At 61.6% G+C, this 112,060-nt stretch carries 114 protein-coding genes and 1 tRNA gene (2 of these 115 cut by a window edge); 68 read left to right on the plus strand and 47 right to left on the minus strand.

What is annotated here, in order from left to right; genetic code table 11:
* The 4 genes from FHT69_RS02090 to lgt form a co-directional block, all read right to left on the minus strand.
* A protein-coding gene (locus FHT69_RS02090) for a M24 family metallopeptidase (RefSeq protein WP_047611230.1) crosses the window boundary here: on the minus strand, nt 1-456 show its 5' end (the start). 696 nt of this gene lie to the left of the window's left edge; the window shows 456 of its 1,152 coding nt (coding positions 1-456); its start codon is at nt 454-456; its stop codon lies beyond the left edge, outside the window.
* A 5-nt stretch (nt 457-461) separates the two neighbouring features.
* On the minus strand, nt 462-1,256 hold the full coding sequence (gene pgeF / locus FHT69_RS02095; protein ID WP_183904850.1) for a peptidoglycan editing factor PgeF: 795 nt from the start codon (nt 1,254-1,256) through the stop codon (nt 462-464).
* Between the two features lie 111 nt (nt 1,257-1,367).
* Entirely contained in the window at nt 1,368-2,468 is a 1,101-nt protein-coding gene (locus FHT69_RS02100) for a class I SAM-dependent methyltransferase (RefSeq protein WP_183904851.1), read from the minus strand.
* Between the two features lie 18 nt (nt 2,469-2,486).
* Nucleotides 2,487-3,335 carry a prolipoprotein diacylglyceryl transferase gene (lgt, locus tag FHT69_RS02105; RefSeq protein WP_047611222.1) on the minus strand — a complete coding sequence of 283 codons (849 nt, stop codon included), beginning with the start codon at nt 3,333-3,335 and terminating at the stop codon, nt 2,487-2,489.
* 201 nt (nt 3,336-3,536) lie between these two features.
* On the opposite strand from lgt, the gene FHT69_RS02110 reads away from it, so the two are divergent.
* From FHT69_RS02110 to FHT69_RS02125, 4 genes are all read left to right on the plus strand, one after another.
* Nucleotides 3,537-3,797 carry an accessory factor UbiK family protein gene (locus tag FHT69_RS02110; protein ID WP_009997186.1) on the plus strand — a complete coding sequence of 87 codons (261 nt, stop codon included), beginning with the start codon at nt 3,537-3,539 and terminating at the stop codon, nt 3,795-3,797.
* A gap of 389 nt (nt 3,798-4,186) precedes the next feature.
* Nucleotides 4,187-4,687, plus strand: a complete 501-nt coding sequence (locus tag FHT69_RS02115; protein WP_003541709.1) for a YbjN domain-containing protein — start codon at nt 4,187-4,189, stop codon at nt 4,685-4,687.
* A gap of 1 nt (nt 4,688) precedes the next feature.
* Nucleotides 4,689-5,516: a pyrroline-5-carboxylate reductase gene (gene proC, locus FHT69_RS02120; RefSeq protein WP_183904852.1), complete on the plus strand. Its 828-nt coding sequence runs from the start codon at nt 4,689-4,691 to the stop codon at nt 5,514-5,516.
* Between the two features lie 10 nt (nt 5,517-5,526).
* A complete protein-coding gene (locus FHT69_RS02125) occupies nt 5,527-5,868 on the plus strand; it encodes a tRNA-binding protein (RefSeq protein WP_063474537.1) in 342 nt (113 codons plus the stop codon).
* Nucleotides 5,869-5,907: 39 nt separating this feature from the next.
* Here FHT69_RS02125 and FHT69_RS02130 read toward each other — a convergent pair whose 3' ends face one another.
* Nucleotides 5,908-6,552 (minus strand): MBL fold metallo-hydrolase, encoded by a 645-nt coding sequence (locus FHT69_RS02130; RefSeq protein WP_047611207.1) that lies wholly within the window; start codon nt 6,550-6,552, stop codon nt 5,908-5,910.
* A 288-nt stretch (nt 6,553-6,840) separates the two neighbouring features.
* Between FHT69_RS02130 and FHT69_RS02135 the strand changes: the two genes are divergently transcribed.
* The 5 genes from FHT69_RS02135 (at nt 6,841) to FHT69_RS02155 (ending at nt 11,119) form a co-directional block, all read left to right on the plus strand.
* Nucleotides 6,841-7,458 (plus strand): DUF1236 domain-containing protein, encoded by a 618-nt coding sequence (locus FHT69_RS02135; protein WP_047611204.1) that lies wholly within the window; start codon nt 6,841-6,843, stop codon nt 7,456-7,458.
* Between the two features lie 184 nt (nt 7,459-7,642).
* Entirely contained in the window at nt 7,643-7,912 is a 270-nt protein-coding gene (locus FHT69_RS02140) for a hypothetical protein (protein WP_047611201.1), read from the plus strand.
* Nucleotides 7,913-8,524: 612 nt separating this feature from the next.
* On the plus strand, nt 8,525-9,016 hold the full coding sequence (locus tag FHT69_RS02145; protein ID WP_047611199.1) for a MarR family winged helix-turn-helix transcriptional regulator: 492 nt from the start codon (nt 8,525-8,527) through the stop codon (nt 9,014-9,016).
* The gene (locus tag FHT69_RS02150) at nt 9,017-9,718 is read left to right on the plus strand and encodes a response regulator (protein ID WP_018073989.1); all 702 of its coding nucleotides are present in this window, start codon (nt 9,017-9,019) and stop codon (nt 9,716-9,718) included.
* A gap of 24 nt (nt 9,719-9,742) precedes the next feature.
* Nucleotides 9,743-11,119, plus strand: a complete 1,377-nt coding sequence (locus FHT69_RS02155; protein ID WP_183904853.1) for an ATP-binding protein — start codon at nt 9,743-9,745, stop codon at nt 11,117-11,119.
* A gap of 26 nt (nt 11,120-11,145) precedes the next feature.
* Here the strand turns inward: FHT69_RS02155 and FHT69_RS02160 are convergent, their stop codons facing one another.
* The 6 genes from FHT69_RS02160 to FHT69_RS02185 all read right to left on the minus strand — a co-directional run bounded on the left by FHT69_RS02160 (nt 11,146) and on the right by FHT69_RS02185 (nt 16,145).
* The gene (locus FHT69_RS02160) at nt 11,146-11,883 is read right to left on the minus strand and encodes an ABC transporter ATP-binding protein (protein ID WP_183904854.1); all 738 of its coding nucleotides are present in this window, start codon (nt 11,881-11,883) and stop codon (nt 11,146-11,148) included.
* 4 nt (nt 11,884-11,887) lie between these two features.
* Entirely contained in the window at nt 11,888-12,730 is an 843-nt protein-coding gene (locus FHT69_RS02165; RefSeq protein WP_183904855.1) for an ABC transporter permease, read from the minus strand.
* 19 nt (nt 12,731-12,749) lie between these two features.
* Entirely contained in the window at nt 12,750-13,718 is a 969-nt protein-coding gene (locus FHT69_RS02170; protein ID WP_183904856.1) for an aliphatic sulfonate ABC transporter substrate-binding protein, read from the minus strand.
* A gap of 244 nt (nt 13,719-13,962) precedes the next feature.
* Entirely contained in the window at nt 13,963-14,412 is a 450-nt protein-coding gene (locus FHT69_RS02175) for a BA14K family protein (protein ID WP_183904857.1), read from the minus strand.
* A gap of 139 nt (nt 14,413-14,551) precedes the next feature.
* Nucleotides 14,552-14,767, minus strand: coding sequence for a cold-shock protein (locus FHT69_RS02180; protein ID WP_003561293.1), 216 nt, complete (start codon nt 14,765-14,767; stop codon nt 14,552-14,554).
* Between the two features lie 487 nt (nt 14,768-15,254).
* On the minus strand, nt 15,255-16,145 hold the full coding sequence (locus FHT69_RS02185) for a DMT family transporter (RefSeq protein ID WP_183904858.1): 891 nt from the start codon (nt 16,143-16,145) through the stop codon (nt 15,255-15,257).
* A gap of 101 nt (nt 16,146-16,246) precedes the next feature.
* Between FHT69_RS02185 and FHT69_RS02190 the strand changes: the two genes are divergently transcribed.
* A complete protein-coding gene (locus FHT69_RS02190) occupies nt 16,247-16,714 on the plus strand; it encodes a hypothetical protein (RefSeq protein WP_047614475.1) in 468 nt (155 codons plus the stop codon).
* A gap of 4 nt (nt 16,715-16,718) precedes the next feature.
* On the opposite strand, the gene FHT69_RS02195 is transcribed toward FHT69_RS02190, so the two are convergent.
* From FHT69_RS02195 to FHT69_RS02205, 3 genes are all read right to left on the minus strand, one after another.
* The gene (locus FHT69_RS02195; RefSeq protein ID WP_047614265.1) at nt 16,719-17,861 is read right to left on the minus strand and encodes a PQQ-dependent sugar dehydrogenase; all 1,143 of its coding nucleotides are present in this window, start codon (nt 17,859-17,861) and stop codon (nt 16,719-16,721) included.
* Nucleotides 17,862-17,922: 61 nt separating this feature from the next.
* Nucleotides 17,923-18,696, minus strand: a complete 774-nt coding sequence (locus FHT69_RS02200) for a class GN sortase (protein ID WP_047614264.1) — start codon at nt 18,694-18,696, stop codon at nt 17,923-17,925.
* A complete protein-coding gene (locus tag FHT69_RS02205; protein WP_047611151.1) occupies nt 18,686-21,073 on the minus strand; it encodes a marine proteobacterial sortase target protein in 2,388 nt (795 codons plus the stop codon). Before FHT69_RS02205 ends, FHT69_RS02200 begins: the two co-directional genes overlap by 11 nt.
* Nucleotides 21,074-21,457: 384 nt before the next feature.
* Between FHT69_RS02205 and FHT69_RS02210 the strand changes: the two genes are divergently transcribed.
* From FHT69_RS02210 to FHT69_RS02220, 3 genes are all read left to right on the plus strand, one after another.
* Entirely contained in the window at nt 21,458-22,660 is a 1,203-nt protein-coding gene (locus tag FHT69_RS02210; RefSeq protein ID WP_028758400.1) for a pyridoxal phosphate-dependent aminotransferase, read from the plus strand.
* Between the two features lie 268 nt (nt 22,661-22,928).
* Nucleotides 22,929-23,834 carry a glycosyltransferase family 8 protein gene (locus FHT69_RS02215; RefSeq protein WP_028758401.1) on the plus strand — a complete coding sequence of 302 codons (906 nt, stop codon included), beginning with the start codon at nt 22,929-22,931 and terminating at the stop codon, nt 23,832-23,834.
* Nucleotides 23,835-23,881: 47 nt separating this feature from the next.
* Entirely contained in the window at nt 23,882-24,748 is an 867-nt protein-coding gene (locus FHT69_RS02220) for a hypothetical protein (protein ID WP_047611148.1), read from the plus strand.
* 60 nt (nt 24,749-24,808) lie between these two features.
* On the opposite strand, the gene FHT69_RS02225 is transcribed toward FHT69_RS02220, so the two are convergent.
* On the minus strand, nt 24,809-25,906 hold the full coding sequence (locus tag FHT69_RS02225) for a calcium:proton antiporter (RefSeq protein WP_183903201.1): 1,098 nt from the start codon (nt 25,904-25,906) through the stop codon (nt 24,809-24,811).
* 231 nt (nt 25,907-26,137) lie between these two features.
* Between FHT69_RS02225 and FHT69_RS02230 the strand changes: the two genes are divergently transcribed.
* A complete protein-coding gene (locus FHT69_RS02230) occupies nt 26,138-26,419 on the plus strand; it encodes a DUF2188 domain-containing protein (protein WP_028758403.1) in 282 nt (93 codons plus the stop codon).
* A 2-nt stretch (nt 26,420-26,421) separates the two neighbouring features.
* Here FHT69_RS02230 and FHT69_RS02235 read toward each other — a convergent pair whose 3' ends face one another.
* Both FHT69_RS02235 and FHT69_RS02240 read right to left on the minus strand, forming a co-directional pair.
* Entirely contained in the window at nt 26,422-26,937 is a 516-nt protein-coding gene (locus tag FHT69_RS02235) for a GrpB family protein (RefSeq protein WP_183904859.1), read from the minus strand.
* 104 nt (nt 26,938-27,041) lie between these two features.
* Complete coding sequence (locus tag FHT69_RS02240) at nt 27,042-27,941, minus strand: LysR family transcriptional regulator (RefSeq protein ID WP_183904860.1); 900 nt, start codon at nt 27,939-27,941, stop codon at nt 27,042-27,044.
* A gap of 94 nt (nt 27,942-28,035) precedes the next feature.
* On the opposite strand from FHT69_RS02240, the gene FHT69_RS02245 reads away from it, so the two are divergent.
* Nucleotides 28,036-29,058 (plus strand): NAD(P)H-binding protein, encoded by a 1,023-nt coding sequence (locus FHT69_RS02245; protein WP_047611139.1) that lies wholly within the window; start codon nt 28,036-28,038, stop codon nt 29,056-29,058.
* Here FHT69_RS02245 and FHT69_RS02250 read toward each other — a convergent pair.
* The 6 genes from FHT69_RS02250 to trxB form a co-directional block, all read right to left on the minus strand.
* The gene (locus FHT69_RS02250; protein WP_127430188.1) at nt 29,055-29,855 is read right to left on the minus strand and encodes an aminoglycoside phosphotransferase family protein; all 801 of its coding nucleotides are present in this window, start codon (nt 29,853-29,855) and stop codon (nt 29,055-29,057) included. The two genes, FHT69_RS02245 and FHT69_RS02250, sit on opposite strands and share 4 nt — an antisense overlap.
* Nucleotides 29,856-29,932: 77 nt before the next feature.
* Nucleotides 29,933-31,057 carry an alkene reductase gene (locus tag FHT69_RS02255; protein WP_127430189.1) on the minus strand — a complete coding sequence of 375 codons (1,125 nt, stop codon included), beginning with the start codon at nt 31,055-31,057 and terminating at the stop codon, nt 29,933-29,935.
* 25 nt (nt 31,058-31,082) lie between these two features.
* Nucleotides 31,083-32,249, minus strand: a complete 1,167-nt coding sequence (locus tag FHT69_RS02260) for an MFS transporter (RefSeq protein ID WP_127430190.1) — start codon at nt 32,247-32,249, stop codon at nt 31,083-31,085.
* 1 nt (nt 32,250) lies between these two features.
* On the minus strand, nt 32,251-32,544 hold the full coding sequence (locus FHT69_RS02265) for an ArsR/SmtB family transcription factor (protein ID WP_028758410.1): 294 nt from the start codon (nt 32,542-32,544) through the stop codon (nt 32,251-32,253).
* Between the two features lie 553 nt (nt 32,545-33,097).
* Nucleotides 33,098-33,994 carry a LysR family transcriptional regulator VtlR gene (locus FHT69_RS02270; protein ID WP_003581089.1) on the minus strand — a complete coding sequence of 299 codons (897 nt, stop codon included), beginning with the start codon at nt 33,992-33,994 and terminating at the stop codon, nt 33,098-33,100.
* Between the two features lie 22 nt (nt 33,995-34,016).
* A complete protein-coding gene (gene trxB / locus FHT69_RS02275; RefSeq protein ID WP_028758411.1) occupies nt 34,017-34,991 on the minus strand; it encodes a thioredoxin-disulfide reductase in 975 nt (324 codons plus the stop codon).
* 231 nt (nt 34,992-35,222) lie between these two features.
* Here trxB and FHT69_RS02280 point away from each other — a divergent pair, with 231 nt between their 5' ends.
* Nucleotides 35,223-35,690, plus strand: coding sequence for an Lrp/AsnC family transcriptional regulator (locus tag FHT69_RS02280; protein WP_017994786.1), 468 nt, complete (start codon nt 35,223-35,225; stop codon nt 35,688-35,690).
* 21 nt (nt 35,691-35,711) lie between these two features.
* Here the strand turns inward: FHT69_RS02280 and FHT69_RS02285 are convergent, their stop codons facing one another.
* Together FHT69_RS02285 and FHT69_RS02290 are read right to left on the minus strand one after the other, a co-directional pair.
* A complete protein-coding gene (locus FHT69_RS02285) occupies nt 35,712-37,058 on the minus strand; it encodes a sigma-54-dependent transcriptional regulator (RefSeq protein WP_047611123.1) in 1,347 nt (448 codons plus the stop codon).
* Nucleotides 37,059-37,062: 4 nt separating this feature from the next.
* Nucleotides 37,063-38,931 (minus strand): ATP-binding protein, encoded by a 1,869-nt coding sequence (locus FHT69_RS02290; protein ID WP_047611122.1) that lies wholly within the window; start codon nt 38,929-38,931, stop codon nt 37,063-37,065.
* 225 nt (nt 38,932-39,156) lie between these two features.
* On the opposite strand from FHT69_RS02290, the gene FHT69_RS02295 reads away from it, so the two are divergent.
* Nucleotides 39,157-40,491 carry a dicarboxylate/amino acid:cation symporter gene (locus tag FHT69_RS02295; RefSeq protein WP_183904861.1) on the plus strand — a complete coding sequence of 445 codons (1,335 nt, stop codon included), beginning with the start codon at nt 39,157-39,159 and terminating at the stop codon, nt 40,489-40,491.
* A gap of 73 nt (nt 40,492-40,564) precedes the next feature.
* Here the strand turns inward: FHT69_RS02295 and FHT69_RS02300 are convergent, their stop codons facing one another.
* Together FHT69_RS02300 and greA are read right to left on the minus strand one after the other, a co-directional pair.
* Nucleotides 40,565-41,623, minus strand: a complete 1,059-nt coding sequence (locus FHT69_RS02300) for a glycosyltransferase family 4 protein (RefSeq protein WP_082849685.1) — start codon at nt 41,621-41,623, stop codon at nt 40,565-40,567.
* A 27-nt stretch (nt 41,624-41,650) separates the two neighbouring features.
* A complete protein-coding gene (gene greA / locus FHT69_RS02305; RefSeq protein ID WP_017965278.1) occupies nt 41,651-42,127 on the minus strand; it encodes a transcription elongation factor GreA in 477 nt (158 codons plus the stop codon).
* 270 nt (nt 42,128-42,397) lie between these two features.
* Between greA and FHT69_RS02310 the strand changes: the two genes are divergently transcribed.
* The gene (locus tag FHT69_RS02310; RefSeq protein WP_183905364.1) at nt 42,398-43,630 is read left to right on the plus strand and encodes a putative DNA modification/repair radical SAM protein; all 1,233 of its coding nucleotides are present in this window, start codon (nt 42,398-42,400) and stop codon (nt 43,628-43,630) included.
* Nucleotides 43,630-45,084, plus strand: coding sequence for a UdgX family uracil-DNA binding protein (locus tag FHT69_RS02315; RefSeq protein ID WP_183904862.1), 1,455 nt, complete (start codon nt 43,630-43,632; stop codon nt 45,082-45,084). The genes FHT69_RS02310 and FHT69_RS02315 overlap by 1 nt, the downstream gene beginning before the upstream one ends.
* Nucleotides 45,085-45,144: 60 nt before the next feature.
* Here the strand turns inward: FHT69_RS02315 and carB are convergent, their stop codons facing one another.
* Together carB and FHT69_RS02325 are read right to left on the minus strand one after the other, a co-directional pair.
* Nucleotides 45,145-48,633, minus strand: a complete 3,489-nt coding sequence (gene carB / locus FHT69_RS02320; protein WP_047614239.1) for a carbamoyl-phosphate synthase large subunit — start codon at nt 48,631-48,633, stop codon at nt 45,145-45,147.
* 273 nt (nt 48,634-48,906) lie between these two features.
* The gene (locus tag FHT69_RS02325; protein WP_063474551.1) at nt 48,907-49,683 is read right to left on the minus strand and encodes a LytTR family DNA-binding domain-containing protein; all 777 of its coding nucleotides are present in this window, start codon (nt 49,681-49,683) and stop codon (nt 48,907-48,909) included.
* Between the two features lie 47 nt (nt 49,684-49,730).
* Between FHT69_RS02325 and FHT69_RS02330 the strand changes: the two genes are divergently transcribed.
* Nucleotides 49,731-50,261 carry a DUF2306 domain-containing protein gene (locus FHT69_RS02330; protein WP_127430195.1) on the plus strand — a complete coding sequence of 177 codons (531 nt, stop codon included), beginning with the start codon at nt 49,731-49,733 and terminating at the stop codon, nt 50,259-50,261.
* A gap of 78 nt (nt 50,262-50,339) precedes the next feature.
* Entirely contained in the window at nt 50,340-51,260 is a 921-nt protein-coding gene (locus tag FHT69_RS02335; protein WP_028759077.1) for a neutral zinc metallopeptidase, read from the plus strand.
* Nucleotides 51,261-51,318: 58 nt separating this feature from the next.
* On the opposite strand, the gene FHT69_RS02340 is transcribed toward FHT69_RS02335, so the two are convergent.
* Complete coding sequence (locus FHT69_RS02340) at nt 51,319-52,314, minus strand: aldo/keto reductase (RefSeq protein WP_127430196.1); 996 nt, start codon at nt 52,312-52,314, stop codon at nt 51,319-51,321.
* A 410-nt stretch (nt 52,315-52,724) separates the two neighbouring features.
* On the opposite strand from FHT69_RS02340, the gene FHT69_RS02345 reads away from it, so the two are divergent.
* Nucleotides 52,725-53,969 carry a TCR/Tet family MFS transporter gene (locus FHT69_RS02345; RefSeq protein WP_063474554.1) on the plus strand — a complete coding sequence of 415 codons (1,245 nt, stop codon included), beginning with the start codon at nt 52,725-52,727 and terminating at the stop codon, nt 53,967-53,969.
* 142 nt (nt 53,970-54,111) lie between these two features.
* Nucleotides 54,112-55,515, plus strand: a complete 1,404-nt coding sequence (locus FHT69_RS02350; protein WP_183904863.1) for an MATE family efflux transporter — start codon at nt 54,112-54,114, stop codon at nt 55,513-55,515.
* Between the two features lie 17 nt (nt 55,516-55,532).
* Here the strand turns inward: FHT69_RS02350 and FHT69_RS02355 are convergent, their stop codons facing one another.
* The gene (locus tag FHT69_RS02355; RefSeq protein ID WP_047611094.1) at nt 55,533-55,853 is read right to left on the minus strand and encodes an antibiotic biosynthesis monooxygenase family protein; all 321 of its coding nucleotides are present in this window, start codon (nt 55,851-55,853) and stop codon (nt 55,533-55,535) included.
* A gap of 129 nt (nt 55,854-55,982) precedes the next feature.
* Nucleotides 55,983-57,188 carry a glutamine-hydrolyzing carbamoyl-phosphate synthase small subunit gene (carA, locus tag FHT69_RS02360; protein ID WP_097594411.1) on the minus strand — a complete coding sequence of 402 codons (1,206 nt, stop codon included), beginning with the start codon at nt 57,186-57,188 and terminating at the stop codon, nt 55,983-55,985.
* A gap of 269 nt (nt 57,189-57,457) precedes the next feature.
* On the opposite strand from carA, the gene FHT69_RS02365 reads away from it, so the two are divergent.
* Nucleotides 57,458-57,913, plus strand: a complete 456-nt coding sequence (locus FHT69_RS02365) for a GatB/YqeY domain-containing protein (protein WP_028758328.1) — start codon at nt 57,458-57,460, stop codon at nt 57,911-57,913.
* A gap of 3 nt (nt 57,914-57,916) precedes the next feature.
* Here FHT69_RS02365 and FHT69_RS02370 read toward each other — a convergent pair whose 3' ends face one another.
* A complete protein-coding gene (locus FHT69_RS02370) occupies nt 57,917-58,804 on the minus strand; it encodes a hypothetical protein (protein ID WP_063474556.1) in 888 nt (295 codons plus the stop codon).
* Between the two features lie 668 nt (nt 58,805-59,472).
* Here FHT69_RS02370 and dnaG point away from each other — a divergent pair.
* From dnaG to FHT69_RS02450, 16 genes are all read left to right on the plus strand, one after another.
* Nucleotides 59,473-61,482 carry a DNA primase gene (gene dnaG / locus FHT69_RS02375; RefSeq protein WP_047611091.1) on the plus strand — a complete coding sequence of 670 codons (2,010 nt, stop codon included), beginning with the start codon at nt 59,473-59,475 and terminating at the stop codon, nt 61,480-61,482.
* Nucleotides 61,482-63,350, plus strand: coding sequence for a DNA helicase RecQ (gene recQ / locus FHT69_RS02380; protein ID WP_183904864.1), 1,869 nt, complete (start codon nt 61,482-61,484; stop codon nt 63,348-63,350). Before dnaG ends, recQ begins: the two co-directional genes overlap by 1 nt.
* Nucleotides 63,351-63,447: 97 nt before the next feature.
* Complete coding sequence (locus FHT69_RS02385) at nt 63,448-64,635, plus strand: glycine C-acetyltransferase (RefSeq protein ID WP_097594202.1); 1,188 nt, start codon at nt 63,448-63,450, stop codon at nt 64,633-64,635.
* Nucleotides 64,636-64,816: 181 nt separating this feature from the next.
* Nucleotides 64,817-65,854 carry an L-threonine 3-dehydrogenase gene (tdh, locus tag FHT69_RS02390; RefSeq protein WP_028758333.1) on the plus strand — a complete coding sequence of 346 codons (1,038 nt, stop codon included), beginning with the start codon at nt 64,817-64,819 and terminating at the stop codon, nt 65,852-65,854.
* Nucleotides 65,855-65,864: 10 nt separating this feature from the next.
* The gene (locus tag FHT69_RS02395) at nt 65,865-66,212 is read left to right on the plus strand and encodes a GFA family protein (protein ID WP_063474559.1); all 348 of its coding nucleotides are present in this window, start codon (nt 65,865-65,867) and stop codon (nt 66,210-66,212) included.
* Nucleotides 66,213-66,676: 464 nt separating this feature from the next.
* Nucleotides 66,677-68,734, plus strand: a complete 2,058-nt coding sequence (rpoD, locus tag FHT69_RS02400) for an RNA polymerase sigma factor RpoD (protein ID WP_047611085.1) — start codon at nt 66,677-66,679, stop codon at nt 68,732-68,734.
* Nucleotides 68,735-69,155: 421 nt separating this feature from the next.
* Nucleotides 69,156-69,449, plus strand: a complete 294-nt coding sequence (locus FHT69_RS02405) for a GYD domain-containing protein (RefSeq protein WP_018242976.1) — start codon at nt 69,156-69,158, stop codon at nt 69,447-69,449.
* A 167-nt stretch (nt 69,450-69,616) separates the two neighbouring features.
* Complete coding sequence (locus FHT69_RS02410; RefSeq protein ID WP_047611083.1) at nt 69,617-70,357, plus strand: DUF930 domain-containing protein; 741 nt, start codon at nt 69,617-69,619, stop codon at nt 70,355-70,357.
* 85 nt (nt 70,358-70,442) lie between these two features.
* Nucleotides 70,443-71,549, plus strand: coding sequence for a DUF930 domain-containing protein (locus FHT69_RS02415; protein WP_183904865.1), 1,107 nt, complete (start codon nt 70,443-70,445; stop codon nt 71,547-71,549).
* A gap of 108 nt (nt 71,550-71,657) precedes the next feature.
* Complete coding sequence (locus FHT69_RS02420) at nt 71,658-71,819, plus strand: hypothetical protein (protein WP_165932205.1); 162 nt, start codon at nt 71,658-71,660, stop codon at nt 71,817-71,819.
* A gap of 102 nt (nt 71,820-71,921) precedes the next feature.
* Nucleotides 71,922-72,719, plus strand: coding sequence for an APH(3')-II family aminoglycoside O-phosphotransferase (locus FHT69_RS02425; protein ID WP_097542116.1), 798 nt, complete (start codon nt 71,922-71,924; stop codon nt 72,717-72,719).
* A 60-nt stretch (nt 72,720-72,779) separates the two neighbouring features.
* Nucleotides 72,780-73,583, plus strand: coding sequence for a helix-turn-helix transcriptional regulator (locus tag FHT69_RS02430; protein WP_097542372.1), 804 nt, complete (start codon nt 72,780-72,782; stop codon nt 73,581-73,583).
* An 83-nt stretch (nt 73,584-73,666) separates the two neighbouring features.
* Complete coding sequence (locus tag FHT69_RS02435) at nt 73,667-74,566, plus strand: DMT family transporter (RefSeq protein ID WP_028758341.1); 900 nt, start codon at nt 73,667-73,669, stop codon at nt 74,564-74,566.
* 3 nt (nt 74,567-74,569) lie between these two features.
* Nucleotides 74,570-75,262, plus strand: a complete 693-nt coding sequence (locus FHT69_RS02440; protein WP_097542117.1) for a B3/4 domain-containing protein — start codon at nt 74,570-74,572, stop codon at nt 75,260-75,262.
* A gap of 98 nt (nt 75,263-75,360) precedes the next feature.
* Nucleotides 75,361-75,759 carry a DUF427 domain-containing protein gene (locus FHT69_RS02445; protein ID WP_183904866.1) on the plus strand — a complete coding sequence of 133 codons (399 nt, stop codon included), beginning with the start codon at nt 75,361-75,363 and terminating at the stop codon, nt 75,757-75,759.
* Nucleotides 75,760-75,834: 75 nt separating this feature from the next.
* Nucleotides 75,835-76,092 (plus strand): DUF6894 family protein, encoded by a 258-nt coding sequence (locus FHT69_RS02450; protein WP_183904867.1) that lies wholly within the window; start codon nt 75,835-75,837, stop codon nt 76,090-76,092.
* Nucleotides 76,093-76,237: 145 nt separating this feature from the next.
* On the opposite strand, the gene FHT69_RS02455 is transcribed toward FHT69_RS02450, so the two are convergent.
* Nucleotides 76,238-76,483 carry a DUF6894 family protein gene (locus FHT69_RS02455; protein ID WP_028756014.1) on the minus strand — a complete coding sequence of 82 codons (246 nt, stop codon included), beginning with the start codon at nt 76,481-76,483 and terminating at the stop codon, nt 76,238-76,240.
* A gap of 133 nt (nt 76,484-76,616) precedes the next feature.
* On the opposite strand from FHT69_RS02455, the gene FHT69_RS02460 reads away from it, so the two are divergent.
* The 7 genes from FHT69_RS02460 to FHT69_RS02490 all read left to right on the plus strand — a co-directional run bounded on the left by FHT69_RS02460 (nt 76,617) and on the right by FHT69_RS02490 (nt 81,374).
* The gene (locus tag FHT69_RS02460) at nt 76,617-77,336 is read left to right on the plus strand and encodes a Crp/Fnr family transcriptional regulator (RefSeq protein ID WP_028756013.1); all 720 of its coding nucleotides are present in this window, start codon (nt 76,617-76,619) and stop codon (nt 77,334-77,336) included.
* Between the two features lie 142 nt (nt 77,337-77,478).
* Entirely contained in the window at nt 77,479-78,699 is a 1,221-nt protein-coding gene (locus FHT69_RS02465; RefSeq protein WP_168334180.1) for an MFS transporter, read from the plus strand.
* Between the two features lie 83 nt (nt 78,700-78,782).
* Nucleotides 78,783-79,382 carry a DUF922 domain-containing Zn-dependent protease gene (locus FHT69_RS02470; RefSeq protein ID WP_097630794.1) on the plus strand — a complete coding sequence of 200 codons (600 nt, stop codon included), beginning with the start codon at nt 78,783-78,785 and terminating at the stop codon, nt 79,380-79,382.
* 111 nt (nt 79,383-79,493) lie between these two features.
* Nucleotides 79,494-79,847: a DUF1428 domain-containing protein gene (locus FHT69_RS02475; RefSeq protein WP_132572656.1), complete on the plus strand. Its 354-nt coding sequence runs from the start codon at nt 79,494-79,496 to the stop codon at nt 79,845-79,847.
* A 97-nt stretch (nt 79,848-79,944) separates the two neighbouring features.
* Nucleotides 79,945-80,367, plus strand: a complete 423-nt coding sequence (locus FHT69_RS02480) for a secondary thiamine-phosphate synthase enzyme YjbQ (RefSeq protein ID WP_063474569.1) — start codon at nt 79,945-79,947, stop codon at nt 80,365-80,367.
* A 166-nt stretch (nt 80,368-80,533) separates the two neighbouring features.
* The gene (locus tag FHT69_RS02485) at nt 80,534-80,839 is read left to right on the plus strand and encodes a hypothetical protein (RefSeq protein WP_097542121.1); all 306 of its coding nucleotides are present in this window, start codon (nt 80,534-80,536) and stop codon (nt 80,837-80,839) included.
* A gap of 175 nt (nt 80,840-81,014) precedes the next feature.
* Nucleotides 81,015-81,374 carry a hypothetical protein gene (locus FHT69_RS02490; RefSeq protein WP_018242957.1) on the plus strand — a complete coding sequence of 120 codons (360 nt, stop codon included), beginning with the start codon at nt 81,015-81,017 and terminating at the stop codon, nt 81,372-81,374.
* Nucleotides 81,375-81,701: 327 nt separating this feature from the next.
* Here the strand turns inward: FHT69_RS02490 and FHT69_RS02495 are convergent, their stop codons facing one another.
* A complete protein-coding gene (locus FHT69_RS02495; RefSeq protein WP_183904868.1) occupies nt 81,702-82,442 on the minus strand; it encodes an SIMPL domain-containing protein in 741 nt (246 codons plus the stop codon).
* A gap of 327 nt (nt 82,443-82,769) precedes the next feature.
* Between FHT69_RS02495 and FHT69_RS02500 the strand changes: the two genes are divergently transcribed.
* On the plus strand, nt 82,770-83,321 hold the full coding sequence (locus FHT69_RS02500) for a hypothetical protein (protein ID WP_183904869.1): 552 nt from the start codon (nt 82,770-82,772) through the stop codon (nt 83,319-83,321).
* 63 nt (nt 83,322-83,384) lie between these two features.
* Here FHT69_RS02500 and FHT69_RS02505 read toward each other — a convergent pair whose 3' ends face one another.
* Nucleotides 83,385-83,531: a hypothetical protein gene (locus FHT69_RS02505; RefSeq protein ID WP_183904870.1), complete on the minus strand. Its 147-nt coding sequence runs from the start codon at nt 83,529-83,531 to the stop codon at nt 83,385-83,387.
* 253 nt (nt 83,532-83,784) lie between these two features.
* On the opposite strand from FHT69_RS02505, the gene FHT69_RS02510 reads away from it, so the two are divergent.
* Nucleotides 83,785-83,973, plus strand: coding sequence for a hypothetical protein (locus tag FHT69_RS02510; protein WP_028756005.1), 189 nt, complete (start codon nt 83,785-83,787; stop codon nt 83,971-83,973).
* A gap of 102 nt (nt 83,974-84,075) precedes the next feature.
* Here the strand turns inward: FHT69_RS02510 and FHT69_RS34040 are convergent, their stop codons facing one another.
* Complete coding sequence (locus FHT69_RS34040) at nt 84,076-84,270, minus strand: hypothetical protein (protein ID WP_080759842.1); 195 nt, start codon at nt 84,268-84,270, stop codon at nt 84,076-84,078.
* 337 nt (nt 84,271-84,607) lie between these two features.
* Between FHT69_RS34040 and FHT69_RS02515 the strand changes: the two genes are divergently transcribed.
* Both FHT69_RS02515 and FHT69_RS02520 read left to right on the plus strand, forming a co-directional pair.
* Nucleotides 84,608-85,312 carry an FkbM family methyltransferase gene (locus FHT69_RS02515; protein ID WP_028756004.1) on the plus strand — a complete coding sequence of 235 codons (705 nt, stop codon included), beginning with the start codon at nt 84,608-84,610 and terminating at the stop codon, nt 85,310-85,312.
* A 328-nt stretch (nt 85,313-85,640) separates the two neighbouring features.
* Entirely contained in the window at nt 85,641-85,952 is a 312-nt protein-coding gene (locus FHT69_RS02520) for a hypothetical protein (RefSeq protein ID WP_132572653.1), read from the plus strand.
* A gap of 676 nt (nt 85,953-86,628) precedes the next feature.
* On the opposite strand, the gene FHT69_RS02525 is transcribed toward FHT69_RS02520, so the two are convergent.
* A tRNA-Ile gene (locus FHT69_RS02525) sits at nt 86,629-86,704 on the minus strand.
* A 201-nt stretch (nt 86,705-86,905) separates the two neighbouring features.
* Here FHT69_RS02525 and FHT69_RS02530 point away from each other — a divergent pair.
* Nucleotides 86,906-87,274: a response regulator gene (locus tag FHT69_RS02530; RefSeq protein ID WP_047611029.1), complete on the plus strand. Its 369-nt coding sequence runs from the start codon at nt 86,906-86,908 to the stop codon at nt 87,272-87,274.
* 101 nt (nt 87,275-87,375) lie between these two features.
* Here FHT69_RS02530 and FHT69_RS02535 read toward each other — a convergent pair whose 3' ends face one another.
* The 3 genes from FHT69_RS02535 to FHT69_RS02545 form a co-directional block, all read right to left on the minus strand.
* Complete coding sequence (locus tag FHT69_RS02535; RefSeq protein WP_028756001.1) at nt 87,376-87,567, minus strand: hypothetical protein; 192 nt, start codon at nt 87,565-87,567, stop codon at nt 87,376-87,378.
* Nucleotides 87,564-88,229, minus strand: coding sequence for an acyl-homoserine-lactone synthase (locus tag FHT69_RS02540; RefSeq protein WP_183904871.1), 666 nt, complete (start codon nt 88,227-88,229; stop codon nt 87,564-87,566). The genes FHT69_RS02535 and FHT69_RS02540 overlap by 4 nt, the downstream gene beginning before the upstream one ends.
* Before the next feature lie 506 nt (nt 88,230-88,735).
* Nucleotides 88,736-89,461: a LuxR family transcriptional regulator gene (locus tag FHT69_RS02545; RefSeq protein ID WP_168334177.1), complete on the minus strand. Its 726-nt coding sequence runs from the start codon at nt 89,459-89,461 to the stop codon at nt 88,736-88,738.
* A 123-nt stretch (nt 89,462-89,584) separates the two neighbouring features.
* On the opposite strand from FHT69_RS02545, the gene FHT69_RS02550 reads away from it, so the two are divergent.
* The gene (locus FHT69_RS02550) at nt 89,585-89,779 is read left to right on the plus strand and encodes a hypothetical protein (RefSeq protein WP_018242928.1); all 195 of its coding nucleotides are present in this window, start codon (nt 89,585-89,587) and stop codon (nt 89,777-89,779) included.
* 708 nt (nt 89,780-90,487) lie between these two features.
* On the opposite strand, the gene FHT69_RS02555 is transcribed toward FHT69_RS02550, so the two are convergent.
* Together FHT69_RS02555 and FHT69_RS02560 are read right to left on the minus strand one after the other, a co-directional pair.
* Nucleotides 90,488-90,727, minus strand: coding sequence for a DUF2934 domain-containing protein (locus FHT69_RS02555; RefSeq protein ID WP_028755998.1), 240 nt, complete (start codon nt 90,725-90,727; stop codon nt 90,488-90,490).
* Nucleotides 90,728-90,751: 24 nt separating this feature from the next.
* Nucleotides 90,752-90,958 (minus strand): hypothetical protein, encoded by a 207-nt coding sequence (locus FHT69_RS02560; RefSeq protein ID WP_028756342.1) that lies wholly within the window; start codon nt 90,956-90,958, stop codon nt 90,752-90,754.
* Nucleotides 90,959-91,315: 357 nt separating this feature from the next.
* On the opposite strand from FHT69_RS02560, the gene FHT69_RS02565 reads away from it, so the two are divergent.
* Nucleotides 91,316-91,699: a hypothetical protein gene (locus FHT69_RS02565; RefSeq protein WP_028756343.1), complete on the plus strand. Its 384-nt coding sequence runs from the start codon at nt 91,316-91,318 to the stop codon at nt 91,697-91,699.
* Nucleotides 91,700-91,868: 169 nt separating this feature from the next.
* Nucleotides 91,869-92,282, plus strand: coding sequence for a DUF4174 domain-containing protein (locus tag FHT69_RS02570; protein WP_028756344.1), 414 nt, complete (start codon nt 91,869-91,871; stop codon nt 92,280-92,282).
* Nucleotides 92,283-92,346: 64 nt separating this feature from the next.
* Here FHT69_RS02570 and FHT69_RS02575 read toward each other — a convergent pair whose 3' ends face one another.
* Nucleotides 92,347-93,057: a GntR family transcriptional regulator gene (locus tag FHT69_RS02575; protein WP_047611771.1), complete on the minus strand. Its 711-nt coding sequence runs from the start codon at nt 93,055-93,057 to the stop codon at nt 92,347-92,349.
* Nucleotides 93,058-93,324: 267 nt separating this feature from the next.
* Between FHT69_RS02575 and FHT69_RS02580 the strand changes: the two genes are divergently transcribed.
* From FHT69_RS02580 to FHT69_RS02615, 8 genes are all read left to right on the plus strand, one after another.
* Entirely contained in the window at nt 93,325-94,413 is a 1,089-nt protein-coding gene (locus FHT69_RS02580) for an ABC transporter ATP-binding protein (protein ID WP_028756346.1), read from the plus strand.
* A gap of 53 nt (nt 94,414-94,466) precedes the next feature.
* Nucleotides 94,467-95,765, plus strand: a complete 1,299-nt coding sequence (locus FHT69_RS02585) for a PotD/PotF family extracellular solute-binding protein (protein WP_183904872.1) — start codon at nt 94,467-94,469, stop codon at nt 95,763-95,765.
* Nucleotides 95,766-96,021: 256 nt separating this feature from the next.
* Nucleotides 96,022-96,936, plus strand: coding sequence for an ABC transporter permease (locus FHT69_RS02590; protein WP_028756356.1), 915 nt, complete (start codon nt 96,022-96,024; stop codon nt 96,934-96,936).
* A gap of 1 nt (nt 96,937) precedes the next feature.
* Complete coding sequence (locus FHT69_RS02595) at nt 96,938-97,759, plus strand: ABC transporter permease (protein ID WP_047611022.1); 822 nt, start codon at nt 96,938-96,940, stop codon at nt 97,757-97,759.
* A 1-nt stretch (nt 97,760) separates the two neighbouring features.
* On the plus strand, nt 97,761-98,504 hold the full coding sequence (locus FHT69_RS02600) for an aspartate/glutamate racemase family protein (protein ID WP_028756354.1): 744 nt from the start codon (nt 97,761-97,763) through the stop codon (nt 98,502-98,504).
* A gap of 3 nt (nt 98,505-98,507) precedes the next feature.
* On the plus strand, nt 98,508-99,119 hold the full coding sequence (locus tag FHT69_RS02605; RefSeq protein ID WP_028756353.1) for a flavin reductase family protein: 612 nt from the start codon (nt 98,508-98,510) through the stop codon (nt 99,117-99,119).
* Nucleotides 99,120-99,215: 96 nt separating this feature from the next.
* Nucleotides 99,216-99,713, plus strand: a complete 498-nt coding sequence (locus FHT69_RS02610) for a heme-degrading domain-containing protein (protein ID WP_028756352.1) — start codon at nt 99,216-99,218, stop codon at nt 99,711-99,713.
* A 132-nt stretch (nt 99,714-99,845) separates the two neighbouring features.
* Nucleotides 99,846-100,469 carry a DUF2799 domain-containing protein gene (locus FHT69_RS02615; protein ID WP_028756351.1) on the plus strand — a complete coding sequence of 208 codons (624 nt, stop codon included), beginning with the start codon at nt 99,846-99,848 and terminating at the stop codon, nt 100,467-100,469.
* Nucleotides 100,470-100,472: 3 nt separating this feature from the next.
* On the opposite strand, the gene FHT69_RS02620 is transcribed toward FHT69_RS02615, so the two are convergent.
* The gene (locus FHT69_RS02620; RefSeq protein WP_047611018.1) at nt 100,473-101,732 is read right to left on the minus strand and encodes an AGE family epimerase/isomerase; all 1,260 of its coding nucleotides are present in this window, start codon (nt 101,730-101,732) and stop codon (nt 100,473-100,475) included.
* Between the two features lie 215 nt (nt 101,733-101,947).
* Here FHT69_RS02620 and metH point away from each other — a divergent pair, with 215 nt between their 5' ends.
* Entirely contained in the window at nt 101,948-105,721 is a 3,774-nt protein-coding gene (gene metH / locus FHT69_RS02625) for a methionine synthase (RefSeq protein WP_183904873.1), read from the plus strand.
* Between the two features lie 133 nt (nt 105,722-105,854).
* On the opposite strand, the gene FHT69_RS02630 is transcribed toward metH, so the two are convergent.
* Both FHT69_RS02630 and FHT69_RS02635 read right to left on the minus strand, forming a co-directional pair.
* Nucleotides 105,855-106,619, minus strand: a complete 765-nt coding sequence (locus FHT69_RS02630; protein WP_011652849.1) for a GntR family transcriptional regulator — start codon at nt 106,617-106,619, stop codon at nt 105,855-105,857.
* A complete protein-coding gene (locus FHT69_RS02635; RefSeq protein ID WP_183904874.1) occupies nt 106,616-107,500 on the minus strand; it encodes an N-acetylglucosamine kinase in 885 nt (294 codons plus the stop codon). The genes FHT69_RS02630 and FHT69_RS02635 overlap by 4 nt, the downstream gene beginning before the upstream one ends.
* A gap of 524 nt (nt 107,501-108,024) precedes the next feature.
* On the opposite strand from FHT69_RS02635, the gene FHT69_RS02640 reads away from it, so the two are divergent.
* The 4 genes from FHT69_RS02640 to FHT69_RS02655 all read left to right on the plus strand — a co-directional run.
* Nucleotides 108,025-109,284, plus strand: a complete 1,260-nt coding sequence (locus FHT69_RS02640; protein ID WP_047611009.1) for an ABC transporter substrate-binding protein — start codon at nt 108,025-108,027, stop codon at nt 109,282-109,284.
* A 214-nt stretch (nt 109,285-109,498) separates the two neighbouring features.
* Nucleotides 109,499-110,446, plus strand: a complete 948-nt coding sequence (locus FHT69_RS02645; RefSeq protein WP_028755804.1) for a carbohydrate ABC transporter permease — start codon at nt 109,499-109,501, stop codon at nt 110,444-110,446.
* 9 nt (nt 110,447-110,455) lie between these two features.
* The gene (locus tag FHT69_RS02650; protein WP_028755805.1) at nt 110,456-111,295 is read left to right on the plus strand and encodes a carbohydrate ABC transporter permease; all 840 of its coding nucleotides are present in this window, start codon (nt 110,456-110,458) and stop codon (nt 111,293-111,295) included.
* Nucleotides 111,292-112,060 carry the 5' portion of a Gfo/Idh/MocA family protein gene (locus tag FHT69_RS02655; protein ID WP_183904875.1) on the plus strand. It continues 290 nt past the right edge of the window, so 769 of the gene's 1,059 nt are visible here — the first part of the coding sequence; its start codon is at nt 111,292-111,294; its stop codon lies beyond the right edge, outside the window. Before FHT69_RS02650 ends, FHT69_RS02655 begins: the two co-directional genes overlap by 4 nt.

The following is a 112,060-nucleotide window of genomic DNA, read 5'->3' on the forward strand; positions in this document are numbered from 1 at the left end:
GATCAGGCGCAGGCGGCTGACGAGGTAGGAGGCGTCGACGATCTGGCCGAAGGTGGTCAGTTGCGCGTCAAGTAGGCGGGCGACGCGGCCGGTCATGCCGTGCGTATCATATTCGACGCCGATGCGGGTGCCGAGCAGATCCATCTCGACCAGCAGGTTCTTCAGGTCGAGCGTCGGATCGGCATTGACCCGGTCGACCCAGATATGGATGTCCTCGAGGATCGAGGTGTGCCTGGCCTGGCGAAGATCGGCCGAGCGGGTGATCAGCGCCATGGTGCCGTCGCTCTTGACGACCAGCGTCTGGAAGAAGCAGTAGCCGAAGGTGTCGTAGCCGGTCAGCCAGTACATGCTTTCCTGGGCGAAGAGCAGCAGGGCGTCGAGCTTTTCTTCCTTCATCTTCTCGGTGAGGCGCGCAAGCCGGCTTGCGAATTCAGCCTTTTCGAAGTGCAGTGCCATTCTGCTCAAGTCTCCCTGATTGATATCGCGGAAATCTGGCGGCCGTAATCCGGCTCCTTGCGATGTGTCGTTCTGCGATAGGAAAAGAAGCGCTCGCTGTCCGGATAGGTGCACAGGCCGAGACTTTCGGCGCGCACGCCGGCTTTCGTCAGCCGATCGACGGTCAGCCCCGGCAGGTCGAACATGGCGTGGCCTGATGTTGCGGAAGGCACGAAGAAGCGATCGTCATCCGGGTTCTCGGCGACGAAACGCTCGACGAACTCGGGACCGACTTCATAACTTGCCTGGCTGATCGAGGGGCCAAGGCAGGCGACGATGTTGCCGCGGTCCGCACCCAGCGCCTCCATGGCGGCGATGGTATTTTCGAGCACGCCCGTCAGCACGCCTTTCCACCCGGCATGGGCGGCGCCGATGACGCGGTTGTCGGGGTCGGCGAAAAGGATCGGCCCGCAATCGGCGGCGAGCACGCCAAGCGCAATGCCGGGGGCCGCCGTCACCATCGCATCGGCGTCGGGGCGGGCACCGTCGTAATTGGCGCGGATCGTCACGACATCGGGGGAATGAACCTGATGCACGGTTGCCAGCCGTTCGACCGGCAGGTCGAACCAGGCGGCGACACGGCGGCGGTTTTCCAGGACCTTGTCGCGTTCGTCGCTGGAGCTGAGGCCGACATTGAGGCCGCGATACAGCCCTTCGGAAACGCCGCCGGCCCGAGTGAAATAACCGTGGCGGATGGTGCTGCCCGCCGCTTCGTTCAGGAGCGTGCTTTCGATCGGTGCGGGAGAGGCCGCGTCCTGCATCTGTGATTCCGGGGTTTTTAAGGGGTTTGTTATTATCCCAAGCGCATCGCATATGCGGCGCGCTTCAAGTTCTTGTTGCGCTGGGATGTTGAACCAGCCGCGTGCGCCCTGTCAATCCACCGGGCGAAAGGGCATGAGATCGACGGCGGGATGGGAGACCGCCATTACCTTGAAGAGTTCGCCCATCCGGCCTTCACCGGCGCCGGCGAGCCTTTCGACCGCCGTCTGGATGATCTGCTGGGTTTGCGGCTCGCGGTCGCGGCCGAGGGCGGCCGCGCGCTCGAGGATGCCGAGGCCGGTCAGAAAATCACCCTGATGCAGGGCGCCGTTCAGATGGACGCCGGCCGCAAGCGCCGTTTCGGCGAGCTGCTGGAAGTCGACATGGCTCGTCAGATCGGCTTCACCGGGATGGGCGAGCGGCGGGTCGAATTCATGCATGCGCACGGCTTGCAGCGTATCGCCGAAGCCGGTGACGAGGTGACCGTAGTCGATCGCGAGCGCCGTGCCGCCGAAGGCGCGCAGCCGCTCGCAGATCGCCATCATCACCGCCTGGCGGGCCGGAGAGATCTCGAAGAGCGTACCGACCGGCACGTTCTGCACCGGTTCGGGAAGAAGCGCGGGATCGAGGCCGGCGACGCCGGCGGCGAAGGTCAGCTCGCCATCGGCGTCGATGCCGACCATGCGTTCGCGGAAACCCGTCGGCATGCGGACGAACTGGCGGATCGGGATGGCGTCGAAGAGTTCGTTGGCGGCAATCAAGGTGAAGCCTGATGGTACTTCGTCGAAGCCATCGTGCCAGGAAATCTTCTCGCCGTGGGGTTCGAGCGTCTGGCTCTGGACGTCGCGCAGGCGCTCACTGGTTTCGACGAGATGCACGGTCATGGCGTCGAAAAGCGGTGGAGCGATGCGGGAGATGACGCGCAGCATGTCTGCCATCATCGTGCCGCGGCCAGGGCCGATCTCGACGAGGCGGACGTCGGCCGGCGTGCCGTGACGCTGCCACGCATGGACGATGAAGACGCCGATCATCTCGCCGAAAATCTGGCTGACCTCGGGCGCGGTGACGAAGTCGCCGGAACGGCCGAAGGGCTCGCGGGTGCGGTAATAGCCGTGTTCGGGATCGGCGAGGCACAGCGAGAAATAATCGGTGACGCTGATCGGGCCGTTCGCCTGGATGATCGCCTTGATCTTTTCGCCTAGAGCGGTGGTCATGTCGCGCGTCCTGCCGTTTCAGAGCTGCAGCGCAGCCTGGCGGCGGGCCCGCAGCATCGCCCAGAGGCCAAGCAGGATCATCGGGAAAGAGAGCACCATGCCCATGGTCAGCCAGTTCGTGCCGATGAGGTAACCGATCTGGGCGTCAGGCTCGCGGAAGAATTCGACGAAAATGCGCGACAGCGCATAACCGCAGACAAAGACACCCGTGATGAAACCGGGGCTTTTCAGCGCCCGCATGAAATAGACGAGGGCGGCCAGCACCAGCAGCAGAACGATGCCTTCGAGGCCGGCTTCGTAAAGCTGGCTCGGATGGCGGGCGAACGGGCCGCCGGTCGGGAAGACCACGGCCCAGGGCACGTCGGTCAATCGACCCCAGAGCTCGCCATTGATGAAATTGGCGATGCGGCCGAAAAACAGCCCGAAGGGAACGACAGCAGCGACGATGTCGAACAGGCTCCAAATAGGGATGGCGTTGCGGCGGGCAAAGAGGATCATGGCAATCGTCGTGCCGGTCAGGCCGCCATGGAAGGACATGCCGCCGTTCCAGATCTCGAGCGCACGGACGGGACTGCGCATGACGGCGGGGAGATCATAGAAGAAAATATAGCCGAGACGACCGCCAAGCACGACTCCAAGCGCTGCCCAGACGATGAAATCGTCGAGCTGCGTCCTTGATATCGGCGAGACGTTGCCGGGCCAGAGACTGTCATTGGCGGCGATGCGGCGCGCATAGGCCCAGCCGAGCAGGATGCCGGCGACATAGGCAAGACCATACCAGTGAATCGCCACCGGACCGATCGAAAAGGCGATCGGATCGATATCCGGGAAAGGCATGATGGCAAGGAGATTGGCTGCTGTCGGCAAGGTTTTCCCACCTGTTTGGTTGCGCGGAACATGCCGCTGCGATCCCGGACGGTCAAGTCCATTGTTCGTGATGGCCCGTTTGCGGCCGCTTCCCGAGGCCTATCCCGTGCAAAGCGCTTGCATCGTCGATGGTGAAGCCCTACCTCAATCCTCGAGGCCCCGAAGGGCTGAATTCACCTCATGCGAAGGGAGAAAAACGCCATGACGACCGGAACGAACCGCATCATGGACGAATTCGCCAAGCTGATGACCGATGCGGCCGGTGCCGCCCAGGGCGTCCGCAAGGAGATCGAAACCGCGTTCAACGCCCAGGCCGAGCGTTGGCTGAACAGTATGGACGTCGTCAAGCGCGAGGAGTTCGAGGCCGTGCGCGAGATGGCGATCAAGGCACGCGACGAGAACGAGGCGCTCGCCGCCCGCATCGCGGCACTCGAGGCGAAGCTTGCCGGCGAGGGGCACTGAAGTCCCGATATGACGCAGGTGCGGCACGTCTTCCTGGCAGATGCCGCATCTGTCACAAAAAATTCAGGTGAGTTTTCCACCTGTGGACACTGCCAAAAAAGCCAATTCGCAGAGTCGCTTATTCTCCCTTCTGAATTGAATTTCGAAGAGCCTTTCCACAGTGGCCGGTCCTATTTTCCGTTCGGGGGGCTGGCAGGGGGCAAGGGGCGCTATACACTGATTTTAAATGATGATTCGAAGCGACTTGGTAAGCTCCGGGCAGGTTATCTGCGTTAAGTCTGGCAGCGGTTCAACGATCATCCGAGTGGTGGTTTCCGGTATTTGCGTGTGTCTTTCTTGTGTTCGTACACCAAGTTAAGTCGCATTCGTTCCGGTCAAGAAGGTGCTGCATGAACCTGATGGAATTGGAAGTCGAGCGTCAGTCGAACCCGGTCGATATGATCGAGTACGTTGCCTCCAACAACGACTGGTCGTTCGAGCGGTCCGGCGAGGACGAGATCGCGATGACGGTCGAGGGTCGCTGGACCGACTATCACGTCTCCTTCTCCTGGATGGAGGAGTTCGAGGCGCTGCACCTTGGCTGCGCCTTCGATATCAAAGTTCCCGACATCAGGGTCAACGAGGTGGTCAAGCTGCTCTCGGCGATCAACGGGCAGGTGCTGATGGGTCATTTCGATCTCTGGCGCCAGGAAGATGTCGTCATTTTCCGCCAGTCGCTGCTGCTCGCCGGCGGTGCAGAGCCCACCAACCGCCAGGTGGAGGTGCTGCTTTCCAGCGCGCTCGATACCTGCGAAGCCTATTTCCAGGCATTCCAGTTCGTCGTCTGGTCCGGCATGGAAGCGACGAAGGCGATGGAAGCCGTGCTGTTCGAAACGGTCGGCGAGGCATAAGATGCCGACGAAGCGTTTCTCCTCGACAAATCCCGTCCTTTTGATCGGCGCCGGAAACATGGGCGGGGCGATGCTCTCCGGCTGGCTGAAAAGCGGCGTCCCGGGCTCGGCCGTCATTATCGTCGATCCCGGTCCGTCGCCGGCGATGCTGGCGACGATCAACGAAGCTGGCGCCACCCATGTGACCGCGCTCCCGGCGGATTTGAAGGCAAGCGTGCTGTTCCTCGCGGTCAAGCCACAGGTGATGGAGACGGTGCTGCCGGCGGTGAAGAGTGCGATCGGGCCGGACACGGTCGTCGTCTCGGTCGCGGCCGGCAAGACGCTCGGTTTCCTCGAGAAGCATCTGGGTAAAGCCGCCATGGTGCGCGCCATGCCGAACACGCCTGCTATGGTTGGGCGCGGCGTCACCGGCGCCGTTGCCAATTCAGCGGTCAGCGATCAGCAGCGTGAGCGCGTCCATTCCCTTCTGCGTGTCTCGGGGCCCGTCGAATGGGTGCCCGCGGAAGCCGATATCGATGCCGTGACGGCGCTTTCGGGCAGCGGTCCGGCCTACGTCTTCTATCTCGTCGAATGTATGGCGGAGGCAGGCCGTAAACTCGGTCTGCAGGCGGACCTCGCCATGCGTCTTGCGCGGGAAACAGTCGCGGGGGCTGGTGAACTTTTGCACCAGTCCCCCGACGGCGCTTCGCGGCTGCGCGAGAATGTGACCTCTCCCGGCGGCACGACGGCGGCGGCGCTCGCCGTGCTGATGGCAGTGGACGGCATGCAGCCTCTGTTCGACGCGGCACTCGCGGCGGCGCGCAAGCGGGCCGAGGAACTGGCCGGCTGACGGAGACGACATGGCCGAAGAGATCACCTATGCCGATTTCGAGCGTGTCGATATTCGTGTCGGCACGATCATCGAGGCCAGCCCCTTTCCGGAAGCGCGCAAGCCGGCGATCAAGCTGGTGATCGATTTCGGCCCTGAGATCGGCACGAAGAAATCCTCAGCGCAGATCACCGTGCATTATATGCCGGAAAGCCTGATCGGCCGGCAGGTGCTCGGCGTCGTCAATTTCCCGCCGCGCCAGATCGGGCCGTTCCGCTCGGAAGTGCTGACGCTGGGATTCGAGGACGAGAACGGCGCGATCGTGCTTGCGGCCGTCGAGCAGCCGGTGCCGAACGGCCGGAAGATGATGTGAGCGGGCGGAGCGCAGCTTCGCCGCCCATTCTCCACTAGGTCAGATTTCCCGCAAAAACGGATTGCTTCGCCGCTCATCGCCGATGCGGCTGCCGGGACCGTGGCCGCAGATGAAGCCGACGTCGTCGCCGAGCGGCAGCACCTTGTCGCGGATCGAATCAAGAAGCTGCTGATGATCGCCGCCCGGCAGGTCGGTGCGGCCGATCGAGCCGTTGAAGAGCACGTCGCCGAGATGGGCGAAATTCTGCGCGCGGTTGAAATAGATGACGTGGCCGGGGGCATGGCCGGGCGTGTGATAGACCTCGAATTCGTGGGCGCCGAAGGAGATCTTGTCGCCATCCTTCAGCCAGCGGTCGGGCACGACGTTACGCAATCCTGATATGCCGTATTTCGCAGCCTGGCTCTCGACCCGCTGCAGCAGCGGCAGATCGTCCTGATGCGGGCCGACCACATCGACCCCGAGGGCCTCCTTCAGTTCGCTGGCGCCGCCCGCATGGTCGAGATGGCCATGCGTCAGCCAGATTTCCTTGATGGTCAACCCGTTTTCCGCGATCGCCTGCAGGATGAGCGGCACGTCGCCGCCCGGATCGATGACGACGCCTTCCTTGGTATCTGGATCGAAGAAGATCGTGCAGTTCTGCTGGAAGGGTGTCACCGGAATAATGCCGGCCTGGAGCATGCCCATAGGTGCCTCGCTTGGTGTCTCGGATATCCAGGGTATAGTCCGAAACCACGGCGAGGACAGCCGGAATCTTCTCCCATTTACGGTCGGCCTCACGGCAAAAAGACAGACTGCAACAAGAGTTTATACCTGCTTTTGTCATCGTCATCAGGCGAAGAAATCGGGTTTTATTCAATTTTTCAAGGCACTTGCAGGAATTCTCATAGAGGCGATGTTCCGCCGGGCTGAGCGCATGGGAACATCGTGGAACCCCGCACGTTGTCAGCCCATCGAAACCAAGGAGACGCTCACATGACCTTAAAGAGAAACATTCTGCTGGCAGGCGCGGTGCTGATAGCGAGCGCCGGTCTTGCGCAGGCGGAGATGATGGCGACGACGGTCGATGATCTCAACGTCCGCGCTGGCCCCGGCCCGCAATATCCCTCGGTCGGTCTTGCCACCCGCGGCTCCACCGCAGTCCTCGACGGCTGCATCGAAGGCAGCCGATGGTGCCGTGTCGACGTCAACGGCATGCGCGGCTGGGTCTATGCCGATTATCTGCAGGTCGATCATGGCGGCAGCCGCGTTATCGTCGAGGAGCATCGTGCCGAGATCGGCGTTCCCGCCGTCACCTACGAGTCGACCGCAAGCGTCGTTCCGGCCGAGCCGCAGCCGGCGCCGGGCGACGAACTGCTCGGCCCCGTCGGGTCGGTCGAGACCATCACTCCGCCGGAGACGGTTCGCACCTATATCGACACCAATCCGGGTGAGACGGTGCGACTTGGCGGCGATGTCGTCGTCGGCGCGGAAGTGCCTGCCGATGTCACCTTCCAGACGATCCCCGACTATGAGTACCGCTATACGAGGATCAACGACCGGCCGGTGCTGGTCGATCCCGGTACGCGCCGGATCGTCTACGTCTATCAATGACGTGAATCGGCAAGAACTGAGGCGAGGCGGAACGTCGGGCCGCCTCGTTCCAGGGCAGTTCTCCCTGCCTTAATCCCGCATCGGTTGATTTTCTTAACGCTGTCTTCCGAAATATGATAAAATCCTAATATGCCGAAGGTTCGGCATGGATCGGCGATCGGGGAGATCGCCAGAGGAGGAAATCATGGAAGCGCTACTTCCGCTCATCACACAATTGATAGCCGGTGCAATCGGCGGCAATGCCGCGAGCGCCGCTTTGAAGCAGCACGCGATCAATGTCGTCGCTCGTACGATCGCAGGCGCGATCGGCGGCGTCGGCGGCGGCATGCTGCTCAGCATGGTCGGCGGGGAAGCGGCTATGACCGGCCTGCTCGCCGACGGCATCGGCGGCCTGATCGGCGGCGGTATTCTCTCGACGCTCGCCGGACTGGTCATGGCACGGGCGCACAGGTAAAGAAGGCCCGGCAGACGTTTACCGACAGCGCCGCGCCTGTTTTGGGACGCGGAAAGGCTGCTGGAGCACGTTGAATGGCTGCGTAATTTTATCCTTAAATCGGTTCCGATTTGAGGAATTATGCAGTGGCCGGACCGATCGCGTGAGGCTCTTATCCGGCGGCGACTGCGGCCGGATAGACCTCATAGTCGTTCGTCAGCGCTTCGAAGATCATCGACGGCAAGCGATACGGACCGATTTCCGAAACCGAGGTTACTTCCGGTTGATGCGATTGGCCTGCGCCGAAACGTTCATCATCTTGCTGTCTCGCGCCAGGCAATTGGACCGAGGCATGCCTAAACCCCTGGCACTTCGGGAGCTCGACGGTCGCCGCGGGCGCCATGCCTGTTGATTGTTGTCCCCATTACGTTTTATCCACAGACGGAAGGGGAACTCGCGTATTGCGTCGGTGTGCCGGACGGCCTTGGTTTCCAGAAATGCCAGGGACATGAGAGGCCGTGCGGGGCTCCCGCAGAGTTCGGGGAAGCTGGCCGCGATTCAAATTTATGTCAATAAAGCTGACATATCCTCGCGAAGGTTTCCCTATGCGCGGAAACAGAAAGGAAATGCCGAGTGTCACGACAGACCGGCCCGAAAGCAGGCAAACCAGAGCCGCTGGCCACGCCGATGGAAGATACCGATATTATAGATTTCGAGATCATCGAGTTGTTCTTCTTCGCCTATCGCGACTTCGTTTCCGATCCCGACGCCATCCTAGAAAAGAGCGGTTTCGGCCGGGCGCATCACCGCGTCGTGCATTTCGTCAACCGCAATCCCGGCATGACGGTCGCCGATCTTCTCGATACGCTGAAGATCACCAAGCAGAGCCTCGCAAGGGTGCTGAAACAGCTGATCGATTCAGGCTATATTCGCCAGGTCGCAGGCCCCGAAGACCGGCGACAGCGCAAGCTCTATCCGACGAAATCGGGACGAGAGCTGGCGCTTGCCCTTGCCGAGCCGCAATCGCGCCGCATTGAGCGGGCATTCGAAGGGGCTTCTGCGGAGGTGCGGGAGGGCGTAAAAGCTTTCCTCAGAGGGATGCGGGACAGACAGAGGGCGGAGTGAATGGCGGTCAAGACAGGTATTTCAGACGATGCGGCGCATTTGCTGGTGGTCGATGACGACTCCCGCATCCGGGCGCTGCTCAATCGTTATCTCGCCGAGAACGGCTTCCGCGTCACCGTCGCTGCCGATGGCGCCGAGGCGCAGCGCAAGCTCACCGGTCTCGATTTCGACCTGATCATCATGGATGTGATGATGCCCGGCGAATCCGGCATCGACGTCACCCGGGGGCTTCGTGCCATCAAGAACGTACCGATCATCATGCTGACGGCGCTGGCGGAATCGGGCAATCGCATCGAAGGCCTCGAGGCCGGCGCCGACGATTATCTTTCCAAGCCCTTCGACCCGCGCGAACTGGTGCTGCGCATCAACAACATCTTGCGCCGAAATGCCGGCGGCGAGGGACCGAAGATCGAACAGGTGATGTTCGGCCCCTACACCTTCTCGCTGACCCGCAAGGAGCTGAAGAAGGCCAGCGAGGTGATCCGGCTCACCGACCGCGAGCAGGAGATCATGCTGCTCTTTGCACGGCGCGCCGGCGACACGATCCCGCGCCACGAACTGATCGGCAACGACACCGAAGTCGGCGAGCGGACGATCGATGTGCAGATCAACCGGCTGCGGCGCAAGATCGAGGACGATCCCGCCAATCCGGTCTGGCTGCAGACGGTGCGCGGCATCGGATACAGGCTGAGCATCGACTAAACTCAAGGTTCGGGACCGGCGCTGATGGTGACGATCGACAGCTTGCGGCGGGAAGACCGCACCCCTGCGCAGGGTTGGCGCTGGATCGTCCGCTGGCTGCGCCGCCGGCTGCCGACCGGACTTTACGCGCGCTCGCTGCTGATCATCATCATTCCGATGGTGCTCCTGCAATCCGTCGTCGCCGCCGTCTTCATGGAGCGCCACTGGCAGATGGTGACCGAGCGGTTGTCGCTTGCCGTCACCCGCGACATTGCCGCGATCATCGAAATCATCGAGACCTACCCGCAGAATTCGGACTATAGCGAGATCATCCGCATCGCCCGCGACCAGCTCAGCCTGCAGATCTCGATCGAGCCGGATGGCGACCTGCCGCCGCCGCGCGTCAAGCCGTTCTTCTCGATCCTCGACGGCATCCTCAGCGACGAGATCACCGACGAGATCCATCGGCCTTTCTGGATCGATACGGTCGGCAATTCGAACCTCGTCGAGATCCGCATCAAGCTGGAAAACAGGATCCTGCGGGTGCTGACCAAGCGCAGTCAGACCTATGCCTCGAACACCCATATCTTCATCGTCTGGATGGTCGGTACGTCGCTGGTGCTGATCGGCATCTCGATCCTTTTCCTGCGCGGGCAGATCCGGCCGATCCTGATGCTGGCGCGAGCGGCCGAAAGCTTCGGCAAGGGGCAGAAACCCGATAATTTCTATCCGCGCGGCGCCGACGAGGTCAGGCGCGCCGGCCTTGCCTTCATCCTGATGCGCGAGCGGATCGAGCGGCAGATCGAGCAGCGCACCGCGATGCTCTCCGGCGTCAGCCATGATCTGCGAACCATCCTCACCCGCTTCAAGCTTCAATTGGCCCTCGCCGGAGACAATCCCGACCTGCACGGGCTGAATGACGACGTCAACGATATGCAGACCATGCTGGAGGCCTACATGGCTTTCGCCCGCGGCGAGGTCGAAGAGGATGTCGGCGAGCTGAAACTCAGCGAGATCTTTGCGAAGCTGGAATCCGATTTCTCCCTGCACGGCAAAAAATTCAGCTATTCGATCGAAGGCGACGACGACATATCGGTCCGGCCGAACGCCTTCATGCGTCTCGTCACCAACCTTGCCTCGAACGCGCGCCGTTATGCCGACCGCCTCGACATCGAGGCCAAGCACAATGCCAAATGGCTGACCGTCATCTTCGACGATGACGGGCCGGGCATTCCGGAAAAGAATCGTGAGGACGTGTTCAAGCCATTTTTCCGGCTGGATACGGCGCGCAACCTCGATGCATCGGGCACCGGCCTCGGTCTTGCGATTGCCCGCGACATCGCCCGCAGCCATGGTGGCAACGTCACGCTGAGCGACAGCCCGCTTGGTGGACTAAGGGCAACGATCCGCATCCCGGCCTAACAGACCAGTGCCAAGTGGGCAGCATATCAACTGGGTTGCAGCGATACGTTGAGCGACATGAGCAGCTGTCTTTTTACGGCTTCGAACGAGGCCGATGCCCGATCGCGCTTCCTCGGCAGATCGATGCGGATCTCCTCGAGAATGCGCCCCGGCCACGGTCGCATCACGATAATCCGGTCGGCAAGGACGAGCGCCTCGTCGATATCATGCGTCACCAGCACGAGCGTTGGGCGCGTTTCGGCCCATATGTCGAGCAGGTGATCCTGCAGATCGGCGCGCGTGAAGGCATCGAGCGCGGAAAAAGGCTCATCCAGCAGCAGCACTTCCGGTCGGGTGATCAGCGCGCGGGCGATTGCCACCCTCTGGGCCTGGCCGCCAGACAATTCCTTCGGCCAGCGCCCGCCCAATGTCCCGAGGCCGACCTTTTCCAATGCGGCCTCCACTCGCTGTCTGCGATCGTCACCTTCGAGCTCGGCGAGGCCGAAGCCGACATTGTTTGCAACACTGAGCCAAGGGAAGAGGCGCGGCTCCTGAAAGATGAGATTGATCAGCGGATGCGGCTTGGTGACCAGTTCGCCATTCAGCTCGACCGTTCCCTGCGTGGGAATGTCGAGACCGCTGATCAATCGCAGCAACGTGCTCTTGCCGCAGCCGGATCCGCCGATGACGGCGACGATTTCTCCCGGAGCCAGCCCGAGCGAGAATCCCTCCAGGGCGCGCACCCCATTCGCATAGGTTTTTTCCAAGTTTCGCAGCGTCAGCATCGGCTCATCCCTCCCGCCTGTAACTATCCTGCCAGGTCAGGAAGGGTGCCGTCGCCGCAAGCAACAGGCTGTCCGTCAACTTGCCGACGACCGCGAAGGTGATGATGGCAGCCATGATCTGGTCCGGCTTGCCCATTTGCTGGCCATCAACGAGGAGATAGCCGAGGCCCTCCGAAGCGCCCATGAATTCCGCTGCGACGACGAACATCCAACCGAGGCCGAGGCCGGATCGCAAGGCAGTCACATAGGCCGGAAAGACCGCAGGCAGCATGACCCGCCGCACCAGTGCGAAACCGGAAAGCCGGAAGATGCGGCCGACCTCGACAATCTTGCGATCAACCGACAGGGTCGCGCCGGAGATGCCGAGATAGACCGGAAAAAACACCCCGACGGCGATCAGCGCCACTTTCGATGTCTCGAAGATCCCGAAGCAGAGAATGAAGAGCGGCACCCAGGCGATCGATGGGATGGAGCGGAGCGCCTGAAGCGACGGATCGATCAGTCGGCGAGCAAGACCGAAATATCCCGTTATGGCGCCGGCGATCGTGGCCGTGGCGGCGCCGATCGCAAATCCGAAGAACACCCGGACGGTGGTAATGCCGATATGGTCGAGCAATTCGCCGGACCTCAAGAGCGCCCATAGCGTCGCTGCGACCCTGGATGGTGGCGGCATGAGACGGCCTGAGAACCAGCCGGCCGCGACCGCAATCTCCCAGAACAAGAGGCCGAGCGCAGGCAGCAGAACGGCCACCGCCATCCGGTTGCTCACGCCATAAACGATCGAAGCCGCGACCGGGCGCGGCGTCCTTGTTTCCGTCTTGATACCGGTTTCGGCCAAGTCCGTCATCGCGATTGTCGATGCTCTGTTACTGGGTTTTCCCGACGGCAAAACGATCGTCGATCAGTTCGTTCGTGATTTTGGCAATGTCGACGTCGGCGGGCAGGACGCCGGCGCTTTGCAAGGCGATACCCGCTTTCGAGATCGTGTCGCGCTGCAGGTCGCCGATCGTCGGTTGCGAGAGGTCCGTCCGCTCCAGCTGCTTGGCGATGACATTGTCCGGCAGTTTTGCCGCCTCCACCAGCGCCGCCTTGAGCGCTGCAGGATCGGCCAGCGCCTCGGCCCGTGCCTGCTCATAGACGGCGACGACGCGCTTGATGATGTCGGGATGTTCGGCGGCAAATGTCTCGGTCGTATTGAGCACGCCCCAGCTGTTGTTTTCCGGCTTGCGATAGAAGAGCTTCGCCTTGTCGTCCACTTCGGCGGCCGCCATCAGCGGATCGAGGCCTGCCCATGCATCGACATCGCCACGCAGAAGCGCCAGCTTGCCGTCGGCATGCTGCAGCAGCACCAGCTTCACGTCCGATTGTTTCAGGCCGGCATCCGCCAAGGCACGGACGAGAAAGACATGCGGATCGGTGCCGCGCGTCACCGCGATCGTCTTGCCCTTTAGATCCTCGACGGTGGATATCGGACTATCGGCGCGGGTGACCAGAGCCGTCCATTCGGGACGCGAATAAACATAAATGGATTTGATCGGATTGCCGTTGACCCGCGCGATCAGTGCTGCCGCACCCGCTGTCGAGCCGAAATCGATCGATCCGGCGTTCAGGAATTCCAGCGCCTTGTTCGAGCCGGCGGATTGTACCCAGCGAATGCTGATATTGTCCTTGGCGAATTCCTTTTCCAGCAGGCCTTCCTTCTTCAGAAGAACACTGACGGGATTATAGGTCGCCCAGTCGATCCTGATTTCTGAAAGATCGGCCGCGCCAGCCGATGACAGGCCCAGCCCCAAAGCAATCGCGACACCGATCATCGCCGAACGAAACACGCCCATAACTTATTCCTCTCCGTACCATTGCCATCGATAGGTCGAGATAACCTACGAGCACTGGTGAGGGGCGAGAAACCTATAACGTCTATTTCTATGGACTTTGTAGAAATATTTTTCCCCGGCCACGTGGATATGGTGCGGGGTGGGCAATGTCGAGAAAGCGGACGCGGGAGAGGACCAGTTGAGGGATCGACAAAAAGAAAGCGCCGCTGAAGAGCGGCGCTTGGCATCAGGGATGATGGCGAATTCAGCCGGCAGTGCAGAAATGGCTGCGGCCGTCATTGCCGATATAGGTGCCGCTGCGCGGATCGAAAGAGCGGTAGCGGTAAGAGCAGTAACGCTCCCATTGCGGCGACCAGGGTTCCACCGCCGTGCGGACCGGCTCGTAATATTGCGGCTGCTCGGCATAGACTCGGCGCGGGGCGCGATAGACCGGAGCGGGCTCATAATAATCCGGCTCGTAGGCCGGGTCGATGTAGCGGCGCTCTTCGTAGACCGGGCCGTTATTGGCGTTGGCGATGGCCGAACCGACGATCAGGCCGGTTGCGAGGCCGACGGCACCGCCGACGAGCGCGTCGTTGCCGTCATGATGGCGCCAGTGGCGGTCGCGTGCCGATGCTTCGCCAATGGCGGAGAGAGTGAGCGCGGCAGCCGTTGCCGTCAGCAGAAAAGTCTTGGCGAGCCTGTTCATAAGCATAAATCCCAATCCAGGGAACCGAACGCCGGTTCCTTTCTCGATGGTGACAGTCCTATCGATTTGTAGCTGAACGAAGGCTGAACGACAAAACCCGGCATTGCTGCCGGGCTTCAACTCGAATTTGACAGCCGTTAAGGGTTCAGCCCGCAATCTGCAGATTGACGGCCTTCGGGCCCTTGCCGCGGCGATCCGGCTCCGTGTCGAAGCTTACCTTCTGGTTTTCCGTCAGACCGGCCAGCCCGGAGGCCTGAACGGCAGAAATGTGAACGAAGATATCGGCGCCGCCCCGGTCCGGCTTGATGAAGCCGAAGCCTTTGTCGGTATTGAAGAATTTTACAGTGCCAGTCTCTGCCATGCGTCAGGTCCTTTTCTCTCTGCCCGCCATCCACACGGGCAGCATCATAGCATTGCCTCCTTGCGGGAGGTGTTGGCAGGCAATTCTTGAAATGTGAGAAAAAGGTCCCCTCTACCTCGGCCTGTTCCAGGCAGGACTTTCGCCCGCCATTTTTGGAACCGGCTGACCGGAATATTAGCGTTCCCGGCGCGCAAATACTTAAGGACTTCCCATGCTCGCAAAATGCCCGAACGCGCTGAGAGTGCTGCGTTTAAAGGATTTTGGCAAGCAAAAGTTTTTTAGCGTGTCGTTCCTGGCACACCCCTGCCGATAAACAATTTGCGCAAAAACGCAAAATTTCCTTCGCTGATAGGGAATGATTAACGTTTTATATCGTCTGCAATATAAGTTCCGAGCAGATTTTCCCAAAAATGCAACGTGAACGCGTCTTTCCGCCCCCAGTAAATTTTTTTTCCGCTGTGGGACTCACCCATATTTGGACGCGTGTTCACGTGGCTGGCAGCCGCCGTCGGGCGAATCCAGGGACGAGTTCGACTACAAGCATAGCGATCAACATGAGCGCGCAACCTGCATAACCTGTCGCCGGCATCGTTTCGCCGAGCAGCAGGGCTCCGAGCGATGCGCCGAAGATCGCTTCGGAAGAAAGGAAGATCGCGGCTTGCGAGGGCGTCGTATAGCGCTGGGCTATCACCTGCAGGACGAAAGCCAGGCCAGAGGAGAAAATTCCGACGTAAAGGATCTCCGGCGCCGCCGCCCAAATCGCCGCAAGGCTGACAGGTTCGACGGCTGCGGCAACGGCCAGCGCACAGGTCGCGGTTACGGCGAATTGCACGGCGGAGAGCGCGAGCGGCCTTCCGATCGCCGAAACGGTCGTGCCGGCGAGGGTGATCTGGATCGCCCAGAAGACGGCGCAGACGACGGTCAGCAGATCGCCCGGCGTCAGCGCCGAAAGATGGCCACCGGACAGGAGGTAGATGCCGGTGATCGCCAGCAGCGCGCCGGGCCAGATGATCCAATGCGGGGCGCGGCGCAGGAAGAACACGGCAATCAGCGGCACAAAGACGACATAGAGGCCGGTGATGAAGCTGGAATTCGTCACCGTCGTCGTCTGCAGTCCGACCTGCTGCGTGGCTGCACCGCCGAAAAGGGCAAGGCCGGTCAGGATGTAGAGCTTCGCATGGCGCGCGCTGGTCTTCTCTTTGGCCTTGCGCGCCTCAAAAAGGACGAAAGGCAGCACCGCCAGCGTGGCGACGGCAAAACGCAGGCAGATGAACCAGAAGGGACCGATCGCCTTCATCGCCGTCGACTGCGCGACGAAGCCGCCGCCCCAGATGGCGGCTGCAAGCAACAGGAGGAGGTTCGCCTGAACGCGCGTCATGTCGTCCTCGATGGGGAAGGGAGGTGTGGTCAAGCGGTTAGCAGTTGCGTTTACTTCCGGCAAGGGTGAAGACTTTGGGCGGCGTGAACGGAGGTGAAGGCATGCGACGTGAAGAACGGCCAGCCGGCGACACCGCAGTGTCCAAGACGGCAGGCTATTCCGGCACGCCGCTTGCCCGGAAGCTCGGCCTGGCTGATGGGCAGGCCGCGGCTCTTCTCGGCGTTCCCGAGACGATCGGCGAGATCAATGGTTTCGACGGTTTTGCTTCGGTCGTCCGCGCGCTTCCCGAGACGCCTCAGCGCGCCTTCGACTATGTGCATTTGTTTACAACAGAACGGGCGGCGCTGGAGGCTGTTGCGCCCACGCTTTTTTCTGTCCTGATGCCGAGCGGCATGGTCTGGATCTCCTGGCCGAAGAAGAGTTCACGCGTGCCGACCGACATCACCGAGGACGTGTTGCGGGAGGTTCTGCTCCCGACGGGCCTCGTCGACGTCAAGGTCTGCGCCGTCGACGAGATCTGGTCCGGGCTGAAATTCGTCATCCGCAAGGAACTGCGCGGCCCGTTGTGATCTTTCAGCCGTTGCGGGCTTGCGCCCTGGAGACCCTGAGCAGCGCGCCGTCGTCCTCGTCCGTCACCATCAGCAGCGCTCCGTCGGGTGCGACGACGACGTCGCGGATGCGGCCGTATTCGCCCTCGAACAGGCGCTCTTCGGCGACGAAGGCGCCGTTGTCGTCACGTTGCATGCGCGACAGCAACTGGAACTTCAGCGCTGCGACGATGAAATTGCCGTCCCATTCCGGAAACATGGCGCCGCGATAGACGACGAGCGCGCCGGGTGCGATCGAAGGATCCCAATAATGCAGCGGCTGTTCCAGCCCTTCCTTGGCTGTGCCTTCGCCGATCTCGGCGCCGGAATAGTCGCGTCCATAGGTGATGATCGGCCAGCCGTAATTCTTGCCGGCCTGGGGCTGGTTGATCTCGTCGCCGCCGCGGGCGCCGTGTTCGACGGTATAGAGCTTGCCATCCCTGGCGTCGAAGTTGATGCCCTGCGGGTTGCGGTGGCCTTTCGACCAGATTTCCGGCAGCGCCTTGCCGCCGTCCTTGAACGGATTGTCGGCGGGGATGCTGCCGTCGGCATTGATATGGATGATCGAGCCGGCGTCGTCCTGCCAGTCCTGCGAGCGGTCGCGGTCGCCGCGGTCGCCGACGCTGATGAACAGCGAGCCGTCGCCGGATATCGCGATACGCGAGCCGTACTGGATATTGCCTGATGTGAAGCGCCGCATGGTGAAAACCGGCTTTACTGCGTCCAGGGTCTTTTCATCGGCCGAAAGTGTGGCGCTGAAGGCTTCGGTGCCGGAGCCCTGCCTGTTGGCGATGGCGGCGGTGAAATAGAGTTTTCGGCTCGTCGCAAAGTCCGGGGCGAGCGCCACGTCCATCAGGCCGCCCTGGCCACGGGCGCTGACTTTCGGCACGCCGCCGATCGGGTCGGAGACCTTGCCCTCTCGGATGATGCGCATGCGGCCCGGCCGCTCGGTGACGAGATAGGCGCCGTCGGGCAACACCTCGACCGCCCAGGGATGTTCGAGACCGTCGGCGAGCTTGTCGACTCGCACTGTAAGATCCTGCGCTTTGATGGTATCAGCCGCATCCGCGGATATAGCCCCGAACAGGACCAGCGCTGCGGCCAAATGGAGGGCGGATATTCTCTTCATCGTGTTTTCCCTGTCGTCTCTCCAGGCTGAACGTGGAGCGGACAGGAAACAGCTTCAACCCTCATTCGACCTGATATAACGGCTTTGTGTTTGGCGGTTGAACCGAGCCGGTCGCCTGAGGGTCGACCAGTTCCGTCTCGAGGATGTAGCGCAAGGGCCCGCGCTCCGTCGCGTCGAAGGGCCAGCAGGTGGTCAGCACGAGACGGCGGCCGTCGGAGGAGGGATCGATGCCGCTTGCATCCCACGGAGCGATGCGGCTTTCGCCCGCCTTGAAAGTCAATAGTTTGCCGTCGCGGCGCGTGACTTCGATCGTATCGCCGGGCTTTATATATTGCAGCCAGCGGAAGTGTGTGTCGCGATGGGCTGCGATCACGGAGGTGCCTTCCTCGCCCGGCTGTGGGGTGTTGACGAGCCAGGCCGGACCGAAGGCGAGAGCCTCGCCGGAGGCGCCGGAAAGCACGATCGCCTCCTTGCCGAGGCGCGGGGCGCGCACCTTGGCCTCGGTGGTGAAATCCGCCCAGGGCCAGGGCTTTGTCTCGTTCCCCCGCAGCTCCGCGGCGAAAGCGCGTTTCAGCAGGATCTGGGAGAGCTCCGCCTTCGCTTTCAGCAGGAAGCCGTCGCCGATCAGCGCCAGGCCATAGAGGGCAAGACCGGCAATGGCGAAGGCGATTGCCTTTTCGATCGAGGAAAGACGCCAGAGGAAAAAGCCCTTGCTCGGGCGCGCCTTCGGCCTGTCATAGGCCGTGGCGGCCGCCATGGCGAGTTCCAGATAGGTCGGAAGCGGCTCGAATTCGGCCGCTTCCTCATCGTGGCTTGCGGAGAGCCTAGAGACCATAACGCTTGGCCCCGACCGCGATCACCCGTTTGATGCGCCGGCGCCAGATGGCCAGCCCGCTTGCCGCCGTCAGCGCCAGGAGCAGCATGGTAAGCCCGCGGATGATCTGCTCGTCGGCGCGCGTTGCCGTCTGCGGCAGGTTCACGGTCGAGCTCTTCTGCGCGATCATAGTGGCGGCCTTGGCGGTCGGGGCTGCTGCCATCATGTTTGCGATCCCGGGCGATGCGGCGAGATCCTGTGTTTCGGCTGCCGCCTGTTCCGGTCCGGCGTTTCCTGCCGGCGTCGCCGAGCCATGGCGTTCTCCGCCGGCAGGAGGGACAGGGTTTTCGCCGAAGACCTTATCGAAGTCCCAACCTTCAGGCAGATTGAGCGGCAGCTTGGTTGAGCCGAGCGGCTGATCGGCCGGGCGTGACGGGGTAACGTCGACGGCAACGAGGCTGGTGAGGCGGGAGACGAGATGGTGGGCGAGAGCGACCGTCTCGATATCCTTGTCGAGCGCGGCCCGATCCTGACGTTCATAGGCACGGGCTTCGAAATCGTCGATCTTGCGGCGGGCCCAGAGCTTGGAAATGCCTTTGCCGTCGGCGGCATTGGCGATATCCATGTCGACGCGCCAGGGCTGCTCGCCTGTCTTGCCGAAGATCTGCAGCTTGCCGGCGGGTTTGTCCTCAGGCAGTTCGGCGGTCAGCACGACGGGTTCGCCACTGTAGAGGTCCGGCATCGGGTTCGGCGTGATATCCTCGGCTTTTATGCCTTCAAAGGTCGCGGCGATATCGGTCATGGCTGGGTTCTGCAGCTTGGCGAAAAGCTCGGCCATGCGGCTTGCCACCTGATCGGTCGAGCCGATCGCCGTGAAGGTGCCACGGCCGACTTCGGCGGCCTTGGTCATGAAATAGGTATTCGGCGCCGAGCCGATACCGACGGTGAAGACGCGGGCATCGCCGCGGTTTGCAGTGATTTCCTGGAAGAGCTGTTGCTCGTTGCCGATTGCGCCATCCGTCAGGAACACGACCTGGCGCAACGCTCCGCTTGCGACCGGTCCCTGGTTGCGCAATGCAGCCTCCAGGGCGGGCAGCATTTCCGTGCCGCCGTCGGCTGTCAGGCCCCTGACATAGGCAATGGCCTTTTCGCGATTGTCCGGGGTGGCAGCAACGAGACCCTTGAAGTAATCCGTCATCGTATCGTCGAAACGGATGACGTTGAAACGGTCGTCGGGGTTCAGCTTGGAAATGGCAAGCGCCAGGCTCTGCCTTGCCTGCTCGATCGACGGACCGGACATGGAGCCGGAATTGTCGATGACGAAGACTACCTCGCGTTTTGCCGGCGGCGCTGCCGCATCCGGAGCCGTGGGCGGGGTGACGAAGGCGAGCAGATAGGTCTTGCCGTTCATGACTTCCCGGAAGAGGCCGGCACTCGGCATCTTGCCGGGGGCGGCCTTCCAGGTGAGCTCGAAATCCTTGTCGGCGGGAACGGTGTCCGCCTTCAGGCCGATCGTCCTCGCCTGGTCGCCATCCTGCCTGATATCGACCGCGTGGAAGGACGATTTGACGTCGCCAAGCGGGAAGCCTGCCTTGAGGTCGACGGTCAGCGAAACCGGATTGATCCTGGCGTTCTCACGCGGATCAAGTACGGGGGCTTCGATCTTGTCGCGGTTTTCCACCGGGTCGCGTGGTGTGGCGAAACCGGCGCCGTTATTGAACTCGACGGTCTGGACGATCGGCGCCGGATTGTAGCGCGGGGCGACGACCATCGGAAAACGCAGCGAGAACTCGCCGCCCGACTGGTGGACCGTCTGCTGATATTCGATCTGGACGACGACGGTTTCGCCGGGACCGATATTGGCGACCTGGTTGGTGAAAATGTTCGGCCGCTGTTGTTCGAGCAGCGCCGTCTTCTTGCCCTCGGCCTTGGCCTGCTCGTAGATTTCACGGGCTTCCTGGCGAGGCTTGATCTGGCCTTCGATGAAGCGTTCGCCGATCTGCATTTTCAGGGCGTCAACGGCGGAATTGTCCGGCAGCGGGAAGACGTAGGTGCCTTCTACCCAACCCTGGCTTGGATTCTGAAAGCGCTGCGTCACCTTCACCCTGGCGATCGGGCCGGAGACGTCGATGGCGACATCGGTCTTCAGCCGCGGCGCTTCGACATAAAAGCCCGGCTCCTTCGACGGAAAGAGCAGCGAGCCGCTGTTGACGTCATTCGGCCGGACAAGCGCCGCCAGTTGGTTGGATGCCTGCGGCGCCTGCTCGGCGCGGACTGTGGAGGCAAACCCCAGCATCGCCGCTATGCAGGCGGCAAGAGCGGTGACGGCAACAAGGACTGAAACGGAAATTCGGCGGGCGCGAATGCGCCCTATGGCAAACTCATCTTCCAGAAACATTGGCATACCCTCAATAACCAATTTCGGATGCCGGATGATGCGGCTTCGATCTCGGCGCGCTCACGACCGAATTGCGGCGTGGCGCGGCATTTGTTGCGGCTTATTCGTGGCGATGGTCGAATCCGGCGATGCCACTGATTTCAGGGTATAAATCCGGATGACTTCAGAGTTTGATTCAAGATCCGCGCAGCACGATTCAACCTCGTGACGCCGGCCAGTCCGAAGGCGTGGACAGGCCGGGCGGGCGGCGCGGCGAAATGATCAATAAGAATCATGCCGCCATGACGCCTTTCCGCTTGAAATGCCGTCATACATTGGACATAGAGCTAACCGCAGAACTCCGGTCCCGGCTTTCTGCCCGTTTCAACCAATAGGACCGTTATCATGGCCTTCCTTGCCGATGCTCTTTCCCGTGTGAAGCCTTCAGCCACCATCGCCGTCTCCCAGAAAGCGCGCGAGCTGAAAGCAAAAGGACGTGACGTCATTGGCCTCGGTGCGGGTGAACCGGATTTCGATACGCCCGACAATATCAAGAAGGCCGCCATCGACGCGATCAACCGCGGCGAGACGAAGTACACGCCGGTTTCCGGCATTCCTGAGCTGCGCAAGGCAATTGCCGCCAAGTTCAAGCGCGAGAACGGCCTGGACTATACAGCGGAGCAGACGATCGTCGGCACCGGCGGCAAGCAGATCCTTTTCAACGCTTTCATGGCAACGATGAACCCCGGCGACGAAGTCGTCATCCCGGCGCCTTACTGGGTTTCCTATCCCGAGATGGTGGCGCTGTGCGGCGGCACGCCGGTTTTCGTTTCGGCCACCCAGGAGCATAATTTCAAGCTCCAGCCGGCCGATCTCGAAAAGGCGATCACCGAGAAGACAAAGTGGTTCATCTTCAACTCGCCATCCAACCCGACGGGTGCGGCCTATACGCATGACGAGTTGAAGGCGTTGACGGATGTGCTGATGAAACATCCGCATGTCTGGGTGCTGACCGACGACATGTACGAGCACCTGACCTATGGCGACTTCAAGTTCGTCACGCCTGTCGAAGTCGAGCCGAAGCTCTACGACCGGACGCTGACGATGAACGGCGTCTCCAAGGCCTATGCAATGACCGGCTGGCGTATCGGCTACGCGGCAGGCCCGCTGCAGCTCATCAAGGCCATGGACATGATCCAGGGCCAGCAGACCTCGGGTGCGACATCGATCGCCCAGTGGGCTGCTGTCGAAGCGTTGAACGGCACGCAGGACTTCATCCCGGAGAACAAGAAGATCTTCGAAGGCCGTCGCGATCTCGTCGTTTCCATGCTGAACCAGGCCAAGGGCATTGTCTGCCCGGTGCCGGAAGGCGCCTTCTACGTCTATCCCTCCTGCAAGGGTCTGATCGGCAAGACGGCTCCGTCGGGCAAGGTCATCGAGACGGACGAGGATTTTGTTTCCGAACTGCTGGAATCGGAAGGCGTTGCCGTCGTTCACGGTTCGGCCTTCGGTCTCGGCCCGAACTTCCGCATCTCCTATGCAACTTCCGAAGCACAGCTCGAGGAAGCCTGCCGCCGTATCCAGCGCTTCTGCGGCGCCTGCAAGTAAGCCGGTTGGCACAGCATCGATCAAAGGCCCGCCGAGACGGCGGGCCTTTTTCTTTGTGGCGAGGTCGGGCTGGCGCTGTGATTGTCGTTCACGTCCCGATTCAACATGCTGCAGAGTTGATTCCACTTTGCCTCGCAAGTCGTTGAATTCCGATTCAAAACGTGACGCAGGGTGACGGCTCGGCGGGTGATCGGCGGTTGCGGGTTGGCATCAAACCAACTAGATATCCGGCATCAAGTTTACGTTGCCGCTTCGGGAGGCCGGGATTTTGCAGCAGAGTGCGGTGATCGTCTGTTCGGATGTCAACATGCTGCCGGCCGCCTGCTGCACCCTGCTTTCCGTCAAGCGCAATCTCGGCGGTTCTGCCGTGGAGTTCCTGCTTCTCGGCATCGACCTTACGCCGAATGAAAGCGCCGAGGTCGGAAATTTCGCGCGGATGCACGGCATGGCGATCACTGTGCTGCCCTACAATACGCCGGATACGGCAAAGCAGGCGCGGGGCCGCTGGTCGGGTGCGACGCTGGCGCGGCTCTACATGGATCTGCACATACCCGCTCATATCGAGCGTCTGCTTTACCTCGACGCCGATGTGCTGGCAGTTGCGCCAGTTGACGAACTCTTCAGCAGGGATTTTCAAGGCAAGGCGCTTGCCGCCGTCGACGACTATGTCATGGCCTTTCCCGAGAAGGCCGGCGCACGGCAGCGGAAGATCGGCATGCACGAGGGTGGCCGCTATTTCAATGCCGGTGTGCTGCTGTTCGATTGGGCGGCCTGCCGGGAGAGGGAGCTTTTTGCCAGGACACGGGAGATCTTCGAGGAGCGGTCGCATCTTTTCGAGAATAACGATCAGGATGCGCTGAACGTCACCTTCGACGGCGACTGGCTGGTGCTCGATCCGCGCTGGAATACGCAGACCGGCCTTCTGCCCTTTGTCGGCCGGCCGGCGATCATTCATTTTACCGGCCGGAAAAAACCGTGGCAGGCCACCGTACCCTGGGTGCACCGCCGGATGGCCAAGCGTTATATCGAGGATCTCAGCAATACGCCGTGGGCCTCGTTCTGCAGGCAGCCGTCGATGATGGGCCGGGTCGCGGGTTTCCTTTCGCATGTGGGAAAGCGTATCGGCGGGCTGACGCGGCTGGCACGGACGCGCGCCTATTTCAGCAACAGCTAGTAAGGCGGGCAGTGCGCATCGTCCTTGGAAAGTGCATGTGAGCCGATATGGAAGCAATCCCCAGTGACACGCAGAGGGCCGCCGCGGATGGCGGCTTCAACTTCCTGACGCCGGAGGCGTGGAAGGCACTGTTGTCACCTTATTCCCACGTCGTGCTGGTGGCAAACAGCGAAGCAGTCGATTTCGAGCGGCTGCGAAGCGAATTTCCGGAGACGACGCTCTACGTCTTCTTCAACAATGTCTATAAGGTGCTCGACGAAGCCTTCACCGGCCATGCGGTGCTGATTGCCCGCAGCGGCGTGATGGGCGCCAATATCGTCCACCGGCGCGAGGCGGCGGATGTTCTGCGTTTCTTTGCCGGCAACGATTTTTTGGGTGTCGTCAATATTCGCGCCTCCCCGGAGGAAAACTTCAGTGAGGAGAGCGGCTTCAAAGGCGCCAGAACCCGCCATCTCGATCTGACGCAAATGCTCGGCGATCTCTATCCGACAGGCAAGATCGCGACGAGCGGCTTTGCGATGGCGCTTTGGCTGGCCGACCTGCAACTGCCGGGCAAGATCCTGCTTGCCGGTTTTTCGGCAAAGAGAAGCGAGAAGTGGAAGGTCTTCGACGTGCACGACTGGACGTTCGAGCAGATCTTCCTGCGTCTCTTTGCCAGGATGGGCGCGATCTCGATGATGGGCGGCGTCGATGCCAGCCCCTATTCGGCGCTGGCCAAACGGTTTCCGCAGGTGCCGCCGATCGAGATTGCGATGACGGCGGCCGAAGTTCTGTCGGAACGGCTCCACAATGCGAACGGCCAGATCGACCGGCTGATGTCCGTCACCAAATCGATCCGCGCCATTGAGGGTTTCTTCCGGCGCTTCAAGCCGAAAACCCGCAAGCAGCGTTTCCTCGAAAAGTCGAAGGAATGACTGCCGCAGGGACCTGCCAACAAGGGTGAACTGCCAAGAAGGCGATGTCAGCCGCCACCGTCAAAGTCCCAGCGCCGTCAGCATGATGAAGGTGGCAAAGAGGATGAAATGCGTCATGCCCTCGATGGCGTTGGTCTCGCCGTCGTTGAGGTTGATCGCCGCGGCAATCAGCGTGATCGTCACCATTACCGTCTGCACCGGGGTCATGGCCATGATGAAGGGCTGGCCGGTGTAGAGCGCGATCGCCTCCATGACGGGTACCGTCAGGATCACCGTCGACAGTGAAGCGCCCATGGCGATGTTGACCGTCGCCTGCATGCGGTTCCTGAGGGCTGCCCTCAATGCCGTCAGGATCTCGGGGGCGGCCGAAATCGCCGCGACGACGACGGCGGTCACCGCGATCGGCGCGCCGCTGTCGCGCAGCCCGTCGGCCATGAAGGCCGACATGAACTCCGCCAGCAGGCCGATGATGACCACGCCGACGAGAATGGTGGCGATCGAGATCGCGGCCGACTCGTCGGGGGCGTGCTCGTCCGGACTTTCTTTCTTCCGCTCGGAGCGCGGATAGCTATAGCTGAAGAAATAGCTGTGCTGGCCGACCTGCATGCGCAGGAAGAGGCCGTAGAGCGCGATCATCGCGACGATGGTGAAGGCCGAATAATAGTGCCATTTGTCGCGGGGCACGAATTCCGGCACGATCATCGAGATGCCCATGGCGGTGAGGATCATCACGCCGTAGGTCTTGCCGGAGTTATCGTTATAGGGCTGTTCGCCGTGCTTGAGGCCGCCGAGCAGCGCGGCGAGGCCAAGAATGCCGTTGATATCGAGCATTAGGGCGGAATAGATCGTGTCGCGCACCAGCGTCGGCGAACTCTCGCCACTCATCATGATGGCGAGGATGATGACTTCGACGGCGACGGCCGAAAGGGTCAGGATCATCGTGCCGTAGGGATCGCCGACTTTGACGGCGAGCAGTTCGGCATGATGGGCGACGCGGATAGAGGCGAGCACGATGGTGCCGACCAGGGCGACGGCTGCGATCAGCGCGACGCCGCGCCCCATCTCGATCACCGCGTGTTCCATGAGATAGGCGATCACTGCAACGACAAGTGCGACGACCAGAAACTTTTCTTCTTTAAAGCGTGACGCGATCCCCAAGCCTGAGCTCCTGTCCCGATTCATGCGTTTTATCTAAGTCACTGATTTCGCCTATCAAGCAGGCCCGGGGCCAGTCCCGTTTGCAGTCTTCGGCGTTTAATGGAATACTGAACGTCATCGGGGCCGGAAAGCAGATCGCGGCGTCCTCGAATTCTCGTCAAGCGGCCGCGATGATCCGGATCCTGTCCGGAAGCGTGCGAATGCGCAACAAGAAGATGAGGAGACGGATGCATGATCAAGGTGGTCTACGAAGTCGTGCCGCATGACGGCGGCTGGGCCTACAGGCTGGGAGGTGTCTATTCCGAGGCATTTCCGACCCATGCCGAGGCACTCGAAGCTGCGCGCATCGTCGCGGCCGAACAGCAGGTCGGCGGCGATTCCGCCGAGATCAGCTGGCAGGACGAGAACGGCAAGTGGCATGAGGAATATGCCGAAGGCGGCGACCGGCCGGAAACCGAGGTGGTGGATGGTCTCTGGAAAGGTCACGCGGCCGGGGCCTCGCCAGGCATTTGAAGTTACCGATTGCCCGTCAATGCCCGCGCGACGATCGCGTCGACGAATTCACGCTTATGCGCGGTATAGCGATCGCCGTCCATCCTGAATTCGGCTGCCAGCCTGCGTTTGAGCGCGGCATACTCCGCCGCCGCTTGCGGATGCGCGATGAGATAATCCCGGAAAGCCAGCCTGTTTCGATGGGTGCTGTTGCCGGGCGGGCAAAGATAGACCCGCTCCGCCGGCACTGAACCTCTCGACAAAAACGCCCAGACATCGTCGTGATAGCGGTTGCCGCGCGGCTCGTAGCCTTCTGCCAGAAGCACGCGGGTGGCGCCTTCGATATGCCCGAGGCCGGGAAGGATGATGTCGATATCGATAAGCGGCTTGGCGGTCATGCCGGGTATGGACGTGCTGCCGATGTGATCGATGGAGAGCGCCTGCGGCAGCAAGCCCAGCAACCTGTCGCGGATGCGCCGGAAGGCTTGGGGCCATTGCGGATCGTGGGGCACGAGTTCAACCGGGTTGTGCGTCGTCATTTTCCCTTCCCGCCGGAGCGCCCGTCCCACAGGACGTGCCAAGGAGCCTATTGCTTTGAAATTTGCGCATGATTCTTTCCGAAAATCGATTCCGATTTTCGCACTTATGCGCTGGTCGAATATCGGTAATAGTCCTGCAGACCGTTGACCAGGGCGTCGAACGTGGCGCGGCAGCGCGGCGAGGTCTTCAGGCTCGCATGCATCGCCACCCACGTACCGAGCGGGATTTTGAAGGCATCGGGCAGGATGTGCACCAGGTCAGGATTTTCCCGCGCAAGCCCGGTCTGGCAGATGCCAATGCCGACGCCGGCGCGGATTGCGGAAAGCTGGGCAAGGTTGCTGTCGGTCCTGTAGGAGAATTCGATGCCGGGCACCGCATAGCGTTTCATCACCATGCGTACATAGGCCGTCTGCCGGTCGAAGCCGATCAGCCGGTGGTTTGCGAGGTCAGCCAAGGTTTGCGGAATGCCGTATCGGCTGAGATAGCGGCGATGGGCGTGAAAGCCGAGCGGGATATCGCCGATGCGGCGCACGAGGAGCGCATCCTGCTGCGGCTCGGCCATGCGCACGGCGATGTCGGCCTCGCGGTTCACCAGGTCCTCGATGATATCGGAAGCCGAGAGCTCGATCTGGAGGTCGGGATAGGTCTCCTGCAGCGGTCCGAGAATCCCAGGCAGCACCTCGACGGCGATGACTTCGCTGGCGCTGACCCTGACCGTTCCAGCCACGCGTTCGCGCTCACCGGATGCGGTGCGCAACAGGGCGGCAGCGGTTGCCGCCAGTGTTTCGGCATAGGGCTTGAGCGCCAGTGCGGCGTCGGTCGGCAGCAATCCATTCGGCGAGCGGGTGAAGAGTTCGGCGCCGATCGCCAGTTCCAGTGCATCGACATGGCGGCCTATGGTCGGCTGGGTCAGCCCCAGTTCTCGGGCGGCGGCTGAAAGCGATCCCTGCTGGAGCACGGTCAGGAAACTGCGGTAGAAATCCCAGCTTGGTTCAACGTTCATATATTTCTGTATAGCAGATGCAACTATTTCGTCAATTTTGTTTATGTCTTGCTGATGGCATGATCCTCTCATCCAACCGAAGGAGATGAGTGTCATGAACAGCGAAATGCAGATGACGGCCCTCGTCCTGGGCGCGACCGGCGGTATCGGCGGCGCGGTTGCCCGCAAGCTGCTTGGGCGCGGCTGGCGCATCCGGGCGCTCAACCGTGATGCAGCCAAGGCGTCGAGGCGCGAGCCGGCTTTCGAATGGCTGCAGGGCGATGCGATGAATGCCGGTGACGTGCTGAGGGCGGCTGAAGGCGTCGGCCTGATCGTCCACGCCGTCAATCCGCCCGGCTACCGCGACTGGGAAAAGCTGGTGCTGCCGATGCTGGACAATACAATCGCCGCCGCCCGCGCCGTCGGCGCGCGCATTGTGCTGCCGGGCAACGTCTATAATTTCGGCCCCGATGCCTTGCCGGCGCCGACGGAGGAAAGCCCGCAGCATCCGGTGACGAAGAAAGGGGCGATCCGCGTCGACATGGAGAAGCAGCTGAAGGCCGCCTCGCAGTCCGGTGCCGGCGTCATCATCGTCAGGGCGGGGGATTTCTTCGGTCCGGGCACGACTGGTAACAGCTGGTTTTCGTCTGGCCTCGTAACCCCCGGTAAGCCGGTCGGCACGATCAGGAATCCCGCACGGCGCGGCATCGGCCATCAATGGGCCTATCTGCCCGACATGGCGGAAACCATCGCCCAGCTCGTCGAGCGGGCCGATCGGCTGCCGCCTTTCGCCGTCTATCATATGGAGGGCTTCTGGGATGCGGACGGCATGCAGATGGCCGAAGCGATCAAGCGCGTCGCCGGCGGCAAGGCGAAGATCGCCGGCTTTCCCTGGTGGATCGTGCCGCTGGCAGCACCCTTCGTTCCTGTGATGCGGGAGATCAAGGAGATGCGTTATCTCTGGAAGGTGCCGGCGCGGATGCGGAACACCAGGCTCACGGCCGAGCTCGGAAGGGAGCCGCAGACGCCGATCGACGAGGCCGTCAGGGCTTCGCTCGCGGCGCTTGGCTGCCTGCCTGAACCGCATCGCGACATGACGACCGCCTTTATCGGGCATTCGCCTGAAAAGATGCGTTAGGTCCGAAGTTCGGCCAGCGCAATCCGGGCGACCGTCAGGGCTTTTTCTGCCTGCTCGATGTTCGGATCGCCGAGGAACCAGGCGGCGGAAAGGCCGGAATAGGCAGATATCCATTGCAGCAGCCGTTTCGGCTCGAGCCCAGCCGCTGCTGAGACGACTGCGAGCTGGCGGCGGAAGCGAGCCGGATCGGTGATCGTTGGCAATTCCTCATTGGCGAAGATGTTGGCGAAATCGAAGCCGCGTTCGCCGTGGAGCCGCTTCGGATCGATCGCCAGCCAGCCGCGCGACTCGAAATCGAGGATATTGCCGTGGTGGATGTCGCCGTGAAGGATGGCGACGTCACGCGGATCGGCAAGGAGGGCGTTGGCGATCGCCGAACAATCGGCAAGCGTGCCGCCATGCTTGGCTGCTGCCGGCTCCAGATCGCGGAACCAGCGGGTGAGGGGCACGGGATCGGGAAGCGGTTTTTCGCGCGGCGCATGCAGCCGTGCCGCTGTCTGACAGAGAATGCGGCTTGCCTCGTCGTCCTCACCATTCATCGCCATGGCAAGCAGCGAGCGTTTCCCCATCGCCCTTTCCAGCAGCACGGCGTCGTCCTCACGGGCGAAGACATAGGCTGCGCCGTCACCATCCCACCATTGCATCAGCAGTGCGCCATATCGCTCGTCGATATCGGCAGCCACTTTCAACATGGCGGGCCCATCCTGCCAGAGGACCGGCAGCAACAGGCTCGAATGGGTGATGATCGGCTCGCCGTCTTGTATGAGCGACCAGCGATGGAGATAAGAATCGAACATGGCGACACGCTACAAAGATGCATCGAAAATGGAAATCCCGCCTTTCGGCGGGATTTCGCGGTTCGCATTGCAAAGGCTCAGGCGACCTTTTCGAGGATAGGATAGTCGATATAGCCCTTGCCGGTGCCGCCGTAGAACGTCGCTTGATCGGGCGTATTGAGCGGCAGGTTCTTTGCCAGCCGTTCGACGAGATCGGGATTGGCGATGAAGGGCTTGCCGAAGGCGACGAGATCGGCGCGGCCGCTTTCGGCGGCGTCGATCGCCAGATCGCGGTCATAGCCGTTATTGACCATCCAATTGGCCTTGCCGCCGACCTTTTCATAGGCCTGGCGCAGCGCCTTATAGTCGAAGGAGGGATTATCGCCCTGCTTGTAGTCACGGTCGCCGCCGGTCTGGCCTTCGATGACATGGAGATAGGCGAGGTCGTATTTGGCCAGGCCTTCGACGATGTGTGTAAAGGTCGCCTGCGGATTGGAATCGTAGCTTTCGCCGGACGGCGTCACCGGCGAGATACGGATCGCGGTGCGGCCGGCGCCGATTTCCTTGACCACGGCATCGACGACTTCGAAGGTCAGGCGGGCACGGTTTTCGATCGAGCCGCCATATGCATCGCTACGGTCGTTGACGCCGTCGCGGATGAACTGGTCGAGCAGGTAGCCGTTGGCGCCGTGGATCTCGACACCATCGAAGCCGGCATCGATCGCGGCCCGGGCGGCCTTGCGGTAATCCTCGATAATGCCGGGAATTTCGGCGGTTTCAAGCGCGCGCGGCTCGGAGGTGTCGGCGAAGCTGCCGGTGCCGTCGGCATTGACCAGATAGGTCTTGGCCTTGGCGACGCGGTTGGTCGAGGAAACCGGCTTGCCGTCGTTCGGCTGCAGCGTCGTGTGCGAGATGCGTCCGACATGCCACATCTGCACGACGATCTTGCCGCCAGCAGCATGGACCGCGTCGGTGACGCGCTTCCAGCCGTCGAGAGCCTCCTTGGTATAGAGACCCGGCACATTGGCATAACCCTGGCCTTGATGTGTGATGGCTGTCGCTTCGGTGATGATCAGGCCGGCGCTGGCGCGCTGGCGGTAATATTCGACGTTGAGGTCGTTGGGGATTGCGCCCGGCGAGCGGTTGCGGGTCAGCGGCGCCATGACGATGCGGTTCTTGACGGGGATGTCGCCGACTTTCGTGGGTTCGAAAAGCTTGGCCATGATGGTCCTTTCTTTTGCGGGAGGATCACTCGGCAGGAGCGAGGGCGGCTCGGCCCCTGGCGGAGAGGTAGGTGAGCACCGTCGCGCCGAGGCCGATTAGGGCCATCAAGGCTGCGGCGAGTGGAACGCGGGTGAGATCGAAGCCCGCGTCGATGACCAGGCCGCCGACCCAGGCGCCGAGCGCATTGCCGGTGTTGAAGGCGCCGATGTTGATCGTCGAAACAAGATTCGGGGCGTCCTTGCCGAAGCCGACGACGCCGACCTGAAGCGCCGGCACGGCGGCAAAGCTTGCCAGTGCCCAAAGGAAGAGGGTGATTTCGGCCGGGATGAAGAAGCGGCTCGTATAGCTGAAGGCGATCGAGGTGATGGCGATCGCGGCAAAGACGCCGGCAAGCGTCGCGCCGAGCCGCCAGTCGGCAAGCTTGCCGCCGACGAGGTTGCCGACGGTCAGCCCGAGGCCGATCAGGAACAGCGTCCAGGTGACGCCTTCGGGCGACACGCCGGTGACGTCGCGCAGCAGCGGCGCGATATAGGTGAAGAGGGCGAACATCGAGGCGGCGAAGAAGACGGTGGTGGAGAGCGCCAGCCACAGGCCGCCATTCCGGAGTGCCGCGATCTCGCGCAGGATGCTGCTGTTTTCCTGCTGCTTGTCCCTCGGCAAAATGGCGATCAGGCCTGATATAGTGACGATGCCGATGACGGTGACGACACCGAAGGTGGCGCGCCAGCCATAGGCCTGGCCGATCGCGGTGCCGAGCGGCACGCCGAGAACATTGGCAAGCGTCAGGCCGGTGAACATCAGCGCGACGGCGCGAGCCTTGCGGTCTTCGGCGACCAGTCCGGCGGCGACGACCGAGCCGATGCCGAAGAAGGCGCCGTGGCAAAGCGCGGTCACGATGCGGGCGATCATCAGCACCCAGTAGCCGCTCGCCAGAGCGCACAGCAGGTTGCCGGCGATGAAGAAGGCCATCAGCGCAATCAGGGCGGTGCGGCGCTTCAGCTTCGCAGTCGAAACGGCCATCACGGGTGCGCCGATCGCGACCGCCAGCGCATAACCGGTTACCAGCCATCCGGCCTGCGGGATCGTCACCGACAGATCGGCGGCGACCTCAGGCAGCAAACCCATGATGACGAATTCGGTGGTGCCTATCGCAAACGAGCTCAAGGCGAGAACGAGGAGGGCGAGGGGCATTCTAAAGGTCCTGCGTCAGTTGCTTGAGAAAAGCGGCGATCGTTTCTTCGTTTCGCTTGTAGAAGATCCACTGGCCGACGCGTTTGGTGGTGACGAGGCCGGCGCGATGCAGCGTCCCGAGATGAGCCGAGACCGTCGACTGCGACAGGCCGCAGCGCTCGAACTGACTGGCGCAGACACCCATTTCGAAAGGGTGCTCCTGCGAGGGGAAATGTTGTTCGGGGTTTTTCAGCCAGTTCAGAATGTCCATCCGGGCGGGATGAGCGAGTGCCTTGATAATCTCGTCTTTGTCCATCGTCGTTCGCCGAACTATAAATCGTGTTTGACCGATATATTGATCGTCGGAACTCGATATGCAAATCACGGAGGCGTGAGGTGGCGGCTTTTAGTGGGTGCGCAATTTTTGGGCAAAAAAAGAGGGCCACCGGAAAACCAGGGCCCTTGTAATTGTGAAGGTCAAAAACCTCCAGAGGGGAACAGCTAATGCGGTGGTACTGGGAGAGAAACCACAAGATGCATCAGCTGAGATGGATATGGTGCTTCCTTGAGCAGGTTTCAATGCTTTTTTGTGCATGTCTGCTATGCGCCGCACAATTTTTTTGCGGTGCGGCATTTCCCTGGGCAAGCAAGGCAAAAAAAGAGGGCCACTGGAAAACCAGGGCCCTTATAAGTGTGAAGGTCAAAAACCTCCAGAGGGGAACAGCTAATGCGGTGGAACTGGGAGGAAAAGCCACCATGTGCATCAGCTATGTGCGATATGGTGGTTTAATGGGCAAACGGCAACCCTCATTTGTGCATGCCAGTCATGCGCCTTCTGCATAGTATGCAAAACGTCGACAAAATCGGGCTTAAAAGTTCCAGTTTCTAGCCTTGCTGACGATGAAATCGCGGAAGGCCTTCAGCTTGGCGGCGTTCTTGATTTCATCGGGATAGCAGAAATACGTATCGAAGGAGGGGACGTCGGCATTGATCGCCAGCTGAATCAGGCCGGGGTCGCGACCGACGATGTAATCCGGCAGGCAGGCGACGCCGATGCCGAGCAGGGCGGCTCGCTTGATCGAGGTCTGGCTGTTGATCTGCAGATGCGGGATGCGCTTGTTGTCGGACGAGCGGCCAGCGACCTCCAGCCAGTTGACGTCGAGCAGGTAGCTCGGCGCCGGCTCGCCGAAGGTGATGATGCGGTGATTGTCGAGATCCTCGATCTTCTGCGGCTCGCCATGGCGGTTGATATAGGACGGAGCCGCATAGACGTGCATGTGCACGGTGAAGAGCTTGCGCTGGATGAGGTCGGATTGCTGCGGCTGGCGCAGGCGAATCGCGCAGTCGGCATGGCGCATGTTCACATCCACTTCCTCGTTGTCGAGGATCAGCTGGATCTGCACATCGGGATAGAGCTGCAGGAATTCCTGGATCTTGTCGGTCAGCCAGCCCTGGCCGAGACCGACCGTCGTCGTGACGCGCAGCTTGCCGGACGGCGTCTCGGTCGTCTCGGTGAGCTGCATCTTCACGGTTTCGAGCTTCAGCAGCACGTCGTGGGCGGTGCGATAAAGCAGTTCGCCCTGCTCCGTCAGAATCAGGCCGCGCGCATGGCGGTGAAACAGCTTGGTGCCGACATCCTGCTCCAGCGCGCTTACCTGGCGGCTGATGGCGGATTGGGACAGATGCAGTTTATCCGCCGCATGCGTGAACGAACCCGCCTCGGCAGCTGCGTGGAAAATACGCAGCTTGTCCCAATCCAATGGCATTCCCCCACCCCTCATGCCGATCTTACTCCGCGGCCACGGCGACGGGCATGTGGCCCGTCAGATATCGCTCGGCTTCCAGTGCTGCCATGCAGCCCAGGCCGGCGGCGGTGATCGCCTGGCGGAACGTGTCGTCGGTCACGTCGCCCGCAGCATACACCCCCTCCAGGCTGGTCGCGGTCGAATCCGGTGCGGTCCAGAGATAGCCATTGTCCTTCAGCTTCAGTTTGTCCTTGAAGAGCTCGGTTGCCGGCGCGTGGCCGATGGCGACGAAGACGCCGTCGATCGTAACCTCGGTGATCGCCCCGGTACGCGTGTCGCGCAGGCGGGCGCCGGATACGGATTGCGGCATCGGCGGCTTGGCCGGCGTGCCGGTGATCTCTGCCACTTCGGTGTTCCACAGCACCTTGACATTGTCCTTGGAGAACAGACGCTCCTGCAGGATCTTCTCGGCCCGGAAGAAATCGCGGCGGTGCACTACGGTGACCGACTTGGCGATGTTGGAGAGATAGAGCGCCTCTTCGACGGCGCTGTTGCCGCCGCCGACAACGATCACATCCTTGTTGCGATAGAAGAAGCCGTCGCAGGTGGCGCAAGCCGAAACGCCGAATCCCTGGAAATGCTGTTCGCTCTCGATGCCGAGCCATTTGGCCTTGGCGCCGGTGGCGATGATCAGTGTATCCGCGGTCCAGACCTGGCCGCTGTCGGTGCGGGCGACGAAGGGACGCTGGTTCATGTCGACTTCGGTCACGAGATCGTTGACGATCTCGGCGCCGACATGTTTTGCCTGCTGCAGCATCTGTTCCATCAGCCAGGGACCCTGGATCGGATCGGCAAAGCCCGGATAATTCTCCACATCGGTGGTGATCATCAGCTGGCCGCCCTGTTCGAGACCGGCGATCAAAACCGGTTTCAGCATGGCGCGCGCGGCATAGACCGCGGCAGTATAGCCTGCGGGTCCGGAACCGATGATGAGCACCTTGGTATGGCGGGCGGGCATGTCATTTCCTTTCGACTGGCAGGAGGGCGGCGGCTAAGTGGTGATTGCGGCCGTTTCGCGGTCCATGGGCCATTTATGAACGTCCAATGCTTTTATTCAAGGGCAGCCTTGCGTTACCAACAAGGCAAATCGCCAGGATGTGCAAGAATCCGTCATCGGCGTGAAACATTCTTGCGTATTCCGCCGCTTTATATAGAAGCTCCCCGCGGAGAATTAAAGAAAGGCAATGATGTGGGTCGCGCCGAACTCGACGTCATCGACATAAAGATACTCCGGGAGCTGCAGGCCGACGGCCGCATGACCAATGTGGAGCTCGCCGATCGCGTCGGCATCTCGGCGCCGCCCTGCCTGCGCCGGGTGCGCAAGCTCGAGGAAGCCGGCATCATCGAGGGCTATCACGCGATGCTGAACAGCCCGAAGCTCGGCTTCGACCTCGTCGCTTTCTGCATGGTTGGCCTCAAGCACCAGTCGGAAGGCAATCTCAAGGCCTTTGCCGCCGCCACCACCGAATGGCCGCTGGTGCGCCAGGCGTGGATGGTCTCCGGCGACAGCGATTTCCTGCTGCATTGCGTGGCGGAGAACCTCACCCGCTTCCAGGATTTCGTCATCGAGGTGCTGACGGCGAACGAACATGTCGATACCGTGCGCACCATGCTGACGATCCGGCAGGTGAAGAAGCTGGGACTGGTGGAAGTCTAGACTCCCAATTGCTCCCGTCCATTACTTGCGCGAGATATAGCCGCCCCGGTTGATGCCGTGGCGCTGGAGCTTGTCGTAGAACGTCTTTCTCGGAATACCGAGCGCTTCGATGGTGCGGCGCACGTCGCCGTCATTGGCCGACAGCGTGTCGCGGATGATCTCCGCCTCGTAGCGTTCCAGTCGTTCGGGAAGCGTGGAGCCCGCCGGCTGCGCAGGGACCACTGCCGCTCCACCGCCTTCCACACCAAGCACCACGCGTTCGGCATAATGCGAGAGTTCGCGGACATTGCCGGGCCATGTATGCGAGGCGAGATGCTGCCGCACACCGGGCGAAAGCGGCGGGACCTCGCGGCGAAACCGCTCCGCGGCACGGGCGGCGAAATGGGAGAACAGCAGCGGAATATCGTCGCGGCGTTCTCGCAGCGGCGGAATGGAGATCGTCACAACATTCAGCCTGTAATAGAGATCCTCGCGAAAATCGCCGCGCACCGAGGGATCCCCGAGGTCGATCTTGGCAGCCGCGACAACGCGAAGATCGACCGGGCGCACCTCGTTGGTGCCGAGCGGCGTGATCTCGCGCATCTCCAGCACTCGCAGCATCTTGACCTGCGTGGCGGCCGGCATGCTCTCGATCTCGTCGAGGAAAAGCGTGCCGCCGCTTGCATGTTCGATGCGGCCCGTGCGGCGCTTCTGAGCGCCGGTAAAGGCGCCGGCTTCGTGGCCGAACAGTTCGCTTTCGATGACGGTTTCGGGCAGAGCGCCACAGTTGAGCGCCACGAAATTGCCCTTCCGGCGGTGGCTCCACTGATGCAGGATCTGGGCAACCACTTCCTTGCCGCTGCCCGTTTCGCCGGCGACCAGCACGTCCACATCGGTATCGGCGATATGGCGAAGAATGTTTCTCAAGTTTTCCATGACAGGCGTCTGGCCGATCAGCGGCAAGTTCTCCTGCGCATCCTCGGCTGCTTTGCGCAGCATGCGGTTCTCCAGAACAAGCCGCCGCTTCTCGCTGGCGCGACGCACGCTTTGGACGAGCCGATCGGCCGCGAAGGGTTTGGCGATGAAATCATAGGCGCCGTCCTGGATCGCCTGAACGGCCATCGGAATATCGCCGTGGCCGGTCATCAGGATCACCGGCAGGTCGGCATCCATGCCCTGCAGCGTGGCGAAGAGTTGCAGTCCATCGATCTCCGGCATGCGGATATCGGTGACGACGGGGCCGGCGAAGTCGGCCGGCAGGTCCGCCAATGCGGCTTTCGCCCCGTCATAGGCGGACACGGTGAAACCGGCGAGTTCGAGCGTCTGGGCGGTGGCGCGGCGCAAATCCTTGTCGTCGTCGATCAGCGCAACGGGGCTCAGTGTGTCCATGAGCTCAAGCCTTCCTCAGATGAACGATGAAGCGGCTTCCCCCGCTGTCGCTGACGACCTCCATCCGGCCGCCGTAATCGCCGACGATATCCTTGGAGATGACCAGCCCGAGACCGAGACCGCTCTCTTTCGAGGTGTTGAACGGGGTGAACAGGCCTTTGCGAATGTCAGGCGGAATGCCGGGGCCGTTGTCGGCGACCGTCACCGTTATCATCTCCGCATCGGCTGACGTTCTGACCTCGACGCGGCCCTCTCCGGCCTTCGGCGCCACCGCCTCCAGGGCATTCTGAAGCAAGTTGATCAGCACCTGTTCGAGACGGATCCGGTTTCCCATCACCTGCAGCTCAGGCGGCGGCAAGTCGATGTCGAGCAAATCCATTCGCCCGGCAAACCGGCTGCGCAACAGCATCACAGCACCCTCGATGACGTCCTTCAATCCTGTCGGTTCGGCGCTGCCTCGGCCTTTGCGGGCAAAGGTCTTCAGCTCTTCGGTGATCGCACCTATGCGCTCCGTCAGCGCCGCAATGCTTTCGAGATTTTCGCCGGCTGGCGCCGCCTGGCCGCGATCGAGGAAGGTGCGGGCATTGTCTGCATAGGCACGGATGGTCGCCACCGGCTGATTGATCTCATGAGCGACGCCGGCCGCCACCTGGCCCAGGATGGCCAGCCGGTTGGCCTGCACCAGATCCTGCTGCACCGCCTGCAGCTTCTGCTCTGTGCTCTTATGGCCGATGATTTCGGCCTGCAGCCGGTCCCGCGCCTGGCTGAGATCCAGCGTCCGCTCGACTACCCGCCGTTCCAGTTCCTCCCGCGCCTGCTGTTCTCTGGATATCCGCAGGGTGATCGCATGCCGGCGGCGCAACAGGAAGGCTGCTGCGGCCAACAGCGGCAAGAGGATGAGCAAGGCCAGCATGCGGGCTTCGCGAATTCCCGCATCGACGGACGGCCCGAGCGTCACGAGATGCTGCAGCTGCCATCCGGTGGCCGGAACCGGCATCCCGACATCGAGAAACCTGGTTTTTCCGGCATCGCCGGGCATGACGATCTCAACGACGTCAAGGCCGTCCCCGAGGTTCCTGATAAGATCGAGCGGCAGGGGCTGAAGCGGCGCAGCGCCGAATTGAAGGCTTTCGCGGATCGCAGTCAGCCGGTCTTCGGCGATCCGGCCGATCGTCATGAACCGCCATGATGGAAGACTGGTGATGAGGACGATGCCGCGCTCGTCAACGACATAGGACGGGGTGCCCGAGGCATTCCAATCCGCCTCGACGTCGTCGAATTCGACCTTGACCACGACGACACCCAGCAGGCCATTGCTGCCCGAAATCCGCTGGGAGATATAGAGGCCCGGCTTCTTGCTGACCGTGCCAAGTGCGAAGTGCTCGGCCTGTCCTCGTTCGACTGCCCCTTGGAAATACTCGCGGAAGCGGTAGTCATTGCCGACGAAGCTCGTCGGTTCGCGCCAGTTGCTGGCCGAAACCGCCATGCCGTCCTTGTCGATGACATAGATGACGGCGGCCTTCGTGCCCGCCGCCAAATTTTCCAGCTTCTGACTGAGCCGCTCGAACGCGCCGGCATCCTTTCCGGCCAGCGCCGCGGCGAGTGCTGCGTCCTGCGACAGAACGAAGGGAAGCGCCCGGTATTTTTCGAGAACCGTGCGCAGCAAAGCCGCATTCAGTCTCGCATCCATGCGGGCCTGTTCCTCAAGGGCGGCCTCCGCCCGGTGCCGGCCGATCTCGCCGCCAGCCCAGAGGCTTGCGACGACGGCGAGGAGGGCGAACACGGCATAGGTCCACCACATCCGGTGGATGCGGTGCTGCAGGGGCAGGGAAGGCCACAATTTCGGCGACACGGACATGGCGGATTTGTGCATTTTTCTGCACGAAACGCAAATGGATTTGTGCGGATTTCCGCATTGCTTAATTAGCTGTCAGCAGCCCCGTAAATTTTTCATTAATAAATTCAATCTGTTGGTTGGTCGGCGTGAAACTGGCACGGTGATTGCGAAGGAGATGGCAACAACGGCTGAGCTGTTGGATTTGAAGCGAACGGCTCGGGAGGCCGGAGTTCGTTCCGGGCGAGCCATTAGGAGGACATCATGATCGCAGCACCACTCGATGCAGTCGCAGGCAGCAAGGGCAAGAAGCCCTTTTATAGCCATCTTTACGTTCAGGTTCTCGTGGCCATTGCTGCGGGTATCCTTCTCGGCCATTTCTCCCCCGAACTCGGCACCCAGCTGAAGCCGCTCGGCGATGCCTTCATCAAGCTCGTCAAGATGATCATCGCCCCGGTCATCTTCCTGACCGTCGCGACCGGCATTGCCGGCATGAGCGATCTGCAGAAGGTTGGCCGTGTCGCCGGCAAGGCGATGCTGTACTTCCTGACCTTCTCGACATTGGCGCTCATCATCGGCCTGATCGTCGCCAACGTCGTCCAGCCTGGCGCCGGCATGAACATCGATCCGGCCTCGCTGGATCCGGCCGCCGTCGCCACCTTTGCCGCCAAGGCGCATGAGCAGAGCATCGTCGGCTTCCTCACCAATATCATCCCGACGACGATTGTCGGCGCCTTTGCCGATGGCGATATTCTGCAGGTCCTGTTCTTCTCGGTGCTCTTCGGCATCGCGCTCGCCATGGTCGGCGAAAAGGGCGAGCAGGTCGTCAATTTCCTGAATTCCCTGACGGCTCCCGTCTTCAAGCTCGTCGCCATCCTCATGAAGGCTGCCCCGATCGGCGCCTTCGGCGCCATGGCATTCACCATCGGCAAGTACGGCGTCGGATCGATCGCCAACCTCGCCATGCTGATCGGCACCTTCTACGTCACCTCTCTGCTCTTCGTCTTCATCGTTCTCGGCGCCGTCGCCCGCTACAACGGCTTCTCGATCGTGGCGCTGTTGCGCTACATCAAGGAAGAGCTGCTGCTGGTTCTCGGCACCTCGTCTTCGGAGGCGGCGCTTCCGGGCCTGATGAACAAGATGGAAAAGGCCGGCTGCAAGCGCTCGGTCGTCGGCCTCGTCATCCCCACAGGCTATTCCTTCAATCTCGACGGCACCAACATCTACATGACGCTGGCTGCACTCTTCATTGCCCAGGCAACCGGCATCCATCTCTCCTGGGGTGACCAGATCCTGCTGCTCCTGGTGGCGATGCTGAGCTCCAAGGGTGCCGCAGGCATCACCGGCGCCGGCTTCATCACCCTGGCAGCGACGCTCTCCGTCGTCCCCTCCGTACCGGTCGCCGGCATGGCGCTCATCCTCGGCATCGATCGTTTCATGTCGGAATGCCGGGCGCTGACCAACCTTGTCGGCAATGCGGTTGCAACGATCGTCGTGGCACGCTGGGAAAATGAGCTGGATACGGCGCAGCTGGCCGCGGCGCTGGACGGCCAGACAAGCGAGGACGCTCCGGCTGCCGGGCTCCAGCCGGCCGAGTAATCGGCCAGGACGTTCACAGTCTTGAAAATCCTGCAGCGGCCCGTTCTTCAGCGGGCCGTTTCTCTTTTCTGCTTCAGCCGCGGTTGTCGCCGAGCAGGCTGTTGTAAACGGCGGCGATCGCGCCTGCTTCCTTCTCCAGCGCGAAATTCGCCCTGACATGCCGCAGCGCATTTTCGCCATGCGCAATCGCCAAGGCGGGATCGGTGATATAGGGCGCGATTGCCCGCGTCAGCGCCTCGCCATCGCCGGCGGCAACGACCGAACCCGTCTCGCCCTCAACGATGAGCTCGGCGTAGGCGCCCGCATCGGATGCCACCACCGCGGTGCGCGAAGCCATGGCTTCAAGCGGCGTCAGGCCGAAGCCCTCGTTGCGGGAGGGCGCGACGTAAAGCGTCAGGCGGCGATACCAGATCTTGATATCGGGCACTTCGCCGAGAAAGAGGATACGGTCGCTAAGCCCGGCGGCGGCGACATCGGCCTTGAGCTTGTCACCGAATGCCGCATGCTCCGCCGTCACGCGGCCGGAGACGATCGCTGTCCATTCCGGATTCTGCGGCAGCAGTTCGATCATCGCTTTGACGAAAAGATCGGTGCCCTTCTGGTGGCGCACGCGGCCGAAACAGCCGATAAGATGGCGTCCGGGCAGGCCGGTGGCGGCGATGCCGTCCTCTGCCGTTTCCGGCGGATGAAAGAGGGCAAGGTCGACGCCGTGCTGGATGACCGTGTGCGGCACCTCGAGGAACGAGCCGGAACGGTCGCTGGTCGCGATGACGGCGTCCATGCGGCGGATCAGCCATTTCGTATAGGCGGTGTGGCGGCGTTGGGCAGCCGAGGTGAAGAGCAGCTTCAGCGGCATGCGCATGAGATGGCGAAGCAGGATGCCGACGGCCATCTCGTTGTTGCGGCGCGCGTGCCAGACACGCTGGCGCCGGCGTGCCGGCGGGCGCCAGAGGCCAAGAAGCTGGCGCCACCTCAGTTTCGGCAGGCCTTCCGGCAGGCCGGGGCCAAGGGTTGCGATCTTTATGCCGAGCCGGATCTGGCAGGGAATGAGCTGAACAATGGTCGACGTGACGCCGGAGAGCCGGCGCTTGAAATTGGGCGCGATGATCTCGACGTCACGCATATCGGGCAAGGGATAGGTCTCGCGGCTGGCGGGCGATCAGCCCCAGGAAACCTGGAGGATTTCGTAGGCCTTGGAGCCGCCCGGCGCATTGACCTCGATGGAGTCGCCGACTTCCTTGCCGATCAGCGCACGGGCGATCGGCGAAGAGATGGAGATGCGGCCGGCCTTGACGTCGGCTTCCTGGTCGCCAACGATCTGATAAGTCTTTTCTTCCTCGGTGTCCTCGTCGACGAGCTTCACCTTGGCGCCGAACTTGATCTTGTCGCCCGACATCTTCGTGAGGTCGATGACCTCGGCACGCGCCGTCAGGTCTTCCAGTTCGCTGATGCGGCCTTCATTATGGCTCTGGGCTTCCTTGGCGGCGTGATATTCGGCGTTTTCGGAAAGGTCGCCATGAGCACGGGCTTCGGCGATCGCCTCGATGATTCGGGGGCGCTCCTCCTGCTGACGCCAGCGCAGCTCTTCCTGCAGCTTGACGAAACCACCCTGTGTCATCGGTACCTTTTCAACCATTTTTCTGTCCTTCACTCCTTGTATCCGCTCGTCCGTGCTTTTCGAGCAATCAGCCGCAGACACAAAAGAAAACAGGTCCCGAAGGGGAGCTTCGGAACCGTGCCACAATCCTAGTTAAGTGCTTATAGCAGATCGCCAAGGCCGATTTCCAGAAAATTCGCATAAACGAAACGCAACCCACCGCGGCATCCGGTGGCGCGCCTGAAAGATGGGCAAAGGTGACGTCGCTCCCATTGACTTTGCATATAAGAACATATAGTGAACATACTAATGAAGAAGTCGCTAACAGAACGCTTGGCCATCCTTTCCGATGCTGCGAAATATGACGCTTCCTGCGCTTCCAGCGGCACGGTGAAACGTGATTCTCACGCAAGCGGCGGCCTCGGTTCGACCGAGGGATCCGGCATTTGTCATGCCTATGCGCCGGATGGACGGTGCATTTCGCTGCTGAAAATACTGCTGACCAATTTCTGCATCTACGACTGCGCCTATTGCGTCAATCGCTCGTCGAGCAATGTCGAACGGGCGCGCTTTACGCCTGAAGAGGTCATCTGGCTGACACTGGAATTCTATCGCCGCAATTATATCGAGGGCCTGTTTCTTTCTTCCGGCATCATTCGTTCGTCCGATTACACGATGGAACAGATGGTTCGCGTCGTCCGCGAACTGCGTGTGACGCATAATTTTCGCGGCTATATCCATCTGAAGTCGATCCCTGAAGCATCACCGCATCTGATCGAGGAGGCGGGGCTTCATGCCGACAGGCTGTCCCTCAATATCGAGTTGCCAACGGATAGCGGCATCACCCGTTTCGCGCCGGAAAAGAAGCCCGCCAATATAAGGCGATCGATGGGGGATCTGAGGCTGAAGATCGAGGCCGCCGGCGAGCCGACGCTGCGGACGAAGAAGCGTCAGCGTTTTGTGCCGGCCGGTCAGAGCACGCAGATGATCGTCGGCGCCGATGGTGCCAACGACGCGACGATCCTTGCCACCAGCGGCCGACTTTACAGCAGCTATGGCCTGAAGCGCGTCTATTATTCCGCCTTCAGCCCGATCCCGGATTCGTCGAAAAACCTGCCGCTGATCAAGCCGCCGCTGATGCGGGAACACCGGCTTTATCAGGCCGACTGGCTCTACCGATTCTACGGTTTCGGCGTCGATGAGATCACCGCGAACCAGGCGGGAGGCATGCTCGATCTCACCCTCGACCCGAAACTTGCCTGGGCGCTCGCCAACAGGGCTGAATTTCCTGTCGATATCAACAAAGCCGAGCGCGAGCGGTTGCTGCGCGTGCCCGGTCTCGGCACCAAGACCGTCAAAGCGATCGTTTCGGCTCGCCGTTTTCGCCGCCTGCGGATCGACGATCTCCAGCGGCTCGGCATTTCGATCAAGAAGGTCCGGTCCTTTATTTCAGCGGAAGGCTGGTCGCCGCGCCGTCTGATCGACCGCCCCGACCTTCGCGCCATGTTCGAGCCGCAACCTGAACAATTGTCGTTGCTGTGATGCGCCGGGTCGTGCTGGCAGGACGCGGGGATCTTGCCGAATGGCGTGATGCCGCGCGGGCCTTTGCTGCCGCCGGCATATTGCCTGAAGAGATCGATTGGCGCGAAAAAGATGAAGAGGCCGATCTCGCTTTTCAGCGCGACGCCATGCCGCCGGCGCCGATCATGGCACGCAAGCCGATGACGGTGCCGACCGCCTTCATCGATCTTGCCGAGACCGTTCTCTGCCATTCCGATCCGGTGCGGTTTTCCCTGCTTTACCGGTTGCTCTGGCGGCTGCAGCTGGACCGGCAGCTGCTCGAAGTGGCCTCCGACGAGGACGTTGTCCGTGCCAGGCTGATGGCGAAAAACGTTCGACGCGACGCGCACAAGATGACGGCTTTCGTCCGCTTCAAGGAAGTGGGTGCGGTATCGGCAGACCGTCGGAAATTCCTCGCCTGGTTCGAGCCGGACCACCATATCGTCAGGCGCACAGCGCCCTTCTTCCAACGACGCTTCACCGACATGGACTGGCTGATCGCCACGCCCAAAGGGTCAGCCGCCTGGGACGGCGAGCGGCTGATGCTAAACGACGCGCCGTGTGAAAAGCCCAATCTCACCGATACCACCGATGAACTATGGCGCACCTATTACGCCAGTATCTTCAACCCAGCGCGATTGAAGCTGAAGGCGATGCAGTCGGAGATGCCGAAAAAATACTGGAAGAACCTGCCGGAAGCCGATCTCATCCCCGGGCTGATCGCCTCGGCGGAGAGCAAGGTGCGGGCCATGGCCGCACGGGAGGCGACGCAGTCACTGCCCTTCCACGATCGCTTGCAGGAGGCCGCGCGCGATATTCCTGTCGTGCCCGAAGCGCCGGCGGGCACGCTGGAAGCGCTGCGCGCGGACGCTGCCGTCTGTACCCGCTGTCCGCTGCATGCGACGGCGACGCAAACCGTATTCGGGGAGGGGCCACGCGATGCCGAGGTGATGTTCGTCGGCGAGCAGCCAGGCGACCAGGAGGATATATCAGGGCGTCCCTTCGTCGGTCCGGCCGGCCGGCTGCTGGATCAGGTGATCGCAGAAGCGGGCATCGACCGCTCGCGGCTCTATGTCACCAATGCCGTCAAGCATTTCAAATATGAGCCGCGCGGCAAGCGTCGTATCCACCAGAAGCCCAATATGGGCGAGGTGAAGCATTGCCGCTGGTGGCTCGATCTGGAGATGGCGCTGGTCAAACCGAAGCTCATCGTTGCCATGGGAGCGACGGCGCTGGCGGCGCTGACCGATGCGAAGCAGCGGTTGCAGGATGTCAGGGGGAAAGCCATTGCGATCGACGACAGGCGAACGCTCTTCGTGACGGTGCATCCTTCCTACCTGCTGCGTATTCCCGACGAGCGGCTGAAAGCCGAGGAGCTGGCGCGGTTTCGCGAAGATATGGCGAAAATCCAGCGGCTTATGGCAGCGGCTGGATAAATCGATTCCGGAGCTTCGAGGTGTGCATCACCGCTCATCGAGCGGTGATGCTGCCCTATCTCAGGCGAAGTAGCTCTGCAGCGGCCGCACTTCGAGATTGCCGGCCTTCAGCGCCTTGATCGCCTGGGCGGCGGCCTCGGCACCTGCCATCGTCGTATAATAGGGCACCTTCTGCATCAGCGTCGCACGGCGCAGCGACTTGGAGTCCGAGATTGCCTTGTTGCCGTCGGTGGTGTTGATGACAAGCTGGACCTGGCGGTTGCGGATTGCGTCCTCGATGTGCGGACGGCCTTCCAGCACCTTGTTGATCTTGGTGGCGGTGATGCCGTTTTCGCCGAGGAAGCGGGCGGTGCCGCCGGTCGCCAGCACCTTGAAGCCCTGCTCGACAAGGATGCGGATCGCCGGCAGCACGCGCGGCTTGTCCTCGTCGCGCACTGAGACGAAGACCGTCCCGTCACGCGGCAGCTCGACGCCGGCGCCGAGCTGCGACTTGGCGAAGGCAAGGGCGAAATCGGTGTCGAGGCCGATGACTTCGCCGGTCGAGCGCATTTCCGGGCCGAGCAGGGTGTCGACGCCGGGGAAACGGGCGAAGGGGAAGACGGCTTCCTTGACGGCGATGTGCTTCAGCTTGCGCGGATCGGGCTTTTCGCCGTAGGCGGCGAAGGTCGCGTCGAGTTTCTCGCCGGCCATGACGCGGGCGGCGATCTTGGCGATCGGCGCGCCGATGGTCTTGGCGACGAAGGGCACGGTACGCGAGGCGCGCGGATTGACCTCGAGAACGTAGACGATGCCGTCCTTGATGGCGAACTGGACGTTCATCAGGCCGCCGACATTGAGCGCCTTGGCCATCGCCTTGGCCTGGCGCTCCAGCTCGTCGATCAGTTCGACGGGCAGCGAGCGCGGCGGCAGCGAGCAGGCGCTGTCGCCGGAATGGATGCCGGCTTCCTCAATATGCTCCATGATGCCGGCGACATAGACGTCGGTGCCATCGGAGAGGCAGTCGACGTCGACTTCGATCGCATGAGAGAGATAGCTGTCGAAGAGCAGCGGGTTCTTGCCGAGCAGGGTGTTGATCTGGCCGGTCTTGTCGTTAGGATAGCGCTGCTTGATATCTTCAGGCACCAGTTCCGGAACCGTGTCGAGCAAGTAGCTCTGCAATTGGCCCTCAGAATGCAGGATCTGCATGGCGCGGCCGCCGAGCACGTAGGACGGGCGCACGACCAGCGGGAAGCCGATTTCGGCGGCGACCAGGCGGGCCTGCTCGACCGAATAGGCGATGCCGTTGTTCGGCTGGTTGAGATCAAGCTTCATCAGGAGCTTCTGGAAGCGGTCGCGGTCTTCGGCAAGGTCGATCATGTCAGGCGCGGTGCCGAGGATCGGGATGCCGTTCTTTTCCAGCGCCTCGGCAAGCTTCAGCGGCGTCTGGCCGCCGAACTGGACGATGACGCCGACGACTTCGCCCTTTTCCTGCTCGGCGCGCAGGATCTCGATCACATCTTCGGCGGTCAGCGGCTCGAAATAGAGGCGGTCCGACGTGTCGTAGTCGGTCGAGACGGTTTCGGGATTGCAGTTGATCATGATCGCTTCATAACCGGCATCCTTCAGCGCGAAGGCGGCATGGCAGCAGCAATAGTCGAACTCGATGCCCTGGCCGATGCGGTTCGGGCCACCGCCGAGAATGACGACCTTCTTGCGGTCGGAGACTTCGGCCTCCGAGCGGGCGGCGCCGGCGAAGGGCGTCTCGTAGGTCGAATACATATAGGCAGTCGGCGAAGCGAATTCGGCGGCACAGGTATCGATGCGCTTGAAGACCGGCCGGACGTTCAGGCCGTTGCGCAGTTCGGCGACTTCCTTCGGGCGTTTGCCGGTCAGCGTCGCCAGGCGGGCGTCGGAGAAGCCCATGGCCTTCAGCATGCGCAGGTTGGTGGCATCCTCCGGCAGGCCGTGCTCGCGGATGCGGGCTTCCATGTCGACGATGTTCTTGAGCTCAGCGAGGAACCACGGGTCGATCTTGCAGCCTTCATGCACCTCTTCGATGCTGAGGCCCTGGCGCAGCGCCTGGGCAACCATGCGCAGGCGGTCCGGCGTCGGCGTGCCGATGGCGGCGCGGATGGCGTTCTGACTGGATTCACCTTCCTCGAAATCAGGAATCTCGATTTCGTCGAGGCCGGTCAGGCCGGTTTCGAGACCGCGCAGCGCCTTCTGCAACGATTCGGCGAAGGTGCGGCCGATCGCCATGACTTCGCCGACCGACTTCATCGCCGTGGTCAGCACCGGCGAAGCGCCGGGGAATTTCTCGAAGGCGAAACGCGGGATCTTGGTGACGACGTAGTCGATCGACGGTTCGAAGGAGGCAGGCGTTGCGCCGCCGGTGATGTCGTTTTCCAGTTCGTCAAGCGTATAACCGATCGCGAGCTTGGCGGCGATCTTGGCGATCGGGAAGCCGGTGGCCTTGGAGGCGAGCGCCGACGAGCGCGAGACGCGCGGGTTCATTTCGATGACGACGAGACGGCCGTCCTTCGGATTGACGGCGAACTGGACGTTCGAGCCGCCGGTTTCGACGCCGATCTCGCGCAGCACCGCAATCGAGGCGTTGCGCATGATCTGGTATTCCTTGTCGGTCAGCGTCAGCGCCGGCGCGACGGTGATCGAATCGCCGGTATGGACGCCCATCGGATCGATGTTTTCGATCGAGCAGATGATGATGCAGTTGTCCGCCTTGTCGCGGACGACCTCCATTTCATATTCCTTCCAGCCAAGCACCGATTCCTCGACCAGCACTTCGGTGGTCGGCGAGGCGTCGAGGCCGCCGCCGACGATCTCGAAGAATTCCGAGCGGTTGTAGGCGATGCCGCCGCCGGTGCCGCCGAGCGTGAAGGAGGGGCGGATGATGGCGGGCAGGCCGACATGATCGATGGCCTGGGCGGCGATCGCCATGGCATGGCTCATGTAACGCTGCTTGCGGTCGCTCTCGCCGAGGTTCCACTGGTTTTCCAGTTCGTCCAGCGCCTTGTCGAGCTCGGATCCGGACAGGCTTTCGCGCAGCTTGTTGCGCTCGGCCTCGTGCGTCTTGCGGTCGAGGTCCTTGATGTCGGTGGCGTTGGCCAGCATCGAACGCGGCGTTTCCAGGCCGATACGGGCCATCGCCTCGCGAAACAGCGCGCGGTCTTCGGCCATGTCGATGGCGGCGGGCTTGGCGCCGATCATCTCGACATTGTAGCGATCGAGCACGCCCATGCGCTTCAGCGAAAGCGCGGTGTTCAGCGCCGTCTGGCCGCCCATGGTCGGCAGCAGCGCATCCGGGCGCTCCTTGGCAATGATCTTGGCGACGACCTCGGGGGTAATCGGTTCGACATAGGTGGCGTCGGCAAGGCCCGGATCGGTCATGATCGTCGCCGGGTTGGAGTTGACGAGGATGACGCGGTAGCCTTCCTCCTTCAGCGCCTTGCAGGCCTGGGTGCCGGAATAGTCGAACTCGCAAGCCTGGCCAATGACGATCGGTCCCGCGCCGATGATGAGGATCGATTTGATGTCTTGGCGCTTCGGCATGGGCGATATCCATTTCTAGCTGCGCAAAAAGCCGGCCAGGGTGGGAGATCACCGGGTCGGGTCGCGCATTGAGGGTCTTTTCAGGCTAGAAGCGGCTTATAGGCAAATGTATTTGCAAACGGAACCCCATAAATCGCGGAATCGACAGGAATCCAACACGGCGCGAACGGCTATTTAGCGTCCGGCCCGACGAGCAGCCGGAATCCCTAGCCTTGCTTCGGGACGAGCGAAAGCGGGAGTCCCGCCAAGGGCCTGCGGCGCCGTGCGTCTTCTTTAGGTGAAGCGGCGGCGCACGTCCTCGGCATAACTGCGGCTGACCGGGATTTGCGTGCCGTCACGGGTGAGGATCAGCAGCCTGCCATTGTCGCGTTTCAGGCTTTCGACATGGGCGTCGGCCACCCAATGCGAGCGATGGACACGAAGACCAGGCGTCGCGGCGGTTTCCTTCAGCGCGTCGGCGAAACGCAGGAGCAGCAGTTCGCGCCCGCGGCTGGTCACCACCTCGGTATAGTGATCCTGGACGGAAAGGCGCAGCAGAGGGCCACGATTGTCAGGCTTCAGCCGATCGAGGATCGAGAGGCGGGGGCTGGTTTCCTCAGGAACTGCGGCTTCGGCGATTTTCTGGCTCATCGCCATGTAAGTCAGAAGGCAGAAAAGAGCGCAGAGAGGGATGGCGAAGAGCGCGCGGTAGAGGCCGCTTTCCAGCGTCGTCGCTTCACCGGTGAAGGCGTAGTCGACGAGGCCGATGGCAAAACCGATCGGCAGGGCGGCTATGAGCGAACCGGCCATCATGCGGGCAAACATCGAAGCGACCACCTCCCGCAACAGTCTTTCGGCGATGACTGCGCAGAGAATGGCGATCGCCCAGGCAAGGGCATGCAGGGTCAGCCAGTAGGCGAGGCGTTCGCCGAAGGCCATGCTTTCCATCGTGCCGTAGGGGCCGGTGACGGCAAAGAGCAGGACGATCGCGGCAAAGGTTCCCCAGAAGCGCCGGGAATGGAGAAAGACCTGCAATTCGCGAAGCGTGGATTGCAAGAAGGGGTGAATCACGAAGTTTTCCTGCCGTTCGCGCGGTTCGGATTGAGGCAGATGCAGTCTTGGCGGAAAGACGGATCGAATTCAACCGGATGCCGCCCATGACCCTCGAACCGCTCCTCGACGCCCCGCTTGCCGTCCAGATCCATGTCGCCGCCGTTACGCCGGCAGCACTTCTCGGCGCCTATATCCTGCTGCGCCCCAAAGGCACGCCGCGCCACCGGCTGTTCGGTAGGATCTGGATGGCGCTGATGGTCGTGACGGCGATATCGAGCTTCTTCATTCATGAGCTCGATCTTTTCTACGGGTTCAGCCCGATCCATCTTCTGTCCATCGCAACATTGTTCGGCAGCTGGAATGCGATCGCGGCGGCTCGTCGCGGCGATATCCGTGTTCACAGGCGCATCGTCGCCGGTCTTTATTTCGGCGGCATCGTTCTTGCCGGCCTGTTTACCTTCCTGCCCGGCCGGATCATGCATGCGGTCGTCTTCACCGGCGGGCAATGGCCGGCGGCCCTTGCCGCGGCGGTGATCGGCTCGATCCTGGCTGCAATCGCGCTGCGTCGCCGGCGCGGGCGCCTGATGGCTCGATGAAGCCGCTGGAATTCCGGCCGCTGACGGATATATAGATTCCTTGAGTGCAAGCACGGGGCATTGCCGGGGAGAGCGAAGATGGAATGGAGAGGCCGGCGTCAGTCCGACAATGTCGAGGATCGCCGCGGTGATCCGGGCGGCGGAGGTTTCGGCCGCGGGGGCGGCTTCAATTTTCCGTCCGGCGGTGGCGTTCGCCGCGCCGGCGGCGGCCTCAGTATCGGCACGATCATCTTCCTCGTCGTCATCTATTTCATCTTCAAGATGATGGGCATCGACCTGTTGCAGGTGCTCGACACCGGCGGCGTGACGACCGGCCCCGGCTACGAGCAGAGCCAGTCGGGCGGAACGCGCACGCCTGCCAATGACGAGATGACCGCTTTCATGCGCACCGTTCTTGCCGAGACCGAGGATACCTGGCAGGGCATCTTCCAGGCGCAGGGCCAGAATTACGAGGAGCCGCGCCTCGTGCTGTTCTCGGGTTCGACCGCATCGGCCTGCGGCTCCGCATCATCGGCTACCGGGCCGTTCTACTGCCCTGGCGATCACAAGGTCTATCTCGACACCGAATTCTTCCAGGAGCTTTCCGACCGGTTCGGCGCGTCGGGCGATTTTGCCGAGGCCTATGTCGTTGCCCACGAGGTGGGCCATCATGTGCAGAACCTGCTCGGCATCCTGCCGAAATTCAATCAGGCCCGCCAGCGCATGAGCGAGGAGGAAGCCAACAAGATGTCGGTACGCGTCGAGTTGCAGGCCGATTGCTTTGCCGGCATCTGGGGCAAATATACCCAGCAGAAGGGCCTCTTGGAGTCCGGCGACCTGGAGGAAGCGCTGAACGCTGCCCAGCAGATCGGCGACGACACGCTGCAGAAACGGTCGCAGGGCTACGTCGTCCCGGAAAGCTTCAACCACGGCACCTCGGCGCAGCGCGTCAAATGGTTCAAGCGCGGTTTCGACAGCGGCCAGCTGTCGGCCTGCGATACGTTTTCCGGGCCGATCTGAGAGGGTGAGAGGTAGAGGCGCGTAGCACGCGCCCACGCAGCCGTTTCAATCCTTTTGCTTACTTCTCGCTGTCCATATCCTGCAGCATATGTTCGGGATAACGCCCACCTGCAGCCGCATCCTTCGGCACGGCGCGTTCGATGGCGGCGAAATCGTCTGGTGACAGGTCGACCGCGCGTGAGCCGAGCGCCTCGCTCAGCCGGTCGCGGCGGCGGGCGCCGATGATCGGGACGATATCCTTGCCCTTGGCGGCGACCCAGGCGATGGCGATCTGGGCGACCGAGACGCTCTTTGCCTCGGCGATCTCGCGCAGCTTCTCCACCAGAGCGAGGTTTTGTTCGATATTGCCTTCCTGGAAGCGCGGGCTGTAGGCACGGAAATCGCCGGCGGTCGCACCCTGGCCCTTCTGCCAGTGGCCGCTGATCAGGCCGCGCGAGAGCACGCCGTAGGCGGTGATCGAGATGCCGAGTTCGCGTGTCGTCGGCAGGATCTTCTCCTCGATGCCGCGCGAGATCAGCGAATATTCGATCTGCAGGTCGATGATCGGGGCAACAGTGGCGGCGCGGCGGATCGTATCGGCACCGACCTCCGACAGGCCGATATGCCTGACGTAACCTGCCTTGACCATGTCGGCGATGGCGCCGACCGTGTCCTCGATCGGCACGTTCGGATCGAGGCGGGCCGGGCGGTAGATGTCGATATAGTCGACACCGAGGCGCTGCAGCGTGTAGCTGAGGAAGTTCTTCACCGCGACCGGGCGGGCATCGATGCCGTTCCAGCCGCCGACGGGATCGCGCAGGCCGCCGAACTTGACGCTGATGACGGCGCTCTCGCGCCTGCGGCCTTTCAATGCCTCGCCGATCAGCATTTCATTGTGGCCCATGCCGTAGAAATCGCCGGTGTCGAGCAGGTTGATGCCGGCATCGAGCGCGGCATGGATCGTCGCGATGCTTTCTGCGCGATCCGAGGGACCGTACATGCCCGACATGCCCATGCAGCCGAGACCGATGGCCGAGACATCGGGTCCGGTCTTTCCCAAACGATAAGTCTGCATTTGTCTTCTCCATCAGTTTGCGCCACGCGGCGCAATCGGGTATCCGCGCCGGGGTGTCCTCGATGCCGTTCTACCGCTTTCGCATGCGGGCGATAATCGGGCGGCACAGGACGGGCTGTGCGGCGAAATGCACAATGACCAGTCTTTTTACCGGTGTTCTCTGGTGATCTGGAAGCCGTCGCAGCGATTGCAAGGGAACGTGTCGCCCGGCGATCGGCTGGGCGGCTCTCGATCTCCTGAAGCTGGAACGGCAGCGCGCGCCCTCCGGTTGAGGCATCTCATGAACTTCCCGCCCAGCATTATCAAAAACTTTGAAATGTTCACGGATTGTTTCGGTTTCTTTTCTGAGCTATGTCACTTTCTCGGCGATGAGATCGTCTTTTCAGAACCAACCGCTGTAGAGATGCCTCATGCTGGACCCCAAATTCGTTCGCCGCGGCCTTTTCCTGGTCTTCATCATCCTCTTCCTCGACATTATCGGCATCGCCATCATCATGCCGGTGCTGCCCGCCTATCTGGAGCAGTTGACCGGCGGCAGCGTCAGCGATGCGGCGATCGACGGCGGCTGGCTGATGCTCGTCTATGCCGGTATGCAATTCCTGTTCGCGCCGCTGCTCGGAAACCTGTCCGACCGTTTCGGCCGTCGTCCGATTCTTTTGCTTTCGGTGCTGACCTTTGCGATCGACAATTTCATCTGCGGCATCGCCACCAGTTTCTGGATGCTGTTCGTCGGCCGCGTGCTTGCCGGCATCAGCGGCGGCAGCTTCGCCACCTGCTCGGCCTATATCGCCGATATCAGCACCGAGGAGAACCGGGCGAAGAATTTCGGGCTGATCGGCATTGCGTTCGGCGTCGGCTTCACCATCGGCCCCGTCGTCGGCGGCTTCCTCGGCGAATTCGGCCCGCGTGTGCCGTTCCTCGGCGCGGCCGCGCTATCGCTCATCAATTTCATCGCCGCCTGCTTCCTGCTGCCGGAAACGCTGGCGGCGAAGAACCGCCGCCGGTTCGAATGGAAACGCGCCAATCCGCTCGGCGCGTTGCGCCAGATGCGCCATTATCCCGGCATCGGCTGGGTCAGCCTCGTCATGTTCCTGTTTTTCCTGGCGCATGCCGTCTATCCCTCGGTCTGGTCGTTCGTCTCGACCTATCGTTACGGCTGGAGCGAGGGACAGATCGGCCTGTCGCTCGGCATTTATGGCATCGGCGCGGTGATCGTCATGGGGCTGGTTCTGCCGCGGATCGTGCCGGTACTCGGCGAGTGGAAGACCGCTCTTCTCGGCCTCTGCTTCTCGGCCGTCGGGCTCACCGGCTATGCCTTCGCCTGGGAGGGCTGGGTCGTCTATGTCATCATCGTTGCGACCGTCATGGAAAACGTCGCCGATCCGCCGCTGCGCAGCATCGCCGCCGGCAAGGTGCCGCCCTCGGCGCAAGGCGAGTTGCAAGGCGCGCTGACCAGCCTCAGCAGCATCACCACCATCCTTGGGCCACTGATCTTCACGCAGATGTTCGGTTATTTCACGCGGCCCGAGGCGCCGGTCACCTTCGCCGGGGCACCCTATCTGACCGCTGCCCTGTTCATCCTGGTGGCCGCCGGCGTGTTCCTCATGCGGGTTCGGGTCCGTGAACCGGCCGAGGCACTGGAAGCGGCAGGTTGATCGATCAGAAACGCTGATGCGATGATGAATTTTTCATCATCTGCCTCATCTGGGGTAGTTCTTTGCGGGGCTTTGCTCTAAGTCCGGATGTTATTTCGCCGCAACCTGCGGCGACGCATATTTCAATCACAGGACTGGTGTCATGGACACGCCGATCGACGCGCGCAGGCTTGCGCCGACAACCGATAATCGTTGGGGCGCACATTTCCGTGCAACGCTGGCGCTCGGCATTCCGCTGATCGGCGCGCAGCTTGCCCAGCTCGGCATCAACACCACCGACGTGATGATCGTCGGCCGGCTCGGCGCCGAGCATCTGGCGGCGATGGTGCTTGCGGCGCAGTTCCTGTTCACGATCCTGATCTTCGGCTCGGGCTTTGCCATCGCCGTCATTCCGATGGTGGCGCAGGCCTACGGCCGCGGCGACGTTGTCTCGGTGCGCCGGTCGCTGCGCATGGGTCTGTGGGTGGTGATCGGGTACTGGGTAATCATGCAGCCGGCCTTCTTCAATTCGGAGCAGGTCCTTCTCTTCGCACAGCAGAAGCGCGAGGTGGCCAAACTCGCCCACGGCTACATCATGATCGGCCAGTTCGGCGTGCTGCCGGCGCTGCTCTTCAACGTCATGCGGGCGCTGGTCAGCGCCATCGGCAAGGCGGGCATCATCCTCAACGTCACCATCGCCACGCTGGTGATGAATGCGATCTTCGCCTATATGCTCGTGCTCGGCCATTTCGGCTTTCCGGCAATGGGGCTCGAGGGCGCGGCGATCGTTTCGGTCGTCGTGCAGACGGCAGGCTTCCTCTTCATCCTGGCTTTCGTGCAGCGGCGGGAAGAGACCCGGCGCTACGAGATCTTCGTGCGGTTCTGGAAACCCGACTGGCATGCGCTGCTGGAGGTCATCCGGCTTGGTTTCCCGATCAGCGTCACCATCCTTGCCGAAGTCAGCCTGTTCACGGTGGCCTCGCTGCTGATGGGTTATATCGGCACCATCGAGCTTGCGGCTCACGGCATTGCCCTGCAATGGGCGTCGATCGCATTCATGATCCCGCTCGGCCTCAGCCAGGCGGCGACGGTGCGCGTCGGCGTCGCGCACGGGCAGGGCGACCATCAGGGGCTGGTGCGGGCTTCGATCATGGTCCTCATCCTCGCCTGCGCCATTTCGGCGGTGGGCTCGGTACTCTTTGCGACCATGCCGCAATTCCTCGGCAGCTGGTTCCTCGACGTCAACTCGCCCGAAGCGCCGGAGGTGCTTGCCTATGCCGGGCCGCTGATCGTCGTTGCCGGGCTTTTCCAGCTCGTCGACGGGCTGCAGGTGATCGCCAATGGATTGCTGCGCGGTCTCAAGGACGCGCGCGTACCGATGATCATGGCGTTGATCGCTTACTGGCCGATCGGCTTCTTCCTGGCCTGGGCCTTTGCCTTCCCGCTGGGTTTCGGCGGTATCGGCATCTGGTTCGGCTTCCTCGTCGGGCTGGCAGCCGCCGCCGTCATGCTCTGTGCGCGCTTCTACCTTCTCCTTCGCCGGGAGGCGGAACTGGCCCACGCCTGAGCCGTCCGCCTCTGCCGTCAGGCCGCGACGGGCTTGTAACTGGCGATATCGGCGCGAATGCCGAGACGTGCAAACATTTCCTGCGGATCGAAATGGGCGGCCCTATGGGCCGCTGCAACGGCCGCCCGCGCGCGCTCGACGACCTCCGTATTTTCCCATTCGGCGATCGTGACGAAATTGAATTCGCCTGGGCCGGCGACCTGTTCCAGCACCCTGTGATCGATGAAACCGTCCTGCGCCTCCAACAGCTTGTGGGTCATCATCACTTTGACGAGAAATTCCTCTCGCGCCGCTGCCGGCACGACGAACTTGTCTATCCTGTAGAAAGCTCCGCTCATCCAGTTTTCTCCTGCATCAGATGTTTGCAGGCAGATCTGTAATTCCTCAACTTAAGCTGAGGTCAAGGGGCGGATAAAGAAAAAGGCCCGCCTGGGCGAGCCTTCATCGGAAATCGCTGTGGCTTGAAATCAGCGTTCGGCGAGTGCCGGTTCGCCCTTCTTTTCGCGCACCATGTTGATGAAGCGGCGGAAGAGATAGTGGCTGTCCTGCGGGCCGGGAGAGGCTTCCGGATGATGCTGGACGGAAAAGACCTGCTTGCCGAGCACGCGCAGGCCGCAATTGGTGCCGTCGAAAAGCGAAATGTGAGTCTCTTCAACGCCATCAGGCAGCGACTTCGAGTCGACCGCGAAGCCATGGTTCATCGAGACGATCTCGACCTTGCCCGTCGTATGGTCCTTGACGGGGTGGTTGGCGCCGTGATGGCCCTGATGCATCTTCTCGGTCTTTGCGCCGAGTGCGAGGCCCAGCATCTGGTGACCGAGGCAGATGCCGAAAACCGGGATGTCGGTCTTGATCAGCGTCTTGATGACAGGCACGGCATATTTGCCGGTTGCCGCCGGATCGCCCGGGCCGTTCGACAGGAAGATGCCGTCCGGCTGCATGGCGAGGACGTCTTCGGCGCTCGTTGTGGCCGGCATGACAGTCACCTTGCAGTCGAGGCCGGCAAACAGGCGCAGGATGTTGCGCTTGACGCCGTAATCGAGGCAGACGACGTGGAATTTGGCGTCCGCAGCCTTGAGTTCACCGTAACCTTCGTTCCAGACCCACGGCGTTTCGGTCCACAGCGAGGACTGGCCCGACGAGGCGATCTTGGCAAGGTCGAGACCTTCGAGGCCGCTCCAGGCTTTGGCTTCGGCCTTCAGCGTCTCGATGTCGAAGACGCCGTTAGGATCGTGGGCGATCACCGCGTTCGGGGCGCCGTTCTCGCGGATCCAGGCTGTCAGCGCGCGCGTGTCGATGCCGCAGAGGCCGATGACGCCGCGTGCCTTCAGCCATTGATCGAGGTGCTTGGCGGCGCGGTAGTTCGAAGGGTCGGTGATGTCGGCCTTGAAGATGACGCCGACGGCGCCGTGCCGGGCGGCCGGCGTCAGATCCTCGATGTCTTCCTCGTTGGTGCCGATATTGCCGATATGCGGGAAGGTGAAGGTGACGATCTGGCCGAGATAGGAGGGGTCCGTCAGGATCTCCTCATAGCCGGTCAGCGCCGTGTTGAAGACCACTTCGGCCGGCACTTTGCCGGTGGCGCCGATGCCCTTGCCTTCGATGACCGTGCCGTCGGCAAGAACGAGCAGGGCGGTCGGCTTTTCGATTGTCCAGGGTGCTGTCGCGGTCATCTTCATCCCGTTTCCGGCAGGTGGGCGCGTTGCCGCGCTCGTCGCCATTTGATCTCGCAGGCGTGTGGACACGGCAATGCCGCGCGCTTCAGGCCTGATCACGAATTTTGGTGCAGGTGGCGGTAAATAGCCACGCAATCGCTTAGCGTCAATCTTTGTAGCCGAGATTGCCGCTGTTTTCCTGCGCTTTGTCGCAACGACCGCGCAATTTATTTGATCCGCCGCATCAGCGTGGTTTATGAAGCGGCATCAAAACAGGAGTGAAGACCATGCTGCGCGATCAACTCGCCACCCAGCTGAAAGAGGCGATGAAGGCCAAGAATGCAGAGCGGCTTTCCACCGTCCGGCTGATTCAGGCCGCGGTCAAGGACCGCGATATCGCCAATCGCGGCACCGGCAAGGAGCAGGCGAGCGACGACGAGATCCTGCAGATTCTCGCCAAGATGGTGAAGCAGCGCGACGAATCGGCAAAGATCTACGAGGAGAATTCCCGACCGGAGCTTGCCGCCAAGGAGCGCGCCGAAATCACCGTCATCCAGGATTTCATGCCGAAGCAGCTTTCCGACAGTGAAGTGCGCGCCAACGTCTCGGCGATCATCGCCGAGACGGGTGCCGCAGGCGCCAAGGATATGGGCAAGGTGATGGCAGCGCTGAAGGAGCGTTATGCCGGCCAGATGGATTTCGCCAAGGCCTCGGCGACCGTCAAGGAACTGTTGAACGGATAAGTTTCAGATAACGCGTCTTGCCTGCGGTTCGTCACGGACCGCAGGCCCGAGCACCGCTTCGGCGGCGGCATCGACGATGGCGAATTTCGCCGCCTGATAATTCCAATATTCGCGGATGAAGTGGCCCGACAGCCAGAAGTCGCCCTTGCGGGAGAGTTCTGTCCAGCCGACGCTTTCCATGGTCGCCGCCTGCGTCAGTAGCCGCTTGAGATGGGTGTTGGAAATCATGAACTGTTCGCGCAGTTCCCTGAGCGACAGAGGGCCGAGAACGACGCGGTCGGCCGTCCGGGGAAATTCCGGAAGGCGCGAGATCAGGTAGTCCATCACCAGTCCGCCGGAATTTGCCCAGTTGAAGAGGTTGAAGGTCGGGCCTGGATTGCGCACCGCTTCACTCCCGATGATCGCCTTCGCGATCAGCGGCTGGATCGCTGCCATCATCGCCGAGGGATCGGCAGTGATCTTGTCGGCGCGCTCACCGCCGTCGAGGCTATCGAGGATCATCATATGGGTGACGAGCCAACGGGTGAAATGCTGCTCGGCGATTTCGGTCGGCTCCAGGTAGCGTGTGCGCTTGTCGGGGCCGGGAACCGGTCGCAGGAAGCGATAGGCCAGCATTTCCTGCATGAAGGCTGCGGCCGTGTTGCGGCTGGCGATATCGTTCTTGACCGCGAAATCGATGAAGCGGCCGGAATAGAGGCCGCTCTTGCCGCCGTCGGGATGACCGTAGTGAAGGGCGAAACCGGCATGGGCCATCAGCCAGCGCTGCTGCGCGGCGAAGATCGAGGCGATGCGCGGGCTCTCGCGATAGATGGCGAGCATCTGATCGGCGCACTGCAGGATCGCAGCGAAAAATCGATCGTCTGCTGCAAGATTTTCCGCGGTAAAAGCCATTGGAGAGGTCCAGGAGTTCGGCGCATACATCTTTCATGCCAGCGCCGCCTGTCAACGGTTTTGTCAATAAGCGGTTAATTTCAAAGGGAGAGTTGTCGCAAGGCGAGCCAAAATTTAAGAAGGCAGGAGCTGGGGGCGCTCCTGCCTTCTTGCTCTTTGCTTCCGCCGGCAACGCAGGGCCGAGGCCCAAGCCGGAGGGTATTTGCAAAGGCACCCTTGCGAAGCGGCGCCGGGGGTAGGGATGGTGCTTCGCTCGGGGATCGCTTTGTTGAGATCGAACCTATTGCGGGCTGGCTGCTTATTCAAATTACAAAAAAATAATGATTGGCGAAAACGGCGGTTTGGGGGGCATCAAAGCGGAGGTCGGGCAGTAGGCTGTAAGACGGGGGTGTCCGAGCGTCGGAATTGATATGTCACTGTTTTTAAAGGATTTAATATCAGAATTCGGCAGGCTTTGGCTCTTTGTGGAGCACTCACGACGGTGCCGTTCCGGATCTGCGAGGACAATAATGTCGCACCCCTGTCGCAGGGGCGATAACGTGTTGTTGATTGGAAAACCGACATCGCAAGCAACCGGTGCACTTGCCTGTGAATAGCGGGTTTTCATGACAAGTTTCGTGGCATGGAGCGGCAAAGCAGCTTATATGGAGCTTGGCCAAGAGGTATAGATGCGCTTTTCCAACACCTTTCTCGATGAGATCCGCGACCGCGTTCCGATTTCGAACGTGATTGCGCGCCGCGTCAGCTGGGACAAGCGCAAGACCAACGTATCGCGCGGCGATTATTGGGCCTGCTGCCCGTTCCACGGCGAGAAATCGCCGAGCTTCCACTGCGAGGACCGAAAGGGCCGCTATCACTGCTTCGGTTGTGGGGTCACCGGCGACCATTTCCGCTTCCTGACCGAACTCGAGGGCCTGAGTTTTCCCGAGGCGGTGCAGCAGATCGCCGATATGGCCGGCATGCCGATGCCGCTGGCCGATCCTGTCATGGAGAAGCGTGAGAAGGAGCGCGGCTCGCTGATCGACGTCATGGAAATGGCGACGCAATTTTTCCAGGATCAGTTGCAGACGGCGAATGGGGCGAGGGCACGCGCCTATCTGCGCGACCGCGGGCTGACGGGACGCACCATCGAGACCTTCCGTCTCGGCTATGCGCCCGACAGCCGCAATGCGCTGAAGGAATTTCTTGCCGGCAAGGGCGTGCTCAAGGAGCAGATCGAGGCCTGTGGCTTGGTCGTCCATGAAAACGTGCCGGTTTCCTACGATCGCTTCCGCGACCGCATTATGTTCCCGATCCTTTCGTCGCGAGAGAAGGTCATCGCTTTCGGCGGCCGTGCCATGTCTGCGGATGCGCCGGCGAAATATCTGAACTCGAACGAGACGGAGCTCTTCCACAAGGGCAATGTTCTTTATAATTTCGCCCGTGCGCGGCGCGCGATCCAGGGACCGGGCCGCGGCGACCCTCAGGATGACAATGCGACAGGCACCATCATCGCCGTCGAAGGTTATATGGACGTGATCGCGCTCTATCAGGCCGGCGTCGAGAATGCCGTTGCGCCGCTTGGCACGGCGCTTACCGAAAACCAGCTCGAACTGCTCTGGAAGATGGTACCGCAACCGGTGCTCTGCTTCGACGGCGACGGGGCCGGTATCCGCGCCGCCAATCGCGCCGCCGAACTGGCGCTGCCGCATCTGAAGCCCGGCCGTTCCGTCCGCTTCGCGCTTCTGCCCGACGGCAAGGACCCCGACGATCTGGTGCGCGACGAGGGCCGCGCGCCCTTCGACAAGGTGATGAGCCAGGCAAAGCCGCTTTCCGAGATGCTGTGGAGCCGGGAGATCAATACCGGCAAGTTCGATACGCCCGAGGCGCGCGCCGAACTCGAGGCGCGGCTGAAACAGCTCGTCGCCGTCATCGCCGACGAGAATGTGCGCCGCCACTACCAGCAGGATATTCGCGACAGGCTGAACGCCTTCTTCCAGCCGCAGTTCCAGAACCGCAACAATGGCGAGCGCCGCGGCGGCTTCGCGGGCAATGGCAATTACCGCCCGGGCCGCGACAATGCCGGCAAGGCGGGGCCGAAAAGCCCCAGCATCATTTCCGACCGGCTCGCCCGCTCGGGCCCCGTGCGCGGCCACCGGGACAATACGGCGTTGCGCGAAAGCGTGTTGGCGCTGACCGTCATCAATCATCCCTCGCTGATGATCGACGATTATGACGAAATCGCCGCGATCGACTATGACAGCCGCGAGCTGCAGCGGCTCTGGTCGGCGATGCTCGGGGCTGCCGCTGCCGTCGCTGGCCCGCATCTGACACGCGAATATCTGACCGAACGGTTGGAATTCGAGGGTTTCGGTCCGCTCATCAAGAGCCTCGATCAGCAGGTGCGCAATGCCCGGCTCTGGACGGCGACCGAGGAGGCGGCGATGGAGGATGCGCGCGAAGGCTACCGCCAGGCGCTGGCCTTCCACAAGCGGGCGAAGGCGCTGCGCCGGCAGAAGATCGAACTCGAGCGAGAGATTGCGCTGGCGACCGAAGCCGGCGACGGCGAGGCGATCGTTCAATTGATGCGCGCGCAGCAGGAAGTGCATTTCGAAGGGGTGCGCCTTGAGAACCAGGAGGCGATCATCGATGGCTTCGGGGTGCTTTCCGGCCGCGTCAAAGGGGCGGCGAACCACTGATGTCGCTGACCGAACGCAATGAAACGGGCTTTTCCGCTTCCGGCGCGCTGTTTTCTTCCGGCCGCTCGCCACTCGCTATCCTCAAGCAGGTCTATGGCTATTCCTCCTTCCGCGGCAAGCAGCAGCAGGTGGTCGAACATGTGGTTTCCGGCGGCGACGCCGTCGTGCTCTTTCCCACAGGTGCCGGCAAATCGCTGTGTTTTCAGATCCCGGCGCTTTGCCGCGATGGCGTCGGCATCGTCGTTTCGCCGCTGATTGCGCTGATGCGCGATCAGGTGGAGGCGATGAAGCAGCTCGGCATCCGTGCCGCAGCGCTCAATTCGTCGCTGTCGCGCGAGGAATTCGTCGAGGTTCGTCGCGCGCTCTCGGCAGGCCAGCTCGACCTTCTCTACGTGACGCCCGAGCGCATTCTGACCGACGGGTTCCGCGAGCTGATCGCCAACGAGAAGATCGCGCTCTTTGCCATCGACGAGGCCCACTGCGTCTCGCAATGGGGCCATGATTTCCGGCCGGAATATCGTGCCCTCGGCCGGCTCGGTGAACAATATCCCGGCGTGCCGCGCGTGGCGCTGACGGCGACGGCCGATCCGCATACGCGCGACGACATCATCGAGCGGTTGGGGCTCGATGCCGCGGAGATCTTCACCACCAGTTTCGACCGGCCGAACATTGCCTACGAGATCGTCGAGCGTGACCAGCCGCGCCAGCAGCTCTTGCGGTTCCTCTCCGGACATAAGGGCGACAGCGGCATCGTCTATTGCCTGTCGCGCGCCAAGGTCGAGGATACGGCCGACTGGCTGAACGGGCAGGGCATCCGCGCGCTCGCCTATCATGCCGGCATGGACAGGGCGGTTCGCGACGCCAATCAGGATGCCTTCCTGAAAGAAGAGAATCTTTGCCTGGTCGCCACCGTCGCCTTCGGCATGGGCATCGATAAGCCGAATGTGCGGTATGTCGCCCATCTCGACCTGCCGGGCTCGGTGGAAGCCTATTATCAGGAGACCGGGCGCGCCGGGCGCGACGGCCTGCCGTCGGACGTCTGGATGGCCTATGGCATGGCCGACGTCATCCAGCGCGGCCGGATGATCGACGAGGGCAGTGCCGCCGCCGAGATCAAGCGGGTCGAACGCGCCAAACTCAACGCATTGCTGGCCATCTGCGAGACGGCTTCCTGCCGGCGCCAGGCGATCCTTGCTCATTTCGGCGAAGCGCATGCCGGCCATTGCGGCAATTGCGACACCTGCCTGAAGCCGGTCGAAACCTGGGAGGGCACAGAGGCGGCGATCAAGGCGCTGGCCGCCATCTATCGCACCGGCGAGCGTTTCGGCGCCGGCCATGTCGTCGACGTGCTCCTCGGCAACGTCAACGAAAAGACCGAGCGTTTCGGTCACGCCGAGATGCCGGTCTTCGGTGCCGGCAAGGATATTCCGGCGCGTGTCTGGCAATCCGTGTTCCGTCAGTTGCTCGCCATGGGTCTGATCCGCGTCGATCACGAAGCTTTCGGCGCGCTGAAGCTGGAGCCGGAGGCGCGGGCCGTCTTCAAGCACGAGCGGCAGGTGTTCTTTCGCAAGGACCGCCCGGCCTCGGAGCGGCGTACGAAGAAGGCGGAGCGCGGCGAGCGCAAATCCGGCTTGTCGGGCGCCGATGGCGCTCTCTTCGAAGCGCTGCGGGCCGAGCGCATGGCGATCGCGAAATCGCTCGGCGTGCCGCCCTATGTCGTCTTTCCCGATACGACACTCATCGCCTTCGCCACGGAGAAGCCGCGCAGCCGCAAGGAATTGCTCGCCATATCGGGCGTCGGGCAGGCGAAGCTCGAACGCTACGGCGATGCCTTTCTCGAGATCATTCTCTCGCACGACAAGGGCTGAACGGCTCACGGCTGATCTCGGTCCAGCGCTGAAGAAGACAAGCCGGCGGCGATATGCTAACCCGGCTGGCACGGAAATCTTCACGAAGGGCCGCCCCATGACCTCGCAATTTCTCTCCCATCTCCGCAACGAGATTTCGGTGCTGAAGGATGCCGGCCTCTATAAATCCGAGCGGGTCATCACTTCCAAGCAGGCGGGCGAGATCGGCATTTCCACCGGCGAGCGGGTGCTGAATTTCTGCGCCAACAACTATCTCGGCCTTGCCGACAACGAGGAACTGGCCGAGGCCGGCAAGCAGGCGCTCGACCGCTACGGTTATGGCATGGCTTCGGTGCGCTTCATCTGCGGCACGCAGGAGGAGCATAAGCAACTCGAGGCGCGCATCTCCGCCTTCCTCGGCATGGAAGACACGATCCTCTATTCCTCCTGCTTCGATGCCAATGGCGGCCTGTTCGAAACGCTGCTGTCCGAAGAGGACGCGATCATCTCGGACGCGCTGAACCACGCCTCGATCATCGACGGCGTCAGGCTTTCGAAGGCCAAGCGTTTCCGCTACGCCAACAACGACATGGCAGCACTCGAAGAGGAATTGAAAAAGGCCGAAGGCAGCCGCTTCAAGCTGGTCGCCACCGACGGCGTCTTCTCGATGGATGGCATCATCGCCAATCTCGGCGGTGTCTGCGATCTCGCCGAAAAATACGGCGCGATGGTCATGGTCGATGACAGCCACGCCGTCGGCTTCGTCGGCAAGAACGGCCGCGGTTCGGCCGAACATTGCGGTGTCGAGGGCCGGATCGACGTCATCACCGGCACGCTCGGCAAAGCGCTCGGCGGTGCCTCGGGCGGTTACACTTCGGCCAAGGCTGAAGTCGTCGAATGGCTGCGGCAGCGCTCGCGGCCCTATCTGTTCTCGAACACGCTGGCGCCAGTCATCGCCGCGGCCTCGCTCAAGGTGTTCGATCTCATCGAAAACGGCGATATCTTGCGCAAGCGTCTTTCCGATAATGCCGATCTCTTCCGCACAGAGATGACCAAGCTCGGTTTCACGCTTGCCGGCGAAGGCCATCCGATCATCCCCGTCATGCTGGGTGACGCCAAGCTCGCCCAGGACATGGCGGGCCTGATGCTGAAGAAGGGGATCTATGTGATCGGCTTCTCCTTCCCCGTGGTGCCGAAAGGCCAGGCCCGCATTCGCACGCAGATGTCGGCGGCGCATTCGCGGGCGGATGTGGAGCGGGCGATCGCGGCTTTTGCCGAGGCAGGCCGGGAATTGGGTGTGATTTGAGAATAGGCGATGCTGCCCCTCACCCTAACCCTCTCCCCGCTCGCGGGGAGAGGGGACGTGCCCAACGGACCGCTTGAGAATGCGGAAACGGTGCTGCATATCCCTTCGCCCCGCTTGCGGGGAGAAGGGGCCGGCAGGCGGGTGAGGGGCAGCGACAGATACGGGGCCAAGGAATACAGATATGTCGAACATGATGAAGGCACTGGTCAAAGCGAAACCGGAAGTCGGGCTCTGGATGGAGAATGTGCCGGTGCCCGAGGTCGGGCCGAACGATGTGCTGATCCGGGTGAAGAAATCGGCGATCTGCGGCACCGACGTCCATATCTGGAACTGGGACCAATGGGCACAGAAGACCATTCCGGTGCCGATGGTGGTCGGCCATGAATTTTCCGGCGAGATCGCCGAGATCGGTTCGGCGGTCACCCGCTATCATGTGGGCGAGCGCGTCTCCGGCGAGGGGCATATCGTCTGCGGCAAGTGCCGCAACTGCCGGGCGGGCAGGGGGCATCTCTGCCGCAACACGCTTGGCGTCGGCGTCAACCGCCCGGGTTCCTTCGGCGAATTCGTCTGCATCCCCGAAAGCAATGTCGTGCCGATCCCGGACGATATATCAGACGAGATCGCGGCAATCTTCGACCCGTTCGGCAATGCCGTGCATACCGCACTCTCCTTCGATCTTGTCGGCGAGGACGTGCTCGTCACCGGCGCCGGCCCGATCGGCATCATGGGCGCGCTCGTCGCCAAGCGATCCGGCGCCCGCAAGGTCGTCATCACCGATATCAATCCGCACCGGCTGGATCTCGCGCGCAAACTCGGCATTGACCACGTCGTCGATGCTTCCAAGGAAAACCTCGCCGATGTGATGAAGGCGATCGGCATGACGGAGGGTTTCGACGTCGGGCTTGAAATGTCGGGAGCGGCCCCCGCCTTTCGCGACATGATCGACAAGATGAACAATGGCGGCAAGATCGCCATTCTCGGCATCGCGCCTGCTGGTTTCGAGATCGACTGGAACAAGGTGATCTTCAAGATGCTCAATCTCAAAGGCATCTATGGCCGCGAGATGTTCGAGACCTGGTACAAGATGATCGCCTTCGTCCAAGGCGGCCTCGACCTTGCGCCCATCATCACCCATCGGATCGGCATCGACGATTTCCGCGATGGCTTCGAGGCGATGCGGTCGGGCAACTCCGGCAAGGTCGTCATGGATTGGATGTGAGGAGGACGACATGATTTATGAAGGAAGCTGCCATTGCGGCAACGTTGCTTTCGAGGTCGAAGGCGAATTCACCGAGGCGTTGGATTGCAACTGCTCGCTCTGCCGCAGGCGGGGCGGGCTTCTCGCCTTCGTGCCGCGTGACAAGCTGGTGCTGAAGACGCCCGAGGCCAATCTCTCGACCTATACTTTCAACAGCCATGTCATCCGGCATCACTTCTGCGCCAATTGCGGCATCGCGCCGTTTGGTGAAGCCGTGACCCCGGATGGCGCGGCGATGGCCTCGATCAATCTGCGCTGCATTCCCGCGGTCGATCTCGGGGCGCTGACGGTGAAGGCCTATGACGGCGCGGCGCGTTAGATTCTTCAGGCTGAGGGCGCATATATCATCGGTACAACTGCAAAAATGGTGGAAATAACGGGTATGGCGGGCAAAATATTTGCTGCCCTTGTCTTTTGTTCGCCGCATCTTAAATAAGGCTTCGCAATCGCTGCCGCGGTTCAAAGCCTGTGGATAAGGCTTTTTCCGATATTTCGTGAGCTTTTTTTCTGGAAAAGCTTGACGAGAACAAAAAATGTGGGAATCACCGTTCGACTTGTTGAAACGGTGAACTGGGTCAAGGCGGATCGCGCAACCATGGCCGGAAATCCAAAAGCAAGAAAGCTTTGCTGTCCGGTGCCGGCGATCGTGGTTAATCAGGCTTTAAATGTCATCCCGTTAGGTGGGCAAAGGTGATTCGAGGGCGGCGCGAGCGACGCGTCAGGCCCTGAGACGGCCCATTCACCGTAGCGAGATTGGATAGCGTCAGGAAGGCGACGATATAAATGGCAACCAAGGTCAAAGAGAACGAAGACGCGGAAGTCGAACGCGACGGCGCAAGCGACGGCCCTCTTCTCGATCTTTCCGACGACGCGGTCAAGAAGATGATCAAGGCCGCCAAGAAGCGCGGCTATGTGACGATGGACGAGCTCAACGCCGTCCTGCCGTCCGAAGAAGTGACGTCCGAGCAGATCGAAGACACGATGTCGATGCTGTCGGATATGGGCATCAACGTCATCGAGGACGAAGAAGCCGAGGAAGCCGGCGCTTCCGGTGGCGGCGATGACGACGACGCCGGTGGCGACGAAGACAGCGAAGGCGGCGAGCTCGCACCTTCGAGCGGCACGGCGCTTGCGACCGCCAAGAAGAAAGAACCGACAGACCGGACAGACGATCCTGTTCGTATGTACCTGCGCGAGATGGGCTCGGTGGAGCTTCTCTCCCGCGAGGGCGAAATCGCGATCGCCAAGCGCATCGAGGCCGGCCGCGAAACGATGATCGCAGGCCTCTGCGAGAGCCCGCTGACCTTCCAGGCGCTGATCATCTGGCGCGACGAACTCAACGAAGGCACGACGCTGCTGCGCGAGATCATCGATCTCGAAACGACCTATTCAGGTCCTGAAGCCAAGGCTGCGCCGCAGTTCCAGAGCCCGGAGAAGATCGAGGCCGACCGCAAGCTCGCCGAGGAAAAGGAAAAGACCCGCCGCGCCCGCTCCGGCGACGACGACATTACCGATGTCGGCGGCGAAGGCCTGCCTCCCGAAGAGGAGGAAGAGGACGAGGACGAATCCAACCTTTCGCTGGCGGCGATGGAAGCCGAGCTTCGCCCGCAGGTGATGGAGACGCTGGATACGATCGCCGAGACCTACAAGAAGCTGCGCAAGCTGCAGGACCAGCAGGTCGAGCAGCGGCTGTCGGCTTCCGGCACGCTGTCTACCGCCCAGGAGCGCCGCTACAAGGAACTCAAGGATGAGCTCATCAAGGCCGTCAAGTCTCTGTCCCTGAACCAGAACCGCATCGATGCTCTGGTCGAGCAGCTCTACGACATCAACAAGCGCCTCGTTTCCAACGAAGGCCGCCTGCTGCGTCTGGCCGAATCCTATGGCGTCAAGCGCGACTCCTTCCTGGAGCAGTACCAGGGCGCCGAGCTCGACCCGAACTGGATGAAGTCGATCGGCAATCTGGCTGCTCGCGGCTGGAAGGAATTCGCCAGGGGCGAAAACACGACGATCCGCGACATCCGCCAGGAAATCCAGAATCTGGCGACCGAGACCGGGATCTCGATCTCGGAATTCCGCCGCATCGTGCATATGGTGCAGAAGGGCGAGCGCGAAGCGCGCATCGCCAAGAAGGAAATGGTCGAAGCAAACCTTCGCCTCGTCATCTCCATCGCCAAGAAGTACACGAACCGCGGCCTGCAGTTCCTCGACCTCATTCAGGAAGGCAATATCGGCCTGATGAAGGCGGTCGACAAGTTCGAATACCGCCGCGGCTACAAGTTCTCGACCTATGCGACATGGTGGATCCGTCAGGCGATCACCCGTTCGATCGCCGACCAGGCCCGCACGATCCGCATTCCGGTGCACATGATCGAGACGATCAACAAGATCGTCCGCACGTCGCGCCAGATGCTGCACGAGATCGGCCGCGAGCCGACGCCGGAAGAACTGGCCGAAAAGCTTGCGATGCCGCTCGAAAAGGTCCGCAAGGTCCTGAAGATCGCCAAGGAGCCGATCTCGCTCGAAACCCCGGTGGGCGACGAAGAAGATTCGCATCTCGGCGATTTCATCGAGGACAAGAACGCGCTGCTGCCGATCGACGCCGCCATCCAGGCGAACCTGCGCGAAACGACGACCCGCGTTTTGGCCTCGCTGACGCCGCGCGAGGAACGCGTCCTGCGCATGCGCTTCGGCATCGGCATGAACACCGACCACACGCTCGAAGAAGTCGGCCAGCAGTTCTCGGTCACCCGCGAACGTATCCGCCAGATCGAGGCTAAGGCGCTGCGCAAGCTGAAGCATCCGAGCCGCTCCAGAAAGCTGCGCTCGTTCCTCGACAGCTGAGCGACGACAAGATCTCTACGATTGCGAAAGCCGGGCTTCATGTCCGGCTTTTTGCTTTCCGTCTTTGTGTCATCCAGTCGTTATCTCGCAACCGGTGTTTCGGTCCCACATTGCTCGCCTCGTCTCAATCTGTGATCTGCTGCCATGTCGAACGTTTAGAGGTCCGCTTTTAGGTGCCACGCGAGCGCGCACTGACGCTCTGTGTACGAAGAAATTTTGTACGCATTCCCAGACGCGGGGTTATCTCGACTTTCTGCACACTTTTGGGCGACATGCCTAATACCAATGATCCCGGCGGCTTTCTTGTCGCTGGGTGGTGACAAGATTATAGTCCGGCCACGGGGGAAGAAATCGATCGCGATGCGCGAGCGAGGACCGGTGCATGCCCGCGTCGGGCGAATCCTCCGTTGGGAGGTGCGAAATGACCACTTACATTGTGTTGATCAACTGGACGGACCAAGGTGTGCGCAACGTTCGCGACTCGTCAAAACGGCTGGATGCGGCGAAGAAATTGCTCGGCGACATGGGCGGCTCCTTCAATCAGTTCTTTCTGACGATGGGCGGCCACGACATGGTGGCTGTCTGCGAAGCGCCTGACGATGCCGTGATGGCGCGGTTTGGCCTCTCGCTCGCGATGGGCGGCAATGTCCGCACCCAGACACTGAAGGCATTCCCGGAGGCCGCCTATCGAGAGATCATCGGCTCACTTGGTTGATCGGGACAAAGGACCGCTATCGGCGGTCATAAGCGTTGCGCAACTCGCGTCAGACTGGCACTGTCGCCCTGTCCTTAATTCCTCGTGGCGTATCGGCAGGGCTCTTGATGAAAGCGTTCCCGGGTTTTATGGCCGCCTTCGATTGTCCGACAGCTGCTTCCTGAGCGATGGCACTGGTGTGGGAAAATCGGGGCGAAGGCATCGAGTGGGGCGCTTTCGCCTCGTTCGCTCTGCATGCCGTCATGCTTGCACTGCTGCTCCTGCTGCTTCCGAGACCTGAGCCGCCGGCACCGTTGCCGGACGACGGCATTACGGTTGATATCGTTCCCGAAGTCGCCAAACCTTCTGCGATAGCGCAGCGGGTCGCGACGCCTGCACCCGCTACGGCAAAGCCGGATGCGAGTGCGCCGGTCCAGGAGATCGCTCCGCCGCATCAGGAGGAGGCGCCGGCGGCCGCGAGGTCGCCTGAAGTGGCTTCCGCCCCTCCGGTGCCGCCGAAGCCTGGTGTATTCGTCCAGGCGGGCCAGCTGTTTTCGGAGACGGTGTTGTCAGATCCGCGCAGCCGCGGCGCCCGCGAGGCGTTGCGCGGCCTTGCCGGCAGCGAGCGCAATCTGCAGCTCTGTGACCTGGAGGCGATGGAGCAGGTCCGCCGCGCGCAGCCGGCGATGGCGCCGGATGCGCTCGCGCCGTATGCGATGGCGGCGGAAAAGGTCAGCGGCAACAGCGTCGAGGTGAAGGGCGGCGCCTTCCGCAGCAAACGGAAGTGGTACAATATTCAGTTCAAATGCGAGCTCAATGCCGCCTCCGGCAAGGTCGCGTCCTTCGCCTTTCTCATCGGCGATGCCATTCCGCAAAGCGAATGGCAGGCGCATGATCTGGTGGCCGACGATGGAGCCGCCGACCAATGACACTATTGCGCCGCGCGTCTTTTCGGACGCGCAAAGGACGCTGTAGCACGTTAGATGGCTGCTGCGATCACGCGGTTTTTTTCTTTTGTGGCTTGATGCTGCCGGCTTTAGAGGCCACATCGCTGCTGTGACAGAAGAAGACGTGGAACCAGCGGAAACGCAGCATGAAACGGGAAAACAGCGGCCTGAAATCCGCTGGGGCATCGTCGCGTCCGTTGTCGCGCATATTCCCATCATTGCTCTTCTGATTTTCGGGCTGCCGAAGATCGATCCGAAGCCCGCGGAAGACGAGAGCGTGAAGGTGGAACTCGTTCCGCCACCGGAGGAAAAGAAGCCGGAGCCCAAGCCCGAGGAAAAACCACCGGAGCCGAAGCCGCCGGAAGAGGCCAAGAAGCAGCCACCACCGCCACCACCACCACCACCACCACCACCACCGCCACCGGCGACTAAGAAAGTGCCTCAGCAAGGGAGGCCGATGCCGACCCTGAACCCTGTCATCGAGTTTGGTGATAAGAACAGCGGCCCTGAAAAATCGTTGGAGGGAAAATCTTCTCAAGGCGAAGCCAAACCGGCATCAATTCCACCGGAGCGTGATGCGGAACCGGAGCAGAGGCCGGCACAGGCTGCTGCGGAAAAACCTGAAACCGAGACGCCTGCTTCAAAGCCCGTCCCGGATGATGTGAAGCTTCCAGAGGTTGCGACAACGGAGGTTTCTCCGAAGCCCAATCGGTCGCCGACAGATGTGTCTGGCGAAGCCACGACGAGTATCGAGCAGGCCAAACCACCGGAGCAGACGACCGCTGAAAAGTCGAAAACGGTCGCTAAAAACAACGATCTGCCCAAGGCAAAAACGCTGTTTTCGCGCATGGGAGATGGCAATTTGCTTGCTCAGACTGCGATCGATGGCCTCCCGCGCAAAGAGCGGGTGGCCACGCTCTGCACTACCGAGCTTCAGGCCCAACTCGTTCATGGTTCGCCGAGTTACTTCCCGTCCGCATTGCCCAGTTTCGGGTTGCGAAGCGGGACCGTCCTTGATGTGCCGGATGCAGCCTTTGGCACAGCTAGAGGCTGGTACCATGTTCGCTTCCGTTGCGAGTTGGATGAGGGAGCGACGAAAATCGTGTCGTTTGCCCACGAAGTTGGCGGATTGATCCCCCGCAGTCAGTATGCGAAATATGAAATTCGTGACTAGTCCTCGCGATCCTGGATTGCGGTCTTATCAGGAACAAGCCACGCGCAAGGAACCGCACCTAGCCTCTTCTCATGGCCGTGATGGTTACGGTGAAGAAGGGACAATGATATGTCGAACGAGATCGAGCGTTTTCTTGAGCGTCAGGACGAAGCCGTGAGCGCGCTGTTCCTGGAAAACAAAGGCGACGAGCTGACCGATATTCTGGTGGCTGCTCTGGAAGAGGCTTTTGAAATCCTTCTCGAAGCCGCGCCCCCCGAAACTGTTCATTGAGGTCGCAGAGGGCGTCCAGCGCCGATATGCGCTGACCGATCGTGCCGCTTGCAGTGCATCGCCCTGTCGGGATAATGCGGCAGTGTCAATGGCACGGATATCATGTCGAATTCCCAAGACAATCAACTGCTGGCAGCGGGCGCGCTTGATGCCGGCCTGGCCGGATACCGGTTCGAGCGCGATGCGCTCGGACGTTCTGCGGCGAGCGTCTTCCGGCTCGAAGCTCTCGGATTGCCGACGCTTTATCTGAAGGTCGAACAGGCCGCTCCTTTCGGCGAGCTCGCCGACGAGGCAGCCAGGCTTCGTTGGCTCAAGGCGTCCGGTCTGCCCTGTCCCGATGTCATAGCAGAGGATAGCGACGGTGCGCACAACCGGCTGCTGATCAGCGCGCTGCCGGGTCGTGACCTCGCCAGCGCGTCGGCGCTGACGCCGTTTGCGCGGGTCGAACTGCTGGCGGTAGCCCTTCTCGACCTGCATCGGCTGCCGATCACATCCTGCCCTTTCGATCATCGGCTGGAGAGACGCCTTGCGGCGGCGAAAGCGCGGATGCAGGCCGGCATCGTCGACGAGACCGATTTCGATGAGGCACGACTTGGAAAGAGCGCCGAGGCCCTGTTTGCCGAACTCGAAAGCAGAAGGCCAGGCCGCGAGGATCTCGTCGTCACCCATGGCGATGCCTGCCTGCCGAATTTCATCGCCTCCGAAAAGGGATTTTCCGGCTATATCGACTGCAGCCGCCTCGGCGTCGCCGACCGCTATCAGGATATCGCGCTCGCCTGCCGCAGCATCGCCTATAATTTCGGCGAGGCGTTGGTGCAGCCCTTCCTCGATCGTTACGGCATGCCGGCCACGGATCCGGCACGGCTCGACTACTATCAGTTGCTCGACGAGTTCTTCTAGGCGTTGCCTCCTCTCCGTCCGGCTGGCAGAGTGGCCGGCGATCGGACCCGCGGACAGACGATGGCGAAAAACCAGTTCAGGATGTTGCGCTCGGCGCTGACAGGCGTCGAAGCGGTGGAGGCGGAAACGCATCACAGCTTCGCCCGCCACACGCATGAGCAATTTGGCATCGGCCTGATGTCCGCCGGGGCACAATCCTCGCTCAGCGGTCGCGGCATGGTGGAGGCAGAGGCCGGCGACATCATCACGGTCAATCCGAACGAAGTGCATGACGGCGCGCCGATCGGCCAGCGACGGTCCTGGCGCATCCTCTATTTCGATCCCGCCATCGTCACCGGTCTGGCGCACGAGATCGGCGAAGGCGGGGCAGGGCGATCGGAAATCCCGCATCCCGTCATCCGTAACCGCGCGATCGCCGGCCGCTTCGAAACGCTGTTCCGTGCGGCAACCGGCGCCGCGGCGGACGGGCTGCTCTGCGAGGAACTGCTTCTGCAACTTGTCGCCGACGTCATGCGCGAGCGCGGCGGCGCCGAACAGAGGCCGCCGGTGCCGGCGTCGATCCGTGCGGCCCGAGAGCTGATCGATGACGATCCGCTTGCCGCCGTCTCGCTTGCCGATCTCTCCCGGGAAAGTGGGCTCAGCCGCTTCCAGGTGCTGCGTGGTTTTGCCAAGGCGACCGGACTGACACCACATGCCTATCTCGTCCAGGCCCGCATCCATATTGCACGGCGGCTGATTGCTCAGGGCATGCCGCTGGCGGAAGCCGCTTTTGCCAGCGGCTTTGCCGATCAGAGCCATATGACGCGCGTCTTCGTGCGCAAATACGGCCTGTCGCCGCGCCTCTATGCCGGCGGCTTTCTCTGAACCTCAGGCTAGGCCTGCAATTTCGTTCAAGACCTTTGACGGGCTCCTGCTGTTTTCTCGGCGCGTCCAACAGGAGACGCTGAATGTCGAGACAGGTTCAAGGTTATCTCTATCTGGCGCTGGCCATGCTGACTGTGGGAAGCACGGTTGTATCAAGCAAACTCATCGCATCAGGCCTGCCGCCGTTCAGCGCCACCGCGTTGCGTTTCGCCATCGCCTTTCCCATCTTTCTCGTGCTGATGCGGGCGACCGGCGCGCGGCTGCCGAAGCTCTCCGGAAAAGACCGCCTCATCCTCGTCATTCAAGCCGGGGCCGGTAGCGTCGGCTATACGACGCTGCTAATTTCTGGCCTCAGCCTGACCTCGGCGGCCGATGCCGGTGTCATCATCGGCACGCTGCCGGTGGTGTCGGCCGCAATCTCCATCCTGCTGCTTGGCGAACGGCCGCAGCGTGGCCTGCTTCTCGCCGTGGCGCTGGCGACGGCAGGCGTGCTGTCGATCGCCGCCACGCCGGAGGCCGCAGGAGGCTCGCTTGCCGGCAATGCGCTGATCTTCCTGGCGGTGGTCTGCGAGGGAGTGTTCATCCTGCTGAACAAAAAACTGAAAACGGAAATCGCGCCGCTTGCCCAGTCGGCGCTGATGACCGGTATTGGCTTCATCGTCGCCGTCATCCCGGCTGTTTTCGAAGCGCCTCTCGCAGAAGGCATGTCGGGAAGCGCGGTCGCCGCCGTCGTCTATTATGCGCTGGTGCCGACCGTCGGCGGATTTCTATTGTGGTATGCGGGGGCGGAGAGGGTGAGCGGCACGGAAGCTGCGCTCTTCACCGCGCTTGCTCCGGTTTCCGCCGTCATGCTTGCCTTCATCATTCTTGGCGAGCCGGTCGGGCTTGGCCAGATCGCCGGCATCGCCTGCGTGCTGGCCGCTGTGCTCGGGCTGGCCTTTGCCGGGAGCCGTGTCGCGGTGAAGCGCGTCGAGGGGAGATAGACCATGCAGTTCAGCCATTCCGATACCATATGGCAGGTCTTTCCGGAGCTTCTCGCCGGTGCGCTCCATGCGGGAGGCATCGATGCGGATGCCAATGTCGAGGAGGCGATCGCAGGTTTCAGTGCCATCGCAGAGGCCCGGCTGGCCGAAACGCAGGAAGGCGAATTCCCCGAAATCCAGGCCTGGCGGCGTGGCTTTTCCCGTATGGGGTTGAAGCCGACGCAATATCGCTGCGCTTCCGAGGCGCTGCTGCGCCGCTTCCGTCAGGACCATGCGCTGCCGCGCCTGCATCCGCTCATCGATCTCTGCAATGCGATTTCGCTCGCTTTTGCCATCCCGATCGCCGTCTTCGACGCCGAAATGATCGTCGGCGATCTCGAGGTTCGGCGGGCTGGGGGTGACGAGACCTATTTGACCTTCGGCGGCGTGAGCGAACATCCGGAGCCGAATGAGGTGATCTTCGCAGACGGGGCGGGGAACGCGCATGCGCGGCGCTGGACGAACCGGCAGAGTGGGCTTTCGGCCGTGCGGCCGGCGACGCGCTCGGTGCTGATCGTTGCCGAGGCCTTGCATGCTTCGGCCGGTGAGGACTTGGAGAGGTTGGTCGCCACGGTGGCCGATGCGCTCGCGCACCATTGGCCGGCGGCGCCGAAAACGGCGATGCTGAGCGTAGAATCGCGGCATTTTGAATTCTAAGGGAGCGACACTTCAGCAAAGGCGGCATTCCAGGCCTTGGGCCGGCAGCGTGCCCGCCCTATCTCCAAGGGGCCGATATCTCCTGGAGACGAACCACCATGTCATACAAGACGATCAAGATCCCGGGGCCGGACCACCCGATCACCGTCGAGCACAATCCCTCCCGCGTCGTCGTCACGCTCGGCGGCAAGATCATCGCCGATACACACGATGCGCTGACGCTGCGCGAGGCCTCCTATCCGCCGGTGCAGTATATTCCGCGGAGGGATGTGGACATGTCGCTGCTGCAGCGCACCGACCACACCAGCCATTGCCCCTATAAGGGCGATGCCTCCTATTACAGCATCATTGCAGGCGGCGAGCGGTCGAAGAATGCCGTCTGGACCTATGAGGCGCCGAATGCCGCGGTCAGCAATATCAAGGACCATCTCGCCTTCTACCCCGACCGTGTCGACGGTATCGAGGAAATGGCCTCTCCGGAAGCCGGCACCTTCTGACGACGCCCATTGCAGCCGTTCCGGCGGAACATGTTTGCCGCCGGCCCGTTAGGCTCACCTAGCGGGGGATGTGTCGTGCCGAAATTCTACTTTCAGCTTTTCGATCGGGATGGCGTCGGGGCGACCGAGACGGGATATGATTTCGACTCCGTCGAGGCTGCCAAAGCGGAGGCGCGGCGCGTGCTCGCGGAGATGGCCGCCGAGGGCCTGCCGGCTGCGCCTTTGAATATGCTGTCGGTGGAACTCTTCGATGAAAGCCGGCGGCCGCTGGCGGAAATCCGGCTGGTTCTCGAAGAAATTTCGAAAGAACCGCGATCGGTGCGCCGGCCTTGAATAGCTGTCGATCGAGCCGAAGCAATCGAAAGACTATGTCAAATTTAATTGTCGGCTATGAAGACGGGTCTTAGCGTCGCGTCACAATCGACCGAGTCGGATTGATGCGTATGTGTGACCGGCGGCAGCCCTTGAACGGCGGCCGCTATCGCAAGATGTCGAGCCATTCATTGTTGAAGACGAGGCTGGCAACCGTGACCGGATCGCCTTTCTCGTTGCGAACGGTGACGGCGATCGTCATGCGGTCACCCGCAGGCAGTTCGTCCCGGGCCACATCCAGCAGGATGCGGGTCACTTCCTTCGGAATGTCTTCACGAGATCTGAGCTCGGTGCCGTGCTCATCGCGCGTGGGACCTTCCCCGTTGTGTAGATCGAAATAGTAGCGAGCCATGGTTTTTCCCTACGCGTTAGAGGGGAAATCACAGATGAAGACAATTGTTCCCGAGGCTAGGCATTGATTCTTATAGAAAAACTGGGTTGCATCGAAATCGGTCGGGCCCCTCGCGATATCGGGGGGCAGGCCCTTGATTGAATCCCTGCTGCTCAACCTTGGAAGCCGCGATGTGCTGTCGGATGAAGAGGAAAGCCATCTCAGGGCGATCATCGTCAAAGACAGGTATTTTGCTGCCGGGGAGGATCTCGTCTCCGAAGGAAGCAGGCCTGGCTACAGCACGCTACTGCTCGACGGTTTTGCGGCGCGCTACAAGGTGATGGCCGACGGCAGCCGCCAGATCACGGCGCTGCATGTCGCCGGCGATTTCGTCGATCTGCACGCTTTCCCGATCAAGAAGATGGATCACGGCATCGTTGCGCTGTCGTCCTGCCATGTCGCCTTTGCCGATCACGCCGACCTCAGGGCGATCACCGAGCGCATGCCGCACCTGACCCGGCTGCTCTGGCTCGACACGCTGGTCGATGGCGCCATTCACCGGGAATGGATCGTCGCCATGGGCCGGCGCTCCAAACGCGCCCATATCGCTCACCTCGTCTGCGAACTCTTCGTGCGGCTGCAGGTGGTGAAGCGGACGCGCGGCGCAAGCTTCCAGTTTCCGTTGACGCAGATCGAGATGGCCGACGTGCTCGGCGTTTCCGTCGTCCATCTGAACAAGACGCTGCAGGCGTTGAGGCGCGAGGGGGTGTTCACCTGGGAGAACCGGACGATCACCATCGTCGACTGGGAACGCCTGCAGGAAATCGCCGAATTCGACCCCGGCTATCTCAGCATCTCCAGGGAACCGCGCTAACTTTGTGAGGCCGAGCATTGCACAATCCGGTGACAACAGCTCATTGCAATTGACAAACCATTTATTGGGGCAGAACACGTGCCAATATTTTTGAAAACCCCATGAAGGCCACGGCTTCGCCGCGTCGGCCGGTGATATCGCAATGGACATATCCCAAAGCCCGGGGAGCGTTCTTCGCCACCCCGGCTATCTGAACTTCGCCGCCTCCCGCGTCTTTTCCTCGCTTTCCTTCCAATCCATCGGCATCGCCATGGGCTGGATGATTTACGATCAGACGCACAGCGCCTTTGCGCTCGGCCTCGTCGGCTTCTGCCAGTTCCTGCCGATGGCGGTGCTGACCTTTGTCGTTGGCCATGTGGCCGACCGGTTCGACCGGCGGCGCATCGGGCTTGTCTGCCAGTTGATCGAGGCGGTGACGGCGCTGGTGCTGGCGATCGCCACCTGGCAGCAATGGCTGACGCCGGCCGGCATCCTTACCGCCGTCACCGTCCTTGGCGCCGTCGTCGCCTTCGAGCGGCCGACCATGGCGGCGCTGCTGCCGAATATCGTGCCGGCCTCGATGCTGCAGAAGGCGGTCGCCACGTCCACCTCGATGATGCAGACGGCGCTGATCATCGGCCCCTCGCTCGGCGGCCTGCTCTATGGCCTTCATCCCGTGGCGCCCTTTGCCATCGCGGCGCTGCTGTTTGCCGTTGCGAGCTTCAATGTCATTTCGATCCGCATGCAATGGAGCCCTGCCAGGCGCGAGCCGGTGACGCTTGCTTCCGTCTTTGCCGGCGTCTCCTTCATCCGCAGCCGGCCTGTCATGCTCGGCACGATCTCGCTCGATCTCTTCGCGGTGCTGCTCGGTGGCGCCACGGCGCTGTTGCCGATGTTTGCCCGCGATATCCTGCATGCCGGCCCCTGGGGCCTCGGCCTGCTGCGCGCAGCGCCGGCAATCGGCGCGCTCGCCATGTCGATCGTGCTTGCCCGCCGGCCGCTCGAAAGCAATGTCGGGCGCAAGATGCTGGCCGCCGTCGCGGTGTTCGGCGTCGCCACCATCGTCTTCTCGCTCTCCACCAATATTGCGCTTTCCGTCGCGGCGCTGCTTGTCGTCGGCGCCTCCGATACGGTGAGCGTTGTCGTGCGCAGCTCGCTGGTACAGCTTCTGACGCCGGACGAGATGCGTGGCCGTGTCAGCGCCGTCAACTCGCTGTTCATCGGTACCTCCAACCAGCTCGGCGAATTCGAATCCGGCATGATGGCTGCAGCCCTCGGGCCGGTCGCCACCGGCGTCGTCGGCGGGCTCGGCACGATCGTCGTCGTCGTCCTGTGGATGCGGCTCTTCCCCGATCTCACCAGGGTCAAGACGCTGCAGGGCTGATGCTTGCGCCTCGTTCAACCGCGTTGAAAGACGGGAGCGGTCCCATTAGGTTCGGCGGCGGGAATCATTTGGCGGGGCGGCGCGTGACGAGACATTTTCTATCTTCTGCGCTGACGGCGTTTTTCGCGTTGGCGCCGGCGGCAGCGCTCGCCGAATGGCAGGCGGTCGAGGAGGTGCGGCCCTATTCGATATCGGGCAAGACCGGGGCCGAACTCTACGAATCGATCGGGGCGCGGGGACCGAAAGCCGGGGTCACGGGCCGGGTGATCGCGCATACGACGTTCAAGCTGACCTGGACGAGGAAATACGAACCGCAGGGCAATGCCTGTGTGATCGTGGCCAACCGGCCGAAGCTCATCATCACCTACACGCTGCCGAAGCCGGCGAGCGAGCTGCCGGCGGCCGTCGACAGCAGCTGGCAGGCCTTTATATCGGGTGTTGCGGCCCATGAACGCGTGCATGGCGTGACCATCAAGGAAATGGTCAAGGAAATCGAGGCGACGAGCATCGGCCTCACCGTTGCCGATGACCCCGATTGCAAGAAGATCCGGGTCGAGCTGACCCGGCGCCTCGGCGAGATCTCGATGCGCCAGCGCCAGCGCGGCCGCGACTTCGACAAGATCGAAATGGGTGACGGCGGCAATATCCAGCAACTGATCTTGAAGCTGGTGAATGGTCCCTGATCGGGCCGAAGCTGATAGCGCGGCGCGGTCAACCACTCGCCACCGGGCTGGACCCGCTCGGCAAGGCTCCTATCTCCCCCGCAATAACAGACACATGAGAGGAGGAGTGCAATGTCCTATGTCGATGGTTTCATCGTCGCGGTGCCGAAGGAGAATGTCGGGGCCTACAAGAAGTTCTCGACCTTTGCCGGCACGATCTGGAAGGAATATGGCGCCCTCGAATATGTCGAGTGCATCGGCGACGACGTGCCCTATGGCGAACTGACCTCCTTTCCCCGCGCCGTGCAGGCGAAGGCGGATGAGGTGGTGGTGTTTTCCTGGATCGTCTACGGCTCGCGCCGGGAGCGCGACGATGTCAATGCCAAGGTGATGGAGGATCCGAGGCTCAAGGGCGACCAATGGCAGATGCCGTTCGACGGCAAGCGGATGATCTATGGCGGCTTCGAGATGCTGCTCAAGCTCTGATGGCGCCAGGCAACCTTTGACTTCCCCCGGCAAGCTTGACTCGCCGCCAGCGGTGCGCCAACTCGCGGGGAATGTCATTGCGAGATGGGAGAGCGCCTTGCCCCAGACGATCCTTAGCCTGTCCACACGCGGACAGGGCCTTTACGAATTCACCGACCAGGCGAGCGCTTTCGTCAACGCCTCGGGGCGGGAGGAGGGGCTTCTGACCGTCTTCGTGCGCCACACATCCTGTTCGCTGCTGATCCAGGAAAATGCCGATCCCGATGTGCGCACCGATCTTCTCTCCTTCTTCCGCCGCCTCGTGCCGCCGGCCTCCGATCCTCAGATGAGCTGGATCGTGCACAGGGCCGAGGGGCCGGATGATATGCCGGCGCATATCAAGGCGGCGCTGACGCAGGTCTCCATCGGCATTCCCGTCGCCAGGGGGCGGCTGATGCTCGGCACCTGGCAGGGGCTCTATCTCTTCGAACATCGAGACCGGCCGCACCGGCGCGAGATCGTGCTGCATCTCAGCCCCTGAACATCGAAAGAGAGAGTCGATAGTGCCGGAAACCGCCGACGTTTTCGGCATCATGCTGTTGTGAATGCAAACTGAATGCCCGGTTCGAACACCATTCATTTTGCAACGTTTACTGTCGACACAATCCCTGAAGGGAGAGCCTGGAATTCAATCGACGGAGACATCCATGACGCATTTCCTCACCAAGGCTTCGCTTGCCGCTCTGCTCGCCCTCTGCACCATTCCGGCCACTGTTTCCACGGCCGCCGCCGCGGGGCCGCAGACGAGCTTCGTCGTCGAGGCACAATACCATCGGCCGATCCGCGGCTGCTCGCCGATACACGCCGTGAATAAGGCGCGCGATTTCGGCCTGCGGAGAGCCCATGTCACCCGCCTGTCGCCGCGCGTCGTCGTCGTCGCAGGGCGCGACCGTCGCGGCTGGGACAGAATGGTCTTCGCGAATGTCCGCGGCTGCCCGCTGATCCGGCGCTGAGGACTGCGGTCGGAGGCGCCGAAGCGGCGCTTCCGGTCCGTTTTGCCTTGACGGCGACACTTTCAGCCGTCTCTTCTCTGATCTGTATGAGTGATTCTCAAATGACGCTTCGGCGTAATGTGGAGAGTGGGGAGGGCGGCTCGACCGCTCCGACTTTCAAACGAAAGGTTTTTCGATGATGCAGTTTTTGGCAAAGGCGGGTCTTGCCGTCATGCTGACAGCCGGCACTCTTGCCGGCACGGTGGCCCCGGCCGCCGCCCAGTTGAATATCATTATCGGCGAGCCGGACCGTGGTCCGCCACAGGATTACCGCCGTCCGCCTCCGGGCTATGACCGTCCGCCTCCGGGCTACGGCCGCCCGTCGCGCGGCTGCAATCCGCAGCTCGCCGAAAATCTCGCCCGGGATTACGGCTTCCGCCGCGCCCGCGTCGTCGACATCACCCCGCGCCGCGTGATCGTCCAGGGCTGGACGCGTCGTGGTCCCGATGAAATGAGCTTCGGCAACGTGCGCGGCTGCCCCGCCCTGCGCCGCTGATATCAAGTAGAATACCGCCTCGTCTCCCCGATGCGGCGGCCAGAACCGCCTTTGCCAGTCTCCCCGGATCGGCAAGGGCGGTTTTCTTTTTGAAAGACTTTTTACAGCGCTGCGGGTCTGAAAAGACGCGGAGCGCTCCGTTTATGACAAATCTCGCTCGCCCCGCCTCATCCTCGGTATTGTGCCACTGCTGTCCGGTTTACGCAGATAGAGGGCTGCCTCTCGTCGATCTCCAAGCGGTGGGAGGTCGTGTCACGCTGAACTTTGCTCGTGTATTGTCGGCAGCCTGAGCACCGCACGTTTCTTCAAACGCGCGGTGCTCTCCTTTTACTGCTCGATGGCGAAAGTCACGGTGACGCTGACGTTGTAATTGTTCTCGCCGCCCTGGACGGGAACGGCAGTGTCGGAGGTCTCTTTCATCATCGTGGCGCGATAGACCGGCTGCGGCATGGCGCGCGGCACATTCTCGTTGATCTCGAGGATGCGGCCGAGCTTGACGCCGGCGGCTTCGCTCAGCGTCTTCGCTTTTTTAACGGCATCGGCGACGGCATCCTTGCGTGCCTCTTCGAGAGTGGCTTCCGGTTTGTCGTTGGTGAACTGGATGTCACCGCCCTGGTTGATGCCGAGGGTGACGGCCTGATCGATCACCTGGCCGAGCTTGGCGAGATCGCGCAGCCTGACGGTGACCGAATTGATGGTCTGGTAGCCGACCAGTTGCGGCTGTTGCTGCTGGCCGTCGACGGGCTGCGGATAATTGTATTGTGGCTGGATGGAAAAGCCGGAGGTCTGCAGATCGCGCTCGGCGATGCCGCCGCTCTTCAGCGCGGTCAGCACCTCGTTCATCGCCTTGTTGTTCTCGTCGAGCGCGTCGCGGGCGGTTTTCGCCTGTTTGACGACGGCAAGATTGAGGACGGCCATATCGGGCGCTGCGGACGATTCGCCGTCGCCCGTCACCGAGATCACCGGCTCGCGCGGCTTTACCTCCTGCGCGAATGCCGGCGCTGCGGCGGTCAGCGGCAGGGCCAGAAGGGCAGTCATCAGAACAGTTCTGGTGTAGATCGGCGCCATGTTTTCATTCCTTGGTTGTCGTTTCCCTGAACAGCTTTCTGTCGGTTGATTGTGAAGCTATTGCGGCGGAAAAGACAGGCGCATGCGCATCGCGAGAAAAATGTGGAGTAACGAGGAGAGGATATGCCGCGGCCAGCCCCTCTGCCCTGCCGGGCAGAGGGGCTGACAGGCACACCGGTAAAGCGCAGGCAAACGATACTTCGCCTCGCATCAACCGACGTGGCGACGCCACCGCTTCCCAAATTCCGCAAACCTGATAGCAAATATGGCGGGTTAAGGAACAAGCGGCGGCCGTACAGCACATCGTGCGGCCGGCAAGGGGGCAGTATGCGATTCTTGGCAATTCTTTCGATCAGCCTCGCCGTCGGTCTGGTGGGCTGCTCTCAGGTGGCGGAAAAGGCGGAGAATGCCGCCAACCGCTCTTACACCAGCTATGCGCTGGGCAAGCCCTATGCGGAGGTCGCCAATCTCGGCCAGTCGCCGATGGCGCGGCTTTCCGGCTCGGAAGCGACCTTCGGGCCGATGATCGGTGCGACGTCATTGACGAACGGCATGACGATCTACCGGCACATGGCGCCCGGCGCCAAGACCGAAACCGGCACGAATTTCGTCGGTCTGGTCGGCAGCTCCACCGTTTCGCAGAACAACCGGCTTTCCTATTTCCTGGTGGGCGCCGACGGGGTCGTCAAGGATTGGGCGACTGGCTCGGTACAGGGCACCGCCAGCGACTGCGTGCAATATATCGGAGGCATCATCAACCGCTGCACCGACATGCGGCAGCTCCAGGCTTCGCTCGCGCTCTACGACATGCGCGTGGCGACCAAGGCCGGCCAAGCCATTTCCAGCTGGGGTGAACCGGCTGCACCCGCAGTGAACTAAGGACGCGCGCCGGCGAGGGTAGGGGCGTTTCCCTACCCGTTGGCCGGGGAATGTATTGGACGCTTAGGCGCCGAAATCGTCCATGAAGGATGGATGGATGGCGGGCTGGCGCTCTTCGCGTGCGGCGCGAATGCGCTGGGGAACCGCACCGAGACCGGAGACGAAGCGGGTCAGGAGATTGCGGTGGAAAAGTCTCTGTATGGCAATCATGGCAATTCACTCATTCTTTTTTTTGTTAGCCGACAGCATATATTTTGCCCAGACTGCCGGAACAATGGGCAATTTCACATGACAGTTATGCGACAGTGCATGGCTTGAGGAGATGGCCTGCACGCTGATCACATTGGCGTTAGATCGGGCCGCTAAGGCCGGTCGGCCACGATAAATCCTCGTCTGTCGTCGCCGTGGCGTGGTAGATTGCCCGCTTGGGGTAAAACGATACCCCTCCGAAGGAGAAGCTCAGATGAACCGATTTTTCGCATTTATCGCGACCGGAACGCTGATCAGCCTTGCCTCGATCATCTCGGCCTGCACTTCGTCCGGAAGCGTCGACCAAACCTCCTCGATCGGCTACTACCACGAGGATCTGCCGCTCAACCCAGCCTGCGGTGGTGGGTTCAGGCCGAGCGATGGGCGTTCTTGCAGCTATTAGAAATCTGCGCCGATCGGGCATGATGCCGCCGGATGAAGTCGTCTGACTGGCAATCGCTGGAGGCGAACTATCGCTGCAATCAGACTTCCAATTTTTCCCGCGCTAATAGCTGCACGGACGATCATTGCCGAATCCATCGCGGCAGGCAGGCCGGAGGTCAAAGTCAGCGCTCCGGGCGGTATACCCGACCGAGCCCGTTTGCATCGAGTCGTTTGGGCTCGTGGTGCAGGCCGATGCCGACATGGCAATGACGAAGACGGCTGTCATGGCCCCCGATAGTTTGCGAGTTTGAAGCATCTCCCCACCCTTCACTGTCCAACGTGTCCGTATACTCGTGGCAAGTAGGGCCGAAGAGGCGTCCTGATAACTGTCGTTGCCGATCAAGATTTGGTTATTTGTTGAAAACCCCTTCGCAAGCGCTTGCTGCCACGATCAAGGTTGTTTGGCAATGCCTGCAGAAGGGATCCATGGCTACGTCGGCTTCACCTAAAGAACTAGGCTTGGCGAAACGGCCACGCAAGGCATCAACTATCGATGATCTAGCCACTGGTTGCCAATTCACGGAAGGTGAAGAAACAGGGGCACGCCGCTCGACGAGTGGATAGCGCATGCTTTCGAGTTACCGGGAGCCTACATGCTTCATATTGCTAAGATTGCGCCACCTCGGTTCAGGTTATGGACGCGCGCTTCACGAGAATGGCGCCATGGTGAGCCCGAACTTCGGATCCTCGATCGATTATGCCGTCGGAGCCAGACTGCCATCGATATAGGTGCGAACTACGGTGTCTATTCTTGGTTCTTGACCAAGTATGCGCGCAATGTCGTCGCCTTCGAGCCTCAGCCTAACATGGTAGCTTTTCTGAAGGCCGCGCTTGGTTCGTCGGTTCGGGTGGAGCAGGTCGCACTTTCCGACAGCGCTGGCGTTGCAACGATGCGGATCCCCAGTGATCAGCGCATGGATGGCTGCGCCACGATTGAGGAGCAGAATAGGCTTTCGACGCAAAATGTCGAAGAAATTTCCGTTCCAACCCGGCGCCTGGATAGCTATCAGTTCGACACTGTAGGCTTCATCAAGATCGACGTTGAAGGGCACGAACTAAAAGTACTCGAAGGCGCGGAGGCTATATTGCACCGGGATCGCCCAAATCTGCTTATCGAAGCGGAAGACCGACATCGACCCAACGCTGTCGGCAGTGTGATCGACTATCTTAAGCCGTTTGGATATTCTGTATATTGCCTGAAAGATCGAAAATTTCGTTCCCTGTCGATCGACGAGGTCCGGAAAGGCTCTTCCGGAACGCCTTACAACTACGTTTTTTCTATCCGCGACGATCTATAAGCGCACTTAGTGTGCCCACCCCCGCCGGCCGACCTTCAGCGGCAATGACCGCTGGCGCGTCGCGGCAAAGCGCTCGGAAATCGGACGGGATTGGACCTCGGGCGGGAGGATATTTTGCCGGCCCTTTGAGAACGGTTTAAACGCTCCTTGAGCCGTCCTTAAGACCTGATTGGGCTTTTCAAAAATTCGGGAACCTCGTGTCAAAATTCCAAAAAATCACGTCCGCCGAGCCGAAGGAAGTTCAACGGCCGGTGTTTTTCTGAGAAGCGCGCGTTCATCGGAGGTTAATCCTTGTTAACCCAGAATCGAAGCCTGAAAGGATGATCCGATGAAGATGCTTTTTTCGTCACTTGTAGCCATTGTCTTGTCTGCATCGTTCGCCCTGCCGCTAAACGCCACGCCGATTGTCGTGCCGAACGCAGCACAACTGCACACCCCAGACGTCGAGCAGGTCAAACACCGGAAACATGGGAAATGGCATGCAAATCGCCACTGGAAACAGCGATACGCCCACCGCGACTGCAGGTATTATGGCTCGTGCTACCGTCCGCGGTATTACGGTCATCGCGACTATTACGGCTATCGCGACGATTACTCCTATCGTCGTCGGTCAGGAGTGACTGTGTATTTCGATTTTTAGTCGGCACTGCCACGGGCGCCAACCTATAAAAAGAAAGGTCGGGCGAATGCTCGCGCCGACCTTTCTTTGATTGCATCGCACGGTGCCAGTACATCCGTGGTCACCAGCAAAAGCTATCCGATAGATTGAATTTATGCGCCTCGTGAATTTTCGCAAGGATTAGGGGGCTGCTGATTTAGAGCTAGGCAGGGGGCGCAATAACCGCGGTACGACGAGAAGTACGACACGCGCTCTGAAGTGCGCTAGTTGCTCGGCCGATCCGTCCAGTCGATCATCGCGGCGGCAGCAAAACGGAAGCCCTACCATAGCGCGCCGTCAGCCTTACCAACCGGCGGCTATTGACCAACATGCCCTGTTTGCGTGGCCGCCGCGGCTTGTGTCGGCATAGGCGCCACTCTGCTCGATCATATGGTTGGACAAGGTGCTATGCCCTGTCCGCGAAAGGCCGGAGCCTCGATCGCCGCAAAAAAACGGTGCGACTAGCGATCAGCTCAAGGCAATATTCGGATGGTTACACCCGCGCAGCACGTCGCAAGAAGCTAGCCGGAGACGGCGCCAAGCTCCTCTTGCCGGATCGGAACGAGAACTAAAATGTCTAACTCGGTGGGTCTAAGCTTGAAAGCTGGGACCTTGAACGCAAATATATGCAGGAAAAATAGGATCTTAGAGAGTTGAATGGTGGGCCCGGAGGGACTCGAACCCCCAACCAAGCGGTTATGAGCCGCCGGCTCTAACCATTGAGCTACAGGCCCTTGGCGCCGGGTGTCCGGCGCTTGGGTGCCGGGGCAATGGTTCCCGCGGCACGGGTTCCGCTCTAACGCAAATCGGGAAGAGCCACAAGCGGAGAGCGCACGCATCTGTGGACGATGCATATTTCGTGGGCAGCCACTGGAAGCTTCCCGCGCGGACCACAGTTATTCAAGTGACGTTCCGCATGAAAAGGGCGATCGCAGATGGTGGCTTTGAACAGTGCCGTGGTGCTCATCGTGGAGGATGAGCCGCTCATCCGGTTCAATATCCTCGATGTGCTGGAGGATGTCGGCCATGTGGCGCTGGAGGCGGCGAATGCCGATGAGGCGCTGGTGGTGCTGAAGGGCAGGCAGGATGTCGATATCCTGTTCACCGACGTCAACATGGCCGGCTCGATGGACGGCCTCCAGCTTGCCAATCGGGTGAGGGCGATGCGGCCGAACATCGGCATCATCATCACCTCTGGCATGGTGCGGCTCGATCCGATGGCGCTACCCGCCAATACCGCTTTCCTGCCGAAGCCCTATATGCACGACACGCTGATTTCGACGATCAATTCCCTGATGACGTAGTAACACCGCGCAGCCGCAAAACGGGGACTGGTCTTGCGGCTGCGCGCGAGGCGCCGGGAGACATGGCTCGTCTTCAGGCACGGCGGAGGGGAACAGCGCCCTCAGCTGAAGCTGCTCTTCAGCGCCTCGTTCTCGTGATGGGCTTTCTTCTCGTAGATCGTGAACAGCGCCATCGAGAGGAGATAGGAGAGGAAGGGATCCCCTATCTGCGTAGCGAGGTCGCGGGATGCGAGAACATGGCGTTCCAGCGCGCCGATATCCTTCTGCGTGGCGGTTTCAGCGAGGCGGTTCATGCTGCCATCTCCAGGAATTGGGTCACGACCGAGCGAGCCGGCACGTGCCTGACATAAAGGGGTAGGGTGAGGCCGAGGGCGGCGCGCATCTTGCGCAGCACGCGGTCCGATACTTCGAAGGCGCCGCAGCAGACGGGATATTTGCCGTAGCCGTCGGCGCGGCCGAGTTCGTCCACTTCGGCGCCGGCGCGCTTGTAAACGCGCTTGAGGTAGGGCTCGTAGTTGGAAATCATCGTATGGATGCCGTGATCGAGCGCGCATTCGCAAAGCGCAAGCAGCATCATGGAGAAGGCGCGGCCGGCATCGATGCCGGGGAAATCCCGGGCGATCGCCTCTTCATCGATGCACATCCGCGTGCCTTCCCAGATGCCGGGAGCGATGAGATCGGCGGCATCGGGAAAGGTCTCGCGGAACACGTCGTAGAGAAGAGTCGGGCCCGTCGTCGGCATCAGGCGCATGCCGCCATAAAGACGGGTGCGGCTGTCGTTGCACCAGACGAGATAGGCGGGAGCCAGCGAATCGTAGCTGTCGCGTTCGTAAGGGCCGATGACGGGCACGTCCCAGCCGAGCGTATCGGCGAACACCTTCTTGCGCAGGCGAAACATCTGGTCGAGTACGGCAGCGTATTTCTGATACTCATGTGCCTGAATGATAACGAACATTTTGCCCTCCAGCGTTTTCAAGTTCGTGGAAGGCAGAATGGTTCAGGCGGGCCGGATCGGAAATTCCCTCAGATGGGCCCCCTCAGATGAGGGGGGCAGAGCCTGCCGCGCAAAAGTGAGATTTTGCGATCACGACATGCGCCAACAAACGAGCTAGAGCTTTTCCTGGTCAGCTTGAAGCATTCTGCCGGAGCAGGTTTTCGTCAGGGCAGGGGCGATTGGCGAAGGGCATACCTCTTGGTACGTCCGAGCCGATCGCCTCTGCCCCGGCGTAGCGATGCCCGGCCCACCGGCCGCACTGCTTCGCCATGCGAAGCAACAGGTGCGTCCGGCGATTCTAAACTCCCGCAGATTTGCCAGGCAAATCTGCGGGAGGGTTGGCTGAAACGGGCCGGCTGATCGACCGGCCGGCTTGGCCGTAGAGCCGGGCTACGCCGCGCGCCGGCCGGTCGACCATCCGACTCCGTTTGAGCCAACAGAATGCTGCAATCTGACCAGGAAAGGCTCTAGGGATTGATGATGCGCAATTGCACGGCCCGCGAGGCGGCGGCCGAGATCGTCGCGCAGCCGAGCTTGAAGCGGGCGGTCTTCAGATAATCGCGCGTGGTGTGCTCGGATATGCCCAGGATGACCGAAATATCCTTGTAGTCCTTGCCGAGCGCCGTCCAGTGCAGGCACTCGATTTCGCGCGGCGACAGTGCCGGCACCGGATCGTTCTCGCCATGCAGCTCGTAGACGGCCTTGCGGTGGATCAGATGAGCGATCTCGAGCCATTCGTTGCGGCAGCGGCGGACGAGTTCGGCCCATTGGTCAGCCGGTATGCGGGCATTCATCGACAGGAGGGCGCGGCGCTGCGCCTTGTCGGCGACGGGAATGGAGTAGCCGTTGCCGCCGATGCCGTGCTTCTGGGCGTCGACCAGCATGGCATAGGCCTCCGGCGTCGGCTCGACCTCGCTCCAGTCGAAGGGCAGCTGGCGTTCGAAGCCCTCTTTGACGATCGGATCGACCTTCACATAGCTGTTCAGGAGGTAGCGGGAGACCCAGGCATCCGGATAGGTGGTGCGCACGAAGGGCGAATCGATCTTGCTGGCGATGGTCTGGGCGAGATGGTATGTGACGAAATCGAGGCCATATTCCGCCTGCAGAATGCGGATCGCGGCATCCACATTGGCCGCGGCCTTGATCTGTTCGAAAGCGGACTCGAACTTTTCGCTATAGGTATTCTCAATCATTTCCACTGCCCCAATTCCCTCAATCCTACCGCGAGGGCCGTCATAAATACAAGGCATCCCCACATATGCGGGGAATGACAATTCGGGTCCCATCTGCTAGCGCCTGTCATGAGGAGACCTCATATGGACAGCAAGAGACCATTCGAGATTGCCGAATGCCAACAGGCCGCCAAGGGCCTGAAATCCAGCTGGCAGGACATGGCAGGCTCCGAAGCGCTGATCCGCGCCCTCGTTGCCGAACGCAACGGCGACAGGCCGCTGGCACTGTTCTGGACCGAGGTTCACCGGGCGCTCTGCCAGGAAACCAACGCTTTCTGACGATCGGCCTTCCCGAACGGCTCAGCCTTTTCTCCGCAATTCAGGCATGACACCCACGCCGGCCGGCAGGCAAATCCCACAGCATTTCTGCTCTGCAAAACTGCCGATGAATACGTCTTCATTCATGTCGTGATTCGATTTGGCGGTGAAAGGATCGGACTTTGCGTTCTGGATCTATGGTTAAGAAATCCGCATTATTTCATCGACTTGTTTCGAAACGATTGATGGAGACTTTGCGGAGGGAGCGATGATGTTTGTGGAAACGGTTGCGCTGTGCCGTCGCTGACGCTCTCTTGCGAAAGGCAAGCCGAGCCCTCTTTCCATCCTGAAGCGCCAGGGCCTCGAGAGAAGCAAGGCCGGCTACCGGGGTCCCGCTCCGGCAATGGAGCGGCCGCAGCACCCATCCCCCGTCCTTCGAGGCTCCGGCCTTCGGCCTGCGCATCTCAGGATGAGGGTTGATTGGTGTGTAGCGTGGCTAGCGGCTGATCGGCGGCCGTGTGGCAGGCGGGCGATCGGTATGCCGTGTGGTGCTGAGTGGTGCCGTGCAGAGTCTGGCTTGCCGTTCTGCTCTCCGGGGAGGCAAGCGGCGACGCCTCTCCCCCTCATCCTGATGCGCGCCGCAGGGGCCTCTAAGGACGAGGCCACCACGGAGGGCTCCGGCAATGGACGAGCGCTGCCGAACGGCTGAAGCCGGCTTGGGATAGGGGGTCAGCCGACCATTGTGGAAGGATTGACCCAGTCTTGACGCGGCATTTCGGGCTGCTGCGATCTCGGGCGAAACTTCACCAGCACCTCGCGGCCATCGGAAGAGGCCTTCGTGCGCTCAAGCGCATCGCGTTCGGCAACCGCCTGGCGCCAGTGTTCGTCGTCGCGGCCAATGGGCCGGCCCTGTTCTTCCCAGATCGCGTAAGCTCTTTTGCTGATCCATTCGTGGCGTCTGTCGCTCATCTATCCATTCCACTCGTCAAAGTGTTATTCGGCAATTCTGTCCGGCAGAACCGGCGACCGGCGTTTGGCTGCCATCAGCAGGTCGAGTTCGATAGAGGAGGGCCCGAAACGGGTGAACAGGCTTTCGGCCTGATCGCTCAGCAGGCCATATTTGGAAGCGAATTCATCAAGGCTATAGGGGCGGCCGCGCAGGATTCTGCTTCGGCGCTCCGGCTCACGGATTTGCGTCATTGGTGATAACCCCAGACTGTTTTGCGAATTATGAGAACAAAACAAATTACAACGACAAAGGTTCCGTGATTTTTCAGGGTTTTTTCGCCTCGTCGTACCGTTTTGGGGCGCCTGAATGCGGGTGGCACGAATTTTCCAAAAGGGTGTCGCCTGAGAAAATTTCGCCTAAAAAATGCAAGAATTTCAGCCGGTTATGAAATTGGCTTTCGCGGCGGCCGATAAATGGCTTTATCCCCGGCACGTTACTCTATAGAATCAATCGTGTTATTCGGTCCGCAGGGGCAATATTTTCCGTTCCCGCGTTGATGCCGACCGATACCGGAGGACTTGGCTTCAATCCAACAAGAGGAGACAGACATGATGAATGCACTGCCGCCACTTCATAACGGCCACGCGCCGTTTACCCTCCAGCAATTGTTCCGCGAAGCGCTCTATGCCTTCGAGGAATGGGATAGCGAATTGACCGAGCCGATCGTGACCCACGAAGGACGGATCATCCCCATCAGCTTCGTTTTCGAAGCCATGCGCGAATGCACCGACATCGTGCCGATGAATATCGTCGGCGCCGTCACCGAACGGCTGACCAAGCCGTGGGAGGGCGAAGGCCCGCTCGACCAGATGACCTTCTCGACGGCGGCACGCGTCATGCGCGTGCTGGTGCGCAAGCGCCTTCTCGCCAACGGCACGGCGGATCTCGTCGCCGTTTCGGCCCACGCGGCCGAAGACCAGAGCCGCGACTGACAGGACGAGGATCGCGGCCATGGCTGCGATCCTTTTCCGCTTTTCGGCGGAACCTCGCTCATCCCCAGCCGTTTAGTCGGCACAGCCCGCCACTACGGCGCCTCGCGTCTTCGGACGCGCAATTCTGTACGCGCAATTCTGTAGTGATGACGGCCGAGGAACGAGCATCATGCTGAAATCCATCGTTCATGAAATCATCGGCGCATCCAGGCATGAGCCGGAGCTTCCGCAATCGCTGGAGCAGTTTCGCGACAGGAAGCGGGTATTGATCATCTTCGCCGACGCGCAAGACGACCGTCCAATCATTCAGGACGAATGGCTGCGCAAGGCGCAAATGCGCCTCATCGAGGAAGACGTCGAGGTATTCACCATTGCCGGCGGCGGCGCGTTCGCGCTGTTCGATGATGACTGGGAGCTCGATGCCGACGATATTCGCGCGCGGCTGCAGGGACCGCCGGCCGGTGAGTTCGGCCTGATCCTGATTGGGCGCGACGGAACCGTCCGACTGCGGTCGAGCGAGCCGCAAACCGCGGAGGAAATTTTCGCGGCCTTCGAGACGCTGCCGAAGGAGACACCCTGGTAAGGCTTCAGCCTTCGGTCTGAAACGAAAGCGGGGGTGGCGAAAGCTGCGCTCCCCCTTTGCGTGTTCAGAGCTCGAAGGCTTCCTTGAGGCCGAGGCTCTTGCGTTCGCGCAGATCGAGGTCGGCCTCGATATGGGCGATATGATGCAGCATCAGCTGGCAGGCGCGGTCGAGTTCCTTGACTTCGATCGCCGAAATGATGTCGCCATGTTCGGAGTGGCCGCAGCTCGATGCGGTCGACTGGCCATAGAGCGCAATGACGAGGGATGAGCGGGCAACGAGTTCCTCCATGAAGCGCTGCATGATCGCATTGCCGGATATTGCCGCCAGCGTCAGGTGAAAATCGCCCGATGCCTTGATCTCGGCTCGGCGCGCCGTCTGGCCGCGCTCGCTCATGAGGCGGCCTTCTTCCAGCAGCAGCTGTCTCAGATGGGCGATGTCATCCGGCGTGATCCGGGCGGCTGCCTCGCGCAATATGCCGGGTTCGACGAGCCGGCGGGCGGAAAAGATCTGGCGCGCCTCATCCGGCGAGGGATAAGCGACGAAAGCGCCACGGTTCTTCTCGACGCTGACGAGGCCTTCATAGGAGAGTGCCTGCAGGGCGGCGCGGGCAAGCGTGCGGCTGACATTGAAGAGATTGCCGACATCGCTTTCCGAAAGCTTGGTACCGGGCGAGAGCCTGCGCTCGACGATCGCTTCGCGAATGGCATCGCGGATCTGTTGCGCGCCGGTCTCGGCGGAGTCGTCGGCCTGCTGAGCCTTGGCAGCGGATTTCATGAAATCGATTTCCTGATGGTCGGCAAACCATATCCGTGTTCGCGGCAAAAGTTAAATAGAATTTGTGCCCGAAGTGACGCTGAAATTGTATACGATCTTTTGCACAAATCGCGCACGATAGCCTAAATCGTGAGCAGATGCGGTTCTGCCTATAATTCGCCCTTGAAACTTCTGTTGATATAAAATCCTTATTTCGCAACGGTTTGATGCAGAAAACTGCATTTGGCACGGCAGATGCATCGTCTTTTTCGAACAGGGGAAGGCATGATGTCGAAAGCGGCAGAGATCGATATAGTATCCGTTTCGAAGGTCTATGGCGCGACGACGGCCGTCCATGCGATCAGCCTGAAAATTCCGGCCGGCTCCTATTGCTGCTTCCTCGGCCCGTCGGGCTGCGGCAAGACCTCGACGCTGCGCATGATCGCCGGCCACGAGAGCATTTCGTCGGGCGATATTCGGCTCGGCAATGTCGTGGTCACCGACTTTCCGCCGGCCAGGCGTGGCACGGCGATGATGTTCCAGTCCTACGCGCTGTTCCCGCATCTCGACCTGATCGACAACGTCGCCTTCAGCCTGAAGATGAAAGGCGTCGACAAGCAGGAGCGGCGGGCGAAGGCGCGCGAGATGCTCAAACTGATGCAGATGGAGGCCTATGCCAGCAGGCGTCCGGCCCAGCTTTCCGGCGGCCAGCAACAGCGCGTGGCGCTGGCGCGCGCGCTGATCACCGATCCGGAAGCGCTGCTGCTCGATGAGCCGTTGTCGGCGCTCGATCCGTTCCTGAAGATCCGCATGCGCGCCGAACTGAAGAAGCTGCAGAAGTCGCTCGGCATCACCTTCGTGCACGTCACCCACAGCCAGGAAGAGGCGATGGCGCTCGCCGATGTCATCGTCATCATGAATGACGGCCGGATCGAGCAGGCCGCAGCACCCCGCGAGGTCTTCGAACGGCCGGCGACGGCCTTCGTCGCGCGCTTCATGGGCGATCACAATGTGCTGTCCGGCCAGGTGACATCGAGCGAAAACGGGGTGCTGGTCATGACGGTGCCGGAGGGGCAGAGCTTTTCCGTGCGCGGGACGGGCAGGGAGGTCGGCGAGCGCGTCGATATCGGCATCCGCACCGATCGCGTGCGCCTGCAGGTGGCGACCGAATGGACGCTCGGCTTCAACGGCATCGTCTCCAACATCGAATATCGCGGCTCTTCCGTGAAGATCACCGTTATCGGCGCCGGCAGCGACGATTTCACCGTCATATCAGACGACGGCGACTATTTCGCCCGGCCGGTCGCCGTCGGCGACACCGTCGCGCTCAGCTGGGCGCTCGAGGATGCCGTGCTTCTCGGCCGCTCCTCGGCGTGAGCCATCACCATCAAGAACCATGAACCTTCCATATCAAGAAAAGGGGAACTGACATGACGACTGAAACGACATCGACCAAGGCGGAGAAGGGTCTGTCCCGCCGCACACTGCTGAAGACCGGCGCTGCCGCCGTCGGCGCCATCGCCGGCTCCGGCGCTATCACCGGCTTTCCGACAATCTGGGCGCAGACGAACATCACGCTTCGCCAGTTCGGCACCGGTGTTTCCAACATCAACGCCATCGCCGAGAAGTGCAAAGCCGATCTCGGCATCACGCTGGAGATGACGGCGACCGATTCCGACGCCGCCGCCCAGCGCGCCGTCACCCAGCCCGACAGCTACGACATTGCCGATATCGAATACTGGATCGCCAAGAAGGTGTTCCCGACAGGCGTCCTGCAGCCGATGGACGTCAAGAAGCTGAAATATTACGACAAGATCGTGCCGCTGTTCATCAACGGCAAGCTGAAGCCGGAAAGCGTCATCGCCCAGGGCACGGCGCCGCACACGGTCGGCTTCGTCGAGGCTCCGGGCGCCAAGACCTTTGCCAAGGAATCGACGCAGTGGATGACGATGGTTCCGACCATCTACAATGCCGATACGCTCGGCATCCGCCCCGATCTCGTCGGCCGCGATATTTCGAGCTGGGCCGACATCATGGATCCGAAGTTCAAGGGCAAGACTTCGATCCTCAACATCCCGTCGATCGGCATCATGGATGCTGCGATGATCATGGAGGCTATGGGCAACATCAAGTATGCCGACAAGGGCAACATGACCAAGGAAGAGATCGACAAGACGATCGAATTCCTCATCAAGGCCAAGGGCGACGGCCAGTTCCGCGCCTTCTGGAAGAGCTTCGACGAATCGGTCAACCTGATGGCATCGGGTGAAGTGGTCATCCAGTCCATGTGGTCGCCGGCCGTCGCCGCCGTCCGCTCCAAGGGTATCGCCTGCAAGTATCAGCCGCTCAAGGAAGGCTACCGCGCATGGGGCGGCGGCCTCGGCCTTGCCTCGCACCTCAAGGGCGCGCAGCTCGATGCGGCTTACGAATATATCAACTGGTACACGTCGGGCTGGGTCGGCGGCTACCTCAACCGCCAGGGCTACTATTCCGCCTGCATGGAAACGGCCAAGAACTTCATGACAGCCGACGAATGGGGCTACTGGATCGAGGGCAAGCCGGCACAGGGCGATATCCTGTCGCCCGAAGGCAAGGTCATGGAAAAGGCTGGCGCCGTTCGCGACGGCGGAGCCTTCGAAGCCCGCATGGGCGCGGTCGCCTGCTGGAACTCCGTCATGGACGAGGACCGCTACATGGTCCGCCGCTGGAACGAGTTCATCGCTGCGTAATGCGATTGCCGTTTTCCCCTCCTCAACCCTCCCCACAAGGGGGAGGGAGTCCGGAGGCGGTGCGGCAGAGAACTCCCTCCCCCTTGTGGGGAGGGTTGGGGAGGGGTCTTTTTTGAGCCCTCCCTGTCGGAAAGCAGGTGGCCCGGACGCCGCCGCGATTCTCTTCTCCCCCAGCGGGGAGAAGGTGCCGGCAGGCGGATGAGGGGGTGGCACGCACCTTCGTTCCACTTGACGTAATCAGAACGGAGAACCGGATATGGCGACCATCGCAGCGGAAACGGAGGAGGACGGTCAGGGCGCGCGCGGCGGGCGTGGACTGAGGCTCTCCCCATCGGCGATATCCTATCTCCAGGCGACGCCGCTGTTCGCCATTCTCGGCTTCTTCTTCCTGCTGCCGATCGCCATGATCGCGGTCGTCAGCTTCTGGGACTACGATTTCGCCGGTCTCTACCCCGATTTCCTCACCATGAACTATACCGACACGCTCGGTTCGTGGGTGACGTGGAAGACCTATCTCAACACGTTGAAATTCACCGCGATCGTCTGGTCGCTGACGCTCGTCATCGGCTTCTGGGTCGCCTATTTCCTGGCCTTCCACATCCGCAAGACCTCAACGCAGATGATCCTCTTCCTCGTCTGCACCGTGCCGTTCATGACGTCGAACATCATCCGGATGATCTCGTGGATCCCGGTGCTCGGGCGCAACGGCCTGGTCAATTCGGCGCTGATCAAAATGGGCATCATTCCGCAGCCGATCGAATGGCTGCTCTATTCCGATTTCGCCGTCGTGCTCGCCATGGTGCATCTCTATACGCTGTTCATGGTGACGCCGATCTTCAACACGCTGATGCGCATCGACCGGTCGCTGTTCGAGGCGGCGCGCGATGCCGGTGCGTCGGGCTGGCAGATATTGTGGAACGTCGTCATTCCGCTCGCCAAGCCCGGCATGGCGATCGGCACGATCTTCGTCGTGACGCTCGTCATGGCCGACTTTTCGACGGTTCAGGTGATGTCCGGCGGCCAGAGCGCCTCGGTGGCGCTGATGATGAAGAACCAGATGTCGCTGCTGCAATATCCGGCAGCGGCCGCCAATGCCGTGGTGCTGCTCGCCGTCGTGCTCCTGATGGTCGCGGCCATCCTGCGCGTCGTCGACATCCGCAAGGAGCTTTGAGATGAACCACGAAAAACGCGGCCTGCAATTCTATCTGCTGGCGATCTTCTTCATCATCTTCGTACTGTTTCTCTACGGCCCGCTTTCGGCGATCCTGATCCTCTCCTTCCAGGGACCGGACGGCGGCCTGACCTTCCCGATGAACGGCGTTTCCACCCATTGGTTCTTCAACCTGTTCGAGAAGCAGGCGGTCGGCGATTTCGGCGCCTCGTTCCGCCGTTCCTTCACCCTCGGGCTGATGGTGATGGCGGTGACGGTCGTCGTGTCGCTGCTTGCCGGGCTTGCCTTCCGCCGCCGCTTCCGCGGTTCGACCGCGCTGTTTTACGCCACGGTCGCAAGCCTCGTCGTGCCGTCGATCATCATCTCGCTCGGCATCGGCGTGGTCTTCCAGCAGGGAGGGCTGAAGCCCGCCTGGTATTCGTCGGCCTTCGGCGCGCATCTCACCTGGACGCTGCCCTTCGGCGTGCTGATCATGTTTGCCGTCTTCAACCGTTTCTCGCCGGCTTACGAAGAGGCGGCGCGCGATCTCGGCGCCAGCTCCTGGCAGACGTTCCGCCATGTCGTGCTGCCGATGATCGCGCCAAGCCTGATCGGCGTCGGCTTGTTCGGCTTCACGCTCTCCTATGACGAATTTGCCCGCACGCTGATGACCTCAGGCAGCTACAACACCTTGCCGCTCGAAATCTACGGCATGACGACCAACGTCACGACGCCGGTGCTCTATGCGCTCGGCACGGTGACGACGCTGTTTTCCTTCACCATCATTCTCATCGCCCTCGGCATCATGATGATGCTCAGCCGGCGGCAGGCAAAGATAAACTGATATGCGCATCCTCATCGTCAATCCGAACACAACGGCCTCCATGACCGAGAAGGCCGCGACCGCCGCGCGTGCGGTGGCAGCCTCCGGCACGGAGATCATCGCCGCGACGTCGCGCATGGGGCCGGTTTCCATCGAGGGACATTACGACGGCGCGCTGGCGATCCCCGGTCTGCTCTCTGAACTCCAGGAGCGGCAGGCGGTCGGCTATGACGCGGCTGTGATCGCCTGCTTCGACGATACCGGGCTCGAAGCGGCACGGAGCTTTGCCGATGTGCCGATCCTCGGGCTTTGCGAATCCGCCGTGGTGACGGCAGGATTCCTGGCGCAGCGCTTCACCGTGGTGACGACGCTGGAGCGCTCGCGGGTGCTGATCGACAATCTCGTGCGCCGCTACGGCATGGGCGAGCGCGCCAAGGTGCGGGCCTCCGACATCCCGGTGCTGGAGCTGGAAGATGCGGCCTCGGGCGCAATCGGCAAGCTCAGGGCCGAGATCGAGCGGGCGCTTTCAGAGGACGGCGCCGAGGCGATCGTGCTCGGCTGCGCCGGCATGACCGATCTGGCGCGCGAGCTGCAGGAGATCTACGGCGTGCCGGTCGTCGACGGCGTTGCGGCCGCCGTCAAGCAGGCCGAGGCGCTGGTGTCGCTCGGGCTTTCCACCAGCAAGCGCGGCTCCTATGCCTCGCCGCTGCCGAAGCCCTTCAGCGGGGCGATGAGCGGTTTTGCGCCAGTCCGGAAAGCCGGCTGAGCCATGTCCGTTTCCTTCGATTTCAAACAGCTCAGCGAGCGCGAACGCTACAAGCTGATGATCGGCACGATCATCCCGCGGCCGATCGCGCTGGTGACGACGGTGGATGAGGACGGCCGGATCAACGCCGCGCCCTTCAGCTTCTTCAACTGCCTTTCTGCCGATCCGCCGATCCTTGCGATCGGGGTCGAGAACAATGCCGACATGTCGTTCAAGGACACGGGCCACAATATCCGCATGACCGAGGTGTTCACGGTCAATATCGTCTCCTTCGCCATCGCCGAGGCGATGCATGTCTGCGGCGCCAAATATCCGCGCGGCGTCGACGAGCTGAAGCAGGCGGGGCTGACGGCGATGCCGGGCGAGAAGGTCGCTTCGCCCTTCATCGCCGAGGCGCCGGCCGCCTTCGAATGCCGGCGGCATGTGACGCTGGAACTCGGCCGCTCGCGGCAGATCGTCATGGGTGAGATCGTCTATGCGCATTACCGCGACGGGGTCGTCGATCCGCAAAGGCTGCATGTCGATCCGGCAGCGGTCGATGCGATTGCAAGGCTCGGCGGCGATACCTGCGCCACCATCCGCGACCGTTTCGAGATGCTGACGCCGAAGCTCTGACGGGTGCGATAGGCCATAGGCCCAAGTTTTGCTTTACTTTTTCGGCTCCCGCGCGAATGGTCTGCACGGATTATCGCGGCAGAGGAGCGCTTACCCATGACAATCGAGAACGATCTCAGCCGGATCGCGGAGCAGGAGAAAGCGCTGAGCTTCGACGCTTTCGACCTGACGACGGCATGGCAGCTCGGCAAGCTCCTGCAGGAACTCGCCACCGAGCGCGGCCTCGGCATCGCGATCGATGTGACCTTGCATTCGATGCCGGTGTTTTACGCGGCACTCCCTGGCGTGACGCCCGATAACGTCAATTGGGTCCGCCGCAAGCGCAACATGGTGTTGCGCTATTTCCGCAGCAGCTATGCCTCCGGCCTGAAGTTGCAGAAGGACGGCAAGACGGTCGAAGACAATGGGCTTGATGGCGCCGACTATGCGCCGCATGGCGGCAGTTTTCCGATCAACGTCAAGGGCACCGGTTGCATCGGCGCCGTCACTGTCTCCGGCCTGCCGCAGCGCGACGACCACAATCTCGCGGTCGAGGCACTGGCGCTGATGCTGGCGAAGGATCTGGATACGTTGCGGCTTGCCCCGCCGCTCTGATGCGACCTTTCCTGCCGTAATTTTGACAGAAAAAAGCCATGAAAACTGCAAAATCGTGTCGCCGCTCCGGTGACGCGGCCCTATCCTGCGGCTAAGCTGCGGCATCGCACTCCTATTTTACCCCGGGACGCCATGATCCGCTTGTTTCTTGCGCTTGCCGCCATTGTCGGCTTCGGCCTTTTCCTTGCCTCCTGCAACACGCTGTCCAAGGAGGAATGCGTCGCCGCCGACTGGCGGGTGATCGGTGAGAGTGACGGGGCGGCGGGCTACGAGCCGCAGCAGCGTTTCGCCGCCCATGCGAAATCCTGCGAACGGGTCAAGATCATCCCCGATCAGTCGATCTGGTTCCAGGGCTATCAAGCGGGCCTGGTGCGCTACTGCACGCCGCTCAGCGGGCTTTCACGCGGCCAGGCGGGCAGCGGCTATGCCAATGTCTGCCCACCGGAAACCGCGCCGGGGTTCCTGCGCGGCTTCAACCTCGGCAGCAAGCAGCACGGGCTGCAGGAACGCCTCAACTCGATGCAGAACGACTATAGCTCCAAGGAGATGAGCATTGACGAGCTTTCCGACAAGCTGAGGGATGCCAAGGATGGCGACCGCTCGGAACTGCGCCGGCGGATCGAGGATCTGGAAGACGACATGCACGACATCCGCCGCGACCAGCGCGACGTGCAGGACGATCTCGACCGCGTCAACGAGGATGTCGAATGGTTCCAGCGCAACCCGAGCGCCGAACTGCCGGCGCCGGGTTACTGAAGCTCAGAGCTTGCCATTGGCCTCGGCGATGCCCTTCGTCAGGCTGCCGGTTGCCGGGAAGAGGGGGATGAGGCAGGCCTGCAGCGCGTGGTAGATATCGCCCTTGCCGGGGAAGAGCGAGTGCGAGGGCACGAGATCTTCCGTCAGTTCCTCATGCCAGCCGCCGTTCTTGTGGTCAATGAAGGCGCGCTCGATCACGTTCCAGATCTTGCGGTAGCTCTCCTCGTGGAAATCGCTCGGCAGATGTTCGTTGAGGAAATGCGCGGCAGCCGCACCTTCGCAGGCCGGCCACCAGAGCTTATTGCGCTTGGCGGGCTTGTCGTCCCAGTCGAGCGTATAAAAGAAGCCGCCCTTGTCGTTGTCCCAGCCGAGCGCCATGGATTGGGCAAACAGCGCCTTCGCCGCATCCGGCATCCATTCGATGCGTTTGCCGCCGAGCGCCCAGAGCTGCAGGATCAGGCGAGCCCATTCCAGCCAATGGCCGGGCGTCGTGCCGGCCGGGCGGAACATTTCGTTCGGATGATAATAGGTCTTGTCGAGCTTCCATTCGGCGTCGAAATGCTCGGCGACGCGCCAGTCGACCGAACCGGCCGCGCGGCGGATGACGAGATCGGCGATGCTTTCGGCCTTGGTCAGATATTGCCTGTCGCCGGTCGCTTCGAAGGCCGCCATCAGCGCTTCGGTCAGATGCATGTTGGAGTTCTGGCCGCGATAGGCGCCGCCGTCGAGCGGCTGCCAGTCGGCGGTGAATTCCTCGGCGATCGCGCCGTGCTTGGCTTCCCAGAACTTTGTGTTGAGGATCTCGGTGATATCATTGAGCATGCCGTCGGCAAGCGGATGGCCGATGGTCTTTGCGGAGGAGGCGGCGAGCAGCACGAAAGCATGGCCATAGCCCTGCTTGTTGGAATCGACCGGACCGTCATTGTTAAGCGACCAGAAATAGCCGCCGTTTTTCCGGTCGCGATGATGGTTCCAGAGATAGTTCATGCCGTGGTCGGCGACGTCGGCAGCGCCCGGACGGCCGAGCAGGGCGCCGATCGAGAAGCAATGCACGGCGCGCGCGGCAATATGGATGCCGCGAACCTGGCCCTCGGCATCGAGCGGCCGGCCTCGGTCGTCGAGATCGTAGAAGCCGCCCTTGGGGTTGACCGAATTGTGCTGGAAGAAATCGAAGAGGCCGTTCGCCTGCTTGAGCAGCCAGTCGCGATGATAGGCGCGGGTCGTCCAGTTTCCAAGCGCGGCATTGCCGGTTGCGGGTGCCATGATGCTCCTCCGATTTCGTGCACAAGCGTTGCAAACGCCTATATAGAGGTCGGGCAAGCCTGTCATCGGTCTATCGCATCGGCCGTCCATTGCACGTCTGAAAAGGCGCGCGGCGCTGTAGCCTTGCAAAGCACGAAATCGATAGGCATATATTGACATAAAGATATCTTTATGTGATTTGGAAGTCTGGTCTTATGACGTCAAGGAGCCCTCCCGTGTTTGACAATCTCTTTGGTCCGGAAACGGGCAAGCGTGACGGCAGTGAAGTTTTCGCGGCTTTGAAACAAGCCGCGAGCGAACGCATCCTTGTCCTCGACGGCGCCATGGGCACACAGATCCAGGGGCTCGGCTATGACGAAGACCAGTTCCGCGGGACACGCTTCATCGGCTGCGCCTGTCACCAGAAGGGCAATAACGACCTTCTGATCCTGACCCAGCCGGACGCGATCGAAGAGATCCATTACAAATACGCCAAGGCCGGCGCCGACATTCTCGAGACCAACACCTTCTCCTCGACCCGCATCGCGCAGGCCGATTACGAGATGGAAGGTGCGGTCTACGACCTCAACAAGGAAGGTGCCGAGATCGTGCGCCGGGCGGCACAGCGCGCTGAACGCGAGGACGGCCGCCGCCGCTTCGTCGCCGGCGCCATCGGCCCGACCAACCGCACCGCCTCGATCTCGCCCGACGTCAACAATCCCGGCTTTCGCGCCGTCACCTTCGACGATCTGCGTTCCGCCTATGGCGAGCAGATCGACGGCTTGATCGACGGCGGCGCCGACATCATCCTCATCGAGACGATCTTCGACACGCTGAACGCCAAGGCGGCGATCTTCGCCTGCGAGGAGCGCTTCGCGGCCAAGGGCGTGCGCCTGCCGGTGATGATCTCCGGCACGATCACCGATCTGTCCGGCCGCACCCTGTCCGGCCAGACGCCGTCGGCCTTCTGGAACTCGGTGCGCCATGCCAATCCCTTTACGATCGGTCTCAACTGCGCGCTCGGCGCCAACGCCATGCGCCCGCATCTGCAGGAACTTTCGGGCGTCGCCGACACCTTCATCTGCGCATATCCGAATGCCGGCCTGCCGAACGAATTCGGTCAATATGACGAAACGCCGGAGCTGATGGCCGCGCAGATCGACAGCTTCGCCCGCGAAGGCCTCGTCAATATCGTCGGTGGCTGCTGCGGTTCGACGCCGGAACATATCAGGGCGATCGCCGAGACCGTCGCCAAGTACAAGCCGCGGCCGATCCCCGAGCATCGTCCCTTCATGTCGCTGTCAGGCCTCGAACCTTTCGAGCTGACCAAGGACATTCCCTTCGTCAATGTCGGCGAGCGTACCAACGTCACCGGCTCGGCGAAGTTCCGCAAGCTGATCACCAATGCCGATTATACGGCAGCGCTCGACGTCGCCCGCGACCAGGTCGAGAACGGCGCGCAGGTGATCGACATCAACATGGACGAGGGCCTGATCGATTCCGAAAAGGCGATGGTCGAGTTCCTCAACCTGATCGCCGCCGAGCCTGACATCGCCCGCGTGCCCGTGATGATCGATTCGTCGAAGTTCTCGATCATCGAATCCGGCCTGAAGCGCGTCCAGGGCAAGCCGATCGTCAACTCGATCTCGCTGAAGGAAGGCGAGGAGAATTTCCTCGCCCAGGCGCGGCTGTTGCACAATTACGGGGCGGCCGTCGTCGTCATGGCCTTCGACCAGACCGGACAGGCCGACAGCTATGAGCGCAAGGTGGAAATCTGTACGCGCGCCTACAAGCTGCTGACCGAGAAGATCGGCTTCCCGCCCGAGGATATCATCTTCGATCCGAACATTTTCGCGGTCGCGACCGGCATCGAAGAGCACAATAATTACGGCGTCGATTTCATCGAGGCGACGCGGACGATCCGTGAGCGCATGCCGCTGGTGCATATTTCCGGCGGCGTTTCGAACCTGTCCTTCTCGTTCCGCGGCAACGAGCCGGTGCGCGAGGCGATGCACGCCGTGTTCCTCTACCACGCCATCCAGGCGGGCATGGACATGGGCATCGTCAATGCCGGCCAGCTGGCGGTCTACGACAACATCGATCCCGAGCTGCGCGAGGCCTGCGAGGACGTGGTGCTGAACCGCCGCCCCGACGGCACCGAACGGCTGCTCGAAGTGGCCGAGCGCTTCCGCGGCGCCGGCGCCCGGGAAGGCCGGGTCCAGGATCTCTCCTGGCGCGAATGGAGTGTCGAGAAGCGTCTCGAACATGCGCTGGTCAACGGCATTACCGAATATATCGAGGCCGATACCGAGGAGGCGCGCCAGCAGGCCGCCCGGCCGCTGCATGTCATCGAGGGCCCGCTGATGGCCGGCATGAACGTCGTCGGCGATCTCTTCGGTTCGGGCAAGATGTTCCTGCCGCAGGTGGTCAAGTCGGCGCGTGTCATGAAGCAGGCGGTCGCCGTGCTGCTGCCCTACATGGAAGAGGAAAAGCGCCTCAACGGCGGCGAAGAGCGCCAGTCGGCCGGCAAGATCCTGATGGCGACGGTCAAGGGCGACGTGCACGATATCGGCAAGAACATCGTCGGCGTCGTGCTGGCCTGCAACAATTACGAGATCGTCGACCTCGGCGTCATGGTGCCGGCGACGAAGATCCTCGAAACGGCGATCGCCGAGAAGGTCGACGTCATCGGCCTTTCGGGCCTGATCACGCCGTCGCTCGACGAGATGGTGCACGTTGCGGCCGAGATGGAGCGGCAGGGTTTCAAGATCCCGCTCTTGATCGGCGGGGCGACGACCAGCCGCGTGCATACGGCCGTGAAGATCCATCCCGGCTACAACAACGGGCAGACGATCTATGTGACCGATGCCAGCCGCGCTGTTGGCGTCGTCTCGGCGCTGCTCTCGCCGGAGACCCGCCAGGGCTATGTCGACGATATAAGAGCCGAATATGCCAAGGTGGCGGCCGCCCATGCGCGCAGCGAGGCCGAGAAGGTGCGCCTGCCGTTGCCCCGGGCTCGCGAGAATGCTCACAAGATCGACTGGTCTGCCTACCAGCCGGTGAAGCCGCAATTCTTCGGCACGCGGGTGTTCGAGGATTACGATCTGGCCGAACTTGCCAAATATATCGACTGGACGCCGTTCTTCCAGACCTGGGAACTGCGCGGCCGTTACCCCGCCATTCTCGAAGACGAGAAGCAGGGCGAGGCAGCGCGCGCGCTCTGGACCGATGCGCAAGCCATGCTCAAGAAGATCATCGACGAGAAGTGGTTCCGCCCGCGCGCCGTCATCGGCTTCTGGCCGGCCGGCGCCGTCGGCGACGATATCCGGTTGTTCACCGACGAGAGCAGGACGCAGGAGCTTGAGACCTTCTATACCCTGCGCCAGCAGCTTTCGAAGCGGGACGGGCGGCCAAACGTGGCGCTCTCCGACTTCGTCGCGCCTGTCACAAGCGGGGTTCAGGATTATGTCGGCGGCTTCGTGGTGACGGCCGGTATTGAGGAAATCGCCATTGCCGAGCGTTTCGAACGGGCGAACGATGATTATTCTTCGATCCTGGTCAAGGCGCTGGCCGACCGTTTCGCCGAGGCTTTTGCCGAGCGTATGCATGAGCAGGTGCGTCGCGAATATTGGGGCTATGCCAAGGACGAGACGCTCAGCAAAGAGGATCTCATCACCGAAGCCTATGCCGGCATACGCCCCGCGCCCGGTTATCCCGCCCAGCCAGACCACACCGAAAAGGCAACGCTCTTCAAGCTGCTCGACGCTGAAAAAGCGGCCGGCGTGAAGCTGACGGAAAGTTATGCGATGTGGCCGGGTTCCTCGGTCTCCGGCCTCTATATCGGCCACCCTGACTCCTATTATTTCGGTGTCGCCAAAATCGAGCGCGATCAGGTGGAAGATTATGCCAGGCGCAAGGGCATGGAGGTTTCCGAAGTCGAGCGCTGGCTCGGACCGGTGCTGAACTACGTGCCGCGCAAGGCGGATGAGGAGATCGACGACGCGGCGTAACCAGCCGTTTGGCGTCTTCCGCTGATAAAATAATTCAAGAAACGAGGGAGCCGGAAGTGAATCACTTTCCGGCTCCATGCTTTTGAAAATCAAGAAGATTTTTCTTTTGAGCCGATGATGTCGGCCTTGCGGTTCAAGTCACCGCGATCGTCAGCTCCGCGACGAAATCATAGGCGTCGCCGCGATAGAGCGAGCGGGTGAATTCCACGGCGCGGCCGGAGCCAAGATAGGAGATGCGCTCGATCGACAGGCCGGCCGCACCGACCGAGACGCCGAGAAGCTGGGCGTCGGCTTCCTTCATATTGGTTGCCGAGATGCGCTGCACCGCGCGTACCGGGCGGACCTGGAGGCGTTCGAGTTCAGCATAGAGCGAATTGGTGACGGCCGAGGGATCGGGCAGGAACTCGCCGGAAACGCTGGCATTCTCGATCGCCAGCGGCTGGTCGTCGGCGATGCGCAGGCGGGAGAGGCGCGAAACCTTGACGTCGGTGCCGAGGCCGAGAATCATCATCTCGTCGGGCGAGGGGGTGTGGATGCCCTTGTGCAGCCATTCGGAGCGGGAGGACATGCCGCGGCGCGCCATATCCTCGGTGAAGGAGGTCAACTGCGACAGGCGTTGCTCGACCTTGGAGACCGGCTTGGCGACGAAGGTGCCCGAGCCGTGGCGGCGCACCAGCAGGCCGTCGGCGACCAATTCGTCGATCGCCTTGCGGACGGTGACGCGGCTGACGGCGGCGAATTCGGCGATGTCGCGTTCCGGCGGCAGCGCATCGCCGTGGCCGAGCGTGCCGGTGCGCACGGCCTCTTCGAGCATGCGGCGCAGCTTGACGTAGAGCGGGCCGGTACCGGCAGCCTGCAGGCGCTCCAGGGATAGGATGGTAGCGAGGTCGTCGCTCATGCCGCACCTCTCTGCCTGTTGTTCAGGAGCTTCACCGCAAGTCCCACCGCGCCCTGCAGGGCATCGCCCTTCGGTTTGGCGAGCAGCAGCCTGTAACGTTCGGCAAGCCAGGGTTCATAGGCTTCGGCAAGGCCGCCGAGCAGGCAGATCGACGGGCATTCGGGCCAGAGCAGCGCCTCGAGGCTTTCGCCGATCGCGGTCGCGGCGTCGGTGACGATGCCAACCGCAACAGTATCGCCCTTGGCCGCATGTTCGAAGACAACAGGTGCGTAGCGGGCAAAGTCCTTCGGTCTTGCCGAATGCGCGAATTCGACGATGCGCTCGGGATCGTTGCCGTATTCGGCCATCACCGCTTCGGTGATCGGCGATGCCGGCCGCACCCCGTCATGGGCGAGCAGCGATCGTTCCATTAGGTCGCGGCCGAGGCGGGCGCCGCTTGCCTGGTCCCCAACGACGAAACCCCAGCCGCCGATGCCGTTCAGCCGGCCAGCCCTACGGGCATTATAGACCGAGCCGGTGCCGAAGGCGCCAACGATACCGTCGGCATCGCCGAGCGCACCCTGCAGGGCAATCAGCGCATCGGTGACGACGCGACCTTCGGTAAAGGGCAGGGCCGTTTCGATTCGTCTGCCGTAATCGCCGACGTTGGCACCGGCGACGCCGACGACGGCTGCGACGGAGGAGATGGTTTCAGCAGCAAGCCCGGCATCGCACAGCGCCTGCCGGGCGGATTCGACGATATTGAGAAGAGAGTTTTCGAGATCCGACAGAATGTTGGCAGGGCCTGATTTGCCGCGGCCGATGACATTGCCGTTTCCGTCCGCGACTGCGGCCCGGCAGCTCGTTCCGCCGCCGTCTATGCCGATTGCAAGCTCCGTCATCGGGCCTCCGAATATACCGTTCCCTATGTTTTTTAATACAATACCAAAAAAATACCATTTACCAAGTGGGAATGAGGGAGAAAATCAATCTTTTTATCTCATTGATTTCACTAGATTTAATTTTTTAACGAATTTTCTCAGGCCGAAAAGTTAAATTCGGCTGGACAATTGGTATTTTTTTGGCATTAATTCCGCAAAAGGGAACAGCACTTCGAAGCCCACGAAAACCGGCAGTTAAGCCAAGCCGGAACCGCTACGAAGGTGATCGAGATGACGACCCACTGGCCTATCGGGCTTGTGGCGAATTCGGGCATTCATCGCTTTCCCCATCATTTCGCCGCCCCGGTGTAGCCGCTGGGAAGGTGCGCAGTCCGGCCGCAGGCGATCCGCCTTCGTGTCCGTCGAGCTTTCGGGACCGGCATTGCTGGCGGTCCTCCAAGGGGCGTTGGGTGTTGCCTCAGGCACGCCAATTGCTTGTTTCAGATCGAAAACAGCGCCTCGCGGCGCTTAAACAGGAGAGGGAAATGAAAAACACTGCTCTGAAAAGCTTCCTGCTTGCATCCAGCCTGCTGACGTCAGCAGGCCTCGTCCATGCCGCCGACGTCACGCTGACGATCGAAAGCTGGCGCAATGACGACCTGCAGATCTGGCAGGAGAAGATCATCCCGGCCTTCGAAGCCAAGAACCCGGGCATCAAACTCGTCTTCTCGCCGACAGCACCGACCGAATACGATGCTGCAACGTCTGCCAAGATCGATGCCGGCAGCGCCGGCGACATCATCACCTGCCGTCCCTTCGACAAGTCGCTGGCCCTGTTCAAGAGCGGCAACTTGACGAGCCTGAATGATCTGCCGGGTATGGAGAACTTCTCGCCGGTCGCAAAGGCCGCCTGGACGACCGACGACGGCAAGTCGACCTTCTGCGTGCCGATGGCTTCGGTCATCCACGGCTTCATCTACAACAAGGATGCCTTCGACAAGCTCGGCATCTCGGTGCCGAAGACGCAGGACGAGTTCTACGCAGCGCTCGACAAGATCAAGGCCGACGGCACCTATATCCCGCTCGCCATGGGCACGAAGGACCTCTGGGAAGCCGCCACCATGGGCTACCAGAACATCGGCCCGAACTACTGGAAGGGTGAGGACGGCCGCGCCGCCCTGATCGCCGGCAAGCAGAAGCTGACCGACGCCGACTGGGTCAAGCCCTATGAAGAGCTTGCCAAGTGGAAGCCCTATCTCGGCGACGGCTTCGAAGCTCAGACCTACTCCGACAGCCAGAACCTCTTCACGCTCGGCCGTGCAGCGATCTACCCGGCCGGCTCGTGGGAAATCGCGCTGTTCAACAGCCAGGCACAGTTCAAGATGGGCGCCTTCCCGCCGCCGGTTCCAAAGGCTGGCGACACGGGCTACATCTCCGACCATCCTGACATTGCGGTCGGCCTGAACGCGAAGAGCGCGCATGCTGAGGAAGCCAAGAAGTTCCTCACTTGGGTTGCTTCGCCTGAGTTCGCCGATATCTACGCCAACGCGCTGCCGGGCTTCTTCAGCCTGAACTCCAACCCGGTCAAGATGTCCGATCCGCTCGCTCAGGAATTCGTTTCCTGGCGCGGCCCGTACAAGTCGACGGTGCGCTCGACCTATCAGATCCTGTCGCGCGGCACGCCGAACCTCGAAAACGAGACCTGGGTCGAATCGGCCAACGTCATCAACGGCACGGATACGCCGGCGGTTGCTGCCGAAAAGCTCCAGAAGGGCCTCGACAGCTGGTACAAGCCGGCCAAGTGATGTGATCAGGGGCGGCGTTTGCTGCCCCTCATCCAGCCTGCCGGCCACCTTCTCCCCGCGTGCGGGGAGAAGGAGATTCGCAGCGACCTCCCAGCCCGACATAGCATCCCAGCAGGGCGTTCCTTTCTTCCCAGGTGGTGGAGAGTCCGGGTGAGGCGCAACGTTTTCCACCTGTGCTGCCCTTGCAGCCAGTCGACATGAACAGGCAAAAGCCATGAGCGAAACCAACAACGCGGCCGATATCGTCCCGCTCAAGCGCCCGGTGCGCTGGCACATTTTCGTCTTCATGCTGCCAGCCCTGATCGTCTATTCCGCCGTCATGGTGCTGCCGCTCATCGAAACCCTCCGGCTGTCGCTCTACAATATGGTCGACGGGCAGCCGGCCTTCGTCGGACTGGCGAATTTCAAGGTGCTGTTCGGCGATGCGCGCTGGGCGCGCGATTTCTGGAATGCCCTTGTCAATAACCTGATCTTCTTTGCCATCCACATGTGCGTGCAGAACCCGATCGGCGTGGCGCTTGCCGCCCTGCTTTCGGTGCCGAAACTGCGCGGCGTTGCCTTCTACCGCACGGCGATGTTCCTGCCGACGCTCTTGTCCTTCGTCATCGTCGGCTTCATCTGGAAACTGATCCTCTCGCCGATCTGGGGCGTGGCGCCCTGGATGCTCGATCTCATCGGCTTGAAATTCCTGTTCGCGCCTTGGCTCGGCAAGTCCGGTTCGGCGCTGATCGCGGTGTCGCTGATCTCGAACTGGCAATATATCGGCATTCCGATGATGCTGATCTATGCCGCGCTTCTCAGCATCCCTGAAGAGGTGATCGAGGCGGCCGAATGCGACGGCATTACCGGCTGGGCGCAATTCTGGAAGATCAAGCTGCCGCTCATCCTGCCGGCGATCGGCATCATCTCGATCCTGACCTTCGTCGGCAATTTCAACGCCTTCGATCTGATCTACACCGTGCAGGGGGCGCTCGCCGGGCCTGACATGTCGACCGACATTCTCGGCACCTTGCTCTACCGCACCTTTTTCGGTTTCCAGCTTCAGCTCGGCGACCGCTCGATGGGCGCGACGATCGCTACGGTGATGTTCCTCATCATTCTCGCCGGCGTCTCGCTTTATCTCTTCGTCATCCAGCGGCGCATGCGTCGCTACCAGTTCTGAGGAGCGCGCATGTCCAAGGCACGCACATCTCCCATCCGCACCGGCCTCGTGCATCTGGCGCTGAGCGCCTATACGCTGGTCGCGTTGTTTCCGGTGTTTCTGACCATCGTCAACTCGTTCAAGGATCGCGCTTCGATCTTCCGCGAGCCGCTGATGATCCCGACGCCGTCGACCTTCAGCCTTGTCGGCTATCAGACGGTGCTGGGGCAGGGCGATTTCGCCACCTATTTCCAGAACAGCTTCATCGTCACGATCGTCTCGATCCTGCTGGTGCTGCTCTTCGGCGCCATGGCGGCCTTCGCCCTGTCGGAATATCGTTTCCGCGGCAATACGCTGCTCGGGCTCTATATGGCGATCGGCATCATGATCCCGATCCGTCTCGGCACGGTGGCGATCCTGCAGGGCATGGTGGCGGCCGGCCTCGTCAACACGCTGACGGCGCTGATCCTCGTCTATACCGCGCAGGGCATACCGCTGGCGATTTTCATCCTGTCGGAATTCATGCGCACGGTTTCGGATGACCTCAAGAATGCCGGGCGCATCGATGGGCTTTCCGAATATGCGATCTTCTTCCGGCTGGTGCTGCCGCTGGTGCGCCCGGCCATGGCGACGGTCGCCGTCTTCACGATGATCCCGATCTGGAACGACCTCTGGTTCCCGCTGATCCTGGCGCCGTCGGAGGCCACCAAGACGGTGACGCTCGGCTCGCAGATCTTCATCGGCCAGTTCGTCACCAACTGGAATGCGGTGCTGGCGGCGCTGTCGCTGGCGATCCTGCCGATCCTCGTCCTCTACGTCATCTTCTCGCGGCAGCTGATCCGCGGCATCACGTCAGGAGCCGTCAAGTGACCATAAAACCGATCCGCGTCCTCGTTGCCGGCCTCGGCAATATGGGCCGCAGCCATGCGCTCGCCTATCACAACAATCCAGGCTTCGAGATCGTCGGTCTCGTCAACCGCTCGACGCCGAAGCTGGAGCCCGAGCTGCAGGGCTATACGATCCATCCCGACTTCATGACGGCGCTCGCCGAGCTGAAGCCGGACCTCTGCTCGATCAACACCTATTCCGACAGCCATGCCGATTATGCCGTCGCCGCCTTCGAGGCCGGCTGCGACGTCTTCGTCGAAAAACCGCTGGCGACCACCGTCGCCGATGCCGAGCGCGTGGTCGCGGCGGCTGGGAAGGCCGGGCGCAAGCTGGTGATCGGTTATATTCTTCGCCATCACCCTTCCTGGATGAAGCTGATCGAGGAGGCGCGCAAGCTCGGCCCGCCTTACGTCTTCCGCATGAACCTCAATCAACAGTCCAGCGGCCCGACCTGGGCGACGCACAAGTCGCTGATGCGCACCACCTCGCCGATCGTCGATTGCGGCGTGCATTATGTCGACGTCATGTGCCAGATCACTGATGCCAGGGCTGTCGAGGTGCGCGGCATGGGGCTGCGCATGTCCGACGAGATTGCCGCCGACATGTATAATTACGGTCACCTGCAGGTGCTGTTCGAGGACGGTTCGGTCGGCTGGTACGAAGCCGGTTGGGGACCGATGATCTCGGAGACCGCCTTCTTCGTGAAGGACGTGATGTCGCCGAAGGGCGCGGTTTCCATTGTCATGG

This window comes from Rhizobium sp. BK008 (assembly GCF_014197345.1).
GTDB classification, from domain to species: Bacteria; Pseudomonadota; Alphaproteobacteria; order Rhizobiales; family Rhizobiaceae; genus Rhizobium; species Rhizobium anhuiense.

Coding starts and splice junctions, on each gene's coding strand:
- FHT69_RS02175 (WP_183904857.1), bottom strand. CDS start 14,412: ATGCTTATGAACAGGCTCGCCAAGACTTTTCTGCTGACGGCAACGGCT.
- FHT69_RS02560 (WP_028756342.1), bottom strand. CDS start 90,958: ATGACGCAAATCCGTGAGCCGGAGCGCCGAAGCAGAATCCTGCGCGGC.
- FHT69_RS02245 (WP_047611139.1), top strand. CDS start 28,036: ATGAACAGCGAAATGCAGATGACGGCCCTCGTCCTGGGCGCGACCGGC.
- rpoD (WP_047611085.1), top strand. CDS start 66,677: ATGGCAACCAAGGTCAAAGAGAACGAAGACGCGGAAGTCGAACGCGAC.
- FHT69_RS02445 (WP_183904866.1), top strand. CDS start 75,361: ATGTCATACAAGACGATCAAGATCCCGGGGCCGGACCACCCGATCACC.
- FHT69_RS02235 (WP_183904859.1), bottom strand. CDS start 26,937: ATGACGACGCACAACCCGGTTGAACTCGTGCCCCACGATCCGCAATGG.
- FHT69_RS02110 (WP_009997186.1), top strand. CDS start 3,537: ATGACGACCGGAACGAACCGCATCATGGACGAATTCGCCAAGCTGATG.
- FHT69_RS34040 (WP_080759842.1), bottom strand. CDS start 84,270: ATGCTTCAAACTCGCAAACTATCGGGGGCCATGACAGCCGTCTTCGTC.
- FHT69_RS02580 (WP_028756346.1), top strand. CDS start 93,325: ATGTCGAAAGCGGCAGAGATCGATATAGTATCCGTTTCGAAGGTCTAT.
- greA (WP_017965278.1), bottom strand. CDS start 42,127: ATGGTTGAAAAGGTACCGATGACACAGGGTGGTTTCGTCAAGCTGCAG.
- FHT69_RS02295 (WP_183904861.1), top strand. CDS start 39,157: ATGATCGCAGCACCACTCGATGCAGTCGCAGGCAGCAAGGGCAAGAAG.
- FHT69_RS02340 (WP_127430196.1), bottom strand. CDS start 52,314: ATGCAGACTTATCGTTTGGGAAAGACCGGACCCGATGTCTCGGCCATC.
- FHT69_RS02170 (WP_183904856.1), bottom strand. CDS start 13,718: ATGGGCGTGTTTCGTTCGGCGATGATCGGTGTCGCGATTGCTTTGGGG.
- FHT69_RS02260 (WP_127430190.1), bottom strand. CDS start 32,249: ATGCCCCTCGCCCTCCTCGTTCTCGCCTTGAGCTCGTTTGCGATAGGC.
- FHT69_RS02190 (WP_047614475.1), top strand. CDS start 16,247: ATGCGACGTGAAGAACGGCCAGCCGGCGACACCGCAGTGTCCAAGACG.
- FHT69_RS02650 (WP_028755805.1), top strand. CDS start 110,456: ATGTCCAAGGCACGCACATCTCCCATCCGCACCGGCCTCGTGCATCTG.
- FHT69_RS02600 (WP_028756354.1), top strand. CDS start 97,761: ATGCGCATCCTCATCGTCAATCCGAACACAACGGCCTCCATGACCGAG.
- FHT69_RS02395 (WP_063474559.1), top strand. CDS start 65,865: ATGATTTATGAAGGAAGCTGCCATTGCGGCAACGTTGCTTTCGAGGTC.
- proC (WP_183904852.1), top strand. CDS start 4,689: ATGCCGACGAAGCGTTTCTCCTCGACAAATCCCGTCCTTTTGATCGGC.
- FHT69_RS02355 (WP_047611094.1), bottom strand. CDS start 55,853: ATGAGCGGAGCTTTCTACAGGATAGACAAGTTCGTCGTGCCGGCAGCG.
- FHT69_RS02615 (WP_028756351.1), top strand. CDS start 99,846: ATGATCCGCTTGTTTCTTGCGCTTGCCGCCATTGTCGGCTTCGGCCTT.
- FHT69_RS02620 (WP_047611018.1), bottom strand. CDS start 101,732: ATGGCACCCGCAACCGGCAATGCCGCGCTTGGAAACTGGACGACCCGC.
- FHT69_RS02210 (WP_028758400.1), top strand. CDS start 21,458: ATGGCCTTCCTTGCCGATGCTCTTTCCCGTGTGAAGCCTTCAGCCACC.
- dnaG (WP_047611091.1), top strand. CDS start 59,473: ATGCGCTTTTCCAACACCTTTCTCGATGAGATCCGCGACCGCGTTCCG.
- FHT69_RS02440 (WP_097542117.1), top strand. CDS start 74,570: ATGCAGTTCAGCCATTCCGATACCATATGGCAGGTCTTTCCGGAGCTT.
- FHT69_RS02510 (WP_028756005.1), top strand. CDS start 83,785: ATGAACCGATTTTTCGCATTTATCGCGACCGGAACGCTGATCAGCCTT.
- FHT69_RS02335 (WP_028759077.1), top strand. CDS start 50,340: ATGGAATGGAGAGGCCGGCGTCAGTCCGACAATGTCGAGGATCGCCGC.
- FHT69_RS02270 (WP_003581089.1), bottom strand. CDS start 33,994: ATGCCATTGGATTGGGACAAGCTGCGTATTTTCCACGCAGCTGCCGAG.
- carA (WP_097594411.1), bottom strand. CDS start 57,188: ATGACCGCGACAGCACCCTGGACAATCGAAAAGCCGACCGCCCTGCTC.
- FHT69_RS02205 (WP_047611151.1), bottom strand. CDS start 21,073: ATGTTTCTGGAAGATGAGTTTGCCATAGGGCGCATTCGCGCCCGCCGA.
- FHT69_RS02230 (WP_028758403.1), top strand. CDS start 26,138: ATGATCAAGGTGGTCTACGAAGTCGTGCCGCATGACGGCGGCTGGGCC.
- trxB (WP_028758411.1), bottom strand. CDS start 34,991: ATGCCCGCCCGCCATACCAAGGTGCTCATCATCGGTTCCGGACCCGCA.
- FHT69_RS02645 (WP_028755804.1), top strand. CDS start 109,499: ATGAGCGAAACCAACAACGCGGCCGATATCGTCCCGCTCAAGCGCCCG.
- FHT69_RS02535 (WP_028756001.1), bottom strand. CDS start 87,567: ATGAACCGCCTCGCTGAAACCGCCACGCAGAAGGATATCGGCGCGCTG.
- FHT69_RS02550 (WP_018242928.1), top strand. CDS start 89,585: ATGGACAGCAAGAGACCATTCGAGATTGCCGAATGCCAACAGGCCGCC.
- FHT69_RS02500 (WP_183904869.1), top strand. CDS start 82,770: ATGCGATTCTTGGCAATTCTTTCGATCAGCCTCGCCGTCGGTCTGGTG.
- FHT69_RS02630 (WP_011652849.1), bottom strand. CDS start 106,619: ATGAGCGACGACCTCGCTACCATCCTATCCCTGGAGCGCCTGCAGGCT.
- FHT69_RS02455 (WP_028756014.1), bottom strand. CDS start 76,483: ATGGCTCGCTACTATTTCGATCTACACAACGGGGAAGGTCCCACGCGC.
- FHT69_RS02565 (WP_028756343.1), top strand. CDS start 91,316: ATGATGAATGCACTGCCGCCACTTCATAACGGCCACGCGCCGTTTACC.
- FHT69_RS02285 (WP_047611123.1), bottom strand. CDS start 37,058: ATGGACACACTGAGCCCCGTTGCGCTGATCGACGACGACAAGGATTTG.
- FHT69_RS02410 (WP_047611083.1), top strand. CDS start 69,617: ATGGCACTGGTGTGGGAAAATCGGGGCGAAGGCATCGAGTGGGGCGCT.
- FHT69_RS02520 (WP_132572653.1), top strand. CDS start 85,641: ATGAAGATGCTTTTTTCGTCACTTGTAGCCATTGTCTTGTCTGCATCG.
- FHT69_RS02540 (WP_183904871.1), bottom strand. CDS start 88,229: ATGTTCGTTATCATTCAGGCACATGAGTATCAGAAATACGCTGCCGTA.
- FHT69_RS02160 (WP_183904854.1), bottom strand. CDS start 11,883: ATGCTGACGCTGCGAAACTTGGAAAAAACCTATGCGAATGGGGTGCGC.
- FHT69_RS02365 (WP_028758328.1), top strand. CDS start 57,458: ATGCTGCGCGATCAACTCGCCACCCAGCTGAAAGAGGCGATGAAGGCC.
- FHT69_RS02385 (WP_097594202.1), top strand. CDS start 63,448: ATGACCTCGCAATTTCTCTCCCATCTCCGCAACGAGATTTCGGTGCTG.
- FHT69_RS02315 (WP_183904862.1), top strand. CDS start 43,630: ATGCGCCGGGTCGTGCTGGCAGGACGCGGGGATCTTGCCGAATGGCGT.
- FHT69_RS02425 (WP_097542116.1), top strand. CDS start 71,922: ATGTCGAATTCCCAAGACAATCAACTGCTGGCAGCGGGCGCGCTTGAT.
- FHT69_RS02195 (WP_047614265.1), bottom strand. CDS start 17,861: ATGAAGAGAATATCCGCCCTCCATTTGGCCGCAGCGCTGGTCCTGTTC.
- FHT69_RS02575 (WP_047611771.1), bottom strand. CDS start 93,057: ATGAAATCCGCTGCCAAGGCTCAGCAGGCCGACGACTCCGCCGAGACC.
- FHT69_RS02135 (WP_047611204.1), top strand. CDS start 6,841: ATGACCTTAAAGAGAAACATTCTGCTGGCAGGCGCGGTGCTGATAGCG.
- pgeF (WP_183904850.1), bottom strand. CDS start 1,256: ATGCAGGACGCGGCCTCTCCCGCACCGATCGAAAGCACGCTCCTGAAC.
- FHT69_RS02495 (WP_183904868.1), bottom strand. CDS start 82,442: ATGGCGCCGATCTACACCAGAACTGTTCTGATGACTGCCCTTCTGGCC.
- FHT69_RS02155 (WP_183904853.1), top strand. CDS start 9,743: ATGGTGACGATCGACAGCTTGCGGCGGGAAGACCGCACCCCTGCGCAG.
- FHT69_RS02505 (WP_183904870.1), bottom strand. CDS start 83,531: ATGATTGCCATACAGAGACTTTTCCACCGCAATCTCCTGACCCGCTTC.
- FHT69_RS02605 (WP_028756353.1), top strand. CDS start 98,508: ATGTCCGTTTCCTTCGATTTCAAACAGCTCAGCGAGCGCGAACGCTAC.
- FHT69_RS02345 (WP_063474554.1), top strand. CDS start 52,725: ATGCTGGACCCCAAATTCGTTCGCCGCGGCCTTTTCCTGGTCTTCATC.
- FHT69_RS02290 (WP_047611122.1), bottom strand. CDS start 38,931: ATGCACAAATCCGCCATGTCCGTGTCGCCGAAATTGTGGCCTTCCCTG.
- carB (WP_047614239.1), bottom strand. CDS start 48,633: ATGCCGAAGCGCCAAGACATCAAATCGATCCTCATCATCGGCGCGGGA.
- FHT69_RS02435 (WP_028758341.1), top strand. CDS start 73,667: ATGTCGAGACAGGTTCAAGGTTATCTCTATCTGGCGCTGGCCATGCTG.
- FHT69_RS02150 (WP_018073989.1), top strand. CDS start 9,017: ATGGCGGTCAAGACAGGTATTTCAGACGATGCGGCGCATTTGCTGGTG.
- FHT69_RS02130 (WP_047611207.1), bottom strand. CDS start 6,552: ATGGGCATGCTCCAGGCCGGCATTATTCCGGTGACACCCTTCCAGCAG.
- FHT69_RS02545 (WP_168334177.1), bottom strand. CDS start 89,461: ATGATTGAGAATACCTATAGCGAAAAGTTCGAGTCCGCTTTCGAACAG.
- FHT69_RS02220 (WP_047611148.1), top strand. CDS start 23,882: ATGGAAGCAATCCCCAGTGACACGCAGAGGGCCGCCGCGGATGGCGGC.
- FHT69_RS02310 (WP_183905364.1), top strand. CDS start 42,398: ATGAAGAAGTCGCTAACAGAACGCTTGGCCATCCTTTCCGATGCTGCG.
- FHT69_RS02610 (WP_028756352.1), top strand. CDS start 99,216: ATGACAATCGAGAACGATCTCAGCCGGATCGCGGAGCAGGAGAAAGCG.
- FHT69_RS02115 (WP_003541709.1), top strand. CDS start 4,187: ATGAACCTGATGGAATTGGAAGTCGAGCGTCAGTCGAACCCGGTCGAT.
- FHT69_RS02640 (WP_047611009.1), top strand. CDS start 108,025: ATGAAAAACACTGCTCTGAAAAGCTTCCTGCTTGCATCCAGCCTGCTG.
- FHT69_RS02420 (WP_165932205.1), top strand. CDS start 71,658: ATGTCGAACGAGATCGAGCGTTTTCTTGAGCGTCAGGACGAAGCCGTG.
- FHT69_RS02350 (WP_183904863.1), top strand. CDS start 54,112: ATGGACACGCCGATCGACGCGCGCAGGCTTGCGCCGACAACCGATAAT.
- FHT69_RS02405 (WP_018242976.1), top strand. CDS start 69,156: ATGACCACTTACATTGTGTTGATCAACTGGACGGACCAAGGTGTGCGC.
- FHT69_RS02530 (WP_047611029.1), top strand. CDS start 86,906: ATGGTGGCTTTGAACAGTGCCGTGGTGCTCATCGTGGAGGATGAGCCG.
- FHT69_RS02265 (WP_028758410.1), bottom strand. CDS start 32,544: ATGGACAAAGACGAGATTATCAAGGCACTCGCTCATCCCGCCCGGATG.
- FHT69_RS02125 (WP_063474537.1), top strand. CDS start 5,527: ATGGCCGAAGAGATCACCTATGCCGATTTCGAGCGTGTCGATATTCGT.
- FHT69_RS02485 (WP_097542121.1), top strand. CDS start 80,534: ATGACGCATTTCCTCACCAAGGCTTCGCTTGCCGCTCTGCTCGCCCTC.
- FHT69_RS02370 (WP_063474556.1), bottom strand. CDS start 58,804: ATGGCTTTTACCGCGGAAAATCTTGCAGCAGACGATCGATTTTTCGCT.
- FHT69_RS02180 (WP_003561293.1), bottom strand. CDS start 14,767: ATGGCAGAGACTGGCACTGTAAAATTCTTCAATACCGACAAAGGCTTC.
- FHT69_RS02570 (WP_028756344.1), top strand. CDS start 91,869: ATGCTGAAATCCATCGTTCATGAAATCATCGGCGCATCCAGGCATGAG.
- FHT69_RS02255 (WP_127430189.1), bottom strand. CDS start 31,057: ATGGCCAAGCTTTTCGAACCCACGAAAGTCGGCGACATCCCCGTCAAG.
- FHT69_RS02100 (WP_183904851.1), bottom strand. CDS start 2,468: ATGACCACCGCTCTAGGCGAAAAGATCAAGGCGATCATCCAGGCGAAC.
- FHT69_RS02515 (WP_028756004.1), top strand. CDS start 84,608: ATGCTTCATATTGCTAAGATTGCGCCACCTCGGTTCAGGTTATGGACG.
- FHT69_RS02465 (WP_168334180.1), top strand. CDS start 77,479: ATGGACATATCCCAAAGCCCGGGGAGCGTTCTTCGCCACCCCGGCTAT.
- FHT69_RS02555 (WP_028755998.1), bottom strand. CDS start 90,727: ATGAGCGACAGACGCCACGAATGGATCAGCAAAAGAGCTTACGCGATC.
- FHT69_RS02165 (WP_183904855.1), bottom strand. CDS start 12,730: ATGACGGACTTGGCCGAAACCGGTATCAAGACGGAAACAAGGACGCCG.
- FHT69_RS02200 (WP_047614264.1), bottom strand. CDS start 18,696: ATGGTCTCTAGGCTCTCCGCAAGCCACGATGAGGAAGCGGCCGAATTC.
- recQ (WP_183904864.1), top strand. CDS start 61,482: ATGTCGCTGACCGAACGCAATGAAACGGGCTTTTCCGCTTCCGGCGCG.
- FHT69_RS02635 (WP_183904874.1), bottom strand. CDS start 107,500: ATGACGGAGCTTGCAATCGGCATAGACGGCGGCGGAACGAGCTGCCGG.
- FHT69_RS02595 (WP_047611022.1), top strand. CDS start 96,938: ATGAACCACGAAAAACGCGGCCTGCAATTCTATCTGCTGGCGATCTTC.
- FHT69_RS02490 (WP_018242957.1), top strand. CDS start 81,015: ATGATGCAGTTTTTGGCAAAGGCGGGTCTTGCCGTCATGCTGACAGCC.
- FHT69_RS02250 (WP_127430188.1), bottom strand. CDS start 29,855: ATGTTCGATTCTTATCTCCATCGCTGGTCGCTCATACAAGACGGCGAG.
- FHT69_RS02475 (WP_132572656.1), top strand. CDS start 79,494: ATGTCCTATGTCGATGGTTTCATCGTCGCGGTGCCGAAGGAGAATGTC.
- FHT69_RS02140 (WP_047611201.1), top strand. CDS start 7,643: ATGGAAGCGCTACTTCCGCTCATCACACAATTGATAGCCGGTGCAATC.
- FHT69_RS02590 (WP_028756356.1), top strand. CDS start 96,022: ATGGCGACCATCGCAGCGGAAACGGAGGAGGACGGTCAGGGCGCGCGC.
- FHT69_RS02585 (WP_183904872.1), top strand. CDS start 94,467: ATGACGACTGAAACGACATCGACCAAGGCGGAGAAGGGTCTGTCCCGC.
- FHT69_RS02430 (WP_097542372.1), top strand. CDS start 72,780: ATGGCGAAAAACCAGTTCAGGATGTTGCGCTCGGCGCTGACAGGCGTC.
- FHT69_RS02185 (WP_183904858.1), bottom strand. CDS start 16,145: ATGACGCGCGTTCAGGCGAACCTCCTCCTGTTGCTTGCAGCCGCCATC.
- tdh (WP_028758333.1), top strand. CDS start 64,817: ATGTCGAACATGATGAAGGCACTGGTCAAAGCGAAACCGGAAGTCGGG.
- FHT69_RS02240 (WP_183904860.1), bottom strand. CDS start 27,941: ATGAACGTTGAACCAAGCTGGGATTTCTACCGCAGTTTCCTGACCGTG.